Annotated in this window: 104 protein-coding genes and 7 tRNA genes (1 of these 111 cut by a window edge); 75 read left to right on the top strand and 36 right to left on the bottom strand. The window is 71.0% G+C overall.

The window, feature by feature from the left end; all coding sequences use genetic code 11:
* Positions 1-98: 98 nt before the first annotated feature.
* Positions 99-551: a phosphatase domain-containing protein gene (locus ACH47X_RS16465; RefSeq protein WP_397405656.1), complete on the bottom strand. Its 453-nt coding sequence runs from the start codon at positions 549-551 to the stop codon at positions 99-101.
* A gap of 85 nt (positions 552-636) precedes the next feature.
* On the opposite strand from ACH47X_RS16465, the gene ACH47X_RS16470 reads away from it, so the two are divergent.
* Entirely contained in the window at positions 637-1,218 is a 582-nt protein-coding gene (locus tag ACH47X_RS16470; protein ID WP_397405657.1) for a dihydrofolate reductase family protein, read from the top strand.
* Positions 1,219-1,312: 94 nt separating this feature from the next.
* Here the strand turns inward: ACH47X_RS16470 and ACH47X_RS16475 are convergent, their stop codons facing one another.
* The 8 genes from ACH47X_RS16475 to ACH47X_RS16510 form a co-directional block, all read right to left on the bottom strand.
* On the bottom strand, positions 1,313-2,926 hold the full coding sequence (locus ACH47X_RS16475; protein ID WP_397405658.1) for a beta-1,3-glucanase family protein: 1,614 nt from the start codon (positions 2,924-2,926) through the stop codon (positions 1,313-1,315).
* A 186-nt stretch (positions 2,927-3,112) separates the two neighbouring features.
* Complete coding sequence (locus ACH47X_RS16480) at positions 3,113-3,370, bottom strand: hypothetical protein (protein WP_397405659.1); 258 nt, start codon at positions 3,368-3,370, stop codon at positions 3,113-3,115.
* Positions 3,371-3,584: 214 nt separating this feature from the next.
* Positions 3,585-3,656 (bottom strand) — tRNA-Val (locus tag ACH47X_RS16485).
* 83 nt (positions 3,657-3,739) lie between these two features.
* On the bottom strand, positions 3,740-4,588 hold the full coding sequence (locus ACH47X_RS16490; RefSeq protein WP_397405660.1) for an aminotransferase class IV: 849 nt from the start codon (positions 4,586-4,588) through the stop codon (positions 3,740-3,742).
* Between the two features lie 13 nt (positions 4,589-4,601).
* Entirely contained in the window at positions 4,602-5,192 is a 591-nt protein-coding gene (locus tag ACH47X_RS16495) for a dihydrofolate reductase family protein (RefSeq protein WP_397405661.1), read from the bottom strand.
* A 45-nt stretch (positions 5,193-5,237) separates the two neighbouring features.
* Entirely contained in the window at positions 5,238-5,624 is a 387-nt protein-coding gene (locus ACH47X_RS16500; protein WP_397405662.1) for a VOC family protein, read from the bottom strand.
* Positions 5,621-6,469 carry an AraC family transcriptional regulator gene (locus tag ACH47X_RS16505; RefSeq protein ID WP_397405663.1) on the bottom strand — a complete coding sequence of 283 codons (849 nt, stop codon included), beginning with the start codon at positions 6,467-6,469 and terminating at the stop codon, positions 5,621-5,623. The genes ACH47X_RS16500 and ACH47X_RS16505 overlap by 4 nt, the downstream gene beginning before the upstream one ends.
* Before the next feature lie 69 nt (positions 6,470-6,538).
* Positions 6,539-7,588, bottom strand: a complete 1,050-nt coding sequence (locus ACH47X_RS16510) for a chorismate-binding protein (protein WP_397405852.1) — start codon at positions 7,586-7,588, stop codon at positions 6,539-6,541.
* A 191-nt stretch (positions 7,589-7,779) separates the two neighbouring features.
* Here ACH47X_RS16510 and ACH47X_RS16515 point away from each other — a divergent pair.
* The 5 genes from ACH47X_RS16515 to ACH47X_RS16535 all read left to right on the top strand — a co-directional run bounded on the left by ACH47X_RS16515 (position 7,780) and on the right by ACH47X_RS16535 (position 10,732).
* Positions 7,780-7,851, top strand: a tRNA-Gly gene (locus tag ACH47X_RS16515).
* A gap of 64 nt (positions 7,852-7,915) precedes the next feature.
* Positions 7,916-7,986 (top strand) — tRNA-Cys (locus ACH47X_RS16520).
* Positions 7,987-7,997: 11 nt separating this feature from the next.
* Positions 7,998-8,072, top strand: a tRNA-Val gene (locus ACH47X_RS16525).
* A gap of 167 nt (positions 8,073-8,239) precedes the next feature.
* Positions 8,240-9,436: a tyrosine-type recombinase/integrase gene (locus ACH47X_RS16530; RefSeq protein ID WP_397405664.1), complete on the top strand. Its 1,197-nt coding sequence runs from the start codon at positions 8,240-8,242 to the stop codon at positions 9,434-9,436.
* 180 nt (positions 9,437-9,616) lie between these two features.
* Positions 9,617-10,732 (top strand): HIRAN domain-containing protein, encoded by a 1,116-nt coding sequence (locus ACH47X_RS16535; RefSeq protein ID WP_397405665.1) that lies wholly within the window; start codon positions 9,617-9,619, stop codon positions 10,730-10,732.
* 1,052 nt (positions 10,733-11,784) lie between these two features.
* Here ACH47X_RS16535 and ACH47X_RS16540 read toward each other — a convergent pair.
* Positions 11,785-12,729, bottom strand: a complete 945-nt coding sequence (locus ACH47X_RS16540; protein ID WP_397405666.1) for an inositol monophosphatase family protein — start codon at positions 12,727-12,729, stop codon at positions 11,785-11,787.
* 19 nt (positions 12,730-12,748) lie between these two features.
* Positions 12,749-13,765 carry a helix-turn-helix domain-containing protein gene (locus ACH47X_RS16545; RefSeq protein WP_397405667.1) on the bottom strand — a complete coding sequence of 339 codons (1,017 nt, stop codon included), beginning with the start codon at positions 13,763-13,765 and terminating at the stop codon, positions 12,749-12,751.
* Between the two features lie 347 nt (positions 13,766-14,112).
* Between ACH47X_RS16545 and ACH47X_RS16550 the strand changes: the two genes are divergently transcribed.
* From ACH47X_RS16550 to ACH47X_RS16580, 7 genes are all read left to right on the top strand, one after another.
* Positions 14,113-14,481, top strand: a complete 369-nt coding sequence (locus tag ACH47X_RS16550; protein ID WP_397405668.1) for a hypothetical protein — start codon at positions 14,113-14,115, stop codon at positions 14,479-14,481.
* Positions 14,478-15,599 (top strand): HAD family hydrolase, encoded by a 1,122-nt coding sequence (locus ACH47X_RS16555; RefSeq protein WP_397405669.1) that lies wholly within the window; start codon positions 14,478-14,480, stop codon positions 15,597-15,599. The genes ACH47X_RS16550 and ACH47X_RS16555 overlap by 4 nt, the downstream gene beginning before the upstream one ends.
* 121 nt (positions 15,600-15,720) lie before the next feature.
* On the top strand, positions 15,721-16,185 hold the full coding sequence (locus ACH47X_RS16560) for a glycine-rich domain-containing protein (protein WP_397405670.1): 465 nt from the start codon (positions 15,721-15,723) through the stop codon (positions 16,183-16,185).
* Positions 16,186-16,204: 19 nt separating this feature from the next.
* Complete coding sequence (locus ACH47X_RS16565) at positions 16,205-17,119, top strand: aminoglycoside phosphotransferase family protein (RefSeq protein WP_397405671.1); 915 nt, start codon at positions 16,205-16,207, stop codon at positions 17,117-17,119.
* Between the two features lie 1,351 nt (positions 17,120-18,470).
* Positions 18,471-22,397: a hypothetical protein gene (locus ACH47X_RS16570; RefSeq protein WP_397405672.1), complete on the top strand. Its 3,927-nt coding sequence runs from the start codon at positions 18,471-18,473 to the stop codon at positions 22,395-22,397.
* A gap of 93 nt (positions 22,398-22,490) precedes the next feature.
* A complete protein-coding gene (locus ACH47X_RS16575; protein WP_397405673.1) occupies positions 22,491-24,953 on the top strand; it encodes a hypothetical protein in 2,463 nt (820 codons plus the stop codon).
* 657 nt (positions 24,954-25,610) lie between these two features.
* Entirely contained in the window at positions 25,611-26,438 is an 828-nt protein-coding gene (locus ACH47X_RS16580) for a S1 family peptidase (protein ID WP_397405674.1), read from the top strand.
* Here the strand turns inward: ACH47X_RS16580 and ACH47X_RS16585 are convergent.
* The 3 genes from ACH47X_RS16585 to ACH47X_RS16595 form a co-directional block, all read right to left on the bottom strand.
* Positions 26,429-27,244: an MBL fold metallo-hydrolase gene (locus ACH47X_RS16585; protein ID WP_397405675.1), complete on the bottom strand. Its 816-nt coding sequence runs from the start codon at positions 27,242-27,244 to the stop codon at positions 26,429-26,431. The genes ACH47X_RS16580 and ACH47X_RS16585 overlap by 10 nt on opposite strands.
* A gap of 15 nt (positions 27,245-27,259) precedes the next feature.
* Complete coding sequence (locus tag ACH47X_RS16590) at positions 27,260-27,826, bottom strand: dihydrofolate reductase family protein (RefSeq protein ID WP_397405676.1); 567 nt, start codon at positions 27,824-27,826, stop codon at positions 27,260-27,262.
* A 102-nt stretch (positions 27,827-27,928) separates the two neighbouring features.
* Positions 27,929-28,327 carry a PPOX class F420-dependent oxidoreductase gene (locus ACH47X_RS16595; RefSeq protein ID WP_051432892.1) on the bottom strand — a complete coding sequence of 133 codons (399 nt, stop codon included), beginning with the start codon at positions 28,325-28,327 and terminating at the stop codon, positions 27,929-27,931.
* A 274-nt stretch (positions 28,328-28,601) separates the two neighbouring features.
* On the opposite strand from ACH47X_RS16595, the gene ACH47X_RS16600 reads away from it, so the two are divergent.
* From ACH47X_RS16600 to ACH47X_RS16615, 4 genes are all read left to right on the top strand, one after another.
* Positions 28,602-29,483 carry a S1 family peptidase gene (locus ACH47X_RS16600; protein WP_397405677.1) on the top strand — a complete coding sequence of 294 codons (882 nt, stop codon included), beginning with the start codon at positions 28,602-28,604 and terminating at the stop codon, positions 29,481-29,483.
* A gap of 190 nt (positions 29,484-29,673) precedes the next feature.
* Positions 29,674-29,745: transfer RNA gene (locus tag ACH47X_RS16605), tRNA-Gly, on the top strand.
* A gap of 25 nt (positions 29,746-29,770) precedes the next feature.
* A tRNA-Cys gene (locus ACH47X_RS16610) sits at positions 29,771-29,841 on the top strand.
* Between the two features lies 1 nt (position 29,842).
* Positions 29,843-29,917 (top strand) — tRNA-Val (locus ACH47X_RS16615).
* Between the two features lie 233 nt (positions 29,918-30,150).
* Here the strand turns inward: ACH47X_RS16615 and ACH47X_RS16620 are convergent.
* Together ACH47X_RS16620 and ACH47X_RS16625 are read right to left on the bottom strand one after the other, a co-directional pair.
* Positions 30,151-30,855 carry a tyrosine-protein phosphatase gene (locus ACH47X_RS16620; RefSeq protein ID WP_397405678.1) on the bottom strand — a complete coding sequence of 235 codons (705 nt, stop codon included), beginning with the start codon at positions 30,853-30,855 and terminating at the stop codon, positions 30,151-30,153.
* 10 nt (positions 30,856-30,865) lie between these two features.
* Positions 30,866-32,635 (bottom strand): cation:proton antiporter, encoded by a 1,770-nt coding sequence (locus ACH47X_RS16625; protein ID WP_397405679.1) that lies wholly within the window; start codon positions 32,633-32,635, stop codon positions 30,866-30,868.
* A 178-nt stretch (positions 32,636-32,813) separates the two neighbouring features.
* Between ACH47X_RS16625 and ACH47X_RS16630 the strand changes: the two genes are divergently transcribed.
* The 15 genes from ACH47X_RS16630 (at position 32,814) to ACH47X_RS16700 (ending at position 46,028) form a co-directional block, all read left to right on the top strand.
* On the top strand, positions 32,814-33,023 hold the full coding sequence (locus tag ACH47X_RS16630; RefSeq protein WP_036963143.1) for a hypothetical protein: 210 nt from the start codon (positions 32,814-32,816) through the stop codon (positions 33,021-33,023).
* 120 nt (positions 33,024-33,143) lie between these two features.
* Complete coding sequence (gene thrS, locus ACH47X_RS16635) at positions 33,144-35,159, top strand: threonine--tRNA ligase (protein ID WP_397405680.1); 2,016 nt, start codon at positions 33,144-33,146, stop codon at positions 35,157-35,159.
* Complete coding sequence (locus tag ACH47X_RS16640; RefSeq protein WP_397405681.1) at positions 35,159-35,713, top strand: HIT family protein; 555 nt, start codon at positions 35,159-35,161, stop codon at positions 35,711-35,713. The genes thrS and ACH47X_RS16640 overlap by 1 nt, the downstream gene beginning before the upstream one ends.
* 11 nt (positions 35,714-35,724) lie before the next feature.
* The gene (pgsA, locus tag ACH47X_RS16645) at positions 35,725-36,393 is read left to right on the top strand and encodes a phosphatidylinositol phosphate synthase (protein WP_397405682.1); all 669 of its coding nucleotides are present in this window, start codon (positions 35,725-35,727) and stop codon (positions 36,391-36,393) included.
* Entirely contained in the window at positions 36,393-37,385 is a 993-nt protein-coding gene (locus ACH47X_RS16650) for a phosphatidylinositol mannoside acyltransferase (RefSeq protein WP_397405683.1), read from the top strand. The genes pgsA and ACH47X_RS16650 overlap by 1 nt, the downstream gene beginning before the upstream one ends.
* Positions 37,386-37,414: 29 nt before the next feature.
* Entirely contained in the window at positions 37,415-38,611 is a 1,197-nt protein-coding gene (locus ACH47X_RS16655) for a glycosyltransferase family 4 protein (RefSeq protein ID WP_397405853.1), read from the top strand.
* On the top strand, positions 38,608-39,195 hold the full coding sequence (locus ACH47X_RS16660; protein ID WP_397405684.1) for a hypothetical protein: 588 nt from the start codon (positions 38,608-38,610) through the stop codon (positions 39,193-39,195). Before ACH47X_RS16655 ends, ACH47X_RS16660 begins: the two co-directional genes overlap by 4 nt.
* A 150-nt stretch (positions 39,196-39,345) precedes the next feature.
* Positions 39,346-40,248 carry a pyridoxal 5'-phosphate synthase lyase subunit PdxS gene (gene pdxS, locus ACH47X_RS16665; RefSeq protein ID WP_377218786.1) on the top strand — a complete coding sequence of 301 codons (903 nt, stop codon included), beginning with the start codon at positions 39,346-39,348 and terminating at the stop codon, positions 40,246-40,248.
* Positions 40,249-40,603: 355 nt separating this feature from the next.
* The gene (locus ACH47X_RS16670) at positions 40,604-41,104 is read left to right on the top strand and encodes a hypothetical protein (protein WP_397405685.1); all 501 of its coding nucleotides are present in this window, start codon (positions 40,604-40,606) and stop codon (positions 41,102-41,104) included.
* 297 nt (positions 41,105-41,401) lie between these two features.
* The gene (locus tag ACH47X_RS16675; protein WP_397405686.1) at positions 41,402-41,530 is read left to right on the top strand and encodes a hypothetical protein; all 129 of its coding nucleotides are present in this window, start codon (positions 41,402-41,404) and stop codon (positions 41,528-41,530) included.
* Positions 41,531-41,565: 35 nt separating this feature from the next.
* Positions 41,566-41,784 carry a hypothetical protein gene (locus tag ACH47X_RS16680; RefSeq protein WP_397405687.1) on the top strand — a complete coding sequence of 73 codons (219 nt, stop codon included), beginning with the start codon at positions 41,566-41,568 and terminating at the stop codon, positions 41,782-41,784.
* Between the two features lie 634 nt (positions 41,785-42,418).
* Positions 42,419-43,003 (top strand): MauE/DoxX family redox-associated membrane protein, encoded by a 585-nt coding sequence (locus ACH47X_RS16685; protein ID WP_397405688.1) that lies wholly within the window; start codon positions 42,419-42,421, stop codon positions 43,001-43,003.
* Between the two features lie 33 nt (positions 43,004-43,036).
* The gene (locus tag ACH47X_RS16690) at positions 43,037-43,606 is read left to right on the top strand and encodes a TlpA family protein disulfide reductase (protein WP_397405689.1); all 570 of its coding nucleotides are present in this window, start codon (positions 43,037-43,039) and stop codon (positions 43,604-43,606) included.
* Complete coding sequence (locus tag ACH47X_RS16695) at positions 43,603-45,549, top strand: ABC transporter ATP-binding protein (protein ID WP_397405690.1); 1,947 nt, start codon at positions 43,603-43,605, stop codon at positions 45,547-45,549. The genes ACH47X_RS16690 and ACH47X_RS16695 overlap by 4 nt, the downstream gene beginning before the upstream one ends.
* On the top strand, positions 45,546-46,028 hold the full coding sequence (locus tag ACH47X_RS16700) for a S26 family signal peptidase (protein WP_397405691.1): 483 nt from the start codon (positions 45,546-45,548) through the stop codon (positions 46,026-46,028). Before ACH47X_RS16695 ends, ACH47X_RS16700 begins: the two co-directional genes overlap by 4 nt.
* Before the next feature lie 131 nt (positions 46,029-46,159).
* On the opposite strand, the gene ACH47X_RS16705 is transcribed toward ACH47X_RS16700, so the two are convergent.
* Together ACH47X_RS16705 and ACH47X_RS16710 are read right to left on the bottom strand one after the other, a co-directional pair.
* On the bottom strand, positions 46,160-47,593 hold the full coding sequence (locus ACH47X_RS16705) for a helix-turn-helix domain-containing protein (protein ID WP_397405692.1): 1,434 nt from the start codon (positions 47,591-47,593) through the stop codon (positions 46,160-46,162).
* A 152-nt stretch (positions 47,594-47,745) separates the two neighbouring features.
* Entirely contained in the window at positions 47,746-49,245 is a 1,500-nt protein-coding gene (locus tag ACH47X_RS16710) for an SDR family NAD(P)-dependent oxidoreductase (protein WP_397405693.1), read from the bottom strand.
* Between the two features lie 334 nt (positions 49,246-49,579).
* On the opposite strand from ACH47X_RS16710, the gene ACH47X_RS16715 reads away from it, so the two are divergent.
* Both ACH47X_RS16715 and ACH47X_RS16720 read left to right on the top strand, forming a co-directional pair.
* Positions 49,580-51,793 carry a rhamnogalacturonan lyase family protein gene (locus ACH47X_RS16715; protein ID WP_397405694.1) on the top strand — a complete coding sequence of 738 codons (2,214 nt, stop codon included), beginning with the start codon at positions 49,580-49,582 and terminating at the stop codon, positions 51,791-51,793.
* A gap of 238 nt (positions 51,794-52,031) precedes the next feature.
* A complete protein-coding gene (locus tag ACH47X_RS16720; RefSeq protein WP_397405695.1) occupies positions 52,032-54,728 on the top strand; it encodes a glycoside hydrolase family 48 protein in 2,697 nt (898 codons plus the stop codon).
* A gap of 67 nt (positions 54,729-54,795) precedes the next feature.
* On the opposite strand, the gene ACH47X_RS16725 is transcribed toward ACH47X_RS16720, so the two are convergent.
* Both ACH47X_RS16725 and ACH47X_RS16730 read right to left on the bottom strand, forming a co-directional pair.
* Positions 54,796-55,491 (bottom strand): hypothetical protein, encoded by a 696-nt coding sequence (locus ACH47X_RS16725; protein ID WP_397405696.1) that lies wholly within the window; start codon positions 55,489-55,491, stop codon positions 54,796-54,798.
* Entirely contained in the window at positions 55,488-56,354 is an 867-nt protein-coding gene (locus ACH47X_RS16730; RefSeq protein WP_397405697.1) for a hypothetical protein, read from the bottom strand. The genes ACH47X_RS16725 and ACH47X_RS16730 overlap by 4 nt, the downstream gene beginning before the upstream one ends.
* Before the next feature lie 125 nt (positions 56,355-56,479).
* Between ACH47X_RS16730 and ACH47X_RS16735 the strand changes: the two genes are divergently transcribed.
* Positions 56,480-56,956 carry a hypothetical protein gene (locus ACH47X_RS16735; RefSeq protein WP_397405698.1) on the top strand — a complete coding sequence of 159 codons (477 nt, stop codon included), beginning with the start codon at positions 56,480-56,482 and terminating at the stop codon, positions 56,954-56,956.
* Positions 56,957-57,216: 260 nt separating this feature from the next.
* Here the strand turns inward: ACH47X_RS16735 and ACH47X_RS16740 are convergent, their stop codons facing one another.
* Entirely contained in the window at positions 57,217-58,002 is a 786-nt protein-coding gene (locus ACH47X_RS16740) for a helix-turn-helix transcriptional regulator (RefSeq protein ID WP_397405699.1), read from the bottom strand.
* Between the two features lie 129 nt (positions 58,003-58,131).
* Between ACH47X_RS16740 and hrpB the strand changes: the two genes are divergently transcribed.
* The 15 genes from hrpB (at position 58,132) to ACH47X_RS16815 (ending at position 74,811) form a co-directional block, all read left to right on the top strand.
* Positions 58,132-60,639: an ATP-dependent helicase HrpB gene (hrpB, locus tag ACH47X_RS16745; protein WP_397405700.1), complete on the top strand. Its 2,508-nt coding sequence runs from the start codon at positions 58,132-58,134 to the stop codon at positions 60,637-60,639.
* A gap of 66 nt (positions 60,640-60,705) precedes the next feature.
* On the top strand, positions 60,706-61,557 hold the full coding sequence (locus ACH47X_RS16750) for a S41 family peptidase (RefSeq protein ID WP_397405701.1): 852 nt from the start codon (positions 60,706-60,708) through the stop codon (positions 61,555-61,557).
* A gap of 43 nt (positions 61,558-61,600) precedes the next feature.
* The gene (locus ACH47X_RS16755; protein WP_397405702.1) at positions 61,601-62,200 is read left to right on the top strand and encodes a DUF6000 family protein; all 600 of its coding nucleotides are present in this window, start codon (positions 61,601-61,603) and stop codon (positions 62,198-62,200) included.
* Positions 62,201-62,326: 126 nt separating this feature from the next.
* Entirely contained in the window at positions 62,327-62,929 is a 603-nt protein-coding gene (locus tag ACH47X_RS16760) for an NUDIX hydrolase (protein WP_397405703.1), read from the top strand.
* A 248-nt stretch (positions 62,930-63,177) separates the two neighbouring features.
* Positions 63,178-64,152 (top strand): Abi family protein, encoded by a 975-nt coding sequence (locus ACH47X_RS16765; protein ID WP_397405704.1) that lies wholly within the window; start codon positions 63,178-63,180, stop codon positions 64,150-64,152.
* Positions 64,153-64,258: 106 nt separating this feature from the next.
* Positions 64,259-64,894 (top strand): pyridoxal 5'-phosphate synthase glutaminase subunit PdxT, encoded by a 636-nt coding sequence (gene pdxT, locus ACH47X_RS16770; RefSeq protein ID WP_036963115.1) that lies wholly within the window; start codon positions 64,259-64,261, stop codon positions 64,892-64,894.
* A gap of 84 nt (positions 64,895-64,978) precedes the next feature.
* On the top strand, positions 64,979-65,737 hold the full coding sequence (locus tag ACH47X_RS16775; protein ID WP_397405705.1) for a YebC/PmpR family DNA-binding transcriptional regulator: 759 nt from the start codon (positions 64,979-64,981) through the stop codon (positions 65,735-65,737).
* Between the two features lie 57 nt (positions 65,738-65,794).
* Positions 65,795-66,361, top strand: a complete 567-nt coding sequence (gene ruvC, locus ACH47X_RS16780) for a crossover junction endodeoxyribonuclease RuvC (RefSeq protein ID WP_397405706.1) — start codon at positions 65,795-65,797, stop codon at positions 66,359-66,361.
* 104 nt (positions 66,362-66,465) lie between these two features.
* Positions 66,466-67,092 carry a Holliday junction branch migration protein RuvA gene (gene ruvA, locus ACH47X_RS16785; RefSeq protein ID WP_397405707.1) on the top strand — a complete coding sequence of 209 codons (627 nt, stop codon included), beginning with the start codon at positions 66,466-66,468 and terminating at the stop codon, positions 67,090-67,092.
* A complete protein-coding gene (gene ruvB, locus ACH47X_RS16790; protein WP_036963112.1) occupies positions 67,085-68,140 on the top strand; it encodes a Holliday junction branch migration DNA helicase RuvB in 1,056 nt (351 codons plus the stop codon). Before ruvA ends, ruvB begins: the two co-directional genes overlap by 8 nt.
* Positions 68,141-68,284: 144 nt before the next feature.
* Positions 68,285-68,716 (top strand): preprotein translocase subunit YajC, encoded by a 432-nt coding sequence (gene yajC / locus ACH47X_RS16795; protein ID WP_036963109.1) that lies wholly within the window; start codon positions 68,285-68,287, stop codon positions 68,714-68,716.
* An 81-nt stretch (positions 68,717-68,797) separates the two neighbouring features.
* Positions 68,798-70,711: a protein translocase subunit SecD gene (gene secD / locus ACH47X_RS16800; protein ID WP_397405708.1), complete on the top strand. Its 1,914-nt coding sequence runs from the start codon at positions 68,798-68,800 to the stop codon at positions 70,709-70,711.
* Entirely contained in the window at positions 70,711-71,802 is a 1,092-nt protein-coding gene (gene secF, locus ACH47X_RS16805) for a protein translocase subunit SecF (RefSeq protein WP_397405709.1), read from the top strand. The genes secD and secF overlap by 1 nt, the downstream gene beginning before the upstream one ends.
* Before the next feature lie 23 nt (positions 71,803-71,825).
* The gene (locus ACH47X_RS16810) at positions 71,826-72,398 is read left to right on the top strand and encodes an adenine phosphoribosyltransferase (RefSeq protein ID WP_036963105.1); all 573 of its coding nucleotides are present in this window, start codon (positions 71,826-71,828) and stop codon (positions 72,396-72,398) included.
* A 76-nt stretch (positions 72,399-72,474) separates the two neighbouring features.
* A complete protein-coding gene (locus tag ACH47X_RS16815; protein WP_051432879.1) occupies positions 72,475-74,811 on the top strand; it encodes a RelA/SpoT family protein in 2,337 nt (778 codons plus the stop codon).
* 66 nt (positions 74,812-74,877) lie between these two features.
* On the opposite strand, the gene ACH47X_RS16820 is transcribed toward ACH47X_RS16815, so the two are convergent.
* Positions 74,878-76,038, bottom strand: coding sequence for an ATP-dependent DNA ligase (locus tag ACH47X_RS16820; RefSeq protein WP_397405710.1), 1,161 nt, complete (start codon positions 76,036-76,038; stop codon positions 74,878-74,880).
* A 15-nt stretch (positions 76,039-76,053) separates the two neighbouring features.
* Complete coding sequence (locus ACH47X_RS16825; RefSeq protein WP_397405711.1) at positions 76,054-76,617, bottom strand: dihydrofolate reductase family protein; 564 nt, start codon at positions 76,615-76,617, stop codon at positions 76,054-76,056.
* 109 nt (positions 76,618-76,726) lie between these two features.
* Between ACH47X_RS16825 and ACH47X_RS16830 the strand changes: the two genes are divergently transcribed.
* Complete coding sequence (locus ACH47X_RS16830; RefSeq protein ID WP_142036414.1) at positions 76,727-76,996, top strand: DUF7218 family protein; 270 nt, start codon at positions 76,727-76,729, stop codon at positions 76,994-76,996.
* 30 nt (positions 76,997-77,026) lie between these two features.
* Here the strand turns inward: ACH47X_RS16830 and ACH47X_RS16835 are convergent, their stop codons facing one another.
* From ACH47X_RS16835 to ACH47X_RS16850, 4 genes are all read right to left on the bottom strand, one after another.
* Entirely contained in the window at positions 77,027-78,130 is a 1,104-nt protein-coding gene (locus ACH47X_RS16835; protein WP_397405712.1) for a DNA polymerase domain-containing protein, read from the bottom strand.
* Between the two features lie 9 nt (positions 78,131-78,139).
* The gene (locus tag ACH47X_RS16840; protein ID WP_397405713.1) at positions 78,140-78,754 is read right to left on the bottom strand and encodes a hypothetical protein; all 615 of its coding nucleotides are present in this window, start codon (positions 78,752-78,754) and stop codon (positions 78,140-78,142) included.
* Between the two features lie 73 nt (positions 78,755-78,827).
* Entirely contained in the window at positions 78,828-80,855 is a 2,028-nt protein-coding gene (locus ACH47X_RS16845; protein WP_397405714.1) for a DUF349 domain-containing protein, read from the bottom strand.
* Positions 80,852-81,619: a peptidylprolyl isomerase gene (locus tag ACH47X_RS16850; protein WP_397405715.1), complete on the bottom strand. Its 768-nt coding sequence runs from the start codon at positions 81,617-81,619 to the stop codon at positions 80,852-80,854. The genes ACH47X_RS16845 and ACH47X_RS16850 overlap by 4 nt, the downstream gene beginning before the upstream one ends.
* A gap of 204 nt (positions 81,620-81,823) precedes the next feature.
* On the opposite strand from ACH47X_RS16850, the gene ACH47X_RS16855 reads away from it, so the two are divergent.
* The 7 genes from ACH47X_RS16855 (at position 81,824) to ACH47X_RS16885 (ending at position 88,290) form a co-directional block, all read left to right on the top strand.
* Positions 81,824-82,486 carry an MBL fold metallo-hydrolase gene (locus ACH47X_RS16855; RefSeq protein WP_397405716.1) on the top strand — a complete coding sequence of 221 codons (663 nt, stop codon included), beginning with the start codon at positions 81,824-81,826 and terminating at the stop codon, positions 82,484-82,486.
* Complete coding sequence (locus ACH47X_RS16860) at positions 82,483-83,148, top strand: hypothetical protein (protein ID WP_397405717.1); 666 nt, start codon at positions 82,483-82,485, stop codon at positions 83,146-83,148. Before ACH47X_RS16855 ends, ACH47X_RS16860 begins: the two co-directional genes overlap by 4 nt.
* A 30-nt stretch (positions 83,149-83,178) precedes the next feature.
* Positions 83,179-84,558: a histidine--tRNA ligase gene (gene hisS / locus ACH47X_RS16865; RefSeq protein ID WP_397405718.1), complete on the top strand. Its 1,380-nt coding sequence runs from the start codon at positions 83,179-83,181 to the stop codon at positions 84,556-84,558.
* A 149-nt stretch (positions 84,559-84,707) separates the two neighbouring features.
* Positions 84,708-85,499 (top strand): hypothetical protein, encoded by a 792-nt coding sequence (locus ACH47X_RS16870; protein ID WP_397405719.1) that lies wholly within the window; start codon positions 84,708-84,710, stop codon positions 85,497-85,499.
* A gap of 66 nt (positions 85,500-85,565) precedes the next feature.
* On the top strand, positions 85,566-86,672 hold the full coding sequence (locus tag ACH47X_RS16875) for an Rv2578c family radical SAM protein (RefSeq protein ID WP_397405720.1): 1,107 nt from the start codon (positions 85,566-85,568) through the stop codon (positions 86,670-86,672).
* Positions 86,672-87,652 (top strand): phosphotransferase family protein, encoded by a 981-nt coding sequence (locus ACH47X_RS16880; RefSeq protein WP_397405721.1) that lies wholly within the window; start codon positions 86,672-86,674, stop codon positions 87,650-87,652. The genes ACH47X_RS16875 and ACH47X_RS16880 overlap by 1 nt, the downstream gene beginning before the upstream one ends.
* A gap of 38 nt (positions 87,653-87,690) precedes the next feature.
* Positions 87,691-88,290: a GNAT family N-acetyltransferase gene (locus ACH47X_RS16885; protein ID WP_397405722.1), complete on the top strand. Its 600-nt coding sequence runs from the start codon at positions 87,691-87,693 to the stop codon at positions 88,288-88,290.
* Positions 88,291-88,403: 113 nt separating this feature from the next.
* Here ACH47X_RS16885 and ACH47X_RS16890 read toward each other — a convergent pair whose 3' ends face one another.
* From ACH47X_RS16890 to ACH47X_RS16905, 4 genes are all read right to left on the bottom strand, one after another.
* Positions 88,404-89,618: a pyridoxal phosphate-dependent aminotransferase gene (locus ACH47X_RS16890; protein WP_036963083.1), complete on the bottom strand. Its 1,215-nt coding sequence runs from the start codon at positions 89,616-89,618 to the stop codon at positions 88,404-88,406.
* A gap of 34 nt (positions 89,619-89,652) precedes the next feature.
* On the bottom strand, positions 89,653-90,123 hold the full coding sequence (locus tag ACH47X_RS16895; RefSeq protein ID WP_397405723.1) for a PPOX class F420-dependent oxidoreductase: 471 nt from the start codon (positions 90,121-90,123) through the stop codon (positions 89,653-89,655).
* Positions 90,124-90,161: 38 nt separating this feature from the next.
* Positions 90,162-90,530: a VOC family protein gene (locus ACH47X_RS16900; protein WP_397405724.1), complete on the bottom strand. Its 369-nt coding sequence runs from the start codon at positions 90,528-90,530 to the stop codon at positions 90,162-90,164.
* Between the two features lie 65 nt (positions 90,531-90,595).
* Positions 90,596-91,423: an oxidoreductase gene (locus ACH47X_RS16905; RefSeq protein WP_397405725.1), complete on the bottom strand. Its 828-nt coding sequence runs from the start codon at positions 91,421-91,423 to the stop codon at positions 90,596-90,598.
* A 28-nt stretch (positions 91,424-91,451) separates the two neighbouring features.
* Here ACH47X_RS16905 and ACH47X_RS16910 point away from each other — a divergent pair, with 28 nt between their 5' ends.
* From ACH47X_RS16910 to ACH47X_RS16940, 7 genes are all read left to right on the top strand, one after another.
* Complete coding sequence (locus ACH47X_RS16910) at positions 91,452-92,048, top strand: TetR/AcrR family transcriptional regulator (protein WP_397405726.1); 597 nt, start codon at positions 91,452-91,454, stop codon at positions 92,046-92,048.
* 96 nt (positions 92,049-92,144) lie between these two features.
* A complete protein-coding gene (gene aspS, locus ACH47X_RS16915) occupies positions 92,145-93,932 on the top strand; it encodes an aspartate--tRNA ligase (RefSeq protein ID WP_036963075.1) in 1,788 nt (595 codons plus the stop codon).
* Positions 93,929-94,708 (top strand): GNAT family N-acetyltransferase, encoded by a 780-nt coding sequence (locus ACH47X_RS16920; RefSeq protein ID WP_397405727.1) that lies wholly within the window; start codon positions 93,929-93,931, stop codon positions 94,706-94,708. The genes aspS and ACH47X_RS16920 overlap by 4 nt, the downstream gene beginning before the upstream one ends.
* Before the next feature lie 105 nt (positions 94,709-94,813).
* A complete protein-coding gene (locus ACH47X_RS16925) occupies positions 94,814-95,449 on the top strand; it encodes a DUF4190 domain-containing protein (protein WP_397405728.1) in 636 nt (211 codons plus the stop codon).
* A gap of 129 nt (positions 95,450-95,578) precedes the next feature.
* Positions 95,579-96,148 (top strand): DUF4190 domain-containing protein, encoded by a 570-nt coding sequence (locus ACH47X_RS16930; protein ID WP_397405729.1) that lies wholly within the window; start codon positions 95,579-95,581, stop codon positions 96,146-96,148.
* A gap of 124 nt (positions 96,149-96,272) precedes the next feature.
* Positions 96,273-97,010, top strand: coding sequence for a DUF4190 domain-containing protein (locus tag ACH47X_RS16935; RefSeq protein WP_397405730.1), 738 nt, complete (start codon positions 96,273-96,275; stop codon positions 97,008-97,010).
* A 64-nt stretch (positions 97,011-97,074) separates the two neighbouring features.
* Positions 97,075-97,656 (top strand): DUF4190 domain-containing protein, encoded by a 582-nt coding sequence (locus tag ACH47X_RS16940; protein ID WP_397405731.1) that lies wholly within the window; start codon positions 97,075-97,077, stop codon positions 97,654-97,656.
* Positions 97,657-97,680: 24 nt separating this feature from the next.
* Here ACH47X_RS16940 and ACH47X_RS16945 read toward each other — a convergent pair whose 3' ends face one another.
* Positions 97,681-99,087 carry an FAD-dependent monooxygenase gene (locus ACH47X_RS16945; RefSeq protein ID WP_397405732.1) on the bottom strand — a complete coding sequence of 469 codons (1,407 nt, stop codon included), beginning with the start codon at positions 99,085-99,087 and terminating at the stop codon, positions 97,681-97,683.
* A 106-nt stretch (positions 99,088-99,193) separates the two neighbouring features.
* On the opposite strand from ACH47X_RS16945, the gene ACH47X_RS16950 reads away from it, so the two are divergent.
* The 6 genes from ACH47X_RS16950 to ACH47X_RS16975 all read left to right on the top strand — a co-directional run bounded on the left by ACH47X_RS16950 (position 99,194) and on the right by ACH47X_RS16975 (position 106,160).
* Entirely contained in the window at positions 99,194-99,766 is a 573-nt protein-coding gene (locus ACH47X_RS16950; protein WP_397405733.1) for a TetR/AcrR family transcriptional regulator, read from the top strand.
* Positions 99,767-99,894: 128 nt separating this feature from the next.
* Positions 99,895-100,374, top strand: a complete 480-nt coding sequence (locus ACH47X_RS16955) for a DoxX family protein (protein ID WP_397405734.1) — start codon at positions 99,895-99,897, stop codon at positions 100,372-100,374.
* A gap of 246 nt (positions 100,375-100,620) precedes the next feature.
* On the top strand, positions 100,621-102,258 hold the full coding sequence (locus ACH47X_RS16960) for an ABC-F family ATP-binding cassette domain-containing protein (RefSeq protein WP_397405735.1): 1,638 nt from the start codon (positions 100,621-100,623) through the stop codon (positions 102,256-102,258).
* Positions 102,259-102,345: 87 nt separating this feature from the next.
* The gene (locus ACH47X_RS16965) at positions 102,346-103,359 is read left to right on the top strand and encodes a chitinase (protein WP_397405736.1); all 1,014 of its coding nucleotides are present in this window, start codon (positions 102,346-102,348) and stop codon (positions 103,357-103,359) included.
* Between the two features lie 168 nt (positions 103,360-103,527).
* Positions 103,528-104,874 carry a ricin-type beta-trefoil lectin domain protein gene (locus tag ACH47X_RS16970; RefSeq protein WP_397405737.1) on the top strand — a complete coding sequence of 449 codons (1,347 nt, stop codon included), beginning with the start codon at positions 103,528-103,530 and terminating at the stop codon, positions 104,872-104,874.
* Positions 104,874-106,160 (top strand): alginate lyase family protein, encoded by a 1,287-nt coding sequence (locus ACH47X_RS16975; protein ID WP_397405738.1) that lies wholly within the window; start codon positions 104,874-104,876, stop codon positions 106,158-106,160. Before ACH47X_RS16970 ends, ACH47X_RS16975 begins: the two co-directional genes overlap by 1 nt.
* A gap of 123 nt (positions 106,161-106,283) precedes the next feature.
* Here ACH47X_RS16975 and ACH47X_RS16980 read toward each other — a convergent pair whose 3' ends face one another.
* Positions 106,284-106,778: a DUF6314 family protein gene (locus tag ACH47X_RS16980; protein WP_397405739.1), complete on the bottom strand. Its 495-nt coding sequence runs from the start codon at positions 106,776-106,778 to the stop codon at positions 106,284-106,286.
* 79 nt (positions 106,779-106,857) lie between these two features.
* On the opposite strand from ACH47X_RS16980, the gene ACH47X_RS16985 reads away from it, so the two are divergent.
* Both ACH47X_RS16985 and ACH47X_RS16990 read left to right on the top strand, forming a co-directional pair.
* Positions 106,858-108,960, top strand: a complete 2,103-nt coding sequence (locus ACH47X_RS16985; RefSeq protein WP_397405740.1) for a M3 family metallopeptidase — start codon at positions 106,858-106,860, stop codon at positions 108,958-108,960.
* Between the two features lie 61 nt (positions 108,961-109,021).
* On the top strand, positions 109,022-110,359 hold the full coding sequence (locus tag ACH47X_RS16990) for a M20/M25/M40 family metallo-hydrolase (protein WP_397405741.1): 1,338 nt from the start codon (positions 109,022-109,024) through the stop codon (positions 110,357-110,359).
* Between the two features lie 97 nt (positions 110,360-110,456).
* On the opposite strand, the gene ACH47X_RS16995 is transcribed toward ACH47X_RS16990, so the two are convergent.
* Both ACH47X_RS16995 and ACH47X_RS17000 read right to left on the bottom strand, forming a co-directional pair.
* Positions 110,457-111,281, bottom strand: a complete 825-nt coding sequence (locus ACH47X_RS16995) for a fructosamine kinase family protein (protein ID WP_397405742.1) — start codon at positions 111,279-111,281, stop codon at positions 110,457-110,459.
* Entirely contained in the window at positions 111,278-111,493 is a 216-nt protein-coding gene (locus ACH47X_RS17000; protein ID WP_020014707.1) for a DUF5703 family protein, read from the bottom strand. The genes ACH47X_RS16995 and ACH47X_RS17000 overlap by 4 nt, the downstream gene beginning before the upstream one ends.
* A 117-nt stretch (positions 111,494-111,610) precedes the next feature.
* Between ACH47X_RS17000 and ACH47X_RS17005 the strand changes: the two genes are divergently transcribed.
* Positions 111,611-111,934, top strand: a complete 324-nt coding sequence (locus tag ACH47X_RS17005; RefSeq protein ID WP_397405743.1) for a primosomal protein — start codon at positions 111,611-111,613, stop codon at positions 111,932-111,934.
* A 34-nt stretch (positions 111,935-111,968) separates the two neighbouring features.
* On the opposite strand, the gene ACH47X_RS17010 is transcribed toward ACH47X_RS17005, so the two are convergent.
* Positions 111,969-112,943 (bottom strand): aldo/keto reductase, encoded by a 975-nt coding sequence (locus ACH47X_RS17010; RefSeq protein WP_397405744.1) that lies wholly within the window; start codon positions 112,941-112,943, stop codon positions 111,969-111,971.
* Between the two features lie 69 nt (positions 112,944-113,012).
* Between ACH47X_RS17010 and ACH47X_RS17015 the strand changes: the two genes are divergently transcribed.
* Positions 113,013-113,245, top strand: the beginning of a protein-coding gene (locus tag ACH47X_RS17015) for an undecaprenyl-diphosphate phosphatase (RefSeq protein WP_142036315.1). The gene runs 688 nt beyond the window's last position; 233 of the gene's 921 nt are visible here — the first part of the coding sequence; the start codon lies at positions 113,013-113,015; its stop codon lies off the right edge, out of view.

Genomic DNA, 113,245 nt, shown 5'->3' on the forward strand with positions numbered 1-113,245 from the left:
CGGGCGCGGGCCGGCCCCCTACCGGGGGTGTTGGTTCAAACGTGTGGGGGGCGGCCGCCCGCGCGCCCCACCACCTGACGTTCTACCGACTGCTCGAGTTACCGAACGTCCCCGCCGTCCAGCGACGCCGCCACCTCCGCGATCCACCGGCGCTGCGCCCGCGTCTCCACCGCGCGCCGGTGGTAGTGCGCGCGGACCCACGCCACGGCGTCGTCGGGCGCCACGCCGCTCATGATCGCGAGCACCGAGAGCGCCGTGCCCGTGCGGCCCGCCCCGCCGCCGCAGGCGATCTCGACCCGCTCGACCTCCGCCCTCGTGTGCGCCTCCCGCAGCGCGGCCAGGGCCTGCTCGGTCGAGTCGGGCAGCCGGAAGTCGCGCCAGCGGACCCACCGGTACTCCCGGCCGGGCACGGCCGGGTCCCGGCCGCGCAGGTAGACCGCGAAGTCGGGCGGCGGCACATCGCCACGCGGACGGCGCAGCCCCGTCCCCCGGACGCGCCGTCCGTCAGGGAGCTCGACGACGCCGCCGTCGGCCAGGTTCCAGTGATCCATCGCTTCAGCCTAGGCAGCCGGACGGCGATGAGTAATGGGGTCTGCCGCAGTCGGATGGTGAGGGAAACCGGAGAAGGAGCCTGAGATGAGCAAGGTGATCACGCACATGACGATGTCCCTGGACGGGTTCATCGCGGACCCGGACGACCGCATCGATGACATCTTCGACTGGTACGCCGTCGGACCGGTCGAGGTGCCCAGCGCCAACGAGGGCGTCTCGCTGCTGGTCGACGAGGCCAGCGCCGAGATGCTGCGCGACCTCACCGACGGCACCGGCGCGCTCGTGTCCGGCAGGCGCCTGTTCGACATCACCGACGGCTGGGGTGACAGCCATCCTGTGGGCGCCCCGGTCGTCGTCGTCACGCACCACGTTCCCGAGAACGCGGACCGCTGGCCGCGGACCACGTTCGTGGGCGACGTCGGAGAGGCGGTCGCCCGTGCGCGCGAGATCGCCGGCGACAAGGACGTCACGATCGCGAGCGCGAACGTGGCCCAGCAGGCGCTCGATCTCGGCCTGGTGGACGACGTCTGCGTCAGCCTGGCCCCGGTGCTGCTCGGCGCGGGCATCCCGTACTTCGCCGACCTCGGCCGGCACCTGCTCCTGGAGGACCCGGAGGTGGTCCAGGGCAAGCGCGCCCTGCACCTGCGCTACCGGGTGCGCCGCTGAAATGACTTCGGTCGGTTGCGTCGAGACCGGTCGGTCAACCGACCGGTCTCGACGCAACCGACCGAAGTCACTCAGACGGTGGGCAAGGGGCCCGTCAGAAGGTCCAGCGCTGCGCGGCCGTACCGGAGCAGGTGCGGATCTCCAGGCGCTGGCCGTCGTGCAGGGGAGCGCCCCCGACCGCGGTCAGGCACTTGCCCGACTGCGGGTTGACGATCGCCTGGTCGCCCGACCGGTAGGTCCAGCTCTGCGCCCCGGTGCCGTTGCACTCCCACAGCTGCACGACGGCGCCGTCGGCGGTGCCGCCGGACGCGACGTCCATGCAGCGGCCGAGCGCCGCGAGCGTGGAGCCGGACCTGGTCCAGGTCTGCGCCGTGTTGCCGGAGCAGTTGACGATCTGCAGCGGGTTGCCGTTGACCGAGTCGGCCCAGGGGACGTCCACGCACATGCCGTTGGACGCGTGCACCGGGCCCGTGCCCGCGGGGAGGGTGCCGGTGCCACCATCGCCCCCGCCGCCGTCGGACCCGGCGATGGGCGTCGCGGTGCCCGAGAACGGGTCGAGCTGGATGTAGGCCGCGGACGGGTTGCCGTCGTGGACCAGCGACTCCTGGGCCAGGACGTCGTCGAACGCGAAGCCGTACGCCTTGCCGTTGGCCATCTGCTGGTGGATGAACTTGGAGTAGTAGTCGGTGACCGACGCCGCGTAGAAGCCCGACGTGCTGGTGCCCGGCTGGGTGGTGCGGGTCAGCAGCGTGGAGCGGTGGAAGCCGGCGCACAGGGTGCGGGCGATGGCACCGATGTCGTTGTTCGGCGCGGCCAGGTCGTTGTAGCAGCCGAAGATCGAGTCGCTCGACGGCTTGCGGAACTCGGTCACGTACGCGCCCGAGGCGTTGGTGAACCGCATGACGCCGTTCTGCACCCGGCCGGTGAACACCGCGGCGGGATCGTAGGAGTAGGGCGCGACGGTGAGGTTCTCGTTCGTGTACTTGGCCCACACCTGGTCCACGTAGGAGGACAGGATGTTGGCGTCGATCTGCCCCGTCCCGATCGCGTGCCCGGGCGCGAGGATGCGCAGCAGCGACCCGTCCGGGGCGCGCTGGGCGAGGTTGCCCCAGCCGGGGGTGGCGGCCAGGGCGTTGACGACGTTCTGGTAGCCGTTCGGCTTGAGCATGCCGGTGCTGATGACCGTGCCGTCGGCCTTGCGCAGGCCCGTCTGGTACGGGGCCGAGAGGAAGTCGACCTGGGTGCTGTTGATCCACAGGCCGTCGTTGTTCAGCGTGAACTCGGTCCAGCTGAACAGCTTGTTGCGGTTCGGGTCGCTCGGGTTCTGCACGGCGGGCTGCACCAGCCGGCCGTCGTTGACGACCTTGAAGCTGAGCTTGCTGCCGTACGAGAAGTACACACGGCCCGACATCTTGGGCAGCTGGATGGTCTTGGACTGTCCGTCAGCAGGCCCGGCGATCGAGGCGTCCGGGGCGTCCACGGGTGTGCCGCCCACGGTGGGCCAGGCGTGGAACGTGCCCGCCGCGTCGGCCCAGCCGAGCTGGCCGGTGCCAGGGTCGCCCAGGACGTAGACGAAGACCTGGTCGCCACGGCCGGAGTCGTTGGTGATGGTCAGGGGGATGGTGGCGGGGACGGCCGCCGCGGGGGTGGGCTGCGCGACGACGAGCGTTGCCGCCGCGACCGCGAGCGCGCCGAACGTGGCGAGCACGGTGCGGAGCCTGTTGTTGTGGAGTCTGGGCCTTCGTGCACGGGACAGGGTTCGTGACATGGGGAGATCTCCTCGTGTATCCGGGTAGCACGCCGTTGTACTTACTGGACTGTCAGGGAATCGGATATTAGTGAGGAACCCTGCCAATGTCACGAGTTGGACACTGTTTTTCACCCGGGTGGGTGATTACCGCCGCTGGTCGAGGATCGCCTGCGTGGCGTTGTCGATGTTCTGGACGAGCTTGTGCACGCCGTCGAGGAGGAACACGAGGCCGACCAGGATGGCCATGATCCCCAGGACGACGGCGGTACCGGCGGCGATGCCGGGGCCGAGGGTGAGCAGCAGCATCCCGAGGATCAGGCCACCGAGCCCCAGGGTGATCGGGCCGGCCGACTTGTTGGCCACGGTCGGGGAGTTCTGGACGCCATCGGTCGCATCAGTCATGTCGCACATGGTCGTGGCCCGACGGGGGCCGTAGCGAGGGGTGTCAGCGGGTGAAGTCTCGGGCTGATGGAAGTTCAGCAAGCGCCGGAGGGCCGCATCCCGGCGCGATCCGGTCGTTTCTGGCCTGGCGAACGAGTCAGCGGCGGCGCACCCGGGCAACGCGAAAGGCCCTCCCGCTCAGCGTTTCCGCTGGCTGGAGGGCCTTTCCGCACGGTGGGCGATACTGGGATCGAACCAGTGACCTCTTCGGTGTGAACGAAGCGCGCTACCCCTGCGCCAATCGCCCGTGCTGCCTGCCCCGTCGGGGCGTGCGTGGACGATATTAGCCTGGTTCGAGCGCGGATGCGAAATCCGAATCGCCGGAGGGTGTCAGGGGTCGGTGCGCTCCCGCATGTTGCGCTCGAAGAGGTCGCGCGCGGCGGCCGACAGCTCGCCGATCTGCAGGTCCACCCCGTCGAGCCAGACCGTGGGCTGGACGTTGCGCACGGACCCGGTCAGCAGCATCCGCGCCTCGCCGGAGGAGACCTGGTCGAGCACCGAGAACGGCAGCTCGCCCTCCTTGGCCTCGCGCACGGGCAGGCCGGCCTCGGCGCCCCACTCGAGCAGCAGCTCGCGCGTGATGCCGGCCAGGCAGCCCACGCTGAGCGGGGGCGTGACCAGCTCGCCGTCGAGCTCCAGGAACACGTTCGAGCCGGTGCCCTCGCACAGGTCGCCCGCGGTGTTCGCGAAGACCGACTCGTCGGCGCCCTTGCCGATCGCGTCCGCCAGGGCGACGACGTTCTCGGCGTAGGACGTCGTCTTCAGGCCCGCGACCGCACTGTTCTCGTTGCGGGTCCAGGGGGACCGTGCGGCCCGCCCGGTGGGTACGACGACGGCCTCGGTCGCCGCCACGACCACCGTCTGCGGCCCGTCCGAGCGGCCGGAGCCCAGGGGGCCGACGCCGTCGGTCACGGTGATGCGCAGGCGTCCGGCGTCGGGCGAGGCGGCCAGCACGGCGTCGACGCCGTCCCGGACCTTGCGCAGGTCCAGGGTCGCCATGCCCATGCCGGCCGCCGACCGCTCCAGGCGCGCGAGGTGGCGCGTCAGGGCGAACGCGTGCCCGTTCAGGACGGCGCAGGTCTCGAAGACGCCGTCGCCGACCGTGATGCCGTGGTCCACCGCGCTGAGCGCGGCCTCGCCGGGCGCGACCATGCGCCCCTCTGTCCAGATGACCGTCATGCCGCCCAGTGTGTCACCGGCGCAGCGTCACGTGGGTCACCTCCGGGGTGTGCCGCACGGTGGTGGACGAGAACTCGATGGGCGGCACGCCGTCGAACACGCGCGTGCCCGAGCCGAGCGTGAACGGCACCACGTGCAGGCGCAGCTCGTCCACGTGCCCGGCGGCGAGGTACTCGTTGAGCGTGGTCGCGCCGCCCGCGATGGAGATGTCGCCGTCGCCGGCGGCCGCCCGGGCCTGGGCGAGCGCGCTCTCGATGCCGTCGGTCACGAAGTGGAACGTGGTGCCGCCCTCCATCGGGACGGACTCCCGTGGGTGGTGCGTGAGCACGAAGACCGGCCCGTGGTACGGCGGGTTGTCGCCCCACCAGCCCGTCCAGTCGAGGTCCCACGCGCCGCGGCCGGGCGTGAACATGTTGCGCCCCATGATGTACGCGCCCGCGCCGACGATGGCGTCCACCTCGGCCCGGTGCGCGTCGCCGTGCTCGAACATCCAGGTGTGGAGGCGCTCGCCCGCGAGCGGGCCGAACGGGTGCTCCAGGCTCTGGTCGTGCCCGGCGGAGTAGCCGTCGAGCGAGACTGCCAGGTCTGCTTTCACGATTCCCATGCGTGGTGGACGGCGGACGCCGTCAGGAATCATCGGTGCCGCGGATCACGCCTCGCCCCGGTAGCTCCCGAAGCTCCACAGGTTGCCCTCCGGGTCGCGGACCACGCAGGAGCGGCCGCCGTAGTCCTGGTCGGCCGGCTCCTGGAGGCCGGAGCCCCCGGCGGCGAGCGCGGCCGCGTAGGTGCTGTCGACGTCGTCCGTCACGGCGTAGGCCGAGCCCGTCCCGACCTGGTCGGGCCACCGGGGCCGCGGCCGGTGCGTGCCGAGCATGACGCCGCCGCCGTCCGGCCAGGTCAGCTCGGCGTGCTGGACGACGGCGGGGTCGGTGTCGTCCCGGTACACGGCGCGCTCGGTGAAGCCGACGGCCTTCAGCCAGGTCAGGGCGGCGTCCGCGTCGCGGTAGGTGAGGGTCACCCACAGCCCGGTGCTCATGATCGTCCTCCTCGGTCGGGTGCCTCCCACGATGCCCCGGCCGGGTCGGCGACGTCTTGAACGAACGGGAGCTCCTCGCGCAGCCAGGTGGACGGCGTGCACCCGCCCAGGGCCACCCACTCGCGGGTCATGTGGGCGTGGTCGGCGTACCCGGCGGCCGCGGCGACGTCGGCCAGGCGGGCGCGCCCGGATCGGGCGGCGACGACGAGGGCGCGGCGCGAGCGTGCGAGCCGGGCGACCCGCCGCAGGTCCCGCGGCGTGAGCCCGCACTCGGCGCGGACCAGGTCCTGCAGGTGGCGACGGCTCCAGCCCTGCTCGTCGGCGACGCGGTGGACCTGGCCGCCGCCCGCGATGCGGGACAGCGCCCGCCCGACGTCGGCCCGCGGGCCAGGCTCGCCGGCCCGGGCGAGCCGGTCGACGAGGACCCGCGTGACCGTCGCGCCGTCCGGGGAGTCGGCGAGCATCTCGGGGAGGTCCGCGAGGTGCGGCGCGACCTCCGGCAGGCTCGTCAGCTCACCGGCGAGCTCGCCCGCGGGCACACCCAGCAGCGCCCGGGCGCCGCGCAGCGTGAGGGTCACGCTGATGCCGCGCTGGTACCCGCGGTGGTGGATGGCGGCGGGCCGGGTGTGCAGGCCGGACACGCACGACCAGGTCCGGCGCCGGGAACCGGCCGACCCGGCCCACGAGACGTCGAGGGGTTCGCCGAGCGGCAGCTCGAACGTCAGCCCGGTGCCGGGCATGCCCCGGTGCACGCCCGGGGCTCCCATGTCGAGGTCGTACGGTACGACGGCGGTGACATAGGGAGCGAGGACCTCCGGGACCCCGGGGGCAGGGACGCGAGCCACGGATCCACGGTAGCCCGGGCCTCCGACACCGGGCCCCTCACACCCGCTCCTGGACGCCCGCCCGGCCCGTCAGGACGACGCCAGCGCCACCAGTCGCTCCGCCTTCAGCTCGGTCTCGTGCCACTCCGCCGTCGGGTCGGAGCCCCACGTGATGCCGGCGCCCGTGCCGAAGCGCAGCACGCCGTCGGCCCACCAGAAGGTGCGGATGCCGACGGCCAGGGACGCCCGGCCGTCGTCGACCCAGCCCACGGCCCCGCAGTAGGGCCCGCGCGGGGCGGGCTCGAGCTCGCCGATGATGCGCAGTGCGCTGGACTTCGGCGCGCCCGAGACCGATCCGGGCGGGAAGGTCCCGGCCAGCAGCCGGTGCCACAGCTCGCCGGGACGCACGACGTCGTCGGCCAGCGTGCCGCGTACACGCGAGACCAGGTGCACCAGCCCGGGGTGCTCCTCCACGGCCAGCAGCGAGGTGACCTCGACCGTGCCCGGGCGGCAGACGGTCTGCAGGTCGTTGCGCACCAGGTCGGTGATCATCACGTTCTCGGCCCGGTCCTTCTCGGTCAGGCCGTCGGGCGTGCGCGCCGTGCCCTTGATCGGGCCGGACTCCACGACGAGCCCGTCGGGCCCGTCCGTCACGGACAGGTACAGCTCGGGCGAGGCGCTGACCACCCACACGGGGTCCAGCCCGGTCGTGGCCGGCACGTGCACGGCGGCCGCGTGCGGCGCGGGGTTGCCGGCGGCCAGGCGTGCGGCCAGGGCCCGGGCGTCGGGCTCGGCACCGTCGGGAGAGAGGGGTGCCGACAGCACCCGGCAGATGTTGGCCTGGTAGACGTCGCCCTCGCGCACGTGCGCGCGGACCTGCCGCACGGCGGCCTCGTAGGTGGCCTGGTCCATCGAGGATGTCCACGTGTCGGACGCCGGGCCGTGCCAGCTTCCCGCCGCGCCCGCGTCCGCGTCGTGCACGCGGGCGAAGCGCCAGGCGCGCGCCGGGCCCTCGAAGTCGGCGACGACGAACCACGTGCCGCTCTCCAGCCGTTCGGGCTGTTCGCGCACGTCGACGCACTCGACCGCGCCGGTCGCGACGCGTCCGGCAAAGCTCGCCCAGCCGGTGGTGCCCGTCACTTCAGGGGCGGTCGCCGGGACGTCGTCGCGGGACGGAACCGGGAAGATCGTGCGGTTTGCGGGCAGATGGGCCGGGCTGGGTGACACGGGACAACCGTACGGGCGGCGCGTGCGATTGGACGGTTCGCCCTCCGTTCGATTAATGTTCAGAACGCCGGAACACCGGGGGAAACCCCAGGATGCCCGGCTTCGCGGATGTAGCTCAGTGGTAGAGCATCACCTTGCCAAGGTGAGGGTCGCGGGTTCAAGTCCCGTCATCCGCTCGGAAAGTCGCTCTCGTGATTCTTCGGCTGAAGAGAGCACCCGTCGGTCGAGGTCTGACCGGGCGGTGGGTTGGCCGAGAGGCGAGGCAGCGGCCTGCAAAGCCGTACACACGGGTTCGAATCCCGTACCCACCTCGCAGCACGCCGGGCGATTGGCGCAGCGGTAGCGCGCTTCCCTGACACGGAAGAGGTCACTGGTTCGATCCCAGTATCGCCCACCAGCAAGGCAAGGCCCTCTGGCCAGCGGAGACGCAGGTCAGAGGGCCTTTTGCATGCCTGGTGCTGATGGACTGGTGTGGACAGCAGGAGCCCCTTTGGGACTCCCGGGGTCCCACAGCGGTCCCACAGGCCGGTGTTCGCAGAACACCTGACTGTGGGAGGTAGTGCCATGACAGAGAAGCGCGGTTTCGGGATGGTCGAGCGTCGCAAGAACGCTCGCACGGGTAGGACGACGGGTTTCCGTGCCCGGTACGTCGGGCCGGACACGGCAAAGCACTCGCTGACCTTCACTGCGAAGGTCGATGCCGAGGCATGGCTGTCTCGGGAAGAAGGCCTGATCGCTCGTGGGGAGTGGACGCCGCCGGGATGGCGAGCCGCTGCTGTGTCGATCACGGTGGACCAGTACGCGGAGCGGAACCTCGCACTGCGACACCTGTCGCCGCGCAGCCGCGAGGAGTACGACCGCTACCGGGAGCGGTTCATCACGGACAAGCCGATCGGGCGTGCCGGGCTCCGGTCGGTGACCTCGCTGGACGTCACGGCGTGGCTGACCGACGTACGGGCCTCCACGGGCCCGACGATGGCTGCCCGCGTCTACGGGTTCCTCTCCTCGATCTTCAACGCTGCCCTCCGTGACGGGTTGGTGGACCGGAGCCCGTGCACCGTCCGCGGCGCCTCCAGCGCGCCGCGAGCCTCGGCCAAGGCCGTCGCGACGCCAGCGGAGGTCGCTGCCTTGCTGGGGCACCTGCCCGAGCGGTATCGGGTGATGGTGCTCCTTGCGGCCTGGAGCGGCCTGCGGTCGGGCGAACTTCGTAACCTCCGGCGTCGGGACGTCGGCGCGGCAGGCAGGACCGTGAGCGTGCACAGCCAGGTCCAGAACCTTCGTGGGCAGGGCAAGGTCGTGCGGGACGTCAAGACGGCCGCTGCGCGCCGTGTGGTGGCCCTGCCGCCTGCTGTGGCGTCCGTTCTCAAGGAACAGCTCGCCAGCGCCGCACAGCCCGGCCAAGACGGGCTCGTGTTCCCTTCGACGGTGGGGACGCCGATCTCGCAGTCGACATTCTGGGAAGCTTGGGACAAGGCGCGCCGGGCAATCGGTCGACCGGATCTGCGGCTGCACGACCTGCGCACAACGGCGGCCACGCTCGCGGCCGGCACAGGTGCGACCATCGCTGAGCTCATGGCCCGGCTGGGTCACACCACGCCGAACGCGGCGATGCGGTATCAGACGGCGGTACTGGGAGCCGACGCGCGCATCGCCGGGGCGCTGGACAGGCTCGTAGTGCTGCCTGCCACGCCGAGCAGCACCAGTTCTGGTCTCACTGACGAGAGCGCGGTCCCACCGAAGTCACGCGAAGTTGCGGCATGACCTGCGGTAACGCTTGATAGGTCCGGGCGGTGGCCCCACAGCGGGCCGTCGCCCGGGCCGTCAGGCGGGGGACTTTTGCGATTCGCCCGGGTGATTCTGGACTGGGTGCCTACCGAGCCTCGCCCGCCAGCAATAGCGTCTCCTCATCTTGCGCCCCCCGCTCCAGACAGAGGAATCACTGTGGCTTCCAACTTTGGTCCATCGACGGCCACCCGCGTGCTCGGGATCGCACTGATGGTGATCGCCGTGCCACTTGTATTGATCTCTTTCGGTCTGCTGGTGAGCGGAGAGGTGGGCGCCGGCCTCTTCCTCACGCTTCTAACAGCGGTGCTCCTGCTTGGTGCCTACAAGGCAATGCGCGCTGACCAATCCAGCCCAACCAAGGGCGCGGGCCACCTCAACGTCACCGTGACCACGTCAGCCGCTCCCCAACGCTCGGCGACACGCATTGCGCGGAATGGGGAGCACGCACCACCGCGACCGACCGGCGAGCCGATCGATCCATGGACTACCAAGACGGTCTATGCCGAGGTCGCTGGCGAGACCTATCGGCAGGACGAGATCCGGCGTGTGTTCGCCGGCACCCGATACGAAAGCGACGCCGGTGCCGAAATCATGGGACAAGCGCTTCTCTCAGATGACTCAGCGAATCCGTACGACGGAAACGCTGTCGCAGTGTGGTTCAACGGCGAACACGTCGGCTATCTGAGTGCTGACGACGCCGAGAAGTACTCACCCATCGTCCGTGAACTTGCCGCCCAAGGCCGAGTCCTGCGCGTGGAGGCCCGGGCATGGGCTCGCGAACGCCAGGACGATGACTACTACGGCAGCGGACTCGGCGCCCGCATCACCGTCTTTCCACCGGCCGATCCCATCGCGATTCGCCCGGTGAACAACCTGCCTGAAGGGCCCCACGTCGTTCTGCCGACGGGTCGAGCAGTCCAAGTCACCAAAGAAGACCAGCACATGACTGTGCTCGGCGAAGTTGTCGCTCACGGCACTGGGTCCGGAATTGTTGCTACGCTCCATGCAGTCGAAGAGCAGAGGGCCAGGTCGACTACAGAACTCGTAGAGGTCCGCTACAACGGGCAGCGCATCGGTGTCCTTTCAGCGCAGATGAGCAACCAGTTACTCTCCCTCGTGAAGTACATCGAAGCTCGCGACAAGGTTCCCGTCGCTCGCGCCACTGTCGTTGGGTCGCGCCTTCAGGCAGACGTCACGCTCAACGTTGCCCGGGCAGCCGAGGTTGACGATGCCTGGCTTTCGAAGTTCGTAGATGCTGGTGGACCTGCCTGACGTCGGGTGCAGTGATACAGCATGAACTGCTGCATCGCCTGATAGATCTGGCGGTAGCCCCGCAGCGGGCCGCCGCCCGGTCTCATGCCGGGGGAGGTTCCGGATCATTCAGTATCGCGGCGACGGACTAACACCGGAACGGCCAGCGTCTCGCGTAACTCGTCGAGGTCGACCCGGATCAGCCGCCCGATCCGATACCCGGTAACCGTGCCGTCGGCTATCCGGCGCCGGACCGTCTTAGCGGAGATGCAGAAGGCCTCCGCGGCCACCGAGAGTGGCACAAGTTGGTGGCCGCTGGCCGCTCCGCCTCCGTCGACATGGGCGCAGCGTTGAGGCGTCCTACCCATCGCGCTCGTCCTTGTGTATCCGTACCCCGAGCGTTTTCGCAGGCCATATGGTCCTGCCAAATTGGCAGAACCATAATTATCCGTTTTGTTCTCCGCGGTCGGTCCGGGCTGCAGTGCCTCGACCGTTCGGACAGAAGCCCAGCTCACGCGGTGGTGCCAAATTGGCACCACCGCGGCTGTCCGGATTAGCCGTGAGGATGGCGACAGCCTGGCTCTGAGCGCGCGGCATGCCGGAGCAAGGCCGCAGGTGGCGCGGTGGTGGCAATTTGCCACCACCGCGCATGTTCGAGTTAGCCCACATCTGTCGATGTCTGCCTGTCCCATGTTCGCGATTGTGCACGTTACCTGTACCTGTCGATGTACTCGTTGACGTCCCCCACCCTGCTTTTCGAGGCACGTTCCTGGTGGGGGACATGGGGGTGACGACGCCGAACACGTGTCCCCCAAGTCGTCGGCGTCGCTCACATTGGAAATGCGGAAGTCGACCCGTGCCTGAGCCCTGGGATAGCTCCTCGGCCGGGCGAGTGAGTGCCACCCACCGGCCTCCACCGTGCGGCCTGCGTGCGGGTACACATCCATGCCTCGATGGTGACGAGCGAGCGCGCGCTCTGCGCACACCAAGGTCCGCGCACACCAGGGTGTGCAGACGTATCCGTGCAGGTCAGGTGCGCGCACCAATTCGACACGGCGCCATCGAGAGAGGGCTCACACCGCCAAGGATTGGATCTGGATGGTGGCTCGGATCTCCCCGGCGAGTGCCTGGTTGCCCGCAGCGATGAACTTGCGTCGGCTACCCATGGTCGTGTTGATCTCGGACAGGGTGTTGAGCCCGTAGTCGAGCGCCATCGGGTTGCCGTCGAGATCGATGGTGACGCCACCCGCGGCGTGCAGGATGTAGTGCCCGGGGGAGAGGTCCCACACGGCGAAGCCCTTGGCGATCTCCATGGTGGCGTCTGTGAAGCCGGCCGCGACGTGGCACAGGCTGATCGAGCCGAAGTCGACGCCGATCCGTCCTCGTGCCTTCCCGTTCTCGTCCGGTGCGCTGAGCGCGTCGAGGAACTGTTCCTGCTGCGCCAGAACGCGGAAGCGTGCGGTGGGCCGCATGAGGTAGTTGGTCACCAGCGCCTGCGGGAGGTGAGCGTTCGACGGCGAGTCGAGCGGGTGCCGGTCTCCGTCGGCGGTGATCAGGAATGCTCGGTCTGAGCCGTCGTGGTCGTGGAACGCGAGGTAGAGCTGCACGTGGTGGAAAATGTCGCCGACGATCGCGACGACCGGTCGCCTCAAAGACCGTGAGTAGACCATCAGGTGCGTGTACCCGTGCAGGGCGCGCACCGCTAGCTCGCTGGTGTCCAGCGGGTCGACAAGTACGCACAGGTCGGGGTCGGGATCGCTGCCGATGACCTGCGGGTCGTCTTCCTCCGATGCGTAGATGAATGACGGCAGCACTTCGGACAGCAGTTCCTTGTATCGCTGGTGCATCCACAGGTCGTAGTCGGACAGGAAGTTGTCCTCGTGGCGCAGATTCTCGTTCTCGGCACGGTGGCCTGTGAGGGCGGCCTGAACGAGTCGGGGGCGTATGTCGCTCATCGTGGTCTTCACGAGTTCGGCGATGGTCTCGGCCAGCTCCGGTGTGGGTGTCTCGCTGCTCATGCAGGGCGTCTCCAGTCCGCTAGCGCAACTCAAGTGGGGGCTCGATGCCCGGCGGGCTCATGGTCGCAGCAATGAACACGGCCTCGAAGTCCGCTGCTCGCATGATCTTGGCACCCGTCAGGTCATCGAAGCTGTCGACGGTCAGCTCTCGGTCCTTGGTCATCGCCCCGAACACGGCGAAATACAGCTCGGCCCCGGGATACCTCGCGCGCACCTGCCGTGCGATGTACCCGATCACGTCAGCGTGCTTGACCTCGAAGTCGCAGATCATGATGGTGGGAGCGTCGCGGACGTCGGGGAAGAACGACGCATCGTCGAGCACCACGCCGTCGCTCACCTTGTTGCACCGCAGGTACCCGATGGGGCACCGGCCAAACCGGTCCGAGGCGAGGAAGGTCGCCATCACGAGTCCGGCCTCGTTGATCCCGAAGCAGATGTCCGCGTCCAGGCGCTTGCCGAGGTTCTTGATCTGCTGCGACAGGCTCGCAACACCGAGGCCGAACGTCTCCCAAGTCAGGTCGAGCAATCGTCCTGGCTGCGGGTTCGGGAGACTAAACACCCGAATCTCAGGATTTCCGTACTCGACTGTCGGAACGGTCAGCATGAACTCCTGACCGATCTGGCCGCGTCGTTCGCTCGGTTGCTGATCGCCGTCTTGTGGGGCCGTCGTCACTGTCGTTGACGCCCCGACCGCGGCCGCTTGCGTGTCCACGTCGAATTGCTTGAGCGCTAACTGATCCTCGGGCGTCAATCGTTCGTAAGCCTCAGCGATCAGCGCCGTGGGGCTGATCTTCTCTTCGGCAACTCCCAACGGTCCTCGACCGTAAGCCGTGCACAGAATGAGCAGGCTCGACATCGAAGGCGGCGAGCCTTGCCCTCGACCTCGCGCCCAGGTCTCCCAGGCGTTGATGGTCGTGCCACCCAGGCTGGTTTGATGCCCTGTGACGTCGTTGTAGCGGCTGGCCGCCTGATCCTGCGATAAGCCGGCGGCATACCGGTACGCCTGCAAACTAGCCACATCCGGGAACCTGGCCATCAACTCAACCGCAGCGGCTCTCACGGACCTCAACTCGGTCCACAACTGCTTCCCCTGAGCGGCGAGCTCACGCCCGCGAGCCTGCGGCGTGATCCTCTGTTGTTGTCTCGCGCGAGGGCGTGGCCCAGACGGTGTTTCCGCGACGGATGACCCTTCCACCCGGGAAACCCTAGCCATCCTGCGCCCAATTGCCCATCGCAATGGGCAATCTCCGGCCCCGATGCCATTGCTACAGGTCAACACACCCACGGATCCGTTCGTCCTCGGCCTGCTGAACAGGTGTGTGCGATACCAGCCCGGTGCGACGGTGGTCGAACTCTCACCACCGACCCCAAGGAATCGCCGTGATGACTACGAGCCGCCCGACAGATATCGGCCACGTCAGAGCAGGCGTGGCCACGAACGAAGCCACGGCAAGTCACAACCGATATTGCAACGAAGAAGATGCTGACCGGCTCGCGTTCGCAATGCGTGTTGCGACCGAGGCCGTGCGGACCGTGGGCTCCGACAACATCGAGATCGTCACGTTCACGCGTGACCGGATCTGCCTCCAGCCGACCGATCTGCGCCAGGGGGAACGGATCGCACGCGCCCTGGGCTGCGATATGCCACTCGACGACCGCATGTTTACTCCGGGGCACACGCTCTGGACGGGTGTCGTGGACGGTCTGGAAGTGCAGGTCCGGTCGGTGCTGCGTCAGGTGGTAACCCGATGAGCCCGGCAGCGACGACCAGCACGCGGGAGCTGGTAGCGCTCGACATCGATGGGACCCTGGTCGACAGCGAAGCGCGGGTACCTGCAGGCACTGTCGAGGCCCTCGACCTGGTCCGAGCGGCGGGGCACGAGGTTGTTCTCGCCACTGGTAGGTCGCTGGCCGGGCTGCTGCCGATCGCGACAAGGCTGGGCCTGACGCACGGCTGGGCGGTGTGCTCCAACGGCGCCCTGACCCTGCGCCTCGACCGGGCTGCGCCGTCCGGGTATGTCGTGGTCGAAGCGCGCACGTTCGACCCCGCACCTGTCATCCGTCGCGCGCTGGACCTTGGCCCGGCCGTGCGGGTCGCGGTGGAAGAGGTGGGGTGGGGCTGGCGCACCAGCGGCACATTCGAGTCCGGAGATCTCAACGGGGAACAGAAGTCCGTTCTGCTGGCCGACCTGATGGCTGAACCGGCGACCCGGGTCGCACTCGCCGCACCGGGTATCCGCCGGTACACCGACGCCCTGCGTGCCTGCGGGGTCACGGTCGCTCCGCAGGGTCCGGACTGGCTCGACGTCACCGCACCCGGGGTGAACAAGGCCGTCGCGCTCGACGTCGTCCGCGGCCACCTGCGCATCCTGGCTGAGCGCACTGTGGCGGTCGGGGACGGCGTCAACGACCTGGACATGCTGGCCTGGGCCGGACGCTCTGTCGCGATGGGCCAGGCACCGGCGATCGTGCGCAGCGCCGCGAACGAGACCACGGACAGCATCGACCAAGCCGGTCTGCTCCCCGTGCTCACTTCCCTGATCCCGGCCGTAGACCACACGCTGTCGCGCCTGGCCGCGCAGATCGCTACCGCCGAGCGGACCGCACCAGGACCCGTGGTGCTGCGGGTCTGGCACGGCAGCGGACCCGACCTGGCCCGCTGCGAAGCCTGGACCCTCCAGGACGGCCACTGGATCAGGCACGCCCTGATCCCCTCCGGCGTCGGGGTCACGATGCGGGCTATCGAAACCGCCGCCCTGGACGCCGGCATGCCCTACCCCCGCGGCGACGAAGGCCGCCGTCGCGCGCAGTGGCGCAGCGTGACCGGCGACGGACCGGCTGGGTTCGAACTACCCCTGAGCGGCCTTTAGCCCGGTCGCCGATTGATCTTGCGGCTGGGTGGCGCCCCAGGCCCCTGCATCACTGCCCAGCCGCAAGCCCGCTTCTAGCGGGCATGTCCAGCACCACCGCGCACCACGAGGAGGAACCAACATGACCACCACCACCGCACGAGACCTGCGAGAGGGCCGGTCGCTCGTCGAGCCGGAGTTGTTCCACCGGCTCGTTCAGCGAGTCGCTGAGGAGCACGACCACGACCTGAGCATGGCGGCCCGGATCGTCGACCAGGCGCTGGCGTTCCTGGGCACCACCGTCACCCACCAGGGCCGACCGCTCTCCCCGTCCGACATCGTGGACCCGGGGTGGCACGAGTTCATCCTGCACACGGTTGACTACACCGCGTTCTGCGAGCAGATCGCGGGACGGTTCCTCCACCACGTCCCCACCGACCCCCAGGACCCGGCCACCCGGGGCGAGTCCGCTCACGAAGCGATCCAGTACACCGTGGACGCCATCGCCGAGGCCGGGTTCTACGTCGACACTGACCTGTGGCCCACTGCGCACGCGGTCGCCTGCTCGCAGTGCCACCAGGGCTGCACCAGCTCCACCACGCCCTGACCAACCACGAGGAGACACGATGCACCGCCGCTCATGGGAGGAACTACCCACCGTGCTGTGCCGCGCCGTCGAAGCGGAGATCGGGCCCGTGGTCCGTGCTGAGGCTCCGTCGGCGGGACGCAACTCGACGTTCGCCGCGTTCCTGCACACCGCGGACGGATCGGTGTTCGTCAAGGGTGTTCCCACCTATGAGCGACTGGTGACGGTGCATGAGCACGAGATCCAGGTCAATGCCCGACTGTGCGACGCGGTGCGTGAGGCACCCCGTCTGTTGTGGGTCGTGCGTGCCGAGGGATGGCTGCTCGCCGGGTACGAGACCGTGCCCGGCGAGCACGCCGACCTCACCCCCGGCTCACCCGACGTCCCAGCCGTGGTCGATGCCCTCTCCCAGCTCGCACGGCAACTCAGTCCGAGCCCTGCCGCTGGCGTGGCGCCACTGCGCAAGCGGTACGCGCGCCTAGCAGGTTGGCAGTGGCTCGCGGAGCATCACCCGGACCAACTCGACGCCTGGGAGGAACAACACCTCGACCTACTGGTCCAGTCCGACGCCGAGGTGCCGAGCCGCCTGCTCGGGGATTCCCTGGTCCACGGCGACATCCACCAACTCAACCTGCTCGTCACCGGCGACCAGGTTCGACTGATCGACTGGGCCTGGTCCCGAACCGGCCCGCCTTGGGTCGACGCCGCGCTACTCGTTCCCCGGTTGATCGGCGAGGGGCACGAACCAGCCGACGCCGAGCGTCTGGTGTCCGGTACCTGGGGCATGCAGCACCCCAGCGCGACACCAGACGCAGTCACGGCCTTCGCCGCAACCACCTATGGGCAATGGCGCCGCCTGGCCGTCGAGTTCCCGAGCCCACACCGTGAGGCGGCCCTGCGCGGCGCGTGCGAGTGGACCCGGTACCGACTCAACGGCAACGAGGAGCCGTCGTAGGTCAGGTGAGAACCCAGCACCATCGGCCCAGTAGATGCTCTCGGTCAAGCCTGCATCGGCTGCCAAGCATCAGCGCCATGAGGTCGTCATCTCCGCACCGGTGATGGGGGCCACTTCGCAGGCCGTCCTGGGCGGTTGACGCCCCGGGAGACCTAGCGCTGCGGTCTTCGCGCGACTGGCGGCAGGGACACGGCTGGCGAACTATGGCTGCGACGCGCGAATGCGTGACGACACGTACGAGGCCGCCCGGCGAGGGCAGTCGAGCGGATGGATAGCGGGTCCCGCGGACCGCTTCGGTAAGGGCCACACACCTCTTGCACAAGCTGTGAGCGGTTCCGTCCGTACGAAACGGAGGATGGGTGGACGAGTGTCGAGGATGACCCCTGCTGGGGTGGGGGACACGGGCTTTCACACGCCCGCAGAGCGGTCGCCGGCCAGGTATCACGAGGGAACCCCGGGCCGGTGACCCCGGTGTGGGAGCCCGATCACGGTTAGAGATCGGGGCAACGGTGCTCACAGAGGGGTCGGCGCGCTGCGTACGAGGAACGCCGCGTTGCAGCGGCGGGGGCGATCGCCGTGGAGGTAGTGGAGACCGTCCCTACGGAGCACGGGCTCGATGAATGCGTCAGGCGGGTGCGGGCTTCGCCCGTGGCGGTACGCAAGGTATTGGCTCACCTGACCAAGTTGGTGGTAGAGGTGGCATGCATGACCCGAAGTGGGAGTCGGTTGTTGACTCGGCGGCACTCCTGGCCCGTGAGGTCATGGTTCGCAGACGAACGGCCGTGCAGCTGCCCTCCTGGGAGCCAACTCTTCGTAAGGCGTGCCCGCGAGCGTTGATCTTGGTCTGCCTGATGCCTGATCTCATCGATCAAGCTGATTGTGGGTGCGTACCGATGCCGCCAACCTCCACTGCGGCGCTTGTGCAGGGGGTGAACTACGTACGAAGTTCCGCGTGGCCACGTCGCTGGGATGGTCAACGGATCTACGCTTCGATGCGAAGCCCTGCGGACACGTACGCGAGGAGCGCAATGAAGCTGTTCCATAAATATCCAAATACCAGTACCAAAAAAACAATGAGTTGTTGGATTGGCGCCCTGTATCCCAATGTGGGTGCATGATGGTCAATAAACCGATTGTAGACCTTGAACGCTTCTGGCTACCAGCGGAAAGGTCGTACTCTATAACTTCCGCTGGTTGGCTGAATGAACCCGTATCTGATGGGCTCTTCCGGGCAAACGATGGTTTGATTAGTACGCGCGAATTGGCCGATCGGCGTTGCCTAGTCCTGCTTGGCGAGCCCGGCATGGGTAAGACAAGTACGCTTGCCGCAGGTAAGGCCACATGCCCACCGGTGGAGAATCTAGAGGGACTGCATTTCGATCTTGAGGGCTTCGCCAGCGAGGATAGGCTAGTTCGCGCCGTTTTCGAGAGCGACCAGATCGATGGTTGGCAGGCAGGTTCTGGTTCTTTATGTCTGACGCTCGACGGATTCGACCAGGCCCTAAACCGAGTGGAGACACTTGATTCGCTACTCAGTGAGTACCTAAAAGGTTGGGACACTAAACGACTTTTCATCCGCGTAGTCTGTCGGACTGCTGATTGGCCTCAGTCGTTGCGGCACACTCTGGAGGATAGATTCGGCGATGCGAACGTCCATGAACTGCTTCCCTTGAGGCGCTCCGATGCAGGGCTCCTGCTGGGTGCATCGGGACTCGACGCCGAAGGCGTTCTCGCCGCCGTCGAGCAGGCACGGATCGTTCCACTTGCTGCGCGGCCGATCACGCTCAAACTCATCGAGTCGTCAATTGCTCCGGACGGGTCGTTGCCGCATAGTGCGCAAGCGCTGTACGACCGAGGTCTAAGGGCGCTGCTCGACGAGACGAATCCGCACCGCCGGGGAGCCATCCAGGTGCCGGGTGGTGTATCGCGACGGATGCAGGCTGCAGAGCGCATCGCCGCGTTATCTCTATTTGGAGGTCGGCCGACAGTATGGACGGGGCCGGTCGCCGAGGCGGTCCCTGACGACTTGTCTGTGGACGAGTGCGTCGAGGCGCATGGCCGCGAGGGCTCTGGCATCTCCTCGGACGAGGTGGCCGCTACGTTGCGTTCAGGGATCTTCACTGGTGCCGGAGAAGGTCGCCTAACCTGGTCGCACGCAACATTCGCAGACTTCCTCTGCGCAAGGTGGATTCTGACCAAGGAGCTCGACGACGAGCAGGTAGCGTCGTTGCTCGTCGCGAACGACGGACGGATCCACGCGCGGACTCGTCAGACGGCGGCTTGGCTTGTGGCGCTTGCCCCTGCGCGATTCCGAGGATTCGTCCAAGCCGACCCGCAAGCGTTCTTGGCGAGCGTCGACCTGCCCGACGAGCAACTCCGCTCTGAGGTTGTAAGTGCCCTGCTTCAGGACGCCCAGGCTGGAAACGTGTTCGACGACTATGGCGTGGACTACTCGGGCCTCCGGCACTCCGGACTAGCAGAGCAGTTGCAGCCAGTGCTGGCATCCGCACAAGGCGAGGCGTGCCACGTGGCGATTCGCATCGCAAGACAATCCTCGGTCGTCGGTTCCATAGCCGACCTGACGTTGCTTGCACTCAACGATGATGTGGACCTGCCCCTGCGGACGTCGGCGGCTATGACCCTCCACGACCTATCTGCCTCAGCGCCAAGCCACGACCTTGTGACGCTCATCGGGACCTCGGCGGGACGCACCGACGTGGACACTCAGGAACTGGAGGCGGCCGCGCTTATCGCGTCTTGGCCGCACGCAGTGTCGACCGGGAGGGTGTTCGCTGTGCTTTCACCGTCGTACCCGCGCAACTTTTTCGGCCTGTACTCGATCTTCGTGGATCGATTCGCGAAGGGTCTCCAGGAATCCGATCTGGATCCCGCCTGCGCGTGGATTCTGGCTGACCCATCTCGCGTTGACGACAGTCGGTTAGCACGGCTCGTCGGCGCGATTCTCAAATTATGCCTTGCCAACCTCGGACGTGAATCGGCACGTGAAGTCATCGCGGCGGTAGCGATTAGACGGCTCGAGGATTTCCAGCCGCTCTTTGGAGATCCAGAATTTCTCGGCGACCAGGTCGCCATGGGCGCGGGGACCCGGCGCATGGTCACTCAGCTCCTCCTTGATCGGGTGACGGAGGAGCAGGTCTGGTGGATTGTGGACCAGTCGCCCGGTTTGGGAGGCGCGCTTCTCCTCGACGATGATCTTGAGTGGCTCATTGAGGTATACGCGACAAGCGACGGATTACTTCGAAGCAACGCAGGCCGCGCCGCGCAGCAATTGGTCAACCCGGCCCTGGTCGCCCACAGTAGTGTTGTCCTTGGCCTTCCCGACGGTCACCCGGCCCGGGAGCTGTTCGCCTACTGGCATTCCGCGATAGAACTTGACTCCGCCGAAGCCAATAAGGCTCGGGACCAATGGCGCGAACGAGCCGAGCGGCGACGTCGGCGGTTACACCGGCAAAGCGAGCGTGACGACGATTGGGTCAATCCACGTATCGCCGCCGACCTTGCCAAGGCGGCTACTGGAGACGCTTCAGCGTTTTGGTACGCGGCTCGTTTGGTCACCGTCAGGCCCGGCACGCAGAGATTCATGGACGAGTTCCAGCCGGATCTGACACTTCACCCGCGTTGGAATGACCTCACTGAGGCCGTAAGGGCGGACTTTGTGACTGCTGCACGCGTCTACGTGGAAAACGGCGAGTGCCGGCCTGATGAGTGGTTCGCTAAAAACAAGGTCTATTACCCAGCTCAAGCTGGATATCGGGCGCTCATCCTGTTGCTGAGACTCGCCCCCGATGCGCTGGAGGTGGTGTCGCCCCATGCTTGGCGTCAGTGGGCTCCGATCCTGATCGACTGGGCCGCGACGATCAATGGGGCAAGCGAGAAGGATAAGAGGCGATTGCTCTCCCTGGCTCGTCCGCACGCTGAGGCGGAGTTGCGCGCCGGGATCCTCACATTGGTCGACAAGGCGATCGACGACCAGAAGCATGTCTTTCTGCGGACCGAGTTCGAGGTCCTGTCCTCCGATGTGCTCGCCACCGAACTCGTCGATCGGCTTGCCGATGCTACGGCCGCTGAAACGCGCGGCGCCATCCTGGACTTCCTGGTCGAGCAGCACCTTGGCCTGATCGCACCCGTACTGCGAACGTGGCTCGCCGACGCCGCGCGCAAGGAGTTTCGTAGTCGGGCACTCGACGCTGCAAGCCGACTTCTCTGGCACGACGTCAAAAGCTCGTGGGCGCTACTGGGCGCTCTGATGGATGACGACGTCCCATTCATGGAGGAAGCAATGCTGGCGGCGGCTCATGCCTTCCAGCGACGAATCCCGGAACTTCCTCCACAGGGTCTTGCCGACTTGTACCTGTGGCTATGCGAGCACTTCCCTCCGGCCGAGGACCCTATATTCGATGACGCACACATGGTCGGTTCACGCGAATCACTCGGTACTTGGCGGAACGCATTGCTCATTGCGCTTTCGAAAACCGGTACGCGCGACGCCGTGGCAGCGATAGAACGGATCGTACAGGCTCGACCCGATGAGCCATGGATGGCACGACTCCTCATTGACGCCGAGCGTGCGCTGCGTGAACGGAGCTGGGAGCCGCTTTCCCCGAAAGAAGTCGATCAGCTTGCTCAGAGCCGACGCACGCGCGTCGTGCGGTCTGACGCCGACCTGCTCGCTGCAACCTTGGCAGCGCTTGACGATATTCAGGCGCGCCTGCAGGCTGACACGCCGTCCGCCTTTCTACTGTGGGACACCCACGCGAAGAGGCCGAAATCGGAGGAGGAGATCTCCGACTACCTGGCAATCGAACTAGAGCAACGACTGAATGCCCGGGGTGTGGTAATTAACCGCGAGGTGCAAGTGCGCCGTAGCAAGCCCGCCGGTCTGCCGGAGCGGACCGACCTTAGGGTTGAAGCGGTGCGGCACCACGACGCCACGGGCGTCTCGGGAACACTGCGTATTCCCGGCGAGGTCAAGGGAATCTGGAATGCGGGAGTCATCCAATCCCTCGAAGCCCAGCTTGTTCAGCGATATATGGCCGACTTCCAGACCAATCATGGCGTGTACATCGTTGCTTGGTTCGACCAGGTGGCATGGGCGGTGGAGGACAGCCGACGTAGCAGGGCCGCGACGCATGGCGGCGCAGCCGAAATCCGTGCCCGCCAGGAGGGCGAGGCAGCGGCACAACGGGCCATGGGGCATGACGTCGCCGTTCGTGTCCTGGACTGTTCGCTCATGCGACCGGTAGTCGGTCGAGGCTAGCCATGGAGTGCTGTTGATTTTTCCTTCCCCGCCATTGGGGATCTTTGTTAGGTACAACACGCAGATTGTGCTGCCAACCGATAGGGAGATTTGATGGGAGAGCTCGCCCATGTCTCGGTTCGGACTACGGTTCGGCCACCACGTGCGGTCATTCTGTTCCGCGGCGACGAGAACTGGCGTCGGTGGGCGCGGCTTGCGCTCCTCGCGGCGAGCAATACCTGGGCTGGTGGCGGTCACTTACTGGTGCCGTACGACGCGACAGGCGACGTGAGTGAACGAATGCTTGAGGCCGCCCGTCATTTCGACCCTGACCACATTCTGCAACTGACGCCGACGCTACGAGAGTGGGAGTGGCTGGCACCCGGGACCTTCCGTTTCACCGACCCGAGCGGTCGGCCGCCCCCAGCCGACGACGTCGCGAAGATGCTTGCGGGCTACGCCGGCACACAGACGCGCGAGGACCCGATAGGCGAGCGGGCCCGCAAACTGCTCGAGGGGTGGTGCTCCCCCTTCTTTGAGCCCGGGTTGGGTGAGCGCGAGGACGGACCCCGACTCCAACACCAGTCGACGATTGAGACGAGCGGGACATCGGGGCTTGTGAAAGCGGCGCAGATCTTCCCGGACACGATGCCCCCGCATGTTGCTGTGCCGCGGCACTGGGAGTCAGATACTGCACTAGTCCTGGGTGGGCTGTGGGGTGTCGTCGAGTCCGATGATGCGCGAGCAGAGCCGCCGGTTCGGACAATGCTGCGTGATGCTCTCAGAAGTTCTATGCAGAGACAGGTCGTCGATGATTTGTGGGCAATCGGTCCGGGCCCGGTAGCGGCGGCGAGGTTTGACATCCTGGATTCAGATGTCGCATCGTTCAGCAGTGGACGGCCAGCGCACCATGGCGCCGTCGTCATCGGGGACTCCGTCGAGGACTTTGCGTACGCCCAGGCTTGCAGAACGCTTCTCGGTTTCGGCCTGTGGTTGCCGACCGGCCTACTCGAAGACGATGAGGTACTCCGCGGAGCGATCGCGCCGATGGTCATGGATGTCTTCTCGCCGTATCGCGATCGGAGAAGGCTGCCGCGTTTTGTGTCGGCCTCCCTGGAGGATGGGGTCTTGGATGCTTACCTGGCTCGGCTCGATGAGCTGGTCACCGGGCCGTTCATAGATCCCCCTCCACGGAACCGTGTGGGGCGAACGGCCCCAGCAGACCTCGCCTACTCGTATCACCTGCGTGCTTACCCGGAGGAAGTGGGCGTGCCGTCTGCCGTGGCGGTGGAGCGCGACGGCGGCGGCAACTCGACCATGACCACGCCGTTCGTCCTGCCGTCGCCGAGTGGCGAAGGTTACTTCGGCGAAGTTCTTCCACAGTGGGTCGTCGACGTCTCGTTCGACGAGTCGGCTGTCCCGACCGGCAGATCGATTGGGCCGGACGCGCTTGTTGTACCGACCACCGGTTTTCAGGATTCTATCGTCCGGAGTGGGCGTGACGGCCTGGCTGTCCTCGCGGGCTCATTCGGATTCGTGCAAGCGGGTGTGACGAAGGTGAACCGGCAGGCCCGGCCTCGGCTCATCAGCACCGGTATGCGGTCGTGGGTCGGGGCCATGGCATTGGAACGTGGACTTAACTTACGGCGGTCGTCCGCTGGGAACAACGCAGAGATCGTCGCTCGCCGACTAGGTTCGCGAGCGGCGTTGATCGATCTTGTGAGCGGGCCAATGCATCCTGCACTCACCTTGTTCGCTGCGACCGACGAGTCAGGGAAGAAGCGCAAGGAGCGGTTCGCGGCGATGGACCCTGGTGAGCGAGCACTTCAGCCGGTCTGGATCGGTGACGTTGCGTATGCGACGGTCGCATCGATGCGACACGCCGCGAGGGCGTCCGACGAGACCGCGATCGTGGAGTTCGTCGACCAGCTTGTCGAGGCGGATCTAGTGCAGCGAGGGCTTATCTTGCTTTGCGACGATTGTGGGCGCCGCTCGTTTGTGTCAGTTGACCGGATCGGTCGGCGCTCCGAATGCCCCAGGTGTGGCGCGCCGATCATGCTGACCTCCTTGAGCTGGCGTACAGGTTCCGAGCCGATCTGGCACTTCGACCTGCACGCGGCGTTCCGGCAGCTCTTGAGCGAACACGGCGACGTTCCGCTGCTCGCAGCCGCGCGTCTCAGGGCTGGTGCTCGGCGCTACGCGGACATCGGCGAGGTGGAGTTTCATCGGGATGGCAGCCCCCTCGCTGAGATCGATTTGGTCGCTCACATTGACGGACAGGTCGTTGCAGTCGAGGCAAAAGCAACGGGAGATCTTAGCGAGCAAAAGGCTGGCAGGAAGGCGAAGCAGACGGCGGCCAAGATCGCCGACGCCGCCCGGACTGTCCGTGCAGATCGAGTGGTGCTCGCGACCACGAAGGAGTCGTGGAAGGTGGGCGATACTGCGTTGGTCGAGTCTGCGTTGGCGATGCGGTTCGAACCGTATCCTGCGCCCACGGTCGAAACGATGAACGCGCTTGCCCCCGGGCTGTTGCCTGTCGAAGAGCCACCAGCGGCGCCGAGACCGGAGGCCGGTTAGCACGCATGGAGCGTCGCAGAGTCCTCCATCATGCAGCGATCAGGGCATGAGATGGCGCGCTCGAACCCGGGCGCAATGAGATTCGTGATCCACACACATGCCGTCGAACTCGTTCCGACGACATCTGCTTCCGCCAGAGGCAGATTGACGCACTTGGCGTGTCACCGACCCGAGGCCCGCGTAGGATCATCCCCCGACGCAGTCGCAACCGCGTCGTCGTCCCGGCCTGTGTCAGCACCTTCTGCACAGCCCGCCGTCCCGCGAAGACCCTGGTCCCACTGGGGTCCCACGCTCGGCTCAGAGCCCCACGTCGTTGCAGGTGAGAGCCGGTACTGGAACAGTTTCGATACCAGTATCGCCCACACGTAGCAAAGGCCCCCGGGCCGGCGGAGACGCCGACCGGGGGCTTTCGCATGCCCGGCCCCACCATGCGCCGCTCTGAGGAGCGGGTTAAATTCGGTGAGGAAGTGCTGTAGTCGAACCACGTCAGGTTGAGCAGGACCGTGCCGACCGGACGGACGACGCCGAGGGCGCGTGGTCGCGCACCTCGCGGAACAAGCCGCCGGCCGGCCTCAGCTCTGAGAGGCCGCCATGTACACACGTCCCACCGGATCTCGCCCCCTTCGCGCGCGGCGGATACGTATAACCGTTCTCGCCATGGTCCTCGGGCTCATGGCTCCGGCCACGGCCGCCCCCGCGCAGGCCGTGGACTCCGACGAGCCGACCGAGGCCGAGCTGGCGGAGCTGCACGAGGCGATCGGAGAGTCCGAGGTGGAGGGCATCGCCTGGTACACCGACGAGACCGCCGGTGAGGTGGTCGTGATGGCCGACTCCACGGTCGACGGCGCCGAGCGCAACGCCGTGCGCAGGGCGGCCGGCGACCAGATCGGCGAGCTGGAGCTCCAGCGGACGGAGGGGGAGTTCAAACCGGTCCGTCGGTCGGCGGGCCCGGGAACGGCCATCCACGGCTCGGGTATCCGGTGCTCCCTCGGCTTCAACGTCCGCAAGGGCAGCAAGTTCTACCTCATCACCGCCGGGCACTGCGGCAACGAGGCGGCCTCCTGGGGGGTCACCCTGAGATACCCCCACAGGATCGGACCTACCGTCAGGTCCCGGTTCCCAGGCGGCGACTTCGCGCTCGTCCGGTACGACAACCCGTCGCTGAGCCAGCGCAGAGGCTTCGTCCCGGGGACCGCCTATGTGGGCCGGAAGGTGACCCGCGTCGGATCCACGACCGGCCAGCACTCGGGAGTCGTCACCGCCGTCGGCGTGTCAGTCAGGTACGGGGGCGGCGCCCTGGTGCGCAACCTGATCCAGACCGACATCTGTGCCGAGCCCGGCGACTCCGGGGGTCCGTTGTCCAGCGGCAGGCACGCCCTGGGTATTACGTCCGGCGCCGCCGGCTCGTGCCCCGCCCGGGGGCTCTCGCTGTACCAGCCCATCAAGCCGGTGCTCGCGGCGTACGGGGTGCAGCTCTACCGCTGACGTTCGTTCCACCGTGCCAGTCCAGCGGCCTGCCCCTCGTGGATGGCGCTCACCCACTCCCAGCCCGGCTCGGCCGAGTCGATGCGCGGGTCGGCGGGAGTCCGGCCGTCCCGCAGGGCGTGCAAGTACGCGCGATCCAGGTCGATCCGGGCGCGCACCCGGTCCGTCCCGGCGACGGCGGACCCGTGCCCCGGCACGAGCACACCGACATCGCCCGCGACGGCCTCCAGGGCCCGTAGCCCCGTGAGGTACTCCTCGACCGGGTCGCTCTCGTCGGTGAAGTCGCCGAGCATCGGCACGAAGACGTCGGACAGCATGTCGCCGGCGGCCAGGACTCCGCTGCCCTCGACCAGCAGCGCGGCGTGGCCGGGGGAGTGCGCCGGGTGCTCGACGACCCGCACGTCCGGGCCGTCCCAGGGGATCCGGGCGGTCCCGGCGGGCAGCCCGGTGACCAGGCCGAAGAGGTCCAGCGGGACGTCGTCGGCGATCTCGGGTGGCAGCCCCTCGGTGACCCGGGGCCGCCAGTCCGCGGTAGACCGCAGGTCCCGCATGTCGGCGGCGCAGCGGGCGGTGCCGTAGCGCGGGACCTCGCCCAGGTCGGCGTGCCAGAGAACGTGATCCCAGTCGGGGTGCGTCGAGAAGCCCGCGACGACGGGCAGGCCGAGCTCGCCCAGGTCGTCCACGAGGCAGGCCAGCTCGGCCCCCGTGATCCCGGCGTCGACCACGAGCACACCGTCCTGTCCCCGCACGACGACGGTGTTGTTCCGGAGCAGCTCGCTCCGGTGGACCAGGACGTCATCCGCCACCTGCGTCAGCATGGCTCAGCTGCCTGCCCCGGGCGGGCCGTCCATCACGGTCGGCACGTAGTCCAGCAGCTGCAGGCGGCCGTCGAACGTGCGGTGCTCGACCAGCTCCATCGCCACGTCCGGGTACCCGTCGAAGATCCGCTCCTTCCCGCTGGCACCCGTGACGACCGGGAACACGACCACCCGGTAGCGGTCCACCAGGCCGGCCACCAGCAGTGACCGGCACAGGCTGAGGCTGCCGAGCGTGCGCAGGGGGCGGTCGGAGGTCTCCTTGAGCTTGCGCACCGCCTCGACGGCGTCCCCGGTGACCAGCTCGGTGTTGGCCCAGGACAACGGCGCCCGCAGGGTCGAGGAGAACACCACCTTGGGCATGTCGGCGAGCGGGTCCTCGGGGACGTCGGCCATCAGCGTGGTCATCACGCGGTACGTGTTCGCGCCCATCAGGGTGGTGTGCTGGTTCTCGCCGTCCTCCCCGAGGAAGGCCAGGTACTCCGGGCCCTCCAGGCCCCAGAACCCGGGCCAGCCCTCGGCGGCCGCGTAGCCGTCCAGCGAGATGATGAAGTCCACCATGAGCTTCTGCATCGGTCTCTCCTCGGTGTGGTGTGTGTCCGTGGTGACCGGCCGTGCGGCGGAAACTCATCGGTGGACGGCGGGCCGGGGCGCGGCCCGCCGTCCGGGGCGCGGCTACTGCGTCGTGCAGTGCTCGACGCTCATCACCAGGATCACGCGGTCCGCGCTGTCGGCCGGCGGCTGCTGCTCGGCGTTGCCGTACCGCTTGCCCAGGTGCACGTAGAAGTCGCCCGTCGGGTCCGGGACCACCTCGACGAGCTTGCCGCGCACCTCGAGATAGTTGAACGCGTTCTCGTCGTTGAGGATCGCGAGGCTCATCGACGGGTTGTGCTGCAGGTTGCGGTACTTGGCGCGGTACGTGGTGTGCGTGAACCGCAGGTACTCGCCGTCGAAGTCGAACCACATCGGGTTCACCTGGACGGTCTCGTCGGGACGGATGGTGCCGAGGAACGCGTAGTTCGGCTTCTCGAGCAGGTGGACGAGGTGGGCGGGGATGACGTCGGAAGCACTCATGCCGCCGAACATAACCCCTCCTGCCCCTGCGCGGGGTTATGAGGTGAAAAACAGCCCAGACGCTCGATTTAGCCCTGTCGATCCATGAATACGCAGGGTGAAAGGACTTCGTCGGCCCCGATTTCGTTACCAGCCGGTTACAACTGGTTCGAGGCCTTGTGGGGTGAATTATCCGGAGGCAATACTCTCGGCCAGCGAGACGGCAGGCGACGGCGCCCCGTTCCTGCCGAGCAGGGCACGCAGCCAGCGTGCCCACAACCCAGGAGGATGTGCCATGAGGTTCACTCGCACCACGATCCGCCCCGGTTCGGCCAGCAAGGCCCGTCTCATCGCGCTCGCGGCAGGGCTCGGGCTCGCCACGTCCACGCTCGCAGGGCCGGCGGCCGTCGCCGCGCCCGACCGGCCCACGGTGGCCGAGCTCGCCACCGTGCACGCCGCGGTCGGCAAGGCCGACGTCGACGGCGTCGCCTGGTACACCGACACGGCCACCGGCAAGGTGGTCGTCACGGCCGACTCGACCGTCTCCGCGGCCGAGCTCGCCCAGGTCCGCGCGGCCGCCGGCGCCGACAAGGACGCGCTGACCGTGAAGCGCGCCGCCGGCGTCTTCAAGCCCCTGCTGGCCTCGGGCGACGCCATCTACGGCTCCGGCTACCGCTGCTCGGTCGGGTTCAACGTCCGCAGCGGCAGCCAGTACTACCTGCTGACCGCCGGGCACTGCGGCAACTCGGTGCCCACCTGGTACACGAACTCGGCGCAGACCACCCTGGTCGGCGCCACCGTGGGCTCCAGCTTCCCCGGTAACGACTACGCGATCGTCCGGTACGACAACACGTCGCTGAGCCACCCCGGCGGCTACACCGCGGGCAACGCCTACGTGGGCCAGCGCGTCACGCGCGACGGCTCCACGACCGGGGTGCACTCCGGCACCGTCACCGCGCTCAACGTGAGCGTCAACTACCAGGGCAGCGGCACCGTGCGCGGCATGATCCAGACGAACGTCTGTGCCGAGCCCGGTGACTCCGGCGGTGCGCTCTACAGCGGGTCGACGGCCCTCGGCATCACGTCCGGCGGCAGCGGCAACTGCTCCTCGGGCGGCACCACGTTCTTCCAGCCGGTGACGGAGGCGCTCAGCGCGTACGGCGTCTCGATCTACTGACGCGCACCCGTTCCTGACCTGCACGGGCGGCGTCGCCGGGCGATCCCGGCGGCGCCGCCCGCGTCCCGCGGAGGCCAGAACGCGCGCCCGCAGGTGGCGCGCTCATTTCGATTGGACCGGCACGCCGTTTGTGAACTACTCTTCCGGAGCGTCACCACGCCAGGCCCGCAGGGTCCTGGATGGTCATAGCGCGGATGTAGCTCAGTGGTAGAGCATCACCTTGCCAAGGTGAGGGTCGCGGGTTCAAGTCCCGTCATCCGCTCGATACCCGCTTTGGTGGGGAGCACGGTGGGTTGGCCGAGAGGCGAGGCAGCGGCCTGCAAAGCCGTACACACGGGTTCGAATCCCGTACCCACCTCGGGCGATTGGCGCAGCGGTAGCGCGCTTCCCTGACACGGAAGAGGTCACTGGTTCGATCCCAGTATCGCCCACCAGCAAGGCCCCGGACTGAGGTCCGGGGCCTTTCTCGTGCCCGACGACGGCGCCGGCTCAGGCTCCACTTGTTTCGCCTGAGCCTGCGGTTCCGCTCCGGGCGGGTGCCTCGTCCCTCGGCCCCCACCCTGCGCTGCACCTCCGGCTCAGGCTCCACCTGTTTCGGCTGAGCCTGCGGTTCCGCTTCGGGCGGGGTGCCTCGTTCCTCGGCCCCACCCTGCGCTGCACCTCCGGCTCAGCCGACCAGCCGGTCCTGCAGCGTTCGCACGTGCCCCGGGGTGACCCCGCCGGCGGTGAGGTACGCCGCGACCCCGCCGTGCCGGGCGCCAAGGTGCTCCAGCGCCCCCAGGATCACCTGCCGCGTGGGCGGTACCCGGCGTTCGGCGGGCGCCGCGTAGCCGGGCACGGTCGCCCGCTCGACGTACCGGGGAGCGAGCCGCTCGTTGGTGACCTCGTAGTCGTCGGCGATCGCGTCGACGTCGGCCCCGACCAGGCTGAGCGCGAGCGCCACGACCAGCCCGGTGCGGTCCTTCCCTGCGGCGCAGTGGACCAGGACGGGTCCCTCGGGGGCGTCCGCGACGGCCGCGACGGCGCGGGCGAACAGCTCCGGGTGGCGGTCCAGCAGGCCCTGGTACAGGTGCACCCAGGGGCCCTCCTCGGGCTCGTCCGCCCCCTGGACGGGCAGGTGCAGGTACCCGGGCAGGTCCGCGAGGCGGCTGGGCCACTCCGCGAGCTCCTCCGGGCGGCGCAGGTCGATGATCCGCGACAGCCCGTAGGCTCCGGCGGCGGTGACGCCGTCGTCGGTCAGGTAGCTGGGGGACTCCGACCGCACCAGGGCGCGCTCCCGGACGGTGCCACCGCCCGTGAGCGGCAGCCCGCCCAGGTCGCGTGCGTTGAGGCAGCCCGGCCAGTCGAGGTGGAGCGGTGTGTAGTCCGTCACGCCGGGGAGGCTAGCGCTCCGGGTCCTCCTCGCGCAGCGAAAACTTGCCCTTGCGCATCTCGACGGCGATCTGCTCGGCGTCCAGCAGGTCCAGGGCGGTGCCGAGCTGGGCCGAGTCGAAGGTGCCCGCCGAGCGCGCGGCGAGCAGCTCCTCGCGCTGGGCGGCGATCGTCGCCAGGCGCAGCTCGCGGTACTGGATGAAGCGCTCCTTGGTGAGCACCGCGTCCTCGTCCTGGGACTCGTGCTCCCGGAGGGTGTCCTTGCGCACGCGGGCGACCACGCCGGCGTCGTACGGCGTGCCGTCCGGGCGGTGCGGCTCGGCCAGGAAGGCGCGCGCCGCGCGCTCCTGCTCGCGCCGGAGGGCGGGCAGGTCCCCGGCCGTGTCCTGCCCGACCAGCCCGAGGCGCCGCGCCACCCACGGCAGCGTGCTGCCCTGGACCAGCAGCGTGCCGAACGCGACACCGAAGGCGACCAGGATCAGGAACGACCGGCCCGGGGTGTCGGCCGGCAGGGTCTGCGCGGCGGCCAGCGTGACGACGCCGCGCATGCCCGCCCACACCAGCAGCGTGCCCTCGCGCCAGCCGAGCGGCCGCGAGAGGTCGTAGTCGATGTCGGCGGTCCGGCGCCGCAGCGTGCCCTGGATGCGTTCCAGGCGCTCCGCGGTGGAGCGGCGACCCTTGCGCCCGCGGCCGCCCTCGGCGGGCTCGGCCGGTGGCGGGGTGGCGGCGGCCCGCTGGTCGATGCGGTCCTGGAACGCGGTCAGGGTCTCGCGCACGGCTTCGCCGCGCCGCGCCCGGCGGGCCTGGATCGCGATGAGGGGCGTCACGAACGCGGTGCGCACCAGGAGGATCGCGAGGCTCGCGACGGCCGCGACCACGACGGCCTGCCCCAGGGAACCCGTCCCGGCCTCGGCGTCCTCGATCAGGCCGAACAGCTCGATGCCCATGATGAGGAACACCGCGCCCTCGAGCAGCAGCTCCACGGTGTGCCAGTTGGAGCGCTCGGCGATGCGGTCCTGCGGGCGCAGGTAGCGCGGCGACCCGTTGCCGGTCACAAGGCCTGCGGCGACCACCGCCACCAGGCCGGACGCGCCGAGCTCCTCGGCCGGGAGGTACGCCACGAACGGGACCACGAACGACATGGCGGTGCTCAGCGCAGCGTGGCCCAGCCGACGGCGCACCCGCAGGCCCACCCACCCGACGGGCACGCCGATCGCGACGGCGACCAGGGCCGCGTACGCGAAGTCACCCACGACGCCCCAGAGGCTGACCGAGGCGGCGGTGGCCGCGATCGCGGACCGCAGCAGCACCAGCGCGGAGGCGTCGTTGAGCAGGGACTCGCCCTCGAGCATCGTGACGGTGCGCGGCGAGGCCCCGAGTCGTTTCACGATCGAGGTCGCCACGGCGTCGGTGGGGCTCACGATCGCGCCCAGGGCGATGGCCGTGGCCAGGTCGATCCCGGGGATGAGCCACCGGAAGAGCAGGCCGAGCAGCACCGAGCTGATCACCACGAGCGTCACCGAGAGACCGCCGATGGCCGTGAAGTCGCGCCGGAAGTCCATCGACGGCAGGCCGACGGCCGCCGAGTAGAGCAGCGGCGGCAGCACGCCGCCGAGGATCACCTCCGGGGGTATCTCCACCGCCGGCACCCACGGCAGCAGGCTCACGCCCGCCCCCAGCACCACCAGGACCAGCGGCGCGGCGACGCCGGCCCGGGGCGCCAGCGCGGTGACGGCGATGATGAGGATGGCGGCGACGACCGCGACGATCAGGTACTCCACAGGCTGACGTTACGAGACGCGGGCGGCGTCCGCCGATTCTTTCCGCCGCGCGAGAAACCAGGTCGCACGGTGTCGTCGAGCGCGGATCGATGTCTGCGCATAGGTTCGGGGTGGCGGCGGAACCCCGTCGCCGCGCAGGGGGCGCACGTCGTGTGCCTGTGTCGAGAAGGAGTCGGACATGGGGCTTTTTGACAAGGCCAAGGAGTTCGTGACGGACCCGGACAACGTGGCGAAGGCGAAGGAGCAGCTCACCGACGAGAACGTGGACGCCGCTACCGACAAGCTGAAGGGCTTTGCGCCCGACCAGGCCGACGGCGCCATCGACTCGCTGGGTGAGAAGGCGAAGGAGTGGGGCGGTCCCGAGGAGCGGGAGCGCGACGGGCGCTAGCACCCGTCTGCCGCCACGCTGGCGGCGGTCGCGACCTACGGTCGGTACGATCGAGGGGCGTTGTCGGTGACGACGGCGCCCCTCGATCAGTTCTCATGACCTTCCGCTAGGAGCACAGCCGTGTCCGACGTCGTATCGCCGCCCGTCCCTGCCGACCTCACCCCGGTCGAGAGCCCCACGGAGGCGACGACGACCACGGCGACGACCTCCGGCGTCGAGCTGTACGGCGACCGCCGCGACGTCGTCGTCGTGCGCGTGGACGGCGAGCTGTGGGACCTCGACCGCGAGATCCCGGCCGGCCACAAGGTCGAGCCGGTGACGATCAGCGAGCCCGACGGCCTGGCCGTGCTGCGGCACAGCGCCGCCCACGTCCTGGCGCAGGCCGTGCAGCAGGTCAACCCGGACGCGAAGCTGGGTATCGGCCCGCCCGTCACCGACGGCTTCTACTACGACTTCGACGTCGAGACGCCGTTCACGCCCGAGGACCTCAAGGCCCTCGACAAGACGATGAGCCGCATCATCAAGGAGGGCCAGACCTTCCGGCGCCGTGTCGTCACCGAGGACGAGGCGCGCGCCGAGCTGGCGAACGAGCCGTACAAGCTGGAGCTGATCGGCCTCAAGGGCGGCTCGGACGACGAGAACGGCGAGAACGTCGAGGTGGGCGGCGCCGAGCTGACCATCTACGACAACGTCCGGGGCGCCGGCCGCGAGAGCGAGACCGTGGTCTGGAAGGACCTGTGCCGCGGCCCGCACCTGCCGAACACCCGCCTGATCGGCAACGGCGTGCAGCTCATGCGCAACGCCGCCGCCTACTGGCGCGGCAGCGAGAAGAACCCGATGCTGCAGCGCGTCTACGGTACTGCCTGGCCCACCAAGGACGAGCTCAAGGCGTACCTGGAGCGGCTCGCGGAGGCCGAGCGCCGCGACCACCGGCGCATCGGCGCCGAGATGGACCTGTTCAGCTTCTCCGACGAGGTCGGCTCCGGCCTGCCGCTGTTCCACCCCCGCGGCGGCGTGATCAAGCGGGTCATGGAGGACTACGTCCGCCAGCGGCACATCGAGGAGGGCTTCTCCTACGTCGGCACGCCGCACATCACCAAGGACGGGCTGTTCCACACCTCGGGGCACCTGCCGTACTACGCGGACACCATGTTCCCGGAGATGGACCTCGAGGGGTCCAAGTACCGGCTCAAGGCCATGAACTGCCCGATGCACAACCTGATCTTCGCCTCGCGCGGCCGCTCGTACCGTGAGCTGCCGCTGCGCCTGTTCGAGTTCGGCTCGGTGTACCGCTACGAGAAGTCGGGCGTGGTGCAGGGCCTGACCCGTGTGCGCGGTCTGACGCAGGACGACTCGCACTCCTACGTGACGCCGGAGCAGGCGCCGGGGGAGGTCAAGCACCTGCTGAACTTCATGCTGAGCGTGCTGCGCGACTTCGGCCTGGACGACTTCTACCTCGAGCTGTCCACGCGGGACGACTCCAAGCCGGACAAGTTCGTCGGCTCCGAGGAGGACTGGGCTTCCGCCACGAAGATCCTCGAGGAGGTGGGCCGCGAGACCGGCCTGGACCTCGTGGCTGACCCGGGCGGCGCCGCGTTCTACGGCCCCAAGATCTCCGTGCAGGCCAAGGACGCCATCGGCCGCACCTGGCAGATGGGCACCGTGCAGTACGACTTCAACCAGCCCAAGGGCTTCGGGCTGGAGTACACCGCCGCGGACGGCACACGCCAGCAGCCGGTGATGATCCACTCGGCCAAGTTCGGCTCGATCGAGCGGTTCATGGGCGTGCTCATCGAGCACTACGCGGGCGCCTTCCCGGCCTGGCTCGCGCCCGTGCAGGTCAAGATGGTCCCCGTCGCGGAGGCGTTCGACGACTACGTGAAGGACGTCGCCGCACAGCTCACCGCCCGCGGCATCCGCGTCGAGATCGACCTGTCGGACGACCGATTCGCCAAGAAGATCCGCAACGCGTCCAAGGAGAAGGTGCCGTTCACGCTCATCGCGGGCGGTGAGGACGCCGAGGCCGGCGCGGTCTCGTTCCGGTTCCGGGACGGCACGCAGGAGAACGGCGTGCCGGTCGCCGAGGCGATCGAGCGGATCGTCACAGCGGTGGCCGAGCGGTCGCAGCAGGCCTGATGGAGCCCACCATCCAGGACGCCGCGGACTTCGGGCCGCCGGAGGACGGGCTCCAGCGGCTCTGGACGCCGCACCGGCTCGTCTACATCGGTGGTGAGGCGAAGCCGGCCGACGGAAGCGTCGAGAACTGTCCCTTCTGCCGCATCCCCGCGGGCGACGACGAGCAGGGCCTCGTCGTCGCCCGCGGGGGCCGGTGCTACGTCATCCTGAACCTCTACCCGTACAACACGGGGCACCTGATGGTGCTCCCGTATCGGCACGTCTCGGACTACACGGACCTCGAGGAGGCCGAGACGGCCGAGCTGGCGGCGATGACTCAGCAGGCCATGCGCGTGTCGCGTGCCGTTTACGCGCCGGCAGGCTTCAATCTTGGTATCAACCAGGGCGAGGTCGCCGGTGCGGGGATCGCGGCACACCTGCATCAGCACGTGGTGCCACGCTGGTTGGGCGACGCGAACTTTCTGCCCGTGGTGGCGCAGACGAAGTCGCTGCCCGAGCTGTTGGCGGACACCCGCCGTCGGCTCGCGGAGGCCTGGGAGACCGCGGGGGGCTGAGAGGAGAACTGATGTTACGGGGCCTGCGCTCCTTCATGACCACGCTGTTCACCCCGTTGGCGCGGTTGCTGCTGGCGCTGCGGGTCTCGCCGGACGCGGTGACGATCGCCGGCACCGTCGTGGTCACCGCGGTCGCCCTGACGCTGTTCCCCACCGGGCACACGCTCGTGGGCGGTCTCCTCATCGGCTTCTTCGTCCTGTTCGACTCGCTCGACGGCGTCATGGCGCGCCAGGCCGGGCGGTCCGGCCCGTGGGGCGCGTTCCTCGACTCCACGCTGGACCGGCTGTCCGACGGCGCCGTCTTCGCCGGCATCACGCTCTGGTTCGTGCTGCACCCCGACGAGCACCACGGTCTGTGGGGCACGGCCGCCGCGCTCGCCTGCCTGGTGCTCGGCAGCGTCGTGCCGTACGCCCGGGCCCGGGCCGAGAGCGTGGGCGCCACCGCGCAGGTCGGCATCGCCGAGCGTGCCGACCGCCTCCTGCTCGCGCTGGTCCCGTTCACCTTCATGCAGGTGGGCCTGCCCGTCGTCGTGCTCGAGGTGGTGCTCACGCTGCTGGCGCTCGCGAGCCTGGTGACCGTGTTCCAGCGCATCGCCACCGTGCGCGCGCAGCTCACCCGCCAGGTCGTCGAGACCGGCACCGATCCGCACGAGGGTCCGCTGGCCGGGCAGGGCGCCTGATGGACGTCGCCAAGGCCTACACGTTCGCGTGGCGCAACGCCGTGAAGATCCCCGAACCCGTGCTCCGGGGTCTGTTCACCGTGGTGGCCGACGTCACCTGGCTGCGGCGCGGCAAGGGCGTGCGCCGTATGGAGGGCAACTACGCGCGGGTCCGGCCCGACCTGGACGCCGCGGCCGTGCGCCGGCTGTCCCGGGCCGGCATGCGCAGCTACATGCGCTACTTCCGCGAGGCGTTCACCTTGCAGGGCGTCACCGCCGAGCAGCTTCGCGCACGGGTGCGCCTGGAGGGCTACGACGAGCACGTGCGGCCCGTGATCGACGACGGCGGCGCCGTCTCGCTCGCCCTCGGTCACCTCGGCAACTGGGACCTGGCCGGGGCGTACGCCTCCCAGAACCTCGCGGGCGTGCTCACCGTGGCCGAGCGTCTCAAGCCGGACGAGCTCTTCGAGCAGTTCGTACGGTTCCGCGGCTCTCTTGGCATCGACGTGCTGGCCCTCGGCGAGGGCGACGTGCTCGGCGCGCTGGTCCGCGGCGCCAAGGAGGGCGGACGGCTGATCCCGCTGCTCAGCGACCGCGACCTCACCTCGACCGGTATCGAGGTCGACCTCGCCGGGCACCGCGCCCGCGTCGCCGCCGGACCGGCCCTGCTCGGGCTCGCGGCCGGCGTCCCCGTGCACGCCGTCGGCATCACCTACGAACGGCTCAGCGGCCCCCGCCGCCGGTCGGCCGGCACGCCCTGGGGCATCGTCATCCGGTTCCACCCGCCCCTGCCCGAGCCCGACCCCGGGCTGCCGCGCGCCGAGCAGGCACGCGTGCTCACCCAGGGCTGGGTGGACCAGCTCGCGGAGACGATCACCGAGCACACCCACGACTGGCACATGCTGCAGCGCGTGTTCGTCGCGGACCTCGGCCCGGCGCGGCAGCGGCAGGCGCAGCGGCGCGCCGCCGAGGAGCGCGAGACCCAGCGGCGCGGGGCCCAGGAGCACGGATGAGGGCCGTGCGGCGGCGCGGCCACCGCCCGCTGCGCGTCGGCATCGTCTGCCCCTACTCGTTCGACGCCCCCGGCGGCGTGCAGTTCCACGTGCGCGACCTCGCCGAGGCCCTCCAGGCCGCCGGGCACGAGGTCTCGGTGCTCGCCCCGTCGAGCGACGACACCGAGCTGCCCGCCGTCGTCACCGCCGCCGGCCGCGCGGTGCCCGTGCCGTACAACGGGTCGGTCGCGCGGCTCACCTTCGGGCCGCTGACCGCCACCCGCGTGCGGCGCTGGCTGGAGGGCGGCATCGACGGCAGCCCGTTCGACATCGTCCACCTGCACGAGCCGATGGTCCCGTCCCTGTCGATGATCGCGCTGTGGCAGGCCACCGAGCCCGTCGTCGCCACCTTCCACACCTCGCAGGTGCGCTCGCGGGCACTGCAGGTCGCCTACCCGCTGGTGCGACAGTCGCTGGAGAAGATCGCGGCCCGCATCGCGGTGTCCGAGGACGCGCGCCGCACGCTCGTCGACCACCTCGGCGGCGACGCCGTCGTGATCCCCAACGGCGTGTACACGCAGGTGTTCGCGACCAGCCCCCGCCGCCCCGAATGGGCCGGCACGCCCGACGCGCCGACCATCGCCTTCCTCGGCCGGCTCGACGAGCCGCGCAAGGGGCTGGGCGTGCTCGTGCAGGCCATCCCCACGATCCTGGACCGGGTGCCTGGCGCCCGGTTCCTGGTGGCGGGGCGCGGCAACGACATCGTCGCCGAGACCAGGGAGACCCTGGGGGAGCTGGCCGCCTCCGTCGAGTTCCTGGGCGCGGTGTCCGACGCCGAGAAGGCGGCGCTGCTGGCGTCCGCCGACCTGTACGTCGCACCGCAGACCGGCGGGGAGAGCTTCGGCATCGTGCTCGTGGAGGCGATGAGCGCCGGGTCCGTGGTCGTGGCCAGCGACCTGGGCGCCTTCCAGCGCGTGCTGGACGACGGCGCCGCGGGCGCCCTGTTCCGCACCGGCGACCCCGGCCACCTCGCCACCACCGTGCTGGACCTGCTCGCCGACCCGACGCGCCGGGACGCCTACCGCGCGCACGCCGCGCAGTGGGTGCAGCGGTTCGACTGGTCGGGCGTGACGGAGCAGGTCCTGGCCGTCTACGAGATGACGCTCGACGCCGACCACGCGATCGCCGGCGACGTGATGGGCCGGTTCATGGGACTGTTCCCGCGCCGGGTCGGGGGTGACACGTGAGCTGGTCGGAGATCGCGCTGGTCGCACTGGGCGCCGTCGTCGTCGGCCTCCTGTTCGCCTGGCAGGGCGCCTCGCGGATCGACCGGCTGCACCGCAAGGTCGCGGCCTCGCGGATCGCTCTGGACGCCCAGCTCGTGCGGCGCGCCTCGGCCGCGGTGGAGCTCGCGACCTCGGGAGCGCTGGACCCGGCGAGCGCGGTGCTGGTGGCCGACGCCGCCTATGCGGCGTCCGACGCCGGAGCCGTGACCTCGCCCGCCGCCGCGCTGAAGATGGACGGGCTGGACTCCGCGCGCGAGCGTGCCGAGTCCGGGCTCACGGCGACGCTGCGCGAGGCGTTCGGCTCACCCGAGGCGGTGCACGACCTGCGGGCGGGACCGTCCGGCGAGGTGCTGGAGGGACTCGCGGCCGCCTGGTACCGGGTGACGCTGGCCCGCCGGTTCCACAACGAGGCCGTGGCCCAGACCCGGCGCGTGCGCCGGCTCTGGTACGTGCGCCTGTTCCACCTGGCCGGGCGGGCGCCCATGCCGCGCACCGTCGAGCTCGACGACGCGCTGCCGCACGGACTGGAGCCGGCCGGCGGGTGACCGGGTTGTCCGGATGGTGACCGTTCTGCGGTCGGCGGCGGGGACGCGGCAGGCCGGGCGATAAGATCGGGTCAGGGCGCCGACCGCGCCCGGAACGACCGGCGTCGATCCCACCGGCGAGAACTATGCGAGGTAACCGTGACTGAATCCGTGACCGGCGAGAACACCGTGGGTACGGTCGGCACCGCGCGCGTGAAGCGTGGCATGGCCGAGATGCTCAAGGGCGGCGTCATCATGGACGTCGTCACGCCCGACCAGGCGAAGATCGCCGAGGACGCGGGCGCGGTGGCCGTCATGGCGCTCGAGCGGGTGCCCGCGGACATCCGTGCCCAGGGCGGCGTGTCGCGTATGAGCGACCCCGACATGATCGACGGCATCATCGAGGCCGTCTCGATCCCCGTGATGGCGAAGGCCCGCATCGGCCACTTCGTCGAGGCACAGGTGCTGCAGTCGCTCGGCGTCGACTACATCGACGAGTCCGAGGTGCTGACCCCCGCGGACTACACCAACCACATCGAGAAGTGGAACTTCACCGTGCCGTTCGTGTGCGGTGCGACCAACCTGGGCGAGGCGCTGCGCCGCATCACCGAGGGCGCCGCGATGATCCGTTCCAAGGGCGAGGCCGGCACCGGCGACGTCTCGAACGCGACCACGCACATGCGCAAGATCCGCCAGGAGATCCGCCGCCTGACCACGCTGCCCGAGGACGAGCTGTACGTGGCCGCCAAGGAGCTGCAGGCGCCGTACGAGCTGGTCAAGGAGATCGCGGCCACCGGCAAGCTGCCGGTCGTCCTGTTCACCGCGGGCGGCATCGCCACCCCGGCGGACGCCGCGATGATGATGCAGCTCGGCGCCGAGGGCGTCTTCGTCGGCTCGGGCATCTTCAAGTCGGGCAACCCGGCGCAGCGCGCCGAGGCCATCGTCAAGGCGACGACCTTCTTCGACGACGCCGACGTGATCGCCAAGGTCTCGCGCGGTCTGGGCGAGGCCATGGTCGGCATCAACGTCGACGAGATCCCGGAGCCGCACCGGCTGGCCGAGCGCGGGTGGTGAGCTAGGTCGTTGGAGGGCCCCGTGGACGTCGAGTCCGCGGGGCCCTCCTCCTTTGGGCCAGGAGGTTCACGGGACCGTTGGCTGATTCGCGTTCAGCAGGCTTGGCGGAGCCATGAATCGTCCGATAACGGGCTACCTGTCGCCTGCTGAATCAAGGTCAGGGTCGGCCCTACGGCGCCCGTCCGCATGGTGCAAGTCAGCGACCAGGCCGAGCACCCTGATGCGCACCTGACGCTCCCGGAAGGAGTGCCGTGCGGTCTGGAGGGGACCACGGTCCGCTCGCGCGGCTTCGCCGCGGAGCAGGCCTCATGCAGCCGCACACCTGCGCGGCGCACCCGCGGCCGTCGACGCGATCGTGGAGCGCAGCGCCGGCCTGCCGCTCGCGCTGCGCATCGCGAGCGACCACCTGACACACCGTCCCGCCGCGCAGGCGCAGGCCGCGCTCGATGCCTGGCTGGCCGAGCCGGTGCCGCTCGACCCCTTCCACACCGCCGACGACGCCGGATGCGACCTGCGCACCGTCTTCGCCGAGCCGTACCGGCGGCTCACCCCGCAGGCTGCGCGTTGCCTCCACCTCGCGAGCGCGCTTCCGGAGGGACGGATGGCCAGAGCCGCCTTGACCGCGTCCTGGAGCCTGACGCCCCGGGCCGCCCGTCGTGTGCTTGCTGAGCTGACCTCGGCGCACCTGCTCGAAGAGCCGCTACCGGACCAGTACACGATGCACGGCGTGGTGCGGGAGTTCGTCCAGAAGGCTGGCTTCGACGAGGACATCGAGCCGCTCACCGACGTCAGCCGCTGGACGATGCCGAACTCGGTTTCGCGCCGGCCGGTGCCATTCCCGGTGAAGTTGCCGTGAAGTTGCCGGTGACGTTGCCGGTCGAACGTCCTGGTCGCCACGGCCATGGGCGGGATCGAACGGCGGTGTCCGCAACTCCGCAGAGAGAAGGAGCGGGATGAGCAACCTCGTCAGGCAGTTCGGCGACGCGGTCCTCCAGAAGATCGCCCCGGAGCAGACGGCCGAGGCCGTCTGCGTCACGACACGCCAGTACCGGTGCGTTTCCGGTGCCTGCGGGATCAACGGCAAGTTCTCCAATTACACGCAGATGTATCGGGACTGCACCTGCTGGAGGAACCGCGCCCCGGCCGGTACGAGATGCATCGCCTGCTGCGGGAGTTCGCCTGGGAGATCAGCCTGGACGACGACGGCGAGGCGGGGCGTGCGGACATGCCGGTGAATTTGCCGCTGACGGTTCCTGGCGGCGCGGGCGGCGGGCTGGCCTAATGAATTCGTCAGCAATCGCGGAGAGTAGGAGCATCATGAGCAACCTGTTCGTGCAGTTCAGTGACGCAATCCTCCGGAAGGCGGCACGGAACGAGACGGCCGAGGCCGCCTGTTCCGGTTACTACCAGTACCGCTGTAACACGACCCGATGCGGGACAGGCTCGAACATGTGGCAGAAGCGCTACTGCTACCACCAGACGACGAACTGCCACACCGCATGTACCTCCTGGGTCACCGTCGGTTGCTGCGCCTGAGAATCTTTCTGTCGTGCCGACCGACAGGTGACGACTGACCCGTGGATCGTTGCTCCATCGGTCTTGCTGTGAGCCGCGGCCGTTCTGCCGGTGAATTTGCCGGTTGCCGTTCCTGGTGGTCCGGGCGACAGGCTGGATTAATGGCGTCATCAGCATTCACGGAGAGAGGGGAAACCATGAGCAACTTGTTCGCACGGGTTGGTGAGGCGATGCTGCAGAAGGTCGCGCCTCAGGAGGTGGCCGAGGCCCTCTGCACCTCCTCGACTCAGTATCGATGCTATACACGGTGCTCCACGTCGAGCGGGACCTCCGGGATCCTCCGCCAGGCCCGCACGTGTTACAGCGGCTCCGCCTGCGAGAAGGCCGGCACGTGCACCGCCTGGAGGAACATCACCTGCAGCGCCGTCTGCTGAGGTCGATCGGTCGTACCCACGGCCGATGTGCAGAGCAGCCGTGGCCCCTCCGGTGTCTTGGTGAGGCCACGGCTGTTCACGGACTGCCCGGTGGGCTGCAGCTCGCCCTGTACCAGCTGGGCGTGCTACTCCTGCGGCTGCTGACCCCGCTGCCGCCAGGCGACGGCGCATGGCGGCAGTCCCCCGACTCGATGTGATCACTACCTCCGCGGAGTTCACCCTTGCTCGTCACCCTCGCACTGTTCCTGCAGCTGGCCGTTGCCGGCGTTCTGCTCGCGTCCGGCGTCGCAAAGGTGCGCGGCGATGCCAATCGGGAGACCTGGAAGGCGCTGTTGGACCGGGCGCCCGGTCTGCTCGGCCGTCTGCCCGTGGACGTGGTGTCCTCGCTCCACATCGGCGTCGAGATCCTGCTGGCCGTTGCGCTCCTCGTGGCGATCGCCCCGCCCCTCGCACCTGTCGCCGCTCCCGCGCTGGCCGCCGCGGCGCTGCTGTTCACCGGCTTCACGGGCATAGCTCTCTACTCCGCGACCGGCGCCGCGGTCACGTGCTCGTGCTTCGGCAGGAGCACGACGTCGCTCGGCTGGCCGCACGTCGTCCGCAACGTCGCGCTCACGGTGCTGGCGGTCGGTGGCCTGGTGGCCGCATCCGACGCCGTCGCCGACCCGCTTCCGGACCTCGGCTCCGCCGCACTGGCCGTCGTCGGCGCTGCCGCGGTCACCGCACTCACCTACTTCTTCGACGACGTCGTCGACGTGTTCGCCCCTCCGGACCCGCGCCGTTCCGGCACGCGCGTTCCTACCCGCTGAACCACCCTGATCCACCGGAGAACGGAGCCTCCCATGGCAGTCCTCACCGCCGCCGTCGTCCTGCTCGGCGTCCTGACCGTGTTCAACCTCGTGCTGACCGCGGCGATCGCGCGCCGCGTCCGTACCGCACCGGCAGCCGACGCCGGGCACGCGCACGGCAAGCCCACATTCCCCGACCTGGACGAGGTCAAGGCCGGCGCCGCCATCCGCCCCTTCTCCGCCACGACCACCACCGGCGAGGAGGTCTCCTACGAGGACCGATACGGCGACACCGCCGTCTACGCCTTCTTCGACACCAGCTGCAGCACCTGCGCCAAGGAACTACAGCCGCTCGTCGACATGACCCGCCGCGAGGGTTTCACCCCGCACCAGGTCATCGCGTTCGTCGTGCACGACGACGAGCACGGCAAGGCGGAGAAACGCGAGGAGTACCTGGCCACGCTCGGCGACACGGTGACCGTCGTGGTACACCGGCGCGACGGGATCGATCTGCCGTTCGACGCCGGCGGCTACCCGGCGTTCGTCCTCGTGGACGGGTCCGGGCAGGTCACGCGCTCGGGGGTCGAGGTCAGCGACCTGGACACCGTCCTCGTGCCGGCATGACGGACGACGACGGCGCCGGGCGCGACGCCGTATCAGGCGGCGACACCCGGCCCCGCCGCGGTCACCGCGCGCTGACCGCGATCGGCTCCGGCACCGTCCGCGCCTTCCGGGTCGCCGCCCTGGGGGCCCAGGCGGCGCCCGGTGCGCTCGCGGTCCTCGTACTCGTCACGCTGACCGACGCGCTGCTTCCCGCCGGCGGCGTGCTCGCCACCAAGTGGCTGCTCGACGTCCTCCAGCTCGGTTCCGACGCTCCCGGCGTGCCGCAGCCGCTGAGGGACCGTCCCGTCCTGATCGTGGTGGGCCTCGCGGTCATGACCCTCGCGGGCGCGCTGATGTCGCACGTCAGCCAGTACGTGAACGGCCGGATCCGCCGGGCCGTCACCCTGCTGGTCACGTCTCGCCTGTTCACGACCGTCACACGGCTGTCCGGGTTGCGCCACTTCGAGGACCCGGCATTCCGCGACCGGCTCCGCATGGCCCAGACGTCCGCCTCCGACGCGCCCGACGAGGTCATCGACTCGTTGTTCGGGACGGTCCGCGGCGTGATCACGATCGCGAGTACCCTCGGTGTGCTGGTCATGATCAGTCCCGTGGTCGCCGTGCTCGTCGTGGTCGCTGCGATGCCGGGGCTGATCGTGCAGCTCGTCCTCAACCGGGAACGTGCCGACGTGCTGTGGCGCATCAGCCCGCGTTCGCGGCGCCTGGCCTTCTACCAGGACCTCATGATGCATCCCGTCGCGGCTGCCGAGGTGCGGATCTTCGGCGCCGGGCGCTTCCTCACCGGCCGCATGAACCGGGAGCTGCGCGCGATCAACGCCGCCGAGGAGCGCCTCGACCGCAAGACCTTCCTCGCGCACGCCCCGCTCATGGTCGCGGGCGCCGTCGTCTCCGGCGGTGGTCTCGTCTGGGTGGTGCTCGGCGCGCTGCGCGGCGACTTCACCGCCGGCGACGTCACCGCGTTCGTCGGTGCGACCGGGGGAGTCCAGGGTGCGGCCGCCGGCCTGGTCATGTGCCTCGCTCGCATCCACTCGACGCTGCTGCTCGTGGCGCACTACGACGACGTCCTCGCCACCCCGCAGGATCTGATCGCCCCCGCCGCCCCCGTCCCCGCCCGCCCGCTTGAGCACGAGATCCGCCTCGAGGACGTCTGGTTCCGCTACACCGACGACGGCCCCTGGGTGCTGCGCGGCGTGAGCATGACGATCCCGGTGCGCGGTTCCGTCGCCGTCGTCGGCCTGAACGGCGCGGGCAAGAGCACGCTGGTCAAGCTGCTGATGCGCATGTACGACCCGTCCCGCGGCGCGATCCTGTGGGATGATACCGACATCCGTGGGTACGACGTCGACGGCCTGCGCTCCCGGGTCAGCGCCGTCTTCCAGGACTTCGTGCAGTACGAGCTGTCCGCACGCGAGAACATCGCGCTCGGCGCGCTCGAGCACCTGGACGACGACGCCCGCGTGCACGCCGCGGCGCGTGCAGCGGGTGCGGACCGGATCGTGGCCGGGCTGCAGCACGGGTACGACACGATGTTGTCCCGGGCGTTCTGGAACGACGACGAGGTCGGGGACGACACGACGTCGGTGGGCACCACGCTGTCCGGCGGTCAGTGGCAGCGCCTCGCGCTTGCTCGCTCGCTCATGCGGTCCGGCCGCGACCTGCTGGTGCTCGACGAGCCGACGTCGGGCCTCGACCCGCAGGCCGAGAACGAGGTCCGCGACCTGCTGGGCACCCTGCGGACCGGGACCGCGACCCTGCTGGTCTCGCACCGGCTCGGTGCGGTCCGGGACGCGCAGCAGATCGTGGTCCTGGCCGGCGGCGTCGTCGCCGAGCAGGGCACGCACGACGAACTCATGCGGGCGGGCGGCGAGTACGCCCGCCTGTTCACGCTGCAGGCGACCGGCTACCAGGACCCGGTCCCGGCCGGGGAAGGAGTGTCCGCATGACAGGGACGGCCGTGGTCCTTGCGCTCGCGCTGGCCGGAGCGGTGCTTGCCGGGTCGGCCGGGTACCGGCACCTGCGACACCACTACGTCGTCGTCGCCGTCGACGGCACGAGCATGCATCCCACGTACGAGCCCGGTGACCGTGTGCTCGTGCGGCGCGGTGGGCGCGCGCCCGCCCGCGGTGACGTCGTCGTCGTGCGCAAGCCCGATGTGAAGCACGGATGGCCGACGACGGCGCCCGCGCAGCGGTCGGGCCTGCCACTGGGCAGGCGCTGGCTGATCAAACGTGTGGCGGCGACCGGCGGCGAACCATGGCCCGACGGCATCGACCCGGCCCCCTGGGACAGGGGAGAGGGGCGCGTGCCCGCGGGCCACATCGTCCTGCTCAGTGACAACCCCCGCGGCGTCGACTCCCGCCGGTGGGGGCCCTGCCCCGACCACCAGGTCATGGGCCGCGTGACACGGTCGATGGGCGGCTGACGTCGGCCGGCGGCCGTCACCAGGAGCGTGCAGCAGTGCCCGAAGGAACTGGACTGGTGCGTCGTGCCGGAGTGACCGCGAGCCCGGCCTCGGCGGTCGGCCGTCGCGGCCGCGCGGCTCGCGGCGTGTGATCAGCCGCGAGCCGCGCGAGTGGCCCAGTGTTCGAGGATCCCCCGCAGGGCCGCACGCCGGATCGGCTCGGGATCCTGGTCGACGCCGGTCTCCCGGGCGAACTCCCACAGCAGCCCGTGCAGTTCGTACCTGCCCGGCGCCGGTTCCTCGATCAGGTGCGCCGCGACCAGCTCGGCCATGAGCCTGTCGCTGGTCTGCAGCGGCAGGTCCCAGAGCGCCGCGACGGCGTCCCGGGACAGCGGCGTGCGCGGCGGGACTCCCAGCAGGCGGAAGTACCGTGCGGCCTCGTCCGGCACCTGCCGGTACGACGCCGTGAAGGCGGCGCGCAGGTCGCACTCGGTGTCGTCCGCGGTCCGGAACGCATCGAGCGGGGCGGGCTCCGCGAGCCAGGCCGCCAGTGCTTCGGGCGCCTGCGCGGTGGTCCGGCGGGTCAGGTGGTCGCACGCGATGCGTAGCGCGAGCGGAAGCCCGCAACAGCGGTGCACCATCGCGTCGACGGCCCTCGGCGCCACGCGCAGGCGCTCGTCTCCCAGGAGCGTGCGGACCAGCCGGGCGGCATCGTCGTCGGGCAACGGGTGGACGCCGACGTGCCGGGCGCCGTCACGGATGCTGAGCCCGCGGAGCTGGTGCCGGCTGGCCACGACCGTCGTGCAGGCGCCTGGGCCTGGCAGCAGGGGCCGGACCTGCGCGGCGGACGCGACGTCGTCGAGGACGACGAGCATGCGCCGCGCGGCGAGGACGTGACGCAGGAGCGCGGTTCGGGCGACGGCCGACGACGGGACCGCGGCGTCGGGTATCCCGAGGTCGGTCAGGAACCGGCTCGCGACGTCGTCGGCCGTGGGCGGCTGCCCGTGGGCGGAGCCACGCAGTTCGGCGTACAGCTGACCGTCGGGAAACGCGCCGCGCCGGGCGTGGGCCCAGGCCAGCACGAGGGCGGTCTTGCCGACACCGGCCGCGCCGTCGAGCACGGTGCATCTGTGGCCGCCGTCGGGGCTGGTCAGCACGTCGTCCAGCTCCGCGAGCTCCGCCGCTCGTCCGGAGAACGTCGACGGCGGGGCGGGGAGCTGTGCGGGCGCCTCACCGGCGGGGGAGGACGTGCCCGGGACACCCGTGGCGGGGGTCGTCGGTGCGGCCCACGTGAGCGGAGCCGGCGTCACCGGGCGGGCCGGCCCGTTCCGGGTGCCGTCCGCGGCCCGGTCGGCCCACCGGCGCCGATAGAAGTCGAGCAGCTCGCCGACCCGGGCGTCGTCGAGGCCGAGACCGGCCCCGATCGCACGGAGGGTGCTCACCCGCGGCTTCTCGACGGCGCTGCGCTCGATGTTGCTGACCGAGCGCACCGCCAGGCCTGCCCGCTCGGCGAGCTCTTCCTGGGTCAGACCCGCGCGGCGGCGGAGCTGTGCGAGCAGGTCGTGCTGCGTGCTGGGCTCGGTCATGCGGCTCCCGAGGGACGGAACGACGGGTCATCCGGATGGACGTTCCGTCGTGCGCGGGAGGCCCTGTGCGTTCGACGGGCCGAAGGTGCAGACCCAGCGTGCGCGTCTGCCGCCCTGTCGTGGTGCAGGTTCCTGCAACCAGCCTTCCAGCCCTACCAGGGCGACGGCTCGTAGTCCTTGAGGAAGCAGCCGTACAGGTCCCTCCCGGCCTCGCCCTGGACGATCGGGTCGTAGATGCGCGCGGCGCCGTCGACCAGGTCGAGGGGGGCGTGCCAGCCCTCGGCGGCGAGCCGCAGCTTCTCCTCGTGCGGGCGCTCGTCCGTGATCCACCCGGTGTCCACCGCGGTCATCAGGACCCGGTCCTTCTCGAACATCTCCCCGGCGGAGGTCCGGGTCAGCATGTTGAGGGCGGCCTTGGCCATGTTGGTGTGCGGGTGCCCCGCGCCCTTGTACCGGCGGGAGAACTGCCCCTCCATCGCCGAGACGTTGACGACGTACCCGCGGCGCGACGTCGCCGTCGCGGCCCGCATCGCGGGCCGCAGCCGGGAGATGAGCAGGAACGGCGCGATCGCGTTGCAGAGCTGGACCTCCAGGAGCTCCAGCGGGTCGACCTCGTCCACGACCTGGGTCCACGAGTTGTTCTTCTGCACGTCGGGGAGCAGCCCGCCGGCATCGACGGCCGTGCCAGCCAGATGGGCGTCCAGGGAGGCCGAGCCCGCCCGGAGCGCGAGCGCCGTCAGGGATGCCGCGGTGTGTGTCGCGACGGCGTCGTCCTGCGACTGCCCCTCGTGGTGGGCGACCGACAGGGCGGCCAGCGCGCCCGCGATCGCGGCGGGGTGCGCCTCCGAGACATGGTCGAACGTGACCATCTCCGGCGGTTCGAGGCCGTAGGGGAGCGGGGCGACCGGTGCCGACTCGCCCGTGACGAGCTGCGAGTAGGCCCCGGGGGACCGCCGGACCGTCTGGCAGGCGTTGTTGACCAGGATGTCGAGCGGGCCCGCCGCGGCGACGTCGTCGGCCAGCGCGATCACCTGGGTGGGGTCACGCAGGTCGATGCCGACGATCTTGAGCCGGTGCAGCCAGTCGGCGGCGTCGGGCATGGCCGAGAAGCGGCGCACCGCGTCCTTAGGGAAGCGGGTGGTGACGGTGAGGTGGGCGCCGTCGCGCAGCAGGCGCAGCGCGATGTACATGCCGATCTTGGCCCGGCCCCCAGTGAGCAGGGCGCGGCGACCGGTCAGGTCCGTGCGCTGGTCGCGGCGCGCGTGGCTCTTCGCGGCGCAGTCCGGGCACAGCCAGTGGTAGAACGAGTCGACCAGGGTGTAGTCCGTCTTGCAGATGTAGCAGCCGCGGGCGGTGCGCAGCTCCCCGGCGAACGCCCCGGGCACGGAGGAGACCAGCGGGATGCCGGCGGTCTCGTCGTCGATCCGCGCCGCCGAGCCGGTCGCCGTCCGCTCGATGATGCTCCGGTCGTGCGCCTGGATCTCCTCGCGGACCGCGGCCTTGCGGGACTTCTTGAGCAGCTTCCACATGTAGCCGGTCGCCCGCTTGACCGTCTGGACGTCGGGGTGGTCGGGCTCGAGGTCATGGAGCTGGCCCAGCACGCGAAGGGTGGTGGCGAGCTCGTCCGGGTCGATCCCCGCTTTCGTTGGCACTGCCGTAGGGTAACCGCCGCCGGCGCCAGGCACCCGGTCCGGTCCACCGGGGCGCGGTTGCCCGACGGCGTCGTCGCCGACGCACGCGGCAGCCTGATCTCGGGGCCGTCCGCGCCCTGGCCGTCCGAATCGTTTAACAATCGGCGATCCGTTGACGCTGGGCAAACGCTTACCGTACGGTCGGCTGCGCTGATTGGATCGATTCAAGCTCAGGGGTCCGACGGCCCGGTGGCGAGGGAGTTGTCTGCCCTCGTCACACCTCGCCAGATCACCGGTCGTGCCCAGGACGGCGCGCCGCATCACAGTCGAGCTAGCTCAAAGAGGAGCGACATCAATGACAAGGCGAAGAAGTACCAGAACGGCGCTCGCGGCCGGGCTCTCGGGCCTCGCCGTCGTCGCGTCGAGCGTCGTCGCGCTGAACACCGCACACGCGGCCACGGTGCGCCACGAGGCCGAGGCCGCGCCGGCCGTCTGCGGGGGCCTGATCGAGTCGAACCATGCCGGGCACTCGGGCAGCGGGTTCTGCAACACCGACAATGCTGTCGGAGCCGCGGTCGAGTTCAGGGTCGACGCCGCCGCGGCGGGCACGGCGACGCTGGCGTTCGGCTATGCCAACGGCGCAACGGCCGGCAGGCCGGGCGAGGTCGTCGTGAACGGAACCTCGGTGCGGACCACGCAGTTCGACACCACCGGTGCCTGGACGAGCTGGGCGACCCAGACCGTCACGGCTCAGCTCGACGCCGGCGTCAACACCGTCCGCCTGCGAGCCACCGGCGCGGACGGCCTGGCGAACGTCGACTACCTGGACGTCACGACCGGTGGCTCCGAGCAACCGGGCGGCGACGGCGCCTACGAGGTCGAGGCCCTGACGCGCGGCGTGACCGTCGTGCCTTCGGGGAGCGGCAACCTGGTCAGCTGGCGTCTGCTGGGCACCGACAGCCAGAACGTGGCCTTCAACGTCTACCGCGACGGCCAGAAGCTCAACGCGTCGCCGATCACCGGCGCCACGAACTACCTCGACCCCAACGGCAGCGGGAGCTACACCGTCGCGGCCGTCACCAACGGCACCGAGGGTGCGCGCGCGAGCACGGAGGCCAGGTTCGGTTCCGGCGGCTATCTCGACATCCCGATCAGCCGGCCCTCGAGCGCGTACGAGGCCAACGACGCCACCGTCGCCGACCTGGACGGTGACGGTGACTACGAGTACGTCGTCAAGTGGTACCCGGCCAACGCCAAGGACAACTCGCAGTCCGGCGTCACCGACAACACCATCATCGACGCCTACACGCTCCAGGGAACCCGCTTGTGGCGGATCGACCTGGGGCGCAACATCCGGTCCGGGGCCCACTACACCCAGTTCCAGGTGTACGACTACGACGGTGACGGCGACGCCGAGATCGCCATGAAGACCGCCGACGGCACGCGCGACGGCCAGGGTGTCGTCATCGGGAACGCGGGCGCCGACCACCGCAACAGCGGCGGCTACATCCTGACGGGACCGGAGTACCTGACCATCTTCGACGGGCGCACCGGCGGAGCGGTCGACACCGTCGACTACCAGCCCCCGCGCGGCAACGTGGCCAGCTGGGGCGACGACTACGGCAACCGGGTCGACCGGTTCCTGGCGGGCACGGCGTACCTCGACGGGTCCACGCCCTCGATGATCTTCGCGCGCGGCTACTACACGCGCTCGGTGATCTGGGCCGTGGACTTCGACGGTCAGAACCTCTCGACCCGGTGGATCTTCGACTCCGACGTCGAGGGTTCGCAGTACCGGGGGCAGGGCGCGCACAGCCTGTCCATCGCCGACCTGGACGGAGACGGCCGTCAGGACGTGGTCTACGGGGCGATGGCGATCGGATCGGACGGCAACGCGCTGTGGAACTCCCGCATGGGCCACGGTGACGCGCTCCACGTCTCCGACTTCGTGCCCAGCCGAGCGGGCCAGGAGGTGTTCATGGTGCACGAGAGCAGCAGTGACCCGTCGTCCAGCCTCATCGGTTCGAACGGCTCGGTCCTGTTCCAGACCAGCCCGAGCGGCGACAACGGCCGAGGCGTGGCCGCGAACGTCACGTCCGCCAGCCCCGGGGGCGAGTTCTGGTCCTCGAACGTGTCGGACCTGCGGAACGCCTCAGGAAGCTCCGTCGGCGCCAAGCCGAGCTCGGCGAACTTCCTGGCCTGGTGGGACGGTGACGGCGAACGCGAGCTGCTCGACGGCACGCACATCGACGACTACCCGAGCGGGCGGCTGCTGACCGGCTCGGACGTGGCGTCGAACAACGGCACCAAGGCCACCCCGTCGCTCTCGGCGGACCTGTTCGGTGACTGGCGCGAAGAGGTCGTCTGGCGGACCACCGACTCCTCGGCACTGCGCGTCTATGCCACACCGCACACGACGAACCTGCGCATCGCGACACTGATGCACGACGTCCAGTACCGCGTGGCGATCGCCTGGCAGAACACCGCCTACAACCAGCCGCCGCACCCGAGCTTCCACATCGGCAGCGAGGTCAGCAGCTACCCCTGGCCGGACATCCGTACGCCGTAACCGGACCACGACCCCGGATCGGGGCGGGCGGACCGTGCGGTCCGCCCGCCCTCGCCTGCCCGGACGGTTGCCCGGGCGCCGCCCGGCGGGCCACCTCCATGCCGGCCCGGCCCAGCCGACGCGCCGCGTTAAACCTTTAGGTTCGTTGCCCAGCCCTGCCCTCCGGCCTGACCGTCGTGGTGCGCCCCGGCCTGCCGTGGCGTCGGCCATGCGCACCGACCAAGGAAGGCGGCCTGCCATGCACAGGACACCAGGTACTGCGAGAAGATCACGACGGCGGCGCGCAGCCGCGACCATCGCGACGCTCGCCGTCGCGGCACTCGCGACGGTCGGCATGACCGTGCCCGCGAGCGCCGGCCTGCCGGGCGTCGCCCCCGGCGACGACGGCGCGGCGGCGGTGGCGGCACCGTTCGCAGCGGCCGGTGAGTACACCGACCGGTTTCTCGAGCTGTACGAGAAGATCCACGATCCGGCGAACGGCTACTTCTCACCGCAGGGCATTCCTTACCACGCAGCAGAGACGCTGATGGTGGAGGCCCCGGACTACGGGCACGAGACGACGTCGGAGGCGTACAGCTTCTGGCTGTGGCTGGAGGCGTCGTACGGCCAGGTCACGGGTGACTGGGCGCCGTTCAACGACGCCTGGGACACGCTCGAGGCCAACATGATCCCGACCACGGAGAACCAGCCGACGAACGGCGCCTACAACCCGGCCGACCCGGCGACGTACGCTCCTGAGCACGACCACCCGAGCGAGTACCCGTCGCAGCTCGACGCCGGTGTGTCCGTCGGCCAGGACCCGATCGGCTCCGAGCTGCGGCAGACCTACGGCACGTCCGAGGTCTACGGCATGCACTGGCTCTCCGACGTCGACAACGTCTACGGCTTCGGAGCCGCGCCGGGCTCGTCGACCCTGCAGGGCCCGGACCACCCCGGCCCGTCGTACATCAACACGTTCCAGCGGGGTCCGCAGGAGTCGGTGTGGGAGACCATCCCGCAGCCGTCGATCGACGACTTCTCCTACGGCGGGTCCAACGGGTATCTCGACCTGTTCACGGGTGACGCGAGCTACGCGAAGCAGTGGAAGTACACCAACGCCCCGGATGCCGACGCCCGCGCCATCGAGGCGGTGTACTGGGCCAAGCAGTTCGCCGAGGCGCAGGGTGCCGGCGACCAGATCGCGGGCACGGTCGACAAGGCGTCCAAGATGGGCGACTACCTGCGCTATTCCCTGTTCGACAAGTACTTCAAGGAGCCCGGCTGCGAGTCGACGTCGTGCCCGGCGGGCAGCGGCCGCAGCTCGGCGCACTACCTGCTGTCCTGGTACTACGCCTGGGGCGGCGCCCTGGACACGAGCGGTCCCTGGGCGTGGCGCATCGGGTCGTCGCACGCGCACTTCGGCTACCAGAACCCGCTCGCGGCGTACGCGCTGTCGACGGACCCGGACCTGGTTCCGGCGTCGCCCACCGCGCAGGACGACTGGTCGACGAGCCTGGACCGGCAGATCGAGTTCTTCCAGTGGCTGCAGTCCGACGAGGGCGGGATCGCCGGTGGCGCGACCAACAGCGTCGGCGGCGACTACAGCGCTCACCCGGCCGGCGCCAGCACCTTCTACGGCATGGTCTACGACGAGGACCCGGTCTACGAGGACCCGCCGTCGAACCAGTGGATCGGCATGCAGGGCTGGGGCATGGAACGGATCGCGCAGCTCTACCACGAGACGGGCGACCCGCGGGCCGAGGCCATCCTGGAGAAGTGGGTGCCGTGGGTGCTGTCGGAGATCACCGTGACCGACACCTCCTGGGCGGTGCCGTCCACGCTGTCGTGGTCCGGTCAGCCCGACACGTGGGACCCGGCCGACCCGGGCAGCAACGCGGGGCTGCACGTCGAGGTGACGGACCACGGGCAGGACGTCGGCGTGGCCGGCGCGCTCGCCCGCACGCTGATCTACTGGGCGGCGGCGTCCGGCGACCAGCAGGCTGCCGACACGGCGGGTGCCCTGCTCGACGCCATGTGGACGCAGGACAGCGACGACCTGGGTGTGGCCACGGTGGAGACCCGTACGGACTACGGCCGGTTCGACGACGAGATCACCCCGGGTGGCAACGGTACCTACGTGCCGCCGGGCTGGTCGGGCACGAACCCGAACGGCGACCAGATCGAGCCCGGGGTGTCGTTCCTGGACATCCGGTCGTTCTACGAGGACGACCCCATGTTCCCCGAGGTGCAGGAGTACCTGGACGGCGGTGACGCGCCGCAGTTCACCTACCACCGGTTCTGGGCCCAGGTCGCCGTCGCGACGGCGATGGCCGACTACGACCGGCTCCTGGGCGACGGCGCCGGCGAGCCGGACACGCAGGCCCCGTCGGCGCCGACCGACGTACGGGTCGCCGGCACGACGGCTTCATCCGTCTCCCTGACGTGGGGTGCCGCCACGGACGACGTGGGCGTCACGGGTTACGAGGTGCTGCGGGACGGCGCGGTCGTGGCCCGGGCGAGCACGACGTCGTACACCGAGACGGGCCTGGACCCGGCCACCACGTACGAGTACACGGTGCGGGCGTACGACGCCGCGCGCAACGTCTCGCCGCCGTCCGGCCCGGTCGCGGCGACCACCGGTGAGGGGACGGTCGAGGAGCCGGGTGCCTGTACCGGCGCCCTGACCGTGGCGAACCAGTGGGCGGGCGGCTTCCAGGCAACCGTCCGGATCACCGCGGGCAGCGCTGCGATCAGCGGCTGGACCGCCAGGTTCGACCTGGCCCCGGCGTCGTTCGTGCAGGGCTGGAACGGGCGGTTCAGCACGTCGGGCTCGTCGGTGACGGTGTCCGGCGTCGACTGGAACGGGTCGTTGGCCGCCGGCGCGTCTACCGAGGTCGGGTTCACCGGGAACGGCACCGCGCCGTCGTCGGTCCCGGTGACCTGCGCGGCTGACTGAGCGGGGTCGGTCCGCCGGCTCGTCGACCGAGGGCCCGCAGACTTCGTGTCTGCGGGCCCCTCCGTCATCAGGCCGCCGGGACGATCCCCGTCCGTCCCTCCCAGGTCCCGTGCTCCGACAGCGGGCGGAACCGGAACGTCGCGAACTCGTGGTGGAAGTCGCGGCGACGCCGTTCGACCATGGCGTCCGCGTGCCGCCGGTCCGCGGGTTCGGCGCGGCCGTGCACCATCTCCTCCATCTCGCGCACCGTGCGCCACACGGAGAACGTGGAGATGGTGCGCGGCGGCCGGATCGCGGCCAGGGCGAGCGTGGTGCCGGGGTGGTCGCGCACCTGACGTTCGACCGGCCGGCCCCAGTGCAGGAACCGGGGGACCTCGGGCAGCCGCATCCGAGCGACGGTCACCGCGACCGCGGGCTCGTCCCGGTCCCAGGTCCCGGCCCGGGCGGGCAGGTCGGGCAGCGCCGCCAGCCGGGACCAGCGGCGCAGGTACTCCATCCGCACGTGCCAGCCGGTCGCCAGGTGGCGCCCCAGGGCGTCGTCGAACAGGAAGCGGTCGACGGCGTCCTCGTCGCGCCACTGCGCGAAGACCGCGATCCGCCGCAGCTGCAGCCGGTCCGGCGAGACGACGGGCGCCCCCAGGCGCATGAGGGCCAGGCACTCGGCGTGGTCCAGCCCGGGTGTGGTGGTGCCCGACGGCGGCCGCAGCAACGCACGTGCCGTCACCCCGGCCGGCAGCTCGGCGAGGTGGAAGGTGTGCATCATCGGGCGCGCTCCATCTTGTAGTGCAGACGCATCATCCAGGTGCGCCACATCCGCAGCTCGTGGTCGGTCCGGAGCACACCGTACGGGTCGCGGTACAGATGGAAGGTCTCGTGGAGCGGCACCCGGGCCGCGAAGTCCCGTCCACCGTCGTGGACGGTGACGTACGCGCCGTCCTGCCCGAACCGCCCCGGGGGCGACTCCAGCACGAGGTCGCCGTCGTCGCCGACAGCCGGGCGCAGGAACACCTGGACGTTGCCGGACTCGAGCGGGAACGCGACGTGCACGCTCGGCCCCACCGCGCCGGGGAGCCGGCGCGCCGAGTAGCAACCGCTGAACACGTAGCGGCCCGAGGGCCGGAGCGTGCGCAGCCACGCGGCACCCACCTGCTCGCCGTCCCGGTCACGGATCACGCGGACCCGGCTGTCCATCCCGTGCGCGACGTCGAGCGGGCGCATCGGGAGGGAGAGCTGCTCCACCCGGCGGGCGAACAGCCGCGCGATCAGCTCACCTGCCGGCCAGAACAGCGGCGACCACCCGCTCCACACCTCCATGTGCCAGGCGGCGGTGTGCTCGTAGAAGTCGCGGATCCGCGGGTCCAGGCGGGCGGCGTCGAACGCGGGACCGTCGAGGCGCGTCATCGCCGGGAGCAGGCCGGGAACCGGGCCCGCGGCGGGACCGGTGCTCGCGACCTCGTCGTCGACCGTGCCCCCGTGATGCGCGGCCTCGGCGGCGAGCCAGCCGTCGGCGACCGTGGAGGAACGGCTCACCGGGGCGCGCAGCCAGGAGTGCTCCCCGGCGAGGTCGACGGGCCTGCCGACCAGCCGCCAGAACTTCCGGGACCCGAGGTCCAGCAGATGATTCACGACCACGCATTCTTGCAGGGGTTCCGTCGGTCGCCGTCGGGGCGTGCGGACTCCTGAGTTCCTGCCGCCTGCCGCCGTGCAGGTTCCTGCAACCTCTTCCCCGGCCGCGGGTATCAACTGCGGTCATGCGAAAAGACGGAAAGATCATGCGCATCCTGGCCGCGGCACTCGGCGTGGCTCTGGGGACCACCATGCTCGTCGCCTCGCCGGCGGTGGCTGCCGAGCAGATCGCGCACAACTGCGACGGAGACCAGGCCGGTGACCAGATCCTCCGGTGCGCCAACGTGGAGATGTCGTCCGCCGGGGTCTTCAACGCCCATGCCCGGGTGGCTGACAGGGCCAGCGGCAACAACTACAGCGTCCAGGTTGTCGAGGTCCGCCTCCAGTACAACTCCAACGGCACCTGGTTGAACCTCCGGGACGAGTTTCCCGCAGACAGCTGGGCGTCCGAGCAGGATGTCGAGCGCACCACCTCGTGGTCCTGCGGTTCCTCCGCGCGCAAGCTGGTCCGGGCGCAGGCGTACGTGCAGTGGCTGCGGTCGGGCTCGGTGGGCGGGGACTGGGTCACGACGCCGTCGGTGTACGTCTGCCCGCGTAGCTGACCGCATCGCCGGGAACGCCCCGTCGCCCCGAGGTGACGGGGCGCTCCCGGCGCGCGAAGGGCGTCGAGCTACCCGAGAAGTTGGTGCTGTCGTACAGCTTCACGTCGCAGCCGTGGTAAGTCGTCACGGAGTTGTTGGCGTTCCGGTCCTGGTGACGTTGAAGTCGCTGTACTGGCAGAGCCGGGCGACCACGGGCCCGCTGCCGACCGGGTGGCCGCTCTGGCAGCCGGTCGTCCCGTCGATCACCGCGCAGCGCCCGTTCAGGCGGTGACGGCGCTCAGGAACTCCCGTAGCCGGACCCCTGCCACGAACCGCGTCGGCGCGTCGAGCAGGTCGAGGACCGCTGCGACCTCGGTGCGCACCGTCCGGACGCTCACCCCGAGCCGCCGGGCGATCTGCTCGTCCGAGGGGCACGTGAGCATGAGCGTGACGACGCGCCGCTGGCGTTCCGACAGGCCCTCGACGGGTGGAGCCTCGGCGGCGCACGGATACATCGTGCCGCGCACCGCCGCCCAGTAGCCGCGGGCGGCATCCAGGCAGGCCGTGTCCCGCACGGCGATCACCGTCGGCTCGCCGCGGATGGTCGGCCCGTCGAGGAACACCTCGGCGTCGTCCACGATCTTCATCTGCACCGGTGCGTAGCCGAAGAAGTACGCCGCCGGGTCCTCGGCGGACAGGATCAGCCGTACCTCCGGGTCCAGGCCGTCGAAGTGCCACACGCTGGTCATGCGCAGGCCGTTCTCCATCACGACCGTGTTGTTCGGGAGACTGACGGCGAGCTGACCGATGGTCCCCGAGTTGCGGATCGACTCGAGAGTCCGCCAGGAGGGCACCTCGAGGGCCATGTTGTGATTGATGGCGATCGTGCCCCGTCCGAGGATGCGCGCCGCGACCCGCTGGCCGCGCTCGACCGCGCGGCTGACCCGCAAACGTTCGGTCTGGAGCCGAGCCAGCTCGTCGAGCACCCGTAGCCGTCCCGGTCGGGTAAACCTCCCCGAGTCCACGTACGCGGAGAAGTCCATGTTGAGCAGCACGCGCTGGTTCATCGGCCTCCTTCATGCCTGTAGCGGCCGTCGAACGCCCAGAACCGCCCCCTGGACGTTTGTAGCAGTGTGACGGACCTCGGTACAGGAAAGTGGTCGGTCAACCCTCCTGGAATCGGTTAGCGTCGGGGCGTGCTGCTGCCCGAGTCGACGGTCCCCGGGGCGGACCTGCCCGTCCGGGCGGTCCTGCCCGCCACGGTCGAGGCCGTGCGGTCACGCGGCACCGCCGTCCTGGTCGCACCGCCCGGTTCGGGGAAGACGTCGCTGCTGCCGCTCGCCCTGGCCGACGCGCTCGGCGGCACGGTCGTCGTCGCCGAACCGCGCAGGATGGCGACCCGCGCGGCCGCGACCCGGCTCGCGACGCTCGTCGGCGAGCCGCTCGGGCAGCGGATCGGCTACGCGATGCGCGGCGAGCGCAGCGGCGGCAGGAGCCTGCGCGTCGAGGTCGTGACGACGGGGCTCCTCGTGCGGCGCCTGCAGCAGGACCCGGAGCTGCCGGGTGTCTCCGCGATCGTGATCGACGAGTGCCACGAGCGGCACCTCGACGCCGACTTGCTGCTGGCGCTCGCGATCGACGTCCGGGCGAACCTCCGGGAGGACCTGGCCCTCGTCGCGACGTCGGCCACGGCGGACACGGTGCGGCTGAGCCGCGCGCTGGGCACGGACGTCCCGGCGCCCGTGGTCACCGCCTCCGCGGCGCAGTTCGACGTCGCGGTCGAGTGGGCCCCGCCGCCGGTCGCCACGCCGCTGCTCCCCGGCGGGCGGGTGGACCCGCGCCTGCTGGACCACGTCGCCGCCGTCGTCCGGCGGGCCCTGGCCGAGAACGAGGGCGACGTCCTCGTGTTCGTCCCCGGCGAGGGCGAGATCAACGGGGTGACCCGGCGGCTGGCCGACCAGAACGTGCTGCCGTTGTTCGGCCGCCAGTCCCGGGCCGAGCAGGACCGCGCGCTGGCTCCGTCCGCCACGCGCCGGGTCGTGGTGACGACGGCGGTCGCGGAGAGCTCGCTGACCGTGCCCGGCGTCCGGGTCGTGGTCGATGCCGGGCTCGCGCGGGAGCCGCGGACCGACCAGTCCCGTGGCCTCGGCGCGCTGGTCACCTGCCGGGTCTCGCGGTCGTCGGCGGACCAGCGCGCGGGGCGGGCCGGGCGTGAGGCGCCGGGCCGGGTCTACCGGTGCTGGTCCGCCACCGACCACGGCCGGCTCGACGACCACGCGGCGCCGGAGATCGCGACCGCCGACCTGGCGGGGTTCGCCCTCGACCTGGCGGCGTGGGGCGCTCCCGGTGGTGCTGGTCTGACCCTGCTCGAGGCGCCACCGGCGCCGGCGATGACCGCCGCCACCGAGCTGCTGCACCGCATCGAGGCGACCGACGAGGCCGGTCGGATCACCGAGCGGGGCCGGCGGATGGCTGCGGTCGGGGCGCATCCTCGCCTGGCCCGTGCGCTGCTGGACGGCGCTTCCCGGGTCGGGGCCGACCGGGCACGCGAGGTCGTCGCACTGCTCTCGGACGACTCCGGCCGCGGCCCTGGCGACGATCTGCCGGGCCGCTGGCGGGCCCTCCGCCGTGGCGACGACCGCGGAGCCACGGCCCGCTGGCGGGAGGAGACGAAGCGGCTCGGCCGGGGCGTGCCGGCTTCGGCCGACAAGGGCACGCCCGGACTGCCGGACGATCTCGCCGCCGGGATCGTGGTGGGCCTGGCGTACCCGGACCGGATCGCCCGGGTCCGGGGGAGCGATGCGGTGACCTACCAGATGTCCGGTGGGACGGGCGCTGCGCTCGACGCGCAGTCGTCGCTGCGGACCACGACCTGGCTCGCGATCGCGGTCGCCGACCGGGCACCCGGCCGCGCCGACGCCCGGATCCGCTCCGCGGCCCCGATCGACGAGGCCACGGCGCGGGACGTCGCGGGCGAGCTGGTCACGACCACCGACCAGATCCGCTGGGACGACGGCCGGATCGTGACCCGGCGCGTCGAGACGCTCGGCGCGATCGTGCTGGGCGATGTCCCGCTGCCCAGTCCCGACCCACTGCTCGTCCAGGCGGCTGTCCGCGACGGCCTCCGGCGCAGCGGTCTGTCCGTGCTGCGCTGGTCGGAGGCCGCGCTCGCGCTGCGCGGACGCATGGCGTTCTGCCACGCCCACCTCGGCGCTCCGTGGCCCGACGTCGGCGACGACGCGCTCCTGGCCGGACTCGACGACTGGCTGGGTACCGAGCTCACGTCGGTGCGCGCCGCGCGCGACCTCGCCCGCATCGACGTGGCCTCGGCGCTGAGGCGCCTGCTGCCCTGGCCCGCGGCGGCCCGGCTCGACGAGCTCGCGCCGGAACGGCTCCGGGTTCCGTCGGGCTCCGAGGTCCGGCTCGCGTACGACGGCGTCGAGCCGCCGGTCCTCGCGGTGAAGCTGCAGGAGGTCTTCGGTTGGACCACCACCCCGGCCGTCGCGGACGGCCGGGTCCCGGTCGTCCTGCACCTGCTGTCGCCCGCTCAGCGCCCGGTCGCCATCACCAGCGACCTGGCCTCCTTCTGGAAGCAGGGCTACCCCCAGGTCCGGGCCGACATGCGCGCCCGCTACCCGCGGCACCCGTGGCCGGAGGACCCGCTGACGGCGGAGGCGACCAGGAGGGCGAAGCCGCGGCGGTGACCGGCCGGTCCGCCGGCGGCCGCGTAACCTGCGGAAACCCCGTTGACGCTCCGCCGGACGCTTCGGTTGACTGCGCGCATGCTGATCGCCCAGGTCCAGGAGCTCGTCCGAACCCACTATGTCTTTCCCGACGTGGCGGTCGGCGTCGCCGACGCGCTCGACGGGCTCACTGCTGATGCGGACGACGAGCCCGCGTTCGCCGAGGCCGCCACGACCGTCCTCCAGTCGGTCAACGGCGACCGGCACCTGCGGGTCCGGCACTACCCGGAGGGCGTGCCGCCCGAGCAGGACGAGGGCGAGGTACGCGCCTACTTCGCCGCCCTGGCGCGGGAGAGCGGGCCCGCGATCAGCGAGGTGCGTCGCCTCGACGGCAACGTCGGTCTGCTGAGGATCGGCCCGATCATCCTGCCGCCGGAGTACGTCCGCCCAGCCGCGTCGGCGGCGTTCACGCTGCTGCAGGGCGTGCGTCGGCTCGTGGTCGACCTGCGCGACTGCGTGGGTGGCGTGCCCGAGTCCGTGGCGCTGCTGGTGAGCCACCTGCTCGGCGACGAGCCGGTCCACCTCCTCGACCTCGTGCACCGGGACGGCACCGTCGAGCCGTCGTTCACCACGCCGGCGGTCGCGCCGAGACTGCCGGACGTGCCGGTCGTCGTCCTCACGAGCGGCCGGACGTTCAGTGGCGGCGAGGAGCTCGCCTACGACCTGCAGGCGCTGGGCCGGGCGGTCGTCGTCGGCGAGACGACCGCGGGCGGGGCTCATCCCCGGGAGGCTTTCGACCTCACCGCCCACCTGCAGCTCCACGTGCCGATCGCGCGATCCGTGCACGCCGTGACCGGGACCAACTGGGAGGGTGTCGGGGTCGTTCCCGACCACCCGTGCGCCGCCGAGCGGGCGGTGGACGTCGCGCTAGCGTTGTGATCCCGCGCCGCCGAGTCCGTCCCCGGGACGCCGGTCCCTGATCATGAATGCCTTCGAGTCCGGCCCCGGGACGGAACCTCCGGGCTACAGCAGCGACCAGCTCCGCCTGTTCAGGCGGCTGGTCCGGCCGTTCTACCTCAAGATGTACCTCGCCGAAGGGCCGAGCGAGGCCGATCCTCATGCTGCGCTCCGGTTCCGCCGCAAGCTGGTCGGGGCTGGCAGCAAGATCACGGCCAAGCAGGTGAGGCTGATGCTGCGAGGTGGTGGCTGGCGGGAGATGACGATGGGCGCGTGGTTTGCGCTCGCCGTACCCGCCGACGAGGTGCGCGACACGGTTCTTGAGGCGTGGAGCGTGGCCAACCGACATTCCGTGGACGCGTTGACGACCGCCAGCGTTCTCGTCGTCGGACCGGATGCCATTCCGGCCATGCGCTTGTTCGTGACACGGTCCGAGGTCCGTGGCGATCTCGGATGGGCGGAGTACGTCTCGGCGGCGATCGTGTACCTGGGTGGTAGTCCGCCGGTCGCGCCCAGCCCACAGATGGCGGCTTCGTTCGAGGAGTCGCTCGGCATCGCCACGGATCTCCGAGGCGACTTCCAGGCACGACGACGTAGGCGCCGTACCTGGAGCACGTGGTCCTGACGGCGAGGCGGCCGGACTTGGCTCAGCCACGGCACTGACGGGTGCGGGAGGTAGTTTGTGGGCACCGGCCGGTCCGCCGCGGCGGACCGGCCTGACGTCCCCGAACGCCCAGCACCAGGAGGCCGCATGACCGGGTTCCCGCCGGAGACTGCCGACCAGCACCGGCCCGCCGCGCCGCCCGAGGTCGGGCCCGGCACCACGTCCCTCGGGGACGACTGGGTGCCGGGGCCGGACGGCGTCCGCGAGCGCTCGGCGGCGCGCGTCATCCTGATGGACGACGCCGGCCGGGTGCTGGTCATGCGCGGGCACGATGTGAACCAGCCGGAGCGGTCCTGGTGGTTCACGGTGGGCGGCGGCATCGACGCGGGGGAGACGCCGGTGCAGGCAGCGCTGCGCGAGACGCGCGAGGAGGTGGGCATCGACCTGCCGGCCGGGGCCCTGGTGGGACCCGTGCTCACGCGTACGGGCATCTTCGACTTCTACGCCGAGACCTGCCGGCAGTACGAGGTGTTCTACCTCGCGCGCATCCCGGACGCCGTCGAGGTGACGGCCGACGGCTGGACCGACGCCGAGCGCGAGCTGCTCGACGAGACGGGCTGGCTGACGGCGGCGCAGCTGCGGGAGCAGCCGCTGGAAGTGTTCCCGCCGGAACTGCCGGACGTCGTCGACCACCTCGTGGCCGGCTGGGACGGCCGGGTGCGGCACCTGGGTGAACAGCACGACGACTGAGCCCGTCGGTCCGGCGGTACGCGCGTTGCGTCGCGTCCGACCCGCCCGTAGAATCTCCTTAACACGACCGGTCCCTCTGATTGCCCAGCGATCACGGGCCGGTCTTCATTTCTTTCCGCCCTCTCTGTATCACGCTTTCGCCTAGAGGAATCGTGGAGGCGCTCTTATCCTCGAGAGGCCAGCGAGCGGGACCTTCTGCGTCCTGCGACTGCTCAAGGTCTCAACGGCCGCCATCTCGAGGAAACGCCATGTCCCAGTACCTGAAGCCGCACCTGTCGATCGTGCAGCAGGAAGCCTTGCTGAGACGGCGCGGCATGCGGCTCGACGACGCGTCGTGCGTGGTCGCCCTGGGCCAGATCGGCTATCACCGTCTCAGCGGCTACTGGTATCCCTACCGCGTCATCGACCGGGCCGCGTCGTTCCGCCACGGCCGTCCTGTGCGCACCGCCGACGTCGGGGCGGGCACGAACCTGAACCAGGTGCTGCGGGTGTACGAGTTCGATCGCCGGCTCAAACTCCTGACTATGGACGCCGTGGAGCGGGTCGAGGTGGCCATCCGGGTGAGGGTGACCGATGCCCTGGGCCGTCGCGGGCCGTTCGCACACCTCGATCCCCGGCATCTTGACGCCCGCTTCTCCTCTTCCGCCCAGGGCCGCCCATCGCGGCACACGAGTTGGGTGGCCAAGCTTCGCGCCCATCAGGCCCGTTCGTCCGAGGAGTACGTGGCGCACTACGGCCGCAAGTACGGTGGCGACCTGCCGATCTGGGCTGCCTTGGAAGTCGTGGACTTCGGCGCTCTCTCGATGCTCTTCCAGGGGCTCAAGCGACGTGACCGCGACGAGATCGTTCGCGGGCTCGACGTCGTCGACCGGGCGGGGGCCGGTGACGGAGCGGTCCTTGCCAACTGGCTCAGAACCTTGAACATCGCCCGGAACACGTGTGCCCACCACGCGCGGCTCTGGAACCGTCACTTCACGGACACAGTGCGTGTGTCAGCGCTTCATGGGATCAAGGAGCTCAACCACCTCGCTGGGCTCGAGCACCGCGATCGCGCTCGCCTTTATCCAGCGTTGATGGTGCTGTGCTTCCTGATGGAGAAGGTCTCGATGGATGGCGTCTGGAAGGCCGAGCTGGTGAGCCTGCTCTCCGACTTCCCGTCGGACGGTGTGGTCACGCTCGCCGACATGGGGTTCCCGGCCAACTGGACCGACCTGATGCCGTAGAGGGGCGGCCCGACCGGTCCCAGGACGTGCTTTCGCCGCGGTCTCCCGCGTGGGCGGCATCTGCGACGTCCCAGGTCTGCTGGACGCCGCCGTAGAATGAACGGTTGTGAGCAACCCGACCATCGGCGTCCTGGCCCTCCAGGGAGACGTCCGCGAGCACCTGGCCGCCCTCGAGTCCGTCGGCGCGCACGGCGTGACCGTACGCCGTCCGGGGGAGCTGGCCGCGGTCGACGGGCTCGTGCTGCCCGGCGGCGAGTCGACCACGATCGACAAGCTGCTGCGCATCTTCGAGCTCCGCGACCTGCTGCAGGCCCGCATCAAGGAGGGCCTGCCGGTGTACGGCTCGTGCGCGGGAATGATCCTGCTGGCCGACCGGATCCTGGACGGGACCGCCGACCAGCAGACGGTCGGCGGGATGGACGTCGTCGTGCGGCGCAACGCGTTCGGGCGGCAGGTCGACTCGTTCGAGACCGACCTCGACTTCGCGGGCATCTCCGACGTCGACGACGGCGGCCCGGTGCGCACCGCGTTCATCCGTGCCCCCTGGATCGAGGAGGCCGGGCCCGAGGTCGAGGTGCTGTCCCGCATCCCGGCTGTGGATACGCAGGGCCGTCCTGTGGCGGCCGCCGGTAGGATTGTCGCAGCACGGCAGGGGTCGCTGCTCGCCACCGCCTTCCACCCCGAGATCACGGGGGACGCGCGCGTGCACGGGCTGTTCGTCAGCATGGTTGCGGGCGGCTGAGCGGCCTTCTCGTCGCCGTTCGGCGTTGCCGAGTTCGAGCGCCATTGATAAGAGCCATCGAAATGCAAGGAGTCAGGTAGAGGCATGTCAGGTCACTCCAAGTGGGCCACGACCAAGCACAAGAAGGCCGCGATCGACGCCAAGCGCGGCAAGCTCTTCGCGAAGCTGATCAAGAACATCGAGGTCGCGGCGCGGACGGGTGGCGGCGATCTCGCCGGTAACCCGACGCTGTTCGACGCGGTCCAGAAGGCGAAGAAGTCGTCGGTTCCCAACGACAACATCGACCGCGCGCTGAAGCGTGGTTCGGGCGAGGGCGCCGACGCCGTCGACTACCAGACGATCATGTACGAGGGCTACGGCACGAACGGCATCGCCGTCCTGGTCGAGTGCCTCACCGACAACAAGAACCGCGCCGCCTCCGAGGTGCGCCTGGCGTTCTCCCGCAACGGCGGCAACCTCGCCGACCCGGGCTCGGTGTCGTACCTGTTCTCCCGCAAGGGCCTGATCGTGGTGCCGAAGGCCGACGGTGTGGGCGAGGACGAGGTCATGCTCGCCGCGCTCGACGCCGGCGCCGAGGACGTCACCGACCAGGGCGAGGTCGTCGAGGTCCTCACCGAGGCGACCGACCTGGTGTCCGTGCGCACGGCCATCCAGGAGGCCGGCATCGAGTACGACTCGGCCGACGTGATCTTCCACCCGTCCATGCAGGTGGAGGTGGACGTCGAGGGCGCCCGCAAGATCATGCGCCTGATCGACGCACTCGAGGACAGCGACGACGTGCAGAACGTCTACGCGAACTTCGACGCGAGCGACGAGGTCATGGCGGCGCTCGACGAGGAGTAGCACCCCCCGCGGCCGTGTCCGCGCAGGGAGGGAACCCGCACGTGAGAGGGTTTCTCCGTGCGCGTTCTCGGTGTTGATCCCGGTCTGACCAGGTGTGGCGTCGGCGTCGTCGACTCCCTGCCCGGACGGCGGGCCCGGATGGTCGCCGTCGGAGTCATCCGCTCGGACGTGGACCTGTCCACGGACCTGCGCCTGCTGCGGATTGCCGAGGGCCTGGACCGCTGGCTCGACGAGCACGTGCCCGACGTGGTGGCGGTCGAGCGCGTCTTCGCGCAGCACAACGTCGGCACGGTGATGGGGACCGCTCAGGCGGCGGGCCTGGCCATGGTGGCCGCGGCCCGCCGCGGCGTGCCCGTCGCGCTGCACACCCCGTCGGAGGTCAAGGCAGCCGTGACCGGTTCGGGCCGGGCCGACAAGGCGCAGGTGACGACGATGATCACCCGCATCCTTGATCTCGACGAGGCGCCGCGGCCCGCCGACGCCGCCGACGCGCTCGCGCTCGCCGTCTGCCACCTGTGGCGCCCCGCCGGGGCCCTGCAGGGCGGCGACCGGCACGAGCTCACGCCCGCCCAGCGCGCGTGGGCCGCGGCCGAGCAGGCGGCCAAGCAGCGCCCCCGCCGCTGACGGCGTGCCTCCCCGGAGGGCACCTCGCGCTTGTTAGGCTCCTCGCACGAACGTTCGATACCGGAACATCCGGTGAGGGAACATCCTGCAAGGAGGGGAAGCCCGTGATCGCCTCGCTGACGGGGACCGTGGCATACGTGAGCCTGGACCGCGCGGTGGTCGACGTCGGCGGCGTCGGCTACCTGGTGCACGCCACGCCCACCACCCTGGCCGCGCTGCGCGTCGGTGAGACCGCCGGCGTCGCCACGAGCATGGTGGTCCGCGAGGACTCGATGACCCTCTACGGGTTCGCCGACCCCGACGAGCGCGACGTGTTCGAGGTGGTGCAGACCGTCTCCGGCGTCGGGCCGCGCCTGGCGCTCGCGATGCTCGCGGTGCACACCCCGGACGCCCTGCGCCGCGCCGTCGCGGGCGAGGACCTCGCCGCCCTGACCCGCGTGCCGGGCATCGGCCGCAAGGGCGCGCAGCGCATCGTGCTCGAGCTGGGCGACCGGCTGGGCCCGCCGTCCGGCACCGGCGTGGCGGAGGCCGCCCCCACCGCGGCCCCGGGCGCCGCCGACCACTCCGAGCGGGTCGTGGAGGCCCTGGCGGGCCTCGGCTGGCCCGCCAAGCAGGCCGACGACGCCGTCGCCAAGGTGCTCGCGGAGGCGGGCACCGACGCCGTGGCGGCCGACGACGTCGCCTCGACGCTGCGCGCCGCGCTGCGCGTCCTGGGGGGCCACCGTGGCTGAGGTCTCCACCGAGACGGAGGGCGGGGGACGGATCGTCGCGCCCAGCGCCGACGAGATCGAGCGCGCCGCCGAGGCCGCCCTGCGCCCCAAGCGGCTGGACGACTTCGTGGGGCAGCAGGTCGTGCGCGACCAGCTCTCCCTGGTGCTGCAGGCCGCGATCGCGCGCGGCAACCCGCCCGATCACGTGCTCCTGTCCGGGCCGCCCGGCCTCGGCAAGACCACGCTGGCGATGATCATCTCCGGCGAGCTGGAGTCGCACCTGCGCCTGACCAGCGGACCCGCCATCCAGCACGCGGGCGATCTCGCCGCCGTCCTGTCCTCCCTGGAGGAGGGCGACGTGCTGTTCATCGACGAGATCCACCGCCTGGCACGCCCCGCCGAGGAGCTGCTGTACGTCGCCATGGAGGACTTCCGCGTCGACGTCGTGGTCGGCAAGGGCGCGGGCGCCTCCGCGATCCCGCTCGCGCTGCCGCGGTTCACCGTGGTCGGCGCCACCACCCGGTCCGGCCTGCTGCCCGCCCCGCTGCGCGACCGCTTCGGGTTCACCGGGCACATGGACTACTACTCGCCCCAGGAGCTGGAGCGGGTCATCCTGCGCTCCTCCGGGCTGCTCGGCGTCCACCTCGACCACGCCGCCGCCCACGAGATCGCCGGCCGCTCCCGTGGCACGCCGCGCATCGCCAACCGCCTGCTGCGCCGCGTGCGTGACTGGGCGCAGGTGCGTGGTGACGGCAAGCTCGACCTGCACGCGGCCAAGTCGGCCCTGGAGGTCTACGAGGTCGACCCGATCGGCCTGGACCGCCTCGACCGTGCGGTGCTCACCGCGCTGTGCACCCGGTTCGGCGGCGGGCCCGTGGGCCTGTCCACCCTCGCGATGACCGTGGGGGAGGAGGCCGAGACCGTCGAGACCGTCGCCGAGCCCTACCTCGTCCGCGAGGGCCTGGTCGGCCGTACCCCGCGCGGCCGCGTCGCGACCCTCGCCGCCTGGGAGCACCTGGGACTCACTCCGCCGGGATCCGCCGACCCGGGAACTCTGACCGCTCCCTGACGTTGTCCAGGTGGTGCCCCTACCGTGGGGAGCCCGAGGATCCGTGCCCGAGCACTACACTGGGTTGGATCCTCGTCGTACTTGCGCCACCGAACGTGCGCAGCACATCCGACACAGCAATCGAACAGGGACCTCACCGTGGAAATGTTTATTCTCGTCGCGATTCTCCTCGTGGCGATGTTCTTCATGTCCTCCCGCACCCGCAAGCAGCAGCGCGCGGCGGCGGAGTTCCGGAACAACCTCACGGTCGGCACCAAGGTCATGACCGCCTCCGGGATGATCGGGACCGTCGTCGACGTCGACGAGTCGGCCGACCAGGTGACCATCGAGTCCGTCCCCGGCAGCCAGACCACGTGGCTCCGCGCCGCCATCTCCAAGAAGGTCGAGGAGCCCGTCGCCGACGACGAGGACACCGACATCACGGCGGATGAGTCCGACGTCACAGCAAAGAGCGAAACGGGAAGTACGATCAGCCCCGACGCGACCGACGTCCCCGACGACCTGTCCAGCCTCGACACCGCCCAGCGCGAGTACCGGGACCAGCAGCGACGGGACGCCGACGCAGACGGCAAGTGACGGCTGCGCCGTCCGGTGACCCCGGGCGGCGCCTTACCCGCTCCGGACGTAGCCCGGCGCGCACACGAGAAGAGACAGACGTTGGCGACTGACACCCGGCGCTCGCGGCCGGTTCGCACGATCGTGCTCCTCACGATCCTGACGATCCTGCTGCCCTTCGGCGCCCTCTTGGCAGGTTGGCAGCTCGACGGCAAGTCGAGCGACAACCCGGACGGCGCGAGCCTTGCACCCGGTCTGGCCCTCGACCTCCAGGGCGGAACCCAGGTCCTCCTGAAGGCGGTGACCTCCGACGGCTCCGAGATCACCCCCGAGGCGATGGAAGAGGCCATCGGCGTGATCCGGCAGCGGGTGGACGCCAACGGCGTTACCGAGGCCGAGATCGCCAGCCAGGGCAACAACCAGATCGTGGTCGAGATCCCGGGTGAGGTGGACGACGAGACCGTCGCGCTGATCTCGAAGGCCGCGCAGATGAAGTTCCGCCCGGTCCTGACCATCGGCAACCCGACCCCGACGACGCAGCCCTCGGCCAGCCCGTCGGCCTCGGCCTCGGCGGACGGCGAGGGCGACGGCGCCCAGGCCGACGGTGCGGACGCGGAGCAGGACGCGCCCGTCGGGGGCCAGCTGACCAAGGACGAGATCGCCGAGCAGCAGAAGGCGGTCGAGGCGGCGACGGACCCCTCGGACCTGGCGCAGATCACGCCGTCGGTCCAGGCCCGGTTCGACGAGCTGGACTGCACCGACCCGAAGAACCTCGAGGGTGGCGGCGGCGACCGTCCGGACCTGCCGCTCGTCACGTGCGACGCCACGGGCGCCGCCAAGTACGTCCTCGGCCCCGTCGAGGTCGACGGCACCGCGATCTCGAGCGCGAGCTCGGGTCTGCGGTCGGGTGCGAACGGCACCGTCACGAACGAGTGGGCGGTGCAGCTCGACCTCGACAGCGAGGGCACCAAGCTCTTCCGGGAGTCGACGCAGCGCCTGAACACGCTGGAGAGCCCGCGCAACCAGTTCGCGATCACGCTGGACGGCCTCGTCATCTCGGCGCCCTCGCTGAGCCCCGGCGTCGTCATCACGGACGGGCGCCCGGAGATCTCGGGCTCGTTCACGCAGCAGTCGGCCGCCACCCTGGCCAACCAGCTCAACTTCGGCTCGCTGCCCCTGACCTTCCAGGTCGACGGGCAGAACCAGATCTCCGCGACGCTCGGCTCCGAGCAGCTGCAGCGCGGCCTCTTCGCCGGTCTGATCGGTCTGGCCCTGGTCGTCGTGTACTCGCTGTTCCAGTACCGCACGCTCGGCCTGCTCACCGTGGCCTCGCTGGTCGTGGCCGCCGCCATGACCTACGTGGTCATCGCGCTGCTCAGCTGGGGCATCGGCTACCGCCTGTCCCTGCCCGGCGTGGCCGGTCTGATCGTGGCCATCGGCTTCACCGCGGACTCGTTCATCGTGTACTTCGAACGCATCAGGGACGAGCTACGTGACGGCAGGTCCCTGCGCCTGGCCGTCCAGCGCGGCTGGGTCCGTGCCCGCCGCACGATCTACGCCGCCAAGGCGGTCAACCTGCTCTCGGCCGTCATCCTGTACTTCATGACCGTCGGCGGTGTGCGCGGCTTCGCGTTCACCCTGGGCCTGACCACGATCATCGACGTCATGGTGGTCATCTGGTTCACGCACCCGGTCATGGAGCTGCTCGCCAAGGTGCCGTTCTTCCGCGACGGGCACAAGGCCTCCGGCCTGTCCCCCGACCGGATCGAGGTGACGCCACGCTACCGGGGCGCCGGCCGGATCTCGGCCCCGTCGGCCGCGACGTCGGACGCCCCCGACCATGGCACGCCCGAGCCGGAGCGTGAGCTGGTCACGGCACAGTCCGTGACTCCCGCCCCGCGCACGGCCGACGACGGCCGCCGGATGACGATCGCCGAGCGGCGTGCCGCCGAGCGCAAGGCTGCCGCGGGGTCCGCAGAGGCGACCCAGCAGGCTCAGAACGAGGAGAAGCACTGATGGCGCGGGGTGGCTTTGCTCAGTGGGGTAACGACCTCTACACCGGTCGCCGGTCGTACCCGATCGTCCAGCGGCGCAAGCTCTGGTACTCGATCGTCGGACTGTTCTCCGTGGCGTCGATCCTCGTCCTGGGCCTCCAGGGCCTGAACCTCGGCATCGACTTCCGGGGTGGCTCCGAGTTCACCGTGTCCGGCGCCTCGACCACGGACGAGGACGTCGCGCTCGACGCGGTCGCCACCGTCGCCCCGGGCGAGGAGCCGCACGTCAGCCAGGTCGGCGCCAACGCCGTCCGCGTGCAGGTCTCCGAGCTCGACAACGAGCAGACCGACCAGGTCGGCCAGGCGCTCGCCGACGCCTACGGCGTCGACGTCAACGAGGTGACGTCGAACTTCATCGGCCCGACCTGGGGCCAGTCCGTGAGCATGCGGGCCCTGTGGGGCACCATCGTGTTCGTCCTGGCGGCCGCGGTCTTCATGGCGATCTACTTCCGCGCCTGGCGGATGTCGGTGGCGGCCATCGTGGCGATGCTCGCCGACGTGCTGATCTCGGCCGGCGTGTACGCGGTCATCGGCTGGGAGGTCACGCCGTCGACGATCATCGGCTTCCTGACCATCCTCGGCTTCTCGCTGTACGACAAGATGGTCGTCTTCGACAAGGTGCGTGAGAACACCGCCGCGGTGACCGAGCAGACGCGCAGCACCTACGCCGAGCGCGCCAACCTCGCGGTGAACCAGACCCTGGTCCGGTCCATCAACACCTCCGTGGTGGCCCTGCTGCCGGTCGCGGGCATCCTCTTCGTCGGTGGCTTCCTGCTGGGGGCCGGCACGCTGAAGGACATCTCGCTGTCGCTGTTCGTCGGTATCGCGGCGGGCGCGCTGTCGTCGCTCTTCTTCGCCACGCCGCTCGACGTGACGCTGCGGGAGCGCGAGCCCAAGATCGCCGAGCACACCAAGAAGGTCATGGACCTGCGTGCGGGCCTCGTGGCCGAGGGCGCGGACGAGGGCCAGCTGGCCGCCGCCGCGTCCGGTTCGGCCCAGCTCGTCCCGGGTCACCACCAGGGACAGTCGGCTCAGCCCAGGCGTCGCCGGTAGGCTCACGCCTCGTGGCAGACGACATGACCGACGTCGCCCTCTCCGGCCTGGTGCCGGAGAGGGCGACGCGCGTTCGCGACCTGATCGCGGACGTCCCGAACTTTCCCTCTCCCGGTGTCCTCTTCAAGGACATCACGCCCCTCCTGGCCGACGCCGAGGGCCTGGCCGACGTCGTGGAGGCCTTCACACGCCTCGCGCTGGCCGACGGCGTGGACGTCGTGGCCGGCATGGAGGCCCGCGGCTTCCTGCTCGGCGCGCCGGTGGCGCACGCGCTCGGCCTGGGCTTCCTACCCCTGCGCAAGGCCGGCAAGCTGCCGCCGCCCACCCACAGCGTCTCCTACGACCTGGAGTACGGCTCGGCGGCCATCGAACTGCGTGCGGGAACATTGACCCCCGGTGCGCGCGTTCTCATCATTGACGACGTTCTCGCCACGGGGGGTACCGCGGCGGCCGCGGCAGAGCTGGTGGAGCAGTGCGGTGGCGTGGTCTCGGGGCTCGCCTTCCTGATCGAGCTCGAGGCACTTCACGGCCGCGACAGGCTCCAGGGCCACAACGTCGATACTCTCCTGCGGGTGGACACCCCGTCCGGTCCATGACCGGGTCGGACGGCGCATAGAGGTCCAGGGCTAGACTGTCGACTCCGGGTTTCGTCCCGGGGAAGGAGGCGCGTACATGGCGGAGAACACGGTGTCACGCGCTCCGGTGCCCGAGAAGAACCCGCCGACCCCTCCGGGCGGCAACCGGATGCGCAACCGCCTGGTGCGCCTGGGCGTGCGCAGCATCGGTGGCGGCACCCCGGCGGCGATCGAGCCGCTGCTGCAGGCGATCCGCAGCAACCACCCGAAGGCCGACGTCGCCCTGATCGAGCGCGCCTACGTCGTGGCCGAGAAGGCCCACCGCGGCCAGATGCGCAAGAGCGGCGACCCGTACATCACGCACCCCGTCGCGGTCTCCACGATCCTGGCGGAGCTCGGGTTCGAGGGCACCACGATCGCGGCCGCGCTGCTGCACGACACGGTCGAGGACACGGACTACGCGCTGGACACGCTGCGCAACGACTTCGGCGACGACGTCGCGCTGCTGGTCGACGGCGTCACCAAGCTGGACAAGGTCAAGTACGGCGACGCCGCGCAGGCCGAGACCGTGCGCAAGATGGTCGTCGCGATGGCCAAGGACATCCGCGTGCTGGTCATCAAGCTCGCCGACCGGCTGCACAACGCCCGCACCTGGAAGTACGTGCCGTCCAAGTCGGCGGAGCGCAAGGCCCGCGAGACCGTCGAGATCTACGCGCCGCTGGCCCACCGGCTGGGCATGAACACGATCAAGTGGGAACTGGAGGACCTCTCCTTCCAGACCCTGTACCCCAAGGTGTACGACGAGATCGTGCACCTGGTCGCCGAGCGGGCGCCCGCGCGCGAGGAGTACCTCGGTGTGGTCAAGGGCCAGATCGAGTCGGACCTGCGCAGCGCGAAGATCAAGGCCACGGTCACCGGCCGGCCGAAGCACTACTACTCGATCTACCAGAAGATGATCGTGCGCGGTCACGACTTCGCGGAGATCTACGACCTCGTCGGCACGCGCGTCCTGGTGGACACGGTGCGCGACTGCTACGCGGCGCTCGGCGCCATGCACGCGCGGTGGAACCCGGTCCCCGGCCGGTTCAAGGACTACATCGCGATGCCGAAGTTCAACATGTACCAGTCGCTGCACACGACGGTGATCGGCCCGGGCGGCAAGCCCGTGGAGATCCAGATCCGGACGCACGACATGCACCGCCGCGCCGAGTACGGCGTCGCGGCGCACTGGAAGTACAAGGAGAAGACGCCGGCGGCGGGGGGCAACGACCCCAAGAACCAGGACATGGCCTGGCTGCGCCAGCTCGTGGACTGGCAGCGCGAGACCGCCGACCCGGCGGAGTTCCTCGACTCGCTGCGGTTCGAGATCGGCGGCGACGAGGTCTACGTCTTCACGCCGAAGGGCTCGGCCATGGCGCTGCCCGGCGGCGCCACGCCGGTCGACTTCGCGTACGCGGTGCACACCGAGGTGGGGCACCGGACCATGGGTGCCCGCGTCAACGGGCGCCTGGTGCCGCTCGACTCGCCGCTGGAGAACGGCGACGTCGTCGACATCCTCACCTCCAAGTCGGAGACGGCGGGGCCGAGCCGGGACTGGCTCGGGTTCGTGAAGTCGCCGCGCGCGCGCAACAAGATCCGGCAGTGGTTCACCAAGGAGCGCCGCGAGGAGGCCGTCGAGACCGGCAAGGACTCGATCGCCAAGGCCATGCGCAAGCAGGGCCTGCCGATCCAGCGCCTCATGTCGCACGAGACCCTGGTCGGGGTCGCGGACGAGATGAACTACCAGGACGTCTCGGCCCTGTACGCGGCCGTCGGCGAGGGGCAGATCTCCTCGGCCCACGTGGTCGACAAGCTCGTCAAGGCCCTGGGCGGCGCGGACGGCGCGGAGGAGGACGTCGCGGAGGCGGCCCGGCCGGGTGGTCTGACCGCCCGGCGCGTGCGGTCGGGTGACCCGGGCGTCATGCTCAAGGGCTCCGAGTCGGCGGACGTGTGGGTCAAGCTCGCCAAGTGCTGCACCCCGGTGCCGGGCGACGACATCGTGGGCTTCGTGACGCGCGGCCAGGGCGTGAGCGTGCACCGCACGGACTGCGTGAACCTGGACGGCCTGCGCAAGCAGCCCGAGCGGCTGGTCGAGGTCGAGTGGACGCAGGGCGCGAACACGATGTTCCTCGTGCAGATCCAGGTCGAGGCGCTGGACCGGTCCCGGCTCCTGTCGGACGTGACGCGCGTGCTGTCCGAGAACCACGTCAACATCCTGTCGGCCTTCGTCTCGACGTCGGACGACCGGCTCGCGGTCTCGCGGTTCATCTTCGAGATGGCGGAGCCCGCACACCTCGCGACCGTCCTCTCGGCGGTCCGCAAGGTAGAGGGCGTGTTCGACGTGCACCGCATCACCGGCACCAAGCCGGTCGAGCGGCCGCAGCTCCCGGTGTGAGCCCCTGTCGGACGTACAGGTCACTCCGGTGACCTGTACGGCTGACACGCGGTTCGGCACGCCGGGTCAGGCCGTCCCCGGCGCGCCCGGGAGCAGCTCGCCCAGGTCGAAGCTGACCGGCTCCTCCAGCTGTTCGTAGGTGCAGGACTCCGGCTCGCGGTCGGGGCGCCAGCGCTTGAACTGCGACGTGTGGCGGAACCGGGAACCCTCCATGTGGTCGTAGCCCACCTCCAGCACGCGCTCGGGCCGCAGCGGCGTGAACGAGAGGTCCTTGCCCGAGCTCCAGCGCGACTGCGCGCCCGGCAGGCGGTCGCCCGCCTCGGCCTTGGTGGGGTCGGTCCAGCCCTGCCAGGGGTGCTCCTGGGCCGCGTCCGTGCCCGGCTCCACGACCAGCGGCGCGAGCTCGGCGACGAGCTCGGCGCGCCGTGTCACCGAGAACGACGCCGCGACGCCGACGAACTGCAGCCGCGGGCCCTCGTCGGTCTCGTCCCACAGCCCCAGCAGCAGAGAGCCGAGCAGCGGGGCCTCCGGGGTCGACGTCTTGTGCAGGCGATAGCCCGCCAGCACGACGTCGGCGGTGCGTGTGTGCTTGATCTTGAGCATCGCGCGCTTGTTGGGTGCGTAGGGGCCGTCCGCGGGCTTGGCGACGACGCCGTCCAGGCCCGCGCCCTCGAACGAGCCGAACCACTCCGTGGCCACCGCGGCGTCCAGGGTGCGGGGAGTGGCGAACACGAGCGGGCCGGTCAGCCCCAGCCCGTCCAGGGCCTCGATCCGCTCGGTGAGCGGACGGTCCATGAGGTCGTCGTCGCCGAGCGCCAGCACGTCGAAGACGACGAGCGCGGCCGGGGTGGTCTCGGCGAGCATGTGCACGCGGGACTCCGCGGGGTGGATGCGCTGGGACAGCAGCTCGAAGTCGAGGTGCGCGGCGCCGTGGCCGGACCGCTGTGCGATGACGATCTCGCCGTCGACCACGCACCGCTCCGGGAGGGCCTCGCGGACGGCGGCGGCGACGTCCGGGAAGTAGCGCTCCATGGGCTTGGCATTTCGGGAGTCGATGCGTACCTCGTCGCCGTCGCGGTAGACGATGGCGCGGAAGCCGTCCCACTTGGGCTCGTAGACGTACGCGGGGCCGGCGTCGTCGCCGGCGGGCTGGGCGGGTACCGACGGCACGCTCTTGGCGAGCATCGGCCGGACCGGGGGCTGCACGGGCAGGTTGAGAGTGGTCACGGGTACGAGCCTGCCTCAGCGCGGGAGGTAGCGCAGGTAGACGCACCCGCTGTCGAAGGTCCGGCTCTCCGTCAGACGTAGGCTCAGCCGCGCGTCCCTGGGCAGCGCAGGCAGCCCGCCGCCCACCATCTCGGGGTAGACCACGAACCGGAAGTCGTCCACGAGACCCTGCCGGATGAAGTCGGCGGCCACGGTCGGCCCGCCGATGGAGACGACGCCGGGCGCACAGTTCACGATGCGCCGCAGCTCGCCCGGCTGCAGGTCGCGCACGAGCCGGGTCCGGGCCGACGTCACGGCGTCCGGCGACAGCGACGACGACGCGACGACCTTGTCGACGCCCCGCCAGATCTCCGCGTACCGGTCCGCGTGCGGGTTCGGGTCGGGCCCCGGTTCGTGGGTCTCCCAGTAGACCATCGTCTCGTACATGCGCCGGCCGTGGACGTAGACGGCGGAGTCGGCCTCGGTCTCGTTGACGAACGCGAGCATCTCGTCGGTCGGCCGGGCGAAGTCGAAGCTTCCCTCGGCGTCGACGGTGTACCCGTCGGCGGACATGTTCGCGGTGTAGCGCAGCGTTCCCATGCCGGTCCGACACCCGTGCCCGGCCGAACTCATCGGTCCGCGCGGGTGCGAGCGGGGTGAGATCGCGTGATCGTGGAGGGTGAAGGTTCATCCGTCGGGAGGAGCGACCATGCCGAAGCGTGACCCGGGACCGAGCGTCAAGGACAAGGAGCTGTACGAGAAGCTCCGCGACGAGGGCAGCTCCAAGGAGAAGTCCGCGCGGATCGCGAACGCCGCGGCGAACACCTCCCGCAAGAGCGTGGGCCGCAAGGGCGGCAAATCCGGCGACTACGACGACTGGACCGTGGAGAAGCTGCGCAAGCGCGCCGCCGAGATCGGCATCGAAGGCCGCTCCACGATGCGCAAGGGCGACCTGATCAAGGCGTTGCGGTCGCACTGACGGCGTCGCGCCGGGCAGGACGCCGCCGGCTCACTCGCCGACGGCGTCCTTGTTCCGGTCCCGGTCCTTGTCGCGACTCGGCTGGACCCGCTTGGGCTCGCCCGGCATCTTCGGGTACTCAGGCGGGTAGGGCAGGTCCTCCAGGCCGTTCGCCTCGTCCCGGGCTGCCAGGTCCAGGGCTGCGTCGAGCGAGCAGTCCAGGGCCGGGTCACGGTCGGCGCGCAGCGCGGCGAACAGGTCGCCCCGCTCGGCGAACCGTGCCGGCGCGGACAGCACGTCGAAGTCGTCGGGATGCACGTCGGGCACCTCGTCCCAGTCCAGCGGCATCGACACCGTGGCCCGCCCGTTCGCCCGGATCGACCACGCCGACGCGATGGTGCGGTCCCGCGCCATCTGGTTGTAGTCCACGAAGATCGCCTCGCCGCGCTCCTCCTTCCACCACCGCGTGGTGACCCGGCCCGGCAGACGCCGCTCCAGCTCCCGCCCGATCGCGATCGTGGCCCGCCGCGCCTCCGTGAAGGTCCATCGCGGCTCCAGCGGCACGAACACGTGCAGCCCCCGGCCGCCGGACGTCTTGGGATACCCCGTCAGGTCCAGCTCGCCCAGCAGCTCCCGCAGGTGCGGCGCCACCGCGGCGGCGTCGGAGAAGTCCGTGCCCGGCTGCGGGTCCAGGTCGATACGCAGCTGGTCCACCGCCTCGACGTCGTCCCGTCGCACCGGCCACGGGTGGAACGTCAGCGTGCCCATGTTCGCCGCCCAGGCCACCACGGCCGGCTCGGTGGGGCACACCTCGTCCGCCGTCCGGCCCGACGGGAACGCGATGGTGGCGGTCTCCACGTAGCCCGGCGCGCCCCGCGGGATGCGCTTCTGGTAGAAGCCGTCGCCCTTCGGGTCGTCCGGCTTGGGCATGCGTGTGGCGAGGTGCGCGCCCTCGTGCCAGCCCTTGGGCCAGCGCTCCAGCGTGGTGGGGCGGTGCAGCAGCGCGCCGGTGATCCCGTCGGCCACGGCCACGAAGTACTCCACGACCTGGAGCTTGGTGATGTCACGGGGGAAGACGACGCGGTCCGGGCTCGTCACGCGCACGGTACGGCCCGCGACGTCGAGCTCCACAGCGGGTGTCTTGGATCCGGCCATGGACCGAACCTAGCCCGCCAGCAGCGCTCGCGCCGCAGAAAGCGCCCGGTGCGCCGCGGGCCGGCCCACCACGCGGGCGCGCCGGTCCAACGCCCGGGTCACCGCCAGCAGGTCCACCCCGCCGCGCGCGAGAGCGACCAGCACGGGCACGGCCGCCTCCGGCGGCGCGGTGCACGCGACGTCGACGGCGGTACGCTCCGGCCCGGTGACGGGCACTCCCGCCAGATGTTCGGTGTCGCGCCCGAGGCCCGGCGCCCGCCGCGTGAGCCGCCCTGGGCGCGGGACCGGCCGGTGGGTGTCGGGGGAGTAGGCCAGCTCCAGCGGCACTCCCGCCGGCCAGGCCGGTGCGTCGCGCCCGCCGCACAGGCCCGTGTGCACCCACGCGGCCGTCGCGGCCGCCAGCACGCACCGGGCGGGCACCTCGTGCGCCAGCGCCAGGGCGCGGTGCTCCGGGCCGACCACAGCACCGACCGCTACCGCCGCGCCGTCGTGCAGCTCCACCAGCGCCCCCGCACGCCGCAGGTCCCACCAGGCCACCGGGCCGCCGACGTGCTCCGGGGTGACGACGAGGGCCGGCGCCGTCGGCCCGGGGTCGAGGAGCGCGGCGAGGGACGGGAACGGCACCTGCAGAACCTATGCGCAACGGGCCCGGTCGCGCAGCGCGCGACCGGGCCCGTTGTGGACAACCCGTCCCGGGTCAGCCCCGGGAGTCCTCGGCGGCCTTGACGACCTGCTCCAGCCACGAGCGGCGAGCCGCCACGGCGGCCTCCAGCTCCGAGACCTTGCGCTTGTCACCCTTGGTCTGAGCCTCCGCGAGGTCCGCCTCGAGACCCGCGATCGCGGACTCGAGCTGCGCCGCCGCACCCTCGGCACGCGCCCGCGTCTCCGGGTTGGTGCGCTTCCACTGCGCCTGGTCGGCGTCGCGGATCGCGGTCTCCACCGCACGCAGCCGAGCCTCGATGCGCTGGATGTCGCCGCGCGGAACCTTGCCGGCCTCCTCCCAGCGCTCCTGCACGCTGCGCAGGCCCGCCTTGGCCTTGTTCAGGTCCTTGACCGGGAGCAGCGCCTCCGCCTCCTCCAGCAGGACCTCCTTGACCTTCAGGTTCTCGCCGTACTCCGCGTCGATCACCGCGTTCTCGGCGTCCCGCGCCTGGAAGAACCGGTCCTGCGCCGCCCGGAACCGGGCCCACAGCGCGTCGTCGTCCTTGCGGGACGCCCGCCCGGCCGCCTTCCAGCGCGTCATGAGGTCGCGGTAGGCACCCGCGGTGTAGCCCCAGTCGGTGCTGTCCGACAGTGCCTCCGCCTCGGACACCAGCTTCTCCTTCTCGACCTTGGCCGCGCTGTTGCGCTGCTCCAGGTCGGCGAAGAAGTGCCGGCGCTCGCGGTCGAACGCGGTGCGGGCGTGGCTGAACCGCTTCCAGAGGGACTCCTCCGTGGGGCGGTCGATGCGCGGCCCGGAACGCTGGGCGTCCTTCCACCGGTCCAGCAGGGCGCGCAGCTCCTCGCCCGCCGGGCGCCACTGCATCTTGCTCGGGTCGGTCCCCGCGATCTTCTCGGCGGCCTCCACGATCGCGGTGCGGGACGCGACGGCCTCGGCCTTGGCGGCCGACCGTGCCTGCTCCAGGGCGGCACGCCGCTCCGCGGCGCGGCCCCGCAGGGTCTCCACCCGGGCCCGCAGGCCGTCCAGGTCGCCGACGGCGGCCGGCTCGGCCGTCTCCTCGCTCAGCTTCTGCAGCGTCTGGTCGATCTCGCGCACCGACAGGTCGGCGCTCTCCAGCCGGGCCTCGAACAGCCCGACCTTGGCGCTCAGGTCGAGGTAGCGCCGCACGTACAGGGCGAGCGCCTCCTCGGTCGTGACGCCGGGGAACTGGCCCACGACACGCTCGCCGGCGGCGTCGTGCACGTAGACGTTGCCCTCGTCGTCGACACGGCCGAACTTCTCCGCCTCGGCGTGCGCGACGGCGTCCGCGGCGGCGGGCACCACCGGCGCGACCGGTGCCGCGGGTGCGGACTGGGCCACGGGGGCCGACGGCGCACCCGGCTTGGGGGCACGCGGACGGGCGAGCGCGGCCGGCGACGGGATCGCCGACGGCTTCGGGGTGGCGGGCTTCGGCGCGGGGGTCGCGGCCGGGGCCTCGGCAGCGGGGGTCTCCTCGGCGGGAGCCTGCTCGGCGAGGGCTTCCTCGGCGGGGGGCTCGGCCTCGGCTGCCGGAGTCTCGGCCTCGGCCGGGGTCTCCTCCGTCGTCGCCTCGGCAGTCGCAGGCTCCTCGGCCGTCGCCTCGGGCTCCGCCGGAGCATCGGGCTCCGCCTGAGCCTCGGCCTCGGCGGCGGGAGCGTCCTCGGCGGGAGTCGCGGCCACGGCGGCCTCGGCCTCGGCGGCCTCGGCGACCGGGGCCTCCTCGGCCGGAGCCTCGGCGGCGGGCGCCTCCTCGGCCGGAGCGTCCTTGGCGGGCGCGTCCTTGGCGGGCGCGTCCTTGGCGGGCGCGTCCTTGGCGGGCGCGTCCTCGGCGGGCGCCTCGGGCTCGGCCACGGGAGCTTCCTCGGTGACCTGATCCGTCGCGGGCGCCTCGTCGGTCGCCTCCACGGCAGCCTCCGGTGCGTCGGCCTCGACGGCCGCCTCGGGCGCCTCAGCCGGTGACTCGGCTGCGGTCGGAGTCTCGGCCACGGGCTCGACGGGCGCGTCCTGCTGGACGGGCTCGGTCGAGCGAGAAGTGGGTTCGCTCACTGGGTCTCAACTCCTTCGATGGTGACCGGGTTGGCAGGTGGACCGTCTGGTGCACCTTCTGCCACGCCCGCGTCAGCGACTGCTTGGACAAAGTCCAGGCCGGATGTGATCGTGCCGAAGACCGTGTACCCGCCGGCGGAGTCGGAGGGGATGGTCGATTCCTCGTAGACGAGGAAGAACTGGGAGCCCATGGAGTTGGCGTCGTCGCCGCGTCGCGCCATCGCGACGGTGCCCGCCGGGTAGACGTCGTCGTCCGGGGCGTTCTCGACGGGGCCGAAGTAGTAGCCCGGGCTGCCGGAGCCGGTGAAGGTCGGGTCGCCGCACTGGAGCACGAAGATGCCCTGCGTGGTCAGGCGGTGGCAGCCGGTCCCGTCGAAGTACCCGCCCTGGGCGAGCGTGACGAAGCTGGCGACGGCCTGCGGTGCGGCGGCGCCGTCGAGCTCGAGCACGATGTCGGCGGTCGTGTCGCCGGAGCAGGCCTGCAGCGTGACGGTCCAGGCACGGTCCTCGGCGACCGCGGGGTCGGCGAGCTCGTAGGTGTCCCGAGCCTCCTCGACGGCAGCCGGGCAGGCGCCGGCCTCGGGCGCGGCGTTGTTGTTGATCAGCGCGGCGACCACGAAGGCGCCCACGAGTGCGAGCACGGTGAACAGCGCGACCAGGGTCCACAGGCGCTGCTTGTGCGCGCGCTTGGCCGCCTGCCGCTGCGCCCGCTTCTCGGCCTGCCTGGCCTGCTGCGTGCGCTGCCGCTGCTTGGTGGAAGCCACCGCGTTCCCTTCTCCGTGCTCTCTTGTGCTCGCCCCGACCCGGGCGCGGTCCTGCGGGGACCGGTTCACCTGATGGATCCGGGGCGAATCACCCCGTGCGGGGACAGTGTAGGCATCGGATGCCAGGTCATACTGTCTGAGCCGCGCCCGCGAGGGGTGAACAAGCGTCCACATGGGTCGGACCGACCGGTTAGCGTGGGTTTCGTGGAGCTTCGAATCGTGGTCGCGCCGGTCTTCGGGACCAACTGCTGCGTGGTGTCCGCCGGTACCGACTGCGTCGTGGTGGACGCCGGAGCGGGCGTCGCGGACGCCGTCGTGCGGCTGGTCGACGACGCGGGCCTGACCCCGCGTGCCGTCCTGGCCACCCACGGACACGCCGACCACACGTGGGACGCCGGGGCGCTGTGCGCGCGGTACGGGATCCCCATGCGGCTGCACGAGGCCGACGCCTACCGGCTGGACGAGCCGTTCGCCACCCTCAGCCCCGCGCTGGAGTCCGCGCTCGGCCTGCACCGCGACGACTACCGCGCGCCGGAGGTCGTCGAGCCGTTCGCGACCCCGGGCGGGTCGACGACGCTCACGTTCGGCGCGGTCACGCTCCACGCCCTGCACGCGCCCGGCCACACGGAGGGCTCCACGCTCTACCGGCTCGACGACGAGGTGGTGCTGTCCGGCGACGTCCTGTTCGCAGGCTCCATCGGGCGCACCGACCTGCACGGCGGTTCGGACCGGGTGATGGGCGAGACCCTGCGCGACGTGGTGCGCGTGCTCGACCCGGGGCTCGCCGTCGTCCCGGGCCACGGCCCTGCTACCACGGTGGCGCAGGAGCTGGGGACCAACCCGTTCCTCGCCGCGGGCCGCGGGTGAGGGCCTACGTCGACGCGGGCGCGGGCATGGCCGAGGACGGCTGGTCCGCCGCCTGGACGTTCGACCTGGAGCACTGGGGCGTCTGCGGCCAGGGACCCGACGACGACGCTGCGCTGACCGACCTTGCCGAGCGGTGCGGGCTCGACGGCGGCGCGCTCGACGTCGTCGAACGTGTGGATCGCGCCGCGAGCGGCGACGAGACGGTGTTCGAGCGGGACACGCTGCCGGCGTCCGAGGCGGAGCGCGCGGCGACGCTCGCGGTCCTCGGCCGGGCACGGTCGCGCACCCTCGCTCTGGTGCGATCCGCACCGCGCAGCGTGCTGGACCACCGCGACCCCGGCCGGCGGCTGCCCGCCTACGCGTCATGGCACACGGTGGAGCAGCTCGCGTTCCACATCGCGGATACCGAGTCGCGCTACTACCTGCCGCTGCTGGGGCTGTCCGCGCGGGAGCGGGCGGACGACGTGGTGACCGAGCTCGAGGAGTCCGGGGCGCATGTGCGACGCGCGGTCGAGGCGCTGGCGCCGGGTCTGGCCACGACCTGGCCCGAGCACGGGAGCTGGACCAGCGTGAAGGTGCTGCGCCGCCTGGCGTGGCACGAGCGTGGTGAGCTCGACGTGCTCGCCCGGCTGGTCGACCAGGCTGTGGAAAACCCGGGCTGACACCTCGCCGCTCGTGGGAAGATCTGAGGCATGGCAAAGCCCACTCCTCTCTCCGGTTTCCCCGAATGGCTCCCTGACGGTCGCATCGTCGAGCAGCACGTCCTCGACACTCTGCGCCACACCTTCGAGCTGCACGGGTTCGCCGGGATCGAGACGCGGGCCGTCGAGCCGCTGGACCAGCTGCTGCGCAAGGGCGAGACGTCCAAGGAGGTCTACGTCCTCTCCCGCCTCCAGGAGGAGGACGGTGCCGCGCGCTCCGGCTCCGAGAAGCAGCTCGGCCTGCACTTCGACCTGACCGTCCCGTTCGCGCGCTACGTGCTCGAGAACGCCGGGCGCATCGCGTTCCCGTTCCGTCGCTACCAGATCCAGAAGGTGTGGCGCGGTGAGCGCCCGCAGGACGGCCGGTTCCGCGAGTTCGTCCAGGCCGACATAGACATCGTCGGCGCGGGCGAGCTGCCGTACCACTTCGAGGTCGAGGCGCCGCTGGTCATGGCCGAGGCGCTCGGCGCCCTGGGCGAGATCGGCCTGCCGCCCGTGCGCATCCTGGTGAACAACCGCCGGGTCGCCGAGGGCTTCTACCGCGGTGTCGGCCTCGAGGACGTCGAGGGTGTGCTGCGGCAGATCGACAAGCTCGACAAGATCGGCCCCGAGAAGGTGTCCGAGCTGCTCGTCACCGAGTGCGGCGCCACCGACGACCAGGCCAAGGCATGCCTGGCGCTCGCGTCCATCTCGGGGTCGGACGTCGCCGTGATCGACGAGGTGCGTGCGCTGGCCGAGTCCTACGGTGCGGTCACGGAGCTGCTGGAGACCGGCCTGGCGGAGCTCGGTGCGCTGATCGCCGCGGCGGCGCAGCGTGCGCCGGGGGTGGTCGTGGCGGACCTGAAGATCGCGCGCGGCCTCGACTACTACACGGGCTCGGTGTACGAGACGGTGCTGGTCGGCCACGAGCAGCTCGGGTCGGTCTGCTCCGGCGGCCGGTACGACACGCTCGCCTCCGACGGCAAGAACACCTACCCCGGTGTGGGCCTGTCGATCGGCGTCTCGCGGCTGGTCTCCCGGCTGCTGTCGGCCGACCTGGTGGAGGCGACGCGCTCGGTGCCGTCCGCAGTGCTGGTCGCGGTGGCGTCCGAGGAGGAGCGTGCGACGTCCGACGCCGTGGCCGCCGCGCTGCGTGCGCGGGACATCCCGGTCGAGGTGGCGCCCAGCGCCGCGAAGTTCGGCAAGCAGATCAAGTACGCCGACCGGCGCGGCATCCCGTTCGTCTGGTTCCCCGGGTCCACGGGGGAGGACGGCGCGGTGGGTGCCGACCAGGTCAAGGACATCCGCTCCGGCGACCAGGTCGACGCCGACGCCGCGTCGTGGATGCCGTCGGACGAGGACCGCTGGCCCCGGGTCGTGCCGCGCGGGTGAACCTCAGGGGTGAACTGGCACCTGTTGTCCGGTATGCCCGAAGCCGCGCGCTCGCGGTCGGCTAGCCTCGCGTCGGGTCGATGAGACTCCGTACGTAACGACGCCGCCTGGCCGAACCCCGGCCTGCCGGCGGGTCGAGGAGACAGTCGATGACGGGTTCGGGACGCTTCGGTGACGAGGTCGTCGGCGAGCGCTGGGAACAGTCGCTCGTCGGGGTGACCGGCGCGCCCCAGGAACCGGTGAGACGCCGTCGCGACCGGGCTGCCGTGAAGGCGGCCTGGACGCGACGGGTCAGGCGCTCGCGTCGTGTCGCCGAGAGGATCATCGCCGCCGACGGGCTGAGCGCCGCTGACGAGCTCAGCGCCGCCGGCCGGGTCGGTGCCGCCGGCTGGGGCCGCGGCGCCGAGCCCGTCGGCGGGTTCCGCGCAGTTCCCGCGCCCCGCGGCGTCGAGACGCACCGTGTCGGACCGGTGCCGCGCGGTGGCCCGGACGACAACCGGCTGTACCCTCGCCGTCCCGTCCGGCGCCGGATCCGGGTGCCGGCCGTCGTGCTGGCCACGGCGCTCGCGGGATCCACGGCGATCCTCGCGTTCTCACCGGTCGAGGCCGACCATGTCGCGCTCGTCTGCCCGGCGGGGGCGTCCGTGGCCTGGGTCGACCGGTACCGCGACGTCCTCGGCCTGCGGCTGCCGGACCCCGGGGGCCACCTCGCGGTCGAGGCTCCTTCCGGGTCGGACGTCGCGGTGACGTTCACCGACGGCGACGGTGCCACCTACCCGACCGTGCGCGCCGCCGTCCCCGACGCCGGACCGCTCGCCGTCGAGCCGCCGCGCGCGTTGGCCGCGTCCGAGCGTGGGGAGTGGAGCGTATCGGTCGTGGTGTCGGGTGATGCCGCGTCGGGCGAGGTTGTCTCGGCGGGGTGCGCCGCGCCGCTGCCCTGACCGCGCCCAGTGCCCTGACCCCGTGGACAACTTGACGTCCCGTCGAACGAGTGTTCGAATCGACTCATGCGTTGGCAAGGGCAGGCGATCTCGAACGATGACGACGGCGCGCTGCCCGGGCTCGAACTCCCCGCGCTGCGTGGCGCCGGGCTGGTGCGCACCGTCCGGTCGCCCGAGTTCGCGGGCGTGACCTTCCACGAGGTGCTGGCAAAGAGCGCTCTGTCGAAGGTTCCCGCGGCCTCCCAGATGCCGTTCCGCTGGACGGTGAACCCGTACCGCGGATGCAGTCATGCCTGTTATTACTGCTTTGCCCGAAATACCCACGAATATCTTGACCTCGACGCCGGCCACGACTTCGACTCCCAGGTGGTCGTCAAGGTCAACGCCGACCAGGTGCTGCGCGCCGAGCTCGCCAAGCAGTCCTGGTCGCACGAGCCGGTCGCGCTCGGCACCAACACCGACCCCTACCAGCGGGCCGAGGGGCGCTACCGGCTCATGCCCGGCGTCATCTCGGCGCTCGCGGACTCCGGCACGCCGTTCTCGATCCTGACCAAGGGCACGCTGCTGCGGCGCGACCTGCCGCTGATCACCGAGGCCGCGCAGCGGGTCGACGTCGGGCTCGGCGTCTCGCTCGCGTTCGCCGACACGCCCCAGGGCAAGGAGCTGCAGCAGGCCATCGAGCCCGGTACCCCGACGCCGAAGGCCCGGCTCGACCTGATCCGCGCCATCCGGGCGGCGGGCCTGCAGTGCGGGGTCATGGTCGCGCCGGTGCTGCCCTGGCTGACCGACTCCCTCGCGCACCTCGAACGGCTGCTCGACAACCTGGTCGACGCCGGCGCGACCGGCGTCACCGTGCTGCCGCTGCACCTGCGGCCCGGTGCCCGCGAGTGGTACCTCGGCTGGCTCGAACGCTCGCACCCGCACCTCGTCGAGGGCTACGGCCGCGTCTACGCGCGCGGCGCGTACGCGCACAAGGGCTACCGGGACTGGCTCTGGGAACGTGTGCGCCCCCTGATCCGCGAGCGCGGGCTCGGCGGTGCCGCGATGCACCGGGTCGGCGACGACCGGCACGCGGAGGGCGACTACCCGCGCGGCGCGTTCACCGGGGTACGGGCCGACGGTGTCGGCGCGGCCTCCCTGACCGCGGACGTCGGCGGCGAGACCCTGTTCTGATGGAGCCACCGCGTCCGCGTGTCGACCCGCGCCTGCCCGGGTACGTCCTGGAGCCGCTCGCGGGCGGCTGGTCGGGGGAGACCTTCCTCGCGACCGGCTCCGAAGCCCCGGGGGACCGTGTCGTGGCGCGGTACTTCGCCGACGGCCGGCACGCCCCGGGCACGGCCCGGATCCAGGCGGCTCTGCTGGACCGGGTTCGCGGCCTGGTCCCGGTCCCGGCGGTCCGCCAGGTGTCCGACGCCGACGACGGCCTGCCCGGGCTGCTCGTCACCGAACTGCTGCCGGGGGAGCGCGGCGACCTGGTGCTCGCGCGGCTGGTCGCCCGCAACCCGGCGCCGGACCGCGACGACGGCCTGCGGTCCCTGGGCCGCGCGCTCGGCCGGGTCGCGGGAACCCTCGCCGCCACGCCGTTGCCGCGGTCCGGGATGTTCGCCGACGCGGGCCTGCGGATCGAGCCGTTCGACTTCCGGCTGCCCGACTGGGTCGACACCCACGCGCCTCGGCTGGTCGACGGCGGCTGGACCGACGGCGAGGTCACGGGCCTGCGGGCGGTCGCCGAACGTGCGGTCGCCGGCCTGGACGGCGCCGCGCCCTGTCTGGTGCACAGCGACCTGAACCCCAAGAACGTGCTCGTGGACCCGGCGACGCTCCAGGTCACCGGCGTGCTCGACTGGGAGTTCGCGCACGCCGGGCATCCGGCCACCGACCTGGGCAACCTGCTGCGCTTCGACCGGGAGCAGGCGTACGTCGAGGGCGTCCTGGAGGGCTGGTTCACCGGCTCGGGTGTGAATTCCGGCGGCGGCGTGGACCGGGGCGTCGGCGAGCCCGACCGACGTCGGGCAACCGACCTTGCGCGCGTCGCCGACCTGGTCGCCCTGATCGACCTCGCGGCCCGCGCGGAGGCCAACCCGGTGGTGCGCCAGGCACGCGCGCACCTGCGCGCGATCGCGCGGACCGGCGACGTCAACGCGGCGCCCTGACCGGCGTGCCGAACAGCCCCGGGACCTAGGGTGTCGGCATGGCCGAACTCGCCCCGTACACGATCACGCCCGGCACGCTGGCGCGGCTGGCACAGCCCACGCTGCCCCTCGGCGGCGGCGAGGTGCTGCGGCCCTGGAACGGCACCGACGCGCCGGCCCTCCAGGACGCGTACGCCGACCCGGGCATCCAGCGTTGGCACGTGCGCCGGATCGACTCGCCCGACGAGGCGCTCGGGATGATCGTGAACTGGCAGCACGCGTGGGCGCAGGAGCGCCGCCTGGAGTGGGCGGTCGCCGGCGCGGACGGGTCGCTGCTGGGACGGCTCGCGCTCAAGGACCTCGAGCTGTTCGACGGCGTCGCCGAGATCGCCTACTGGACCGTCCCTGCTGCCCGCGGCCGGGGTGTGGCGCCGCGGGCCGTCACGGCGGCGAGCGCCTGGGCGTTCGACGCCGGGTTCCGGCGGCTGGAGCTGGAGCACTCGACGCTCAACCAGGCCTCCTGCCGCGTCGCGGTGAAGGCCGGGTTCGCCCTGGAGGGCACCCGCCGTGGCGCCGCGCGCCACGCGGACGGCCACCATGACATGCACGTCCACGCCCGGCTGGACGACGGTGCGGGCGCTCTCCCCTTTGAGGCCTAAGTTTCTTCGCTTTGCGGCCACGCAAAGCGAAGAAACTTAGGCCTCAAAGGGGAGTTCGGCCGCGGGCGTCAAGGCCCGGACCTCCCCCTCAGAAGGGAGAGCGCCCGCAGGCGTCAGGCCCGCACTTCCTCCAGGTACTCCGCGATGCGGCCGATCGCCTCGGTGAGCACGTCGACGTCGGGCAGCGTGACCAGGCGGAAGTGGTCGGGCTCGGGCCAGTTGAAGCCTGTCCCGTGCGTCACCAGGATCTTCTTGGCGCGCAGCAGGCCGATCACGAACGCCTCGTCGTCCTTGATCGGGTACATCTCGGGGTCGAGCCGCGGGAAGCAGTACAGGGCGCCGCGCGGCCGCACCGACGTGACGCCCGGGATCTCGTTGAGCAGCTTGTCCGCCAGCATCGACTGCTCGTAGAACCGGCCGCCGGGCTGCACCAGGTGGTCGATCGACTGGTAGCCGCCGAGCGCCGTCTGGATGGCGTGCTGCGCCGGCACGTTGGCGCACATGCGCATGTTGGAGACGAGGGTCAGGCCCTCGATGAAGTCGGTCGCGCGGTGCTTGGGGCCGGAGATCATGGCCCAGCCCGACCGGTAGCCGCAGATCCGGTACGCCTTGGACAGGCCGCTGAACGTGATGCACAGGACGTCGTCGGCGGCGAACGTGGCGGTGTGGTGGTGCGTGGCGCCGTCGAACAGGATCTTCTCGTAGATCTCGTCGCTCAGGAGCACCAGGTCGTGCTTGCGCGCCAGCTCCGCCAGGCCCTTGACCGTCGACTCGCTGTACACCGCCCCGGTCGGGTTGTTCGGGTTGATGATCACGAGCGCCTTCGTGGCGGGTGTGATGCGCGACTCGATGTCCGCCAGGTCCGGGTTCCACTCGTTGGACTCGTCGCACCGGTAGTGCACCGGCGTGCCGCCCTGCAGGCTCACGGCCCCGGTCCACAGCGGGTAGTCCGGCGCGGGCACCAGCACCTCGTCGCCGTCGTCGACGAGCGCCTGCAGCACCATGCTGATCATCTCGGAGACGCCGTTGCCGATGAAGACGTCGTCCACGTGCGTGTCGATGCCGTGCGACTGGTAGTACTGCGCCACCGCCGTGCGCGCCGAGTAGATGCCCCGGCTGTCGCTGTAACCCTGGGCCTCGGGCAGGTGGTGGATCATGTCCGCGAGGATCGCGTCCGGTGCCTCGAACCCGAACGGCGCCGGGTTGCCGATGTTCAGCTTGAGGATCTGGTGACCCTCGGCCTCCAGCCGGTACGCCTCCTCCAGGATCGGACCACGGACGTCGTACCGGACGGACTTCAGCTTGCGGCTCTGCCTGATCTCTCGCACCCGCTCATGGTCGCAGGTCCGGTGGTGTGCCTCGTCACCCGTCCGCGAGACGCGCCGGGAACCCGCCCGTCGCCACCGGACCCCAGCGCTCGATCGTGATCCGGACCAGCGACTTGCCCTGCTCCACCATCGCCGCGCGGTACTCGTCCCAGTCCGGGTGCTCCTTGCCGGCCGCCGCCCGGAAGTAGGCCACCAGAGGCTCCACCGACTCCGGGACGTCCAGCACCTCGGCGGTGCCGTCGACCTGCACCCACGCCTCGCCGAAGTCCCCGCCGAGCGCCATGAACGACGCCGCCGGCCGCTTCCTCAGGTTCCGTACCTTGGCCCGCTCGGGGTAGGTCGAGACGACGACCCGGCCCTCCGGGTCCACCCCGTACGTCACCGGGCTGAGCTGCGGGGCGCCGTCGGCCCTCGTGGTCACGAGGATCCCGTTGCGGCGCGAGCGGAGGAACTCCAGCAGCTCGTCCCGGGACACGGTCGTGTTGGTCGCGATAGTCCTGGCCATGGGCGTCAGGCTATCCCCGGGCCCGGCTCGTCCGTGCCTCAGGCGGGCCGCAGGCAGAAGGGGTGCCCGGCAGGGCTGGCATAGACCCTGCCGCTCGGCGGCGCGCCGGGGTCGATGTCGCTGGTGGGCCGCAGTCGACGGGCCCCCGCCGCGAGGGCTTCCCTGTCAGCCGTTGCCAGGTCGTCCGTCGTGAGGTCGACGTGCATCTGCTGCGGGTTCCCGTCCGGCCAGCCCGGCGGGACGAGTCCCGGGACCAGCTGGACCACGAACACCGGGAACCCGTCCGCCCGGACGAAGTGATGGGTCGGGGTCCGGGTGACCGAACCGCCCAGGAGCTGCTGCCAGAACGCGCTCTCGAGGTCCAGGTCGGGGGCGTCGAAGCTCACCGCGCCGAGGTTGATGCTCATGTTGTCTCCGTCTCGTGTCTCTAGTCTGCCCGTGACCGTCGGCAGCCTGCTCGTGACCCACCTCGTCATACGGCGGGGATGATGCCGCCGTCGACGCGGAACTGGGCTCCCGTGAGCCACTTGGCCCGGTCGGACGCCAGGAAGGCGATCATCTCCGCGACGTCCTCGGGGTCGCCGGGCCGGCCCATCGGCATGCCGAGGTGGTCGACGATCTGCTGCTGCACCTCGCCGAGGGTGACGCCCTGCCGGTCGGCCATCTGCTGGTGGTGGGCACGAGCACCCTCCGTGACCACGAAGCCTGGCAGGACGCACACCACACGGACCCCGTGCTCGCCCACCTCGGTCGCCAGCTCGCGGCTGTAGGCGTTGAGCGCCGCCTTGGCCGCCGCATAGGGGGCCTCGTCGCGTTGCGGCAGCCGGCTCGCGATCGACGAGACGTGCACGACGACGCCCGAGCCGCGCTCGACCATCCCAGGAACCAGCGCCCGATCGAGTCGTACCGCCGCGAGCAGGTTCATCTCGAGATCCGAGCGCCAGGACTCGTCGGACCGCTGGAGGGTCGGCGTCGGGGTGGTCGCGGCGCCGGCGTTGTCGACCAGGACGTCGACGCCGCCGACGGCGTCGATCACCCGGCGGCCGAGCTCGGCGACGCCCTGCTCGGTGGCGAGGTCCGCGGGGAAGTGGGTGACGGGCAGACCGTCGGGGGGCGCGCTGCGTGCGGCGGTGAGCACCGTCGCACCGGCCGCGGCGAACCTCTGGGCGGTCGCTCTGCCGAGGCCCCGGCTGCCGCCGGTGACCAGTACGCGCAAGCCTTCGAACCCTTCGGCCGGGACGGGCACGGGGGTCTCCCTCCAGTAAGATGAACCTGATTCCGGAAACAGTACACCTAACATGAACCCGATTCATCTTACGGAGGTCGAGATGCCCTCGTCACGCCCGCTGCGCTCCGACGCGCGACGCAACCGGGAGGCGGTCCTGGCCTCGGCGCGGGATGCCTTCCTCGCCGGGGAGTCGGACATCCGCGTCGAGGAGATCGCCCGCCGGGCAGGCGTGGCGGTCGGGACGATCTACCGACACTTCGACACGCGGGAGGCGCTCGTCGAGGAGGTCTACCGCCACGAGGTCGACGAGCTGTGCGCCGCACCCGCGGCACTGCTCGACGAGCACGCCCCCGACGAGGCCCTGCGGCGGTTCCTGCTGCTGCTCGTCGAGCACGCGGCCGTAGGCAAGGGGATGGCCGTCGCGCTGGAGGCCATCATGGCGACCGACTCGCCCGTGTTCGGCGACGCCCGCGCGCAGATGGCCCAGGCGCTCGACCTTCTCCTCGCCGCGGGCGCTGCCGGCGGCACCGTCCGCGGCGACGTGAACGGACGGACCCTCCTGCGCGCCCTGGGCGGGGTCTGCGGGATGCGCGCCACCGACGGCTGGCAGGACGAAGCCGTGCGCATCACAGGGCTCCTCTTCGACGGCCTGAGGTTCGGCGCAGCGGACGCAGCCCCGACCGCCGTCACGCACTAGACTCGCTGCGCGCCCTGCGGCGCCCACCCACCGCCGTCCCGCCCGTCAGGGTGCCCGGCGGGGGCAACTCGTCTTCCGTCATGAAAGGACCTCTCCGTGCTCCGCACCCACACGGCCGGCTCACTGCGGGCCGAGCACATCGGCCAGACCGTCACCCTCACGGGCTGGGTCGACCGCCGCCGTGATCACGGAGGAGTGGCGTTCATCGACCTGCGCGACGCGTCCGGCATCGCCCAGGTCGTCATCCGCGACGAGGAGATCGCCCACCCGCTGCGCGCCGAGTTCGTGCTGCAGGTCACCGGCGAGGTCGGCCGCAGGCCCGAGGGAAACGCCAACCCCAACCTCGCCACCGGCGAGATCGAGGTGGTCGCCACCGAGGTCGTCACCCTGAACGAGTCGGCCCCGCTGCCGTTCCAGGTCTCGACGGCGCTCGCGGACACCGAGGTGATCGGCGAGGAGGCGCGTCTCAAGCACCGCTACCTCGACCTGCGCCGCCCGGCCCCCGCCCACGCGCTGCGCCTGCGCGCCAAGGCCAACCAGGCCGCGCGCCGCGTGCTCGACGAGCAGGACTTCGTCGAGATCGAGACGCCGACCCTGACCCGGTCCACGCCCGAGGGCGCCCGCGACTTCCTGGTCCCGGCCCGCCTGGCGCCCGGCTCCTGGTACGCCCTGCCGCAGTCGCCGCAGCTGTTCAAGCAGCTCCTCATGGTCGGCGGCATGGAGCGCTACTACCAGATCGCCCGCTGCTACCGCGACGAGGACTTCCGCGCGGACCGTCAGCCGGAGTTCACGCAGCTCGACGTCGAGATGAGCTTCGTGGACCAGGAGGACGTGATCGCCCTCGGCGAGAAGATCCTCCAGGCCCTGTGGGCGCTGGTCGACGTCGAGATCCCGACGCCCATCCAGCGCATCACGTTCCACGAGGCCATGCGCCTGTACGGCACGGACAAGCCGGACCTGCGCTTCGAGAACCCGATCGTCGAGCTCACCTCCTACTTCGCGAACACCCCGTTCCGCGTGTTCCAGGCCGAGTACGTCGGCGCCGTCGTCATGGCCGGCGGGGCGGCCCAGCCGCGCCGCCAGTTCGACGCCTGGCAGGAGTGGGCCAAGCAGCGCGGCGCCCGCGGCCTCGCGTACGTGACCTTCACGGAGGAGGGCGAGCTCGGCGGCCCCGTCGCCAAGAACCTGTCCGACGACGAGCGCGCGGGCCTCGCGGCCGCGACCGGCGCCCAGCCGGGCGACGCCGTGTTCTTCGCCGCCGGCAAGACGTCGGAGGCGCGGGCCCTGCTCGGCGCGGCCCGCCTGGAGATCGCGCACAAGACCGGCGCCATCGACGAGAACGCCTGGTCCTTCGTCTGGGTCGTCGACGCGCCCTTGTTCAAGCCGGCCGGCGAGGACGACGACGTCGACCTCGGCTCGTCCGCCTGGACCGCCGTGCACCACGCGTTCACGTCGCCCACGCCCGAGTGGATCGACTCGTTCGAGAAGGAGCCGGGCGAGGCCCTGGCCTACGCCTACGACATCGTCTGCAACGGCAACGAGATCGGCGGCGGCTCGATCCGTATCCACCGCCGTGACGTGCAGGAGCGCGTCTTCGAGGTGATGGGCATCGGCCACGAGGAGGCGCAGGAGAAGTTCGGCTTCCTCCTCGACGCCTTCGCCTTCGGCGCCCCGCCGCACGGCGGCATCGCGTTCGGCTGGGACCGCATCGTGTCGTTGCTGACCAGGTCGGCCTCGATCCGCGACGTCATCGCGTTCCCGAAGTCGGGCGGCGGGTTCGACCCGCTGACGGCGGCCCCGGCGCCGATCACGCCGGAGCAGCGCAAGGAGGCCGGCGTGGACTTCACGCCCGAGGCCGCGCCCGTGGCGGCCCCCACCGCGTGACGCGCCTGGACGGTCACGGGCTCGACCACGTCTTCCACCGGGTGCGCGCCGACCTCCTCGACGTCACACGCGCCTGGACGGACAGCAGCGGCCGTGCCGACACGGGCGCGGCCGCCGTCCTGGAGCTGGCGGACCCGACAGGGGAGCGGCCCGGCCGGTGGCTGAACGCCGTCGGGCGGCCCGCTCGGCTGGCGCGTCTCCTGGCCACCGTGGAGCCCGAGGCCGACGTCGTGGCCGCGACCGTCACGCGCGGCACCGGGGCCCTGGCCGGCGAGGTGCTGGCCGGCTGGGGCCTCGGTCCCGCCACCACCTGGGACCGCATGGTCACCGAGGTGGCCCCGCCCGTGCCCGACGACGGCGCGCCCGTCGTGGAGCTGCTCGACCTCGACCGGGACGTGGACGAGATCGAGGCGGTGCTCACGGAGGCGAACCCGGACACGCACGCGGGTGCGCGCGGCCCCCGGGCTCGCGCGGCCCGCTGGTACGGCGTGCGGGAGCCGGCAGCCGGCGACGTCGGCGGCGGTGCGCTCGTCGCCGTCGGCTCGGCGACCCCGGTCCCGGCCGGCGCGGCGCACCTCGGTGCCATCGGCACGCTGCCCGCGTACCGCGGCCGTGGCTACGGCGGCGCACTGACGGCGCGGATGACGGCGGACGGCGTGGCCGAGCACGGCCTGGTCACGCTCGGCCTGTACGACGACAACGACGGCGCACGGCGCATGTACGAACGGCTCGGCTTCGCGGTGGCGCACGAGGTGGAGACCTGGCGGCCGAGCTGACGCCCGGCGTTCCCGCGCAGGTCGGAGCCAACCCTGGTTAGGTGGAGTGTGGGGCACCGGACCCGGCGTCCCCCAGGACCCTGATCTGGAAGGGAAGGCAGCCTCATGACCGAGAACGAGGGCGGTACGCCGCGCGATCCCCAGCCGGAGACGCCGCCTACGCAGCCGTTGCCCGGGTCGTCCTCGCCGCAGGTCCCCGAGGGCTCACCCACCCAGCCGCTCCCCGGCCAGCCGTACGGCTCCGAGCAGCAGCCCACGCCGCAGCAGCCCGACCAGCAACAGCCGGGCTCCCGGCAGCCCGGACCGCAGGACCCGGGCTCCCCGCGGCACCCCGGTCCCGACCCGAACGCGCCGTACGCCCAGCACGGGCAGCACAGCGCCCCGACGCCGTACGGCGAGCCCGGCGGCCCGGCGACCGCACCCCAGTACGGGTACTCCCAGACGCCGCCCAAGAACGACCTGGGCGTGTGGGCCCTGGTCACGGGGATCCTCAGCTACGTGTTCTGCCCGCTGCTGCTCGGGATCGCGGCGATCATCACGGGCACCATGAGCCGCAGGGCCGCCGACGAGGGCCTCGCGAACAACCGCGGGATGGGTACCGCGGGCCTGATCCTGGGCTGGATCAACGTCGCGCTGGTGGTGGTCGGCATCATCTTCTTCGTCATCGCGCTGGCGGTCGGCCTGTTCGCCGGCGGCATCAACTGGGACCAGATGCGCGACCCCAACGACTGGAGCTACTGACCAGGAAGTCGTTCGGACCGGGGTAGGGCTCCCCGTGCGGTTTTCCTGCCGCGCGGGGGGTCCTACCTGTAGGTTTGGCACCTCCGGGCCGGACAGGCCCCGGTACCGAGCAACCAGAGAGGCAGCACGATGACCCAGCCTGACGGGGGCCAGTCTCCTTACGACCCGCCGCAGCAGCCGCAGCAGCCCGAGCAGAGCCAGCCGGGCGCGGTTCCGGGCCAGCCTGCCCCGTACGAGCAGCAGCCGTACCAGCAGTCGCCGTACCCGCAGCAGGGGGACGCGCAGGCGCCCGTATACGCGCAGGGCGGCCAGCCCGGCTACGGCGCTCCGCTGCCGAAGAACAGCCTGGGCGTCTGGTCGCTCGTGCTGGGCATCCTCTCGGTGCTGGGCTGCGGCCTGCTCACCGGTATCGCTGCCATCATCACGGGTGTCAAGAGCCGCCAGGCGCAGCGCGAGGGCCTCGCCAACAACGGTGGCATGGGCCTTGCGGGCCTCATCCTCGGCTGGATCGGCACCGTGCTGGTGACCCTCGGCATCATCGCGTACATTGCGTTCTTCGCCTTCGTGGTCTCCACGCCGGAGTTCCAGGACGGATTCGAGCAGGAGCTCCAGAACAGCTACGAGCAGGAGCTCGGCGACAGCGGCGCGACCATGGACCCGGAGCTCCAAGAGCTCATGGACGAGCTCGAGAACAGCTGAGTCCGCATCCCGGCAGTCGGTCAGCCCGTCGCGACCCGAGGTGAGATCACCCGGGTCGTGGCGGGCTGACTCGTCCCCACCCGTCCGCGCCACCCGGCGCGGCTGAAGCACGGAAGGCAGCACGATGACCCAGCCCGACGACGGGCCCACCGCGACCGGCCCGCAGAACCAGCCGGCGCCCGCGCAGCCGGCGCCCGACCAGCCGGTTCCCGCCCAGCCGGCGCCCGACCAGCCGGCGCCCGCCCAGCCGACGGCGGAGCAGCCGACGTCGCCCTACGGGCCCGCGTCCCCGACGTCGCCTGCCGGGCCGACGACGCCCGCCGCGCCGGTGTACGGCCACCCCGTGCAGCACGTGTCGGGTCCGCCGGTCCCGCCGGTCCAGGACGCCATGGTCCACCCGGAGCAGAACGCTGCGGGCCAGCCTGCCCAGTACCCGTCCGGCCAGTACCCGTCGGGCCAGTACCCCACTGGCCAGCCGGTCCAGTACCCGTCGGGCCAGTACCCCACGGGCCAGTACACCTCCGGGCAGTACGCCTCCGGTCAGGTCCAGCCGTACCCGCCGCAGTACCAGTACGGCTACGCGCCCGCGCCGCCGAAGAACGACCTGGGCGTCTGGTCGCTGGTGACGGGCATCCTGAGCTGGATCATGTGCCCGCTCGTGCTCGGCGTCGTCGCGATCTTCACCGGGAACGCGAGCCGCAAGGCGGTCCGCGAGGGACTGGCGAACAACCCCGGCTCGGCGACGGCGGGGCTGGTCCTCGGCTGGATCAACGTGGGCCTCTTCGGCGTCGGGATCCTCGTGTGGATCATGTTCCTGTTCTTCGGGCTCCTCGGCGCCGCGTTCTCCGTGTCCCAGTCGTGAGCGGCCCACGTACGAGCGCCCGGCCGCGTGTCCGCGTCCCGCGTACCTGGTGGAAGGTGGAAGCATGACCCAGCCCGACGAGTGGAAGTCGCCCTACGACCCGCCCGCACCGCCCGCCGACCGGGGTGCCCGGCCAGGGCCTGCACCGGACCAGCCCGCACTCGACCAGCCGGCGCCGCCCAGCCCTTACGGGCAGCCCTACCCGCAGCAGCCCGCGCCGCCGCCGTACGGGGCTCAGCCCCACCAGCAGCCGTACGGACCGGGCCAGCCCTATCCGGGCCAGCCGTATCCCGGCCAGCCCTACCAGTACGGCGCGGCCTACGGCTACGTCGCCCCGCCCGAGAAGAACGCCCTGGGCATCTGGTCCCTCGTGCTCGGCATCCTGAGCGTCATCATGCTGTTCAGCTGCGGGGTCGGGTTCCTCGCCGGCATCCCGGCGGTCATCACCGGGCACCTCAGCCGCAGGGCGCAGAAGGAGGGCCTGGCGGACAACGGCGGCATGGGCCTCGCCGGGCTCATCACCGGCTGGGTCACGATCGGCCTCACCCTCCTCGCGGTGGTCGGGCTCGTCATCCTGTTCAGCATCCCGGAGTTCCGTGAGGGCTTCTTCGACGAGACGACCTCCACCTACGACTACGAGTACTGAGCCGCCGCCTGGCGGGGCCGCGGATCACGCACCCGCGGACGCGTCGGCCACGTACCCGTCGGGCCGCACCAGCAGGGCCGTCGCGCCGCCGTCGGTCCGGCGGGTCACGACGCGCTCGGCGGGGTCCACCTCGCCGAGCGCGGCGGGGAGGTCCGGCGTCGGGGCCCCGGCGGGCGCGACCAGCACGAACCGGCCCGCGCGGAGTGCCTCGGCCAGGCGCGTGCCACCCTCCAGCGGCAGGTCGCGCGCCCGCGTGCCGACCAGCGGGTGCGCCCCGTGCGGGCGCGGGTAGGCGACGCCGAGCGCGGACACGGTGAGCGCCGCCCGGCGGCGCACGGGCGCCACCCGTGACACCAGGCCGACGACGCCGCTCCGCACCGCCGCGACGAACGGGCCCGGCAGGGTCGCGACCCGCAGGATCCCGCCGCTGGTGCGCAGCACCTGCCGCCCCACCGGGTGCCGCTCGGTGTCGTAGCTCTCCAGCACCACGCCGGCCGTGTCGTCGGGCAGGCGGAGCGCGGCGGCGAGCTTCCAGCCGAGGTTGGCGGCGTCCTGCATGCCGGTGTTCATGCCCAGGCCGCCCGCGGGACTGTGCACGTGCGCGGCGTCGCCGGCGAGGAAGACCCGGCCGGCACGGTAGGTGGGGGCCTGCCGTTCGTCCGCGTGGAAGCGGGACAGGAAGCGCGCCTCGGTCATGCCGAAGTCGTCGTGCAGCGTGGCGCGGGCGATGGCGCGCACCTCGTCGAGGTCGACGGGCTCGTCCTCGCTCACGTCGCGGTCGCCGTGCCAGCCGATGAACCGGTACCAGCCGTCGCCGAACGGGGCGAGGAACCCGAGCGAGTCGTTCGCGGCGGCTACCGTGAGCAGGTCGGCGGGCCGCCGTGCCAGCCGCACGTCGGCCAGGACCATCGAGCGGATCACGGCCCGGCCGGGGAACGGGATGCCGACCGCGCCGCGCACGGTGGACCGCGCGCCGTCGGCGCCGACGACGTACCGGGCGCGCAGGCTCGCCCCGTCGGCGGTGGTGACCGTGACGCCGTCGGAGTCCTGGACGAGGCCGCTGACCTGCAGGTCGTGCCGGAAGACGACGCCCGCCTCCTCGGCGCGGCGGCGCAGCAGCCGCTCCACCTCGTACTGGGGCGCGATCAGCACGTACCGGAACCGGGACGGCAGGCCGGCCAGGTCGATGGTGAGCCGCTGGAAGAGCCGGAGGCTGGTGACCGGCTGCCCGCGGGTGAGCAGCTCGTCCGCCAGCCCGCGCGCGTCCAGGACCTCCAGGCTGCGTGCGTGCACGGCGAACGCCCGGGTCAGGTTGCTCAGCCCGGCCGGCCGCTTCTCCAGCACGATGACGCGCGCCCCGCCCGTGGCCAGATCTCCGGCGAGCAGCAGGCCGGTCGGTCCCGCCCCGACGACTACGACGTCCGCGTCCATGGTGTCCTCCTGCGAGCTGAGTCAACGAGTGTTTGCCAACGCCTGTTGACCAACATAGCGGACCCGTGCGGCAGAGGTCAACGGATGTTGGCATACAGTTGTTGGCATGGCAGACACGGATGTTCCGCGGCGCCGGTCCGACGTGACCCGGGCGGCGATCCTGGACGCGGCCCGGACGCGGTTCGCGGCCGACGGCTACGAGCGCGCCACGGTGCGCGCCATCGCGCAGGACGCAGGCATCGACCCGTCGATGGTGATGCGCTACTACGGCTCCAAGGAGGGCCTGTTCGCGGCCGTCATCGACGTGGAGCTGGTGCTCCCGGACCTGGCCGAGATCTCCGCGGACGACGTCGGGACCGTTCTCGTGGGGCACTTCCTGGACCTCTGGGAGCACGACAGCGTGCTGCAGACCCTCCTGCGTGTCGGCGTGACCAACGAGGCAGGCGCCGAGCGGATGCGCGGCGTGTTCTCCGGCCAGATCCTGCCGCTCGCCGAGCGGTTCGTGGCGACCCGGGCGGACGCCGCGCGCCGAGCCGCGCTGGTGGCCTCGCAGGTGCTCGGCATGGCCCTGGTGCGGTACGTGCTGCGCTTCGGTCCCGCCGCTCAGATGTCGCGGGCCGACCTCGTCGCCTGGGTGGGGCCGACCGTGCAGCGGTACCTCACGGCGCCTGAGCCCTGACCGGAGAGCTCCCAGCCTGTGGCGGTCGACCCGTCGCTGTTAAACGGTTAGTGCCGTGTTCACCGGACAGGCCGCGCCGTACGTTTCCGGGACCGCGCCGCCGTCGTCGCAGAAACGGAGACCACGCCATGTCCATCGATACATCCGGCTCCACGCGCACCCCCGACCGCACCGCCGCCCGTACCCCGGCCCGGACCGGCCGGCCCCTCGTCGATCGGGCGGCGCCCCTGATCCGGCGGGCGGCGCCCGTGCTCGGGTGGGTGGTCACCCTGGCCGTCGCGGCGCAGCTCGCCCAGGGCGCCTACGGACAGCTCACCGAGTCCGAGCGGTCGGTCGGCATGTTCGAGGCCATCGGCTACCCGGCCTCGGCGGTCCTCCTGATCGGCGTGCTGCAGGGGGTCGCCGTCCTGCTCTACGTGGTGCCCTGGACGGCGTTCCTCGGCGCCCTGCTCCTCACCGCCTACCTGGGCGGCGCCGTTGCCGCGCACGTCCGCCTGGAGGACTCCCTGGCGCACGCGCTGACGCCCGTCCTGTTCGCGGTGGGTATCTGGGCCGCGCTGTTCCTGCGCAGCGAGCGCATCCGCGGCGCCGTGCTCACCGGCCGGTGACAGGGCGGTGACCGCGTCGGGGCGTGCCGTGATTCACGTTGCGCCCCGACGTCGTCCCATGTCAGGCTGTGTTCGCTCCTGCGGGTGTGCCGCGCGTGTGAGGGAGCGACTGACAAGGACTGTGATGACGGGCATCTCCCGGTACGAGAACACCTCGCGCTGACGCCTGCCCTCTCCCCGAGGGCTCCGGGCGTCGGCATCAGCCACCACCCGGGAGTCCTTGCTGTGTTGTCCAACCCTTCTGTCGTGCTGCACGACGTCACCTTTGCCTGGCCCGACGGCGCCGTCGCGCTCGATCACGTCTCCGGCGCCTTCGGCCGCGGCCGCACCGGCCTGACCGGCCTCAACGGAGCCGGTAAGTCCACGCTGCTGCGCGTCGTCGCCGGCCTGCTGGCGCCCACGTCGGGTCGTGTCGCCCTCAGTGGCACCGCCGACTACCTGCCGCAGCGCATCACGCTCGACGTGCACGCCACGGTCGCCGACCTGCTCGGCATCACGCCCGTGGTCCGTGCCCTGCGCGCCATCGAGGCGGGCGACGTCGACGAGGCGCACTTCGACACCGTGGGCGACGACTGGGATGTCGAGGAGCGGGCCGTCGCGCTGCTCTCGGCGACCGGTCTGCCCACCGGGCTCGACCGCTCGGTCGCCACCCTCTCCGGCGGCGAGACCATGCTGACCGCGATCACCGGCGTGCGGCTGCGCCAGTCGAGCGGCGCCGCCTCCGTCGCGCTGCTCGACGAGCCGACCAACAACCTCGACGGCGCAGCGCGCGAGCGCCTGTACGAGCTGGTCAGGGGCTGGCGGGGCGCGCTCGTCGTGGTCTCGCACGACCTGGCGCTGCTGGAGCTGATGGACGACACGGCCGAGCTGCGTGCCGGGTCCCTGACGACGTTCGGCGGCCCCTACTCGGAGTACCGGGCGTGGCTCCAGGTGCAGCAGGAGGCCGCCGCACAGACGCTGCGTGCGGCCGAGCAGACGCTGCGCCGCGAGAAGCGGCAGCGGATCGAGGCGGAGGAGCGCATCGCGCACAGCGAGCGCAAGGGCCGCAAGGACGCCGCGAACAGCAAGTACGTCAAGGCCGTGATCAACGACCGGCGCAACAGCGCGGAGAAGTCGGCCGGTGCGCGCCGGGGGATGCTGGACGACAAGGTGGACGCCGCGCGCGCCGCCGTCGACCTGGCGGAGCGCGCGGTGCGCGACGACGACCGGATCTCGGTGGTCCTGCCCGACCCGGACGTGCCGGCCGGGCGCCGGCTGGCAGTGCTGCGGGGCGCGGACGGCCGCGAGGTGGTGGTCCAGGGTCCGGAGCGGATCGCGCTGACGGGCCCGAACGGCGTCGGCAAGACGACGCTCCTGGAGCGCCTGCTGTCGGGCGCGGACGGCGGGTCGGGCAACGGGTCGGGCAACGCGACGGACGGCACGACTGACGGTGAGCGGTCGGGCGCGTCGGGTGAGCTGTTGACCGAGCGCGTGGCGTACCTGCCGCAGCGGGTCGACGTGCTGCACGACGCGTCGTCGGTGCTGGACGCGGTGCGTGAGGGCGCGCCGCACGTGCCGCCGGGGGAGCTGCGCAACCTGCTGGCGCGGTTCCTGGTGCGGGGTGCGGCGGTGGACCGGCCGGTGGCGACGCTGTCGGGCGGCGAGCGGTTCCGGGTGGCGCTGGCGCGGCTGCTGCTGGCGGACCCGCCGGCGCAGCTCCTGGTGCTGGACGAGCCGACGAACAACCTCGACATCGCGAGCACCGACCAGCTCGTCGACGCGCTGTCCGCGTACCGTGGCGCGCTGCTGGTGGTCAGCCACGACTCGGCGTTCCTGGAGCGGCTCGGACTGGACGCCGAGATCCGGCTGGACACGGCGGGCAACCTGACGCACGTGCGGGCCTGAGGCGTACGTGATTACCCTGATGCGCCATTTTTCACCCCGGTTGTACGGTCTCTTTACTTATCCGACCGACATCTTCGGGAGACGACGATGAAGACCAACCCGAGGCGCCTCGCACTGCTCGGCGCCGTGACCGCGATGGTCCTGGCCGGCAGCGGCATGGTCGGCGCCGGCGCGATGGAGATCGCGGGTCCGCGGGCCGACGTGCAGGCGGAACCGGAGGCCCTGGCGGAGAAGATGCCCGGCGCGCCCTACCTGTACCTGGGCTGGGGCGACCCGCAGAACGCCACCTCGGTGATGAGCGAGACCGGGGTCTCGGCGTTCACCATGGCGTTCATGCTGTCGTCCGGCGGCTGCACGCCCGCGTGGGACGGCCAACGGCCGCTGACGGGTGGTACCGACGAGCAGACGATCGACGCGATCAAGGCCGCGGGCGGCCAGGTGCAGATCTCCTTCGGCGGCTACTCGGGCAACAAGCTCGGCCCGAACTGCTCCAGCCCGGAGGCGTTCGCGGGCGCGGTGCAGCAGGTCATCGACGCGCACGGGCCCGACGTCGTGGACTTCGACATCGAGAACACCGACGAGTACGAGGACTACGCCGTCCAGGACCGCATCCTGCAGGGGATCGCGATCGTCAAGCAGAACAACCCCGACGTGAAGGCCGTCGTGACGATCCCGACCACGACGACCGGACCGGGCGGGGCGGGCTCGCGCCTCATCACGCGCGCCGCCGAGCTGGGCACGCCGATCGACAACTACACGATCATGACGTTCGACTTCGGGGGCTCCGACATGGTGGCCGACACGATCAACGCCGCCGAGGGCCTGAAGGACCAGCTCGCGGCCGCGCACGGCTGGTCCGACGATCAGGCCTACTCGTACTCCGGGATCTCCGGCATGAACGGGCTGTCCGACGTCGGTGAGACCACGACGCCGGCGCAGTGGACCGAGATCCGGGACTGGGCGAGCTCCCACGGGCTGACCCGGTTCGCGTACTGGGCCGTGAACCGCGACCGCGGCTGCGAGGGCGGCGGCGTGACGTCCAACTGCAGCGGCATCGCGCAGGAGGACCTCGAGTTCACGCGGATCACCGCCGGGTTCTGACCTCGCCACCTCGCCGACGGGCACCGGTTCGCAGCCTGCGAGCCGGTGCCCGTCGTCGTCGAGCAAGAACCTGTGTGGTTCCTGTACGGGTAAGCCCCAATGTTGCGGGCGTCAAGGAAGTCGTACGTTCTCCTCACTTACCGACCTGAAAGTTTGAGGAGGACGACCATGGAAGCACGTCAACGGCGCCATGCTCTTCGATGGCGTGGACTCGGCGGCCTCGCGGCACTGGCCCTGGGGCTCACCACGGTGCTCACGCTCGGCGGTGGTGCGGTGCCCGCGCAGGCGGCCACGGGCGCCATCACCGGCTACGGCGGCAAGTGCGTCGACGTCGCGGCGGCCAGCTCGGCGAACGGGACGCAGATCCAGCTCTACGGCTGCAACGGCACGAACGCCCAGAGCTGGGACGTACGCTCCGACGGCACGGTCCGGGCGCTCGGCAAGTGCCTCGACGTCGCCGACGCGAGCACCGCGAACGGTGCCCGCATCCAGCTCTGGGACTGCAACGGCAGCGCCGCGCAGCGCTGGACAGCGGGCGCGGACGGCACGCTGCGCGCGCTCGGCAAGTGCCTGGACGCCACAGGGCCGAGCTCCGCGGACGGCACGCCGCTGCAGCTCTGGGACTGCTTCGCCGGCGCCAACCAGCGCTGGACGCTGCCGTCCGGCGGCGGCAACCCGGAGCCGAACCCGGCGAAGATGCCGGGCGCGCCCTACCTGTACCTGGGCTGGGGCAACCCGCCGAGCGCGACCTCGGTGATGAGCCAGACCGGTGTGCGCGCGTTCACCATGGCGTTCATCCTGTCCTCCGGGGGCTGCAACCCGGCGTGGGACGGCAGCCGTCCGCTCACCGGCGGCGTCGACCAGCAGACCATCAACGCGATCAAGGCCGCCGGCGGCCAGGTACAGATCTCGTTCGGCGGCTGGTCCGGCAACAAGCTCGGCCCCAACTGCTCGACACCGGCCGCCTACGCCGGGGCCGTGCAGCAGGTCATCAACGCGCACCAGCCCAACGTCGTGGACTTCGACATCGAGAACTCCGACGAGTTCGAGAACTACACCGTGCAGGACCGCATCCTCCAGGGCCTGATCATCGTCAAGCAGAACAACCCGAACGTGAAGATCGCCGTCACGATCGGCACGGGCCGCAGCGGGCCGGAGGGCGCGGGCACCCGGCTGATCAACCGGGCCGCGCAGCTCGGCGTCCCGATCGACAACTACACGATCATGCCGTTCAACTTCGGCTCGTCGAACATCGCTCAGGACACGATCAACGCGTCCGAGGGGCTGAAGAACCAGCTCAAGTCGGCCAACGGCTGGACCGACGCCCAGGCTTACGCCCACATGGGCATCTCCGGCATGAACGGGAGCTCCGACCAGGGCGAGATCACCACCACCGCCGCCTGGACGCAGATCCGTGACTACGCGCGGAACAACGGCCTGACGCGGCTGGCGTTCTGGTCCGTCAACCGGGACCAGCCCGGGTTCGAGTTCACACGCATCACGGGAGGCTTCTGATGAGGGTCCGTAGCAGGTCGGCCGGCCGCAGCCGGGTGCTGCTCGCGCTCGCCGTCGCCGTCGGGCTGGTTCTGCCCGTGGCAGCCGCCGGGACCGCGGCCGCCGCGCCCGGCTCGCGCGCAGTCGTCGGGCAGCAGGCGGCGGCAGTGCCGGACGTCGCTCCGGACGCCGTCCCCGCCGATGTGCCGACGACGTTCACGCACCCCGGCGTGCACGTCAGCGCGCCGCAGCTCGACTTCATCCGGGGTCGCGTCCAGGCGGGCGCGCAGCCCTGGCGGAGCGCATACGACTCGATGATGGGCAGCCGGTACGCGTCGCTGTCCTACACGCCGCACCCGCGGGCCGTGGTCGAGTGCGGGTCGTACTCCAACCCGAACTACGGGTGCACCGACGAGCGCGAGGACGCCATCGCGGCGTACACCCACGCCCTGGCCTGGTCGATCACCCGGGACACGAGGTACGCCCAGAAGGCGATCTCGATCATGAACGCGTGGTCGCCGGTGATCCGGGACCACACCAACTCCAACGCCCCGCTGCAGACGGCGTGGGCCGGCTCGGTGTGGCCGCGCGCCGCGGAGATCATCCGGTACACGGGTGCGGGCTGGGCAGCGGCCGACGTCGACCGGTTCGAGACGATGCTCCGGAACGTCTACCTGCCCGAGGTGATCAACGGCTCCAACAGCAACGGCAACTGGGAGCTGTCGATGATGGAGGCCGCCGTCGGGATCTCGATCTTCCTCGACGACCGCAACGCCTACGCCTCGGCCCGCCAGCGGTTTCTGGTCCGGGTGCCCGCGTTCATCTACCTGACCTCCGACGGCTCGGTGCCGCGCACCGTGCCGGGCTCCGGCCGGGACACACCGGACCAGATCTTCGCGTACTGGCACAACCAGCGCACGCTGGTCAACGGCCTGTCGCAGGAGACCTGTCGCGACTTCACGCACACCGGCTACGGCATCTCGGCGATCTCGCACGTGGCCGAGACCGCCGCGATCCAGGGTGACGACCTGTACCCGCAGGTGGGGGAGAGGCTGCGGCACGCGCTCGGGTTCCACTCGACCTACCAGCGAGGCACGGCCGTCCCGTCCTGGCTCTGCGGCGGGTCGGTGCACCTGGGCCTCGGCCCGGTCACCGAGGTCGGCTTCAACGCCCTGCACAACCGGCAGGGGTTCGCGATGAGCAACACGCAGGCCCTGACGGAGTCGTCGCGTCCGGCGGGAACGAACAACCTGTTCGTCGCGTGGGAGACCCTGACCCACGCGGACAACCCGAACGTGCTGCCGTAGCGCGGCAGTTTGCCCCGCAGACTCGGCAGTTTGCACGGCGGACTCGGCAGTTGGCATCGAGATCGGCTCAGGCCTGAGCCGATCTCGATGCCAACTGCCGAGTGCTCCGCAAGCTGCCGAACGTCAGCGCTCCGTGTACCAGGTGTGCATCAGGTAGTCCTTCTCCGGGCCCGTCACGTGCCAGCGCAGCTCCCAGGACGACGCCCGCGACGCCGGCACCTCGATGCCGCCCTGGTACAGGTCCCGTCCGCACAGGTGCTCGACGGCGCCGGCGGTCCAGGGGTGGAAGTCGCGGCCGTCCTCGAAGGTCACCCGCCACCCGGGAGCGGCCCCGCCGTCGGACGCGGCCCCGCCGCCGGACGCGGCCCCGCCGCCGCGCTCGGTCCTACCTTCGGCCGCGGCCCCGCCGTCGTGCCCCGCCTCCCGGACGATGAACAGCGTGCGCGTCACCGGCGTCGTGCCCGCGGCCCAGCGGAGCGTGCCGTGCTCCGCCCAGCGCACGCGGCCGTCGTCCTCCACCGAGAACCGGGCCTCGCCGTCGGCGGAGTACTCGGCGCCGTCGGCGTGCCGGATCTCCCGCCGGAAGTCCCAGGTGCCCACGAGTCGCAACGGATCCACGCCCACGACCCTAGACCGCGGTCCCGACCCCACGGAAAGCGTGCGCCCCCGGGGCAGCCGATGGGCGAGGATGTTCCCCATGACCTCGACCCATGAGACCACCACGCCCACGGAGCTGGACCCGGCCAACCCCTTCGCCGCGCCGTCCACCCTTCCGTACGGGCTGCCCGACTTCTCCGCGATCCGCGAGGAGCACTACGAGCCCGCGATCCTGGCCGGCATGGCGGCCCACCGGGCCGAGGTCGAGGCCATCGCCACCAACCCCGAGCCCGCGACGGTCGAGAACACGCTGGAGGCGCTGGAGCGCTCCGGTCAGCTCCTGGGCCGCGCCGCCCGCGCGTACTTCAACCAGCTGCCCTCGGACTCGACCCCCGGGCTCGAGGACGTCCAGGAGCGGCTCGCGCCCCTGTTCGCCGCCCACCAGGACGCGATCAACATGGACGCCCGCCTCCACGCGCGCACGAAGGCCCTGGCCGACGCCGCGGCGGCCGGCGGCCTGGTGCTCGAACCCGACACCGCTTACCTGCTCGAGAAGCAGATGACGCAGTTCAAGCGGTCCGGCATCGCGCTGTCCGCGGGGGACCAGGACACGCTGCGTGAGCTCAACGCACGCATCACGACGCTGGAGGCGAGCTTCGGGCGCAAGCTGCTGGCCGGCGCCAACGAGGCGAGCGTGCTCGTGACCGACGAGGCCGAGCTCGCCGGGCTCTCCGCGGACGCCAAGGCAGGTGCCCGCGCCGCCGCCGAGGCGCGCGGCCAGGACGGCTGGCTGCTGGAGATGCAGCTCTTCACGCACCAGAACGTGCTCGCCTCGCTGGAGGACGCCGCCACCCGTGAGCGCGTGCAGAGCGCGTCCATGGCGCGTGGCGCCACCGGCGGCGAGAACGACACCCGTGAGGTGCTCCTGGAGCTCGCCCGCCTGCGGGCCCGGCACGCGCAGCTGCTCGGCTACGAGCACCACGCCGCGTACATCGCCGCCGACGCGACCGCCGGCACCACCGCCGCCGTCAACGAGATGCTCGGGCGCCTCGCGCCCGCCGCCGTCGCCAACGCGCGACGCGAGGCGGCCGAGCTCGCCAAGGTGAGCGGCACCCCGGCGTCGGACGGCGTGCCCGCCGCGGACTGGTCCTACCTCAACGAGGCCGTGCGCAAGGAGCGCTTCGACCTGGACGACGCCGCACTGCGCCCCTACCTGGAGCTCGAGCGCGTGCTGCGCGACGGCGTCTTCAAGGCGGCCGGCCTGCTGTTCGGCCTCTCCTTCGTCGAGCGTCCCGACCTGCCGGGCTACCACCCGGACGTCCGCGTGTTCGAGGTGTTCGACAGCGTCGAGCCGGGGGAGCCGAACACCGGTCTCGGCCTGTTCCTCGGCGACTTCTACACCCGCGAGTCCAAGCGCGGCGGGGCGTGGATGGACAGCCTCGTCGTGCAGAACAGCCTGCTGGGCGAGAAGCCCGTCGTGGTCAACAACCTCAACATCGTGGGGCCGCCGGCCGGCGAGCCCACGCTGCTCGTGTGGGACGAGGTCACCACCCTGTTCCACGAGTTCGGGCACGCCCTGCACGGCCTGCTCAGCGACGTGCGCTACCCCTCGCAGTCCGGCACCTCCGTGCCGCGCGACTTCGTCGAGTACCCCTCCCAGGTCAACGAGATGTGGTCCTGGGACCCGGAGATCCTGAAGTCCTTCGCGGTGCACCACGCCACCGGCGAGCCCATGCCCGCCCACTGGGTCGACACCATGCTGGCCTCCCGCGTCTGGGGCGAGGGCTTCTCCACCACCGAGTACCTCGCCGCCGCGCTGCTCGACCAGGCCTGGCACCAGCTCACGCCCGACCAGGTGCCGACCTCGGTCGACGACGTGCTGCCCTTCGAGGCGGCGGCGCTCGCGGCCGCGGGCGTGGACTTCGCCTCCGTGCCGCCCCGCTACCGCAGCACGTACTTCAACCACATCTTCGGCGGCGGCTACTCGGCCGGGTACTACTCGTACATCTGGTCCGAGGTGCTCGACGCCGACACCGTGCAGTGGTACGCCGAGAACGGCGGGCTGACCCGGGAGAACGGCGAGGCGTTCCGGCGCAAGCTGCTCGCCCGCGGCGGGTCGCAGGACCCGCTGGCCTCGTTCGCGGACCTGCGGGGCCGGGCGGCGGAGATCACGCCGCTGCTGGAGCGTCGCGGTCTCGTCTGAGTCATGGGACGCGGGGCCACGGGTGACCGGCCGGGCCGTCCGGCCGGTTACCGTGGCCCCTGTGACTGAGACTGTTCCGACTTCCGCGCCCGTGCCCACCGCCGCCGACGAGGTCATCCGGATCTGCCAGGAGCTGATCCGGTTCGACACGTCGAACTACGGCGACAACGAGGGCCCGGGGGAGCGCGCCGCGGCCGAGTACGTCATGGAGCTGCTGCACGAGGTGGGCCTGGAGCCCGAGCTGTTCGAGTCCAGCCCGGGGCGCGCCTCCGTCGTCGTCCGGCTGGAGGGGCAGGACCGGGCCCGGCCCGCGCTGGTGCTGCACGGGCACCTCGACGTGGTGCCCGCCGCGAAGGACGACTGGAGCGTGGACCCGTTCGGCGCCGAGCTCACCGAGGGGCTCCTGTGGGGCCGCGGCGCCGTCGACATGAAGGACATGGACGCCATGATCCTGGCTGTCGTGCGGCAGATGGTGCGCGAAGGCCGCAAGCCCGCGCGCGATGTCGTGGTCGCGTTCTTCGCCGACGAGGAGGCAGGCGGCGTCTACGGCGCCCGCTGGGCCGTGGACAACAAGCCCGAGCTGTTCGAGGGCGCCACCGAGGCGATCTCCGAGGTGGGCGGCTACTCGGTCGAGGTGGACGGCAAGCGCGCCTACCTCCTGCAGACGGCGGAGAAGGGCATCGCCTGGCTGCGCCTGATCGCCGACGGCCGCGCCGGGCACGGTTCGCAGGTCAACCACGAGAACGCGGTCACGGAGCTCGCCGCCGCCGTCGCGCGGATCGGCCGGCACGCCTGGCCGTACACGGTCACGCCCACGGTCGACGCGCTGCTGCGCGGCGTGAGCGACCTGACGGGTCTGCCCGTGGACTACGAGGACCCCACCACGATCGACGCGCTGGTCGACGCGCTCGGTCCGGTCGCGAAGTTCGTGGGCGCCACCGTGCGCAACACGTCGAACCCGACCCAGCTGGAGTCCGGATACAAGGCCAACGTGATCCCCGGCCGGGCCGAGGCGACCGTGGACGTGCGCCTCCTGCCAGGCCACGAGGAGGCCGGGATGGCCACGCTGCGCGAGCTCGCCGGGCCGAACGTCCGGATCGAGCCGATCCACCTGGACACCGCCCTGGAGGTGCCGTTCAGCGGGTCGCTGGTCGACGCGATGGTGGCCGCGATCGACGCAGAGGACCCGGGCGCCAAGGTGCTGCCCTACACGCTGTCCGGCGGCACGGACAACAAGTCGCTGCACCGCCTGGGCATCACCGGATACGGCTTCGCGCCGCTGCAGCTGACCAACGACCTCGACTTCGCCGGCATGTTCCACGGCGTCGACGAGCGGGTGCCGACCGAGGCCCTCAAGTTCGGCACACGCGTGCTGGACCGCCTGCTCGCCACCTGCTGACGGCCCGCTGATCTGCGCCGGTCGAGACGGACTGTTCGCTGGTCGAGCCTGTCGAGACCCGTCTCCACAGGCTCGACCGGCGGGCCTGCCCGCCCTGCTACGCCGCGAGCTCGGCGAGCAGCGCGCGCGTCCTGGGCAGGTACGAGCGGCCGAACAGCACCGCGTGCACGGCCAGCGGGTAGAGCTGGTGCAGGCGCACCCGGTCGCGCCAGCCGGGCGCGAGCGGGTGCGCCTCCTGGTACCCGGCGAGGATCTCGGGAAGGTGCGGTGCCCCGAAGAACGCGAGCATCGCAAGGTCGGTCTCGCGGTGCCCGCCGTGGGCCGCCGGGTCAATGAGCACGGCCTCGGTCGCGCCGGCCGTCCCGTCGCCGACCCACAGCACGTTGCCGGACCAGAGGTCCCCGTGCAGGCGTGCGGGGCCGTCGTCGGCGCCGGCACCCGCGAGGCGGGGCAGCTGGGTGCAGACGGCCTCGACCAGCGCGGCGTCGTCGCGGTCGAGCACACCGCGCGCACGGCCCTGGTCGAGCAGCGGGCGCAGCCGCGCGTCGGCGTAGAACTCCGGCCAGGAGCTCCACGTCCCGCCCACCATCGGCAGCGGGTCGCGCAGCGGCCCGAACCATCCCGCCGGGTCGCCGGACCAGCCCCGGGCAGCGGGCGGCCCGGCGCCGAACGCGGCCGCACCGGCGTCGTGCAGGGTGGCCAGGGCACGCCCGAAGGCGTGCCCGTCCTGCGGGCGTGGTGAGTCGGACGGCAGACGCTCCAGGTCGAGGTGACCGGGACCGACGTCGCGCACCTCGACGATGCGCGGCCCGCCGGAGACGCGGAGCCAGTCCAGGCCGGCCGCCTCGCGGGCGAAGAACCCGGCGGGGGCGCCGGCATCGGCCTTGCGGAACGCGTCGGGCGCCGGGCCGCCGTCCGTCACAGGGTGGAGGAGACCTTGATGATCTTGCGGCGGAGCCAGACCTTGCGCCTGCCGCCGATGTAGAGAAGGGTCCGTGCCAGTTCCCAACGGCCGTACTCGGCTTCGTCGGTGAGCGCCTTGCGGGCGTCCGGCACGGTGGTGTCCGGCTCGAAGGTCACGACGCGGTACTCGTACTGACTGTTCTTGCGGAACACGGAGCCGTCTCTCGCCATCTGATGCACCGTCCTCGGGTCGTGGGTGAGGTCAGTTTATGCCGGTTTGGTTGCAGACCGGTGACAGCAACAATTTTCGTCTGCCCATTGTGGCCCATGGGGCGCTACCTTCAAGGCATGACCGTTGAACCGCGTGCCGCGCTCGACCGCCTCGTAGCCGCACTCGAGGCCCACCATCACGCGGTCGCCACTCGCCGGAGTGACGACGACCCCGCAGTCGACGACGCCTACGACGTGCTCGCCGACGCCTACGAGGTGTACGAGGACTCCCTGGCGACAGTGTTCGGTGAGGTGACTCCGTTCTACCTGGCCGACGAGGTGGACGAGGACGACGAGGACGAGGACGAGGAGTCGGACGAGGACCTCGACGACATCGACTTCGACGACGACCTGGACGAGGCCGAGGCCGAGGAGGAGCCCCAGCCCGCACAGCAGCGTTGACCGGGCAAGGGCCAGGACACCGGCGGGCGGGCGGTCACCAGCGCTCCGGGTAACCGATGTCGGGGGCGGAGACGTCGTCGAGCGCGGCGTGCACCTCGTACGGCAGCTCGAGGGTCGCCGCCGTGAGCGAGGAACGAAGCTGGGTGGGCGTCCGCGCGCCCACGATCGCCGACGCGATGCCCTCGCGCTCCAGGAGCCAGGCCAGCGCCACCTCGCCGGCGGCGCGGCCCAGGCCCTCGGCAGCGGTCGCAACGGCCTCGACGACGGCGGACGCCGGCCCCTCCAGGTACGGCTGCACGAAGCCCGCCAGCGACCCGGCGGCCCGGGAGTCGCCGGGAATCGCGCGCCGGTACTTCCCGGTGAGCACCCCGCGCCCGAGCGGGGACCAGGCGAGCAGCCCGGCCCCGAGGGCGTCGGTGGCGGGGATGACGTCGCGCTCCACGCCGCGCTGCAGCAGCGAGTACTCGAGCTCGACGGCGGCCAGGCCGACGTCGGGCTCCAGCAGCGTGGCCACGCGCGCCGTGGCCCAGCCGGGGTGGTTGCTGAGCCCCACGTAGCGGGCGCGCCCGCTGGTGACGGCGATCCGCAGCGCGTTGCAGGTCTCCTCCAGTGACGTGTTCGGGTCGGGGCAGGCCACGAGGAACAGGTCCACGTGGTCGGTGCCCATGCGCACCAGCGACTCGTCCAGGCTGTCCAGCAGCGCCCCGCGGGAGGCGTCCACGACGCGGCCGGGGCCGCCGTCGGGCCGCGACTCGGAGCGGATGCCGGCCTTGGTGGCGAGCACCAGCTCGCTGCGCGCCACCTTGCCGCCGAGCAGCGTGCCGATGACACGCTCGGAGTCGCCGTCGGCGTAGCTGGCCGCCGTGTCGACGAGGGTGCCGCCGGCGTCGAGGAAGTCCCGTACCTGCTCGGCCGCGTCGATCTCGTCGGTGTCGCGGCCCCATGTCATGGTGCCGAGCCCGAGCTCCGAGACCCGCAGGCCCGATCTGCCCACCCGGCGTCGTTCCATGAGCGGCAGGCTACCCGCGGCTGGAGCGGGTGCGTCAGGAGGCGCGCCGTTGGGGTAGTGTCACGGCCCGTGACTGCGTGGGAAGCCATCCTTCTGGGCCTGGTCCAGGGCCTGACCGAGTTCCTCCCGATCTCTTCGTCGGCGCACCTGCGGATCGTCGGTGAGCTGATCGGGTCGAGCGACCCCGGCGCGGCCTTCACGGCCATCACGCAGATCGGCACCGAGGCCGCGGTGATCATCTACTACCGCAAGAAGATCGGCATCATCCTCGTCGCCTGGTTCAGGGCCCTGGCGGGCGCCAA

The sequence above is a fragment of the Promicromonospora kroppenstedtii genome (assembly GCF_044389675.1).
GTDB classification, from domain to species: Bacteria; Actinomycetota; Actinomycetes; order Actinomycetales; family Cellulomonadaceae; genus Promicromonospora; species Promicromonospora kroppenstedtii.

Excerpts from the sequence above, each read along its gene's own strand:
- pgsA (WP_397405682.1), top strand. The coding sequence starts at position 35,725 with ATGTTACGGGGCCTGCGCTCCTTCATGACCACGCTGTTCACCCCGTTG.
- ACH47X_RS16810 (WP_036963105.1), top strand. The coding sequence starts at position 71,826 with ATGACCGACGTCGCCCTCTCCGGCCTGGTGCCGGAGAGGGCGACGCGC.
- ACH47X_RS16930 (WP_397405729.1), top strand. The coding sequence starts at position 95,579 with ATGACCCAGCCTGACGGGGGCCAGTCTCCTTACGACCCGCCGCAGCAG.
- ACH47X_RS16740 (WP_397405699.1), bottom strand. The coding sequence starts at position 58,002 with ATGAACCAGCGCGTGCTGCTCAACATGGACTTCTCCGCGTACGTGGAC.
- ACH47X_RS16975 (WP_397405738.1), top strand. The coding sequence starts at position 104,874 with ATGAGGGTCCGTAGCAGGTCGGCCGGCCGCAGCCGGGTGCTGCTCGCG.
- yajC (WP_036963109.1), top strand. The coding sequence starts at position 68,285 with ATGTTTATTCTCGTCGCGATTCTCCTCGTGGCGATGTTCTTCATGTCC.
- ACH47X_RS16945 (WP_397405732.1), bottom strand. The coding sequence starts at position 99,087 with ATGGACGCGGACGTCGTAGTCGTCGGGGCGGGACCGACCGGCCTGCTG.
- ACH47X_RS16640 (WP_397405681.1), top strand. The coding sequence starts at position 35,159 with ATGGAGCCCACCATCCAGGACGCCGCGGACTTCGGGCCGCCGGAGGAC.
- ACH47X_RS16835 (WP_397405712.1), bottom strand. The coding sequence starts at position 78,130 with ATGGCCGGATCCAAGACACCCGCTGTGGAGCTCGACGTCGCGGGCCGT.
- ACH47X_RS16705 (WP_397405692.1), bottom strand. The coding sequence starts at position 47,593 with ATGACCGAGCCCAGCACGCAGCACGACCTGCTCGCACAGCTCCGCCGC.
- ACH47X_RS16970 (WP_397405737.1), top strand. The coding sequence starts at position 103,528 with ATGGAAGCACGTCAACGGCGCCATGCTCTTCGATGGCGTGGACTCGGC.
- ACH47X_RS16565 (WP_397405671.1), top strand. The coding sequence starts at position 16,205 with ATGCACCGCCGCTCATGGGAGGAACTACCCACCGTGCTGTGCCGCGCC.
- secF (WP_397405709.1), top strand. The coding sequence starts at position 70,711 with ATGGCGCGGGGTGGCTTTGCTCAGTGGGGTAACGACCTCTACACCGGT.
- ACH47X_RS16875 (WP_397405720.1), top strand. The coding sequence starts at position 85,566 with ATGCGTTGGCAAGGGCAGGCGATCTCGAACGATGACGACGGCGCGCTG.
- ACH47X_RS16695 (WP_397405690.1), top strand. The coding sequence starts at position 43,603 with ATGACGGACGACGACGGCGCCGGGCGCGACGCCGTATCAGGCGGCGAC.
- ACH47X_RS16940 (WP_397405731.1), top strand. The coding sequence starts at position 97,075 with ATGACCCAGCCCGACGAGTGGAAGTCGCCCTACGACCCGCCCGCACCG.
- ACH47X_RS16900 (WP_397405724.1), bottom strand. The coding sequence starts at position 90,530 with ATGAGCATCAACCTCGGCGCGGTGAGCTTCGACGCCCCCGACCTGGAC.
- ACH47X_RS16910 (WP_397405726.1), top strand. The coding sequence starts at position 91,452 with ATGCCCTCGTCACGCCCGCTGCGCTCCGACGCGCGACGCAACCGGGAG.
- ACH47X_RS16540 (WP_397405666.1), bottom strand. The coding sequence starts at position 12,729 with ATGAGCAGCGAGACACCCACACCGGAGCTGGCCGAGACCATCGCCGAA.
- ACH47X_RS16595 (WP_051432892.1), bottom strand. The coding sequence starts at position 28,327 with ATGAGTGCTTCCGACGTCATCCCCGCCCACCTCGTCCACCTGCTCGAG.
- ACH47X_RS16955 (WP_397405734.1), top strand. The coding sequence starts at position 99,895 with ATGTCCATCGATACATCCGGCTCCACGCGCACCCCCGACCGCACCGCC.
- ACH47X_RS16830 (WP_142036414.1), top strand. The coding sequence starts at position 76,727 with ATGCCGAAGCGTGACCCGGGACCGAGCGTCAAGGACAAGGAGCTGTAC.
- ACH47X_RS16870 (WP_397405719.1), top strand. The coding sequence starts at position 84,708 with ATGACGGGTTCGGGACGCTTCGGTGACGAGGTCGTCGGCGAGCGCTGG.
- ACH47X_RS16550 (WP_397405668.1), top strand. The coding sequence starts at position 14,113 with ATGACTACGAGCCGCCCGACAGATATCGGCCACGTCAGAGCAGGCGTG.
- ACH47X_RS16690 (WP_397405689.1), top strand. The coding sequence starts at position 43,037 with ATGGCAGTCCTCACCGCCGCCGTCGTCCTGCTCGGCGTCCTGACCGTG.
- ACH47X_RS16950 (WP_397405733.1), top strand. The coding sequence starts at position 99,194 with ATGGCAGACACGGATGTTCCGCGGCGCCGGTCCGACGTGACCCGGGCG.
- ACH47X_RS16880 (WP_397405721.1), top strand. The coding sequence starts at position 86,672 with ATGGAGCCACCGCGTCCGCGTGTCGACCCGCGCCTGCCCGGGTACGTC.
- ACH47X_RS16490 (WP_397405660.1), bottom strand. The coding sequence starts at position 4,588 with ATGACGGTCATCTGGACAGAGGGGCGCATGGTCGCGCCCGGCGAGGCC.
- ACH47X_RS16985 (WP_397405740.1), top strand. The coding sequence starts at position 106,858 with ATGACCTCGACCCATGAGACCACCACGCCCACGGAGCTGGACCCGGCC.
- ACH47X_RS16895 (WP_397405723.1), bottom strand. The coding sequence starts at position 90,123 with ATGGCCAGGACTATCGCGACCAACACGACCGTGTCCCGGGACGAGCTG.
- ACH47X_RS16715 (WP_397405694.1), top strand. The coding sequence starts at position 49,580 with ATGACAAGGCGAAGAAGTACCAGAACGGCGCTCGCGGCCGGGCTCTCG.
- ACH47X_RS16590 (WP_397405676.1), bottom strand. The coding sequence starts at position 27,826 with ATGCAGAAGCTCATGGTGGACTTCATCATCTCGCTGGACGGCTACGCG.
- ACH47X_RS16760 (WP_397405703.1), top strand. The coding sequence starts at position 62,327 with ATGACCGGGTTCCCGCCGGAGACTGCCGACCAGCACCGGCCCGCCGCG.
- ACH47X_RS16735 (WP_397405698.1), top strand. The coding sequence starts at position 56,480 with ATGCGAAAAGACGGAAAGATCATGCGCATCCTGGCCGCGGCACTCGGC.
- ACH47X_RS16965 (WP_397405736.1), top strand. The coding sequence starts at position 102,346 with ATGAAGACCAACCCGAGGCGCCTCGCACTGCTCGGCGCCGTGACCGCG.
- ACH47X_RS16465 (WP_397405656.1), bottom strand. The coding sequence starts at position 551 with ATGGATCACTGGAACCTGGCCGACGGCGGCGTCGTCGAGCTCCCTGAC.
- ACH47X_RS16935 (WP_397405730.1), top strand. The coding sequence starts at position 96,273 with ATGACCCAGCCCGACGACGGGCCCACCGCGACCGGCCCGCAGAACCAG.
- ACH47X_RS16720 (WP_397405695.1), top strand. The coding sequence starts at position 52,032 with ATGCACAGGACACCAGGTACTGCGAGAAGATCACGACGGCGGCGCGCA.
- ACH47X_RS16825 (WP_397405711.1), bottom strand. The coding sequence starts at position 76,617 with ATGGGAACGCTGCGCTACACCGCGAACATGTCCGCCGACGGGTACACC.
- ACH47X_RS16600 (WP_397405677.1), top strand. The coding sequence starts at position 28,602 with ATGAGGTTCACTCGCACCACGATCCGCCCCGGTTCGGCCAGCAAGGCC.
- ACH47X_RS16815 (WP_051432879.1), top strand. The coding sequence starts at position 72,475 with ATGGCGGAGAACACGGTGTCACGCGCTCCGGTGCCCGAGAAGAACCCG.
- ACH47X_RS16470 (WP_397405657.1), top strand. The coding sequence starts at position 637 with ATGAGCAAGGTGATCACGCACATGACGATGTCCCTGGACGGGTTCATC.
- ACH47X_RS16700 (WP_397405691.1), top strand. The coding sequence starts at position 45,546 with ATGACAGGGACGGCCGTGGTCCTTGCGCTCGCGCTGGCCGGAGCGGTG.
- ACH47X_RS16580 (WP_397405674.1), top strand. The coding sequence starts at position 25,611 with ATGGTCCTCGGGCTCATGGCTCCGGCCACGGCCGCCCCCGCGCAGGCC.
- ACH47X_RS17000 (WP_020014707.1), bottom strand. The coding sequence starts at position 111,493 with ATGGCGAGAGACGGCTCCGTGTTCCGCAAGAACAGTCAGTACGAGTAC.
- ACH47X_RS16885 (WP_397405722.1), top strand. The coding sequence starts at position 87,691 with ATGGCCGAACTCGCCCCGTACACGATCACGCCCGGCACGCTGGCGCGG.
- ACH47X_RS16775 (WP_397405705.1), top strand. The coding sequence starts at position 64,979 with ATGTCAGGTCACTCCAAGTGGGCCACGACCAAGCACAAGAAGGCCGCG.
- ACH47X_RS16765 (WP_397405704.1), top strand. The coding sequence starts at position 63,178 with ATGTCCCAGTACCTGAAGCCGCACCTGTCGATCGTGCAGCAGGAAGCC.
- ACH47X_RS16480 (WP_397405659.1), bottom strand. The coding sequence starts at position 3,370 with ATGACTGATGCGACCGATGGCGTCCAGAACTCCCCGACCGTGGCCAAC.
- ACH47X_RS17005 (WP_397405743.1), top strand. The coding sequence starts at position 111,611 with ATGACCGTTGAACCGCGTGCCGCGCTCGACCGCCTCGTAGCCGCACTC.
- ACH47X_RS16530 (WP_397405664.1), top strand. The coding sequence starts at position 8,240 with ATGACAGAGAAGCGCGGTTTCGGGATGGTCGAGCGTCGCAAGAACGCT.
- hisS (WP_397405718.1), top strand. The coding sequence starts at position 83,179 with ATGGCAAAGCCCACTCCTCTCTCCGGTTTCCCCGAATGGCTCCCTGAC.
- ACH47X_RS16675 (WP_397405686.1), top strand. The coding sequence starts at position 41,402 with ATGCATCGCCTGCTGCGGGAGTTCGCCTGGGAGATCAGCCTGGACGAC.
- ACH47X_RS16905 (WP_397405725.1), bottom strand. The coding sequence starts at position 91,423 with ATGTTAGGTGTACTGTTTCCGGAATCAGGTTCATCTTACTGGAGGGAG.
- ACH47X_RS16925 (WP_397405728.1), top strand. The coding sequence starts at position 94,814 with ATGACCGAGAACGAGGGCGGTACGCCGCGCGATCCCCAGCCGGAGACG.
- ACH47X_RS16680 (WP_397405687.1), top strand. The coding sequence starts at position 41,566 with ATGAGCAACCTGTTCGTGCAGTTCAGTGACGCAATCCTCCGGAAGGCG.
- ACH47X_RS16650 (WP_397405683.1), top strand. The coding sequence starts at position 36,393 with ATGGACGTCGCCAAGGCCTACACGTTCGCGTGGCGCAACGCCGTGAAG.
- ACH47X_RS16725 (WP_397405696.1), bottom strand. The coding sequence starts at position 55,491 with ATGATGCACACCTTCCACCTCGCCGAGCTGCCGGCCGGGGTGACGGCA.
- ACH47X_RS16545 (WP_397405667.1), bottom strand. The coding sequence starts at position 13,765 with ATGGCCAGGTTCCCGGATGTGGCTAGTTTGCAGGCGTACCGGTATGCC.
- ACH47X_RS16555 (WP_397405669.1), top strand. The coding sequence starts at position 14,478 with ATGAGCCCGGCAGCGACGACCAGCACGCGGGAGCTGGTAGCGCTCGAC.
- ACH47X_RS16755 (WP_397405702.1), top strand. The coding sequence starts at position 61,601 with ATGAATGCCTTCGAGTCCGGCCCCGGGACGGAACCTCCGGGCTACAGC.
- ACH47X_RS16630 (WP_036963143.1), top strand. The coding sequence starts at position 32,814 with ATGGGGCTTTTTGACAAGGCCAAGGAGTTCGTGACGGACCCGGACAAC.
- ACH47X_RS16500 (WP_397405662.1), bottom strand. The coding sequence starts at position 5,624 with ATGAGCACCGGGCTGTGGGTGACCCTCACCTACCGCGACGCGGACGCC.
- ACH47X_RS16575 (WP_397405673.1), top strand. The coding sequence starts at position 22,491 with ATGGGAGAGCTCGCCCATGTCTCGGTTCGGACTACGGTTCGGCCACCA.
- ACH47X_RS16495 (WP_397405661.1), bottom strand. The coding sequence starts at position 5,192 with ATGGGAATCGTGAAAGCAGACCTGGCAGTCTCGCTCGACGGCTACTCC.
- ACH47X_RS16560 (WP_397405670.1), top strand. The coding sequence starts at position 15,721 with ATGACCACCACCACCGCACGAGACCTGCGAGAGGGCCGGTCGCTCGTC.
- ACH47X_RS17010 (WP_397405744.1), bottom strand. The coding sequence starts at position 112,943 with ATGGAACGACGCCGGGTGGGCAGATCGGGCCTGCGGGTCTCGGAGCTC.